The following is a 93039-nucleotide window of genomic DNA, read 5'->3' on the forward strand; positions in this document are numbered from 1 at the left end:
GTAAGACCCCTTGTAGACGACGAGGTTGATAGGTTCGAGGTGGAAGTGCAGCAATGCATGCAGCTGACGAATACTAATCGGTCGAGGGCTTAACCTAATATAGGGATCTTTAATCGTAGATTAAAGTCTCTCTGCTTGAAACCTAAGTAATACTTTACGTAAGTTTCGTATCTAGTTTTCAAGGAATAAATCCTTGAAGTAAACATTGTTTCTATTCCCTGATAGCTCAGTTGGTAGAGCACTCGACTGTTAATCGAGTTGTCACAGGTTCGAGTCCTGTTCGGGGAGCCATATGGAGAGGTGTCCGAGCTGGCCGAAGGAGCACGATTGGAAATCGTGTAGGCGTCACAAGCGTCTCGAGGGTTCGAATCCCTCTCTCTCCGCCACTATCTTTCTAGCAAGGCCCGTTGGTCAAGTGGTTAAGACACCTCCCTTTCACGGAGGTAACAGGGGTTCGAGTCCCCTACGGGTCACCACCAATTATCTAGTTCTATCCCATGGAGGCTTAGCTCAGCTGGGAGAGCATCTGCCTTACAAGCAGAGGGTCGGCGGTTCGATCCCGTCAGCCTCCACCATGATTCCTTAAGCAAGACTTGCTTTACTGGGATTCATCAGATATGCTTAATGACGCGGGGTGGAGCAGCCCGGTAGCTCGTCGGGCTCATAACCCGAAGGCCGCAGGTTCAAATCCTGCCCCCGCAACCAATCTTCTTATAGAAGATATTGTACTTAGCATGGAGCTGTGGTGTAGTGGCCTAACATGCCTGCCTGTCACGCAGGAGACCGCGGGTTCGAATCCCGTCAGCTCCGCCATTTTTTTGAAAATTAAGTAAGGCTTTGTAGCTCAGTCGGTAGAGCAGAGGACTGAAAATCCTCGTGTCGGCGGTTCGATTCCGTCCAAAGCCACCATTTCTTAATTAAATAAGCCGTTGTAGCTCAACTGGTAGAGCAACTGACTTGTAATCAGTAGGTTGGGGGTTCAAGTCCTCTCGACGGCACCATTGCTTTGTGGAGGCTTAGTGAAGTGGCTAAACACGGCAGACTGTAAATCTGCTCTCTTCGAGTTCGGTGGTTCGAATCCATCAGCCTCCATTTACTTTTTCTAGGGGCATAGTTTAAGGGTAGAACAAAGGTCTCCAAAACCTTTGGTGTGGGTTCAATTCCTGCTGCCCCTGCCAAAAAAGTAAGAAACTTAATATTGTGGCGGTCGTGGCGAAGGGGTTAACGCACTGGTTTGTGGATCCAGCATTCGCGGGTTCAAGTCCCGTCGTCCGCCCATTATTACCCAAGTAACATAATGGGGATTAGCCAAGCGGTAAGGCAACGGACTTTGACTCCGTCATGCCAAGGTTCAAATCCTTGATCCCCAGTTTTATATGCGGAAGTGGCTCAGCGGTAGAGCATCGCCTTGCCAAGGCGAGGGTCGCGGGTTCGATCCCCGTCTTCCGCTCCATTATTACTAAGGCGCCATAGCCAAGTGGTAAGGCAGAGCTCTGCAAAAGCTTTACCCCCAGTTCGAATCTGGGTGGCGCCTCCACATTTATTAGCCGGAGTGGCGGAATCGGCAGACGCACAGGACTTAAAATCCTGCGGTAGGTGACTACCGTACCAGTTCAAGTCTGGTCTTCGGCACCATTATCTTTACAACTTCATATGCCGGCATGGCGGAATGGCAGACGCGCTCGACTCAAAATCGAGTCCGAAAGGGTGGAGGTTCGAGTCCTCTTGCCGGTATAATGAACGGAAAAAGCTTATGAAATCATTAGATTTCATGAGCTTTTTCTATTTTGCTTGCTTGCCTAAATATCAAAATGAAAACGGCTTCGTTAGACAAGACTATTGCTGAAAAACAAAAAAACTGGATGAATTCTAGCTGCTGCGAAAAAAATGAGAATTTCGAAAAAAAAGTGATAGTTCGAGTAAAATGAATAATACGAGAACAAGAGCAGAGGAAGAATAGCCTAAAGAAGTTGAAAACATGCGCTTTAGGCGAGCGCCTTTTTTTCCAAAAATGGCTCAAGAATCTGAACAAGAGGCGGCAGCCCTCCATATGGTAGAAAAGAGAATTGTATGCCATTGTGGAGGTGTAAGTGCTATCGAATACTTAGATATGTTAGCTAAATTAGGAGTGGGCAATGCGCATCCCGGGGGCTTTGGAGAAACGATTGAGCAATTGAAAAAGTATCCCATTGAGAAAGGGAAGCGCGTGCTAGAGGTTGGCTGCGGAACTGGAAGAACGGCATGTTTCCTGGCCGAGCAAGGATGCGAAGTAACAGCGGTCGACATTCGTCCGGAAATGATTGCGAAAGCGATCATAAGAGCTGAAAAGCAGGGGGTACAGGTGAAATTCATGGTTGGGGATGTATGCCAGTTACCCTTTGAAGATCATACTTTTGATGTCGTGATGGTGGAGTCAGTGACGAATTTTGCTGATGCTCAGAAAGCAGTATCCGAGTATTATAGGGTGTTAAAATCCGAAGGCAAGCTCTATGATCGAGAAGTCATCCGAATCAAACAGATGTCACCGGGAGTTCAACGGGCGCTATGCAGCTTCTATGGGGTAAGTAAAATATATAGTATGGATGAATGGCGGGAGCTGTTAGAAAAGGGCAGGTTTAGCCCCGTGGACTTCTCAGGAATACATCCTTTCCCGCTTACAATGTTCGAAGATCAAGTTCAACATCCAGATCCTGTTCACTTGTCTGATAAGCAGTCATTTATGGATCCGCGGATTTGGCAAATTACTGCAAAATACGATGAGCTTGTCAATAAATATCATCCCTATATGGGCTATACCCTCATGATTGGATCAAAGGAATAAGGGAAGACAAGGAAGGATTTTGGCTTTCCAATGGCGAAATATATGAGAAAGATTATCATTGGGGGCTGTTTCTTTGAATGTAGATGTCATAACGGAACGAATTCCGAATCGTAAGGCGAAAGAAATCTATGAGCGAATTTGTCGTCAAACAACGGTTTCCAAAACGGAGTTGTTAGAGCAAAGCGGGATGACGGTATCTACGTTGACGCGGCTTTTGGAGGAACTGACGGTTCAAGGACTTATCCTTGAATCTGGTTTCGGTGCTTCAACAGGAGGGCGTAGGCCGATTCTGTATGAAAAGAACCCGGCCTATGCTTATGTATTTGGTTTGGAAATATCCAGAACGTTATCCAAGCTTGTCCTTGTCGATCTGGGAATGAAGAAATTGGATACACGGAGTTGGACGATGACGGCTGAGATGACGCCGGATGTGTTGATTCGTCTAATCGTGGCCGAAGTACAGAGGATGTTATCCACACACAACATAAATCCTTCATCGGTGCTGGGAATAGGGATTGGTGCGGTTGGTCCTGTGGATCGCTTGTCAGGAACCATTTTAGAGCCGTCTTATTTTCCAGCAAAAGGATGGAGAAATGTTGAGATCTGCAGGCAGTTAACGGGAGAATTAGGTATTCCCGCATTGCTGGATAATGGCGCTAACACGGCCATCCTAGCTGAATCATGGCATCAACGTACGCAGAGCTTTAAGCATCTGCTCTATATTCATGCTGGAATTGGTTTACGTTCCTCCATGGTGTCAGAAGGAAAGGTTATTTATGGTGCCGTCGATATGGAAGGCTCTGTGGGTCAAATGATTATTCAAACGGATGGTGTTCCCCATCGGAATACGTCAGGCAATTACGGAGCATTGGAGTCATATGCTTCTTTATATGCCATCGAGAAAGCGGCTCGATCAGCAATAAAGCAGGGTCGATCCACGGTTTTGTCCCATTTGGTTGATGACCCCGAGCATGTCACGTATCTGCATGTTATGGAGGCGCTCAAAAAAAATGATCCCCTAGTTGTGGAGATCATCACGGAAGCTGCTACCTATTTTGGTATTGGACTAGCTAACTTACTCAATATTTTACACCCCGAGAAGGTAATCTTAGGGGGGCCGTTAATTGCGGGAGGAGAGTTATTTTTCCAAACCGCTACACAGGTAGCGATTCGGAAAACGTACTACTACCCCGCCTATCAGGTTGTTTTCAGCAAAGGGCAGCTTGGTGAGGAAGCTTTAGCGATTGGTGCAGCAGTGATGGTCATGGACCAGTTGGTTAGGCTTTAATGCCCTTCAGAAAATCAATCAGCAGCGCATTGAAAGCTTCCGGCTTTTCCATCGGCGTCAAATGTGAGGCAGATGGTATGACATGATAGCTGGCGCCTGTAATTTGGTCGGCCATTTTCTTCATGACATCCGGAGGCGCTATCGGGTCTTGCTCACCGGCAATGACGAGCGTTGGCACCGAGATAGAGCTAAGCAAGTCTACAGAATTTTCGCGGAATGCCATCGCAAGACAAGCATGGACAAGTCCCTCTGCAGGCATCGATTCCATTACCATGCTCAAGGTATCGACGAGCTTAGGATGCGCTTCCTTTGAAGGTTCTGTAATAAGTTTAGGCAGCATAGCGTCTCTTGCCACTACGGACCCTTTTTCATAGAGAGAGACTGCCATGTTTAAACGATTCTTACGAGCCTCTTGTCCATCTGCTTCAGGACGAGTATTGGCTAATATAAGACCTGTGAACCGTTTTGGAGCTTTGCGTAGAAGTGCAAATGCCACATAACCACCCATGGAGAAGCCGCCGAGTGCGGCTTTTTCTATGCCCATTTTATCCATTAAAGTTATAATGTCATCGGCATATTGGTTTATGGAAATATTAGATACGGGCACATCAGATTGCCCCATGCCGCGTAAATCAGGTGTAATGACACGATAGTTCGCTGACAACTCGTCTATCTGCGATTGCCACATGCGATGATCCAATGGAAAGCCGTGCAATAAAATAACAGGTGCTCCATGCCCTTTTTCTTCGACGAACTGTTCGGCTCCGTTAATATGATGTTTCATAGTTCTTCACTCTCCATTAGATAAATTTACCACGCGTAAAGTCCTAATTTGTTACCCGATCATAGATCTATGGGCATAAAATAGGGAAAATTATCGAAAATGTTATGTCTTCATACTTTCATTATGGTTAACTCATACTTCTTTAACATTTCGTTGGTATTCTCTTATTATACCTTTTGTTAGTAACCATTAACAGGCAGAACGAAACATTCATTTTATTGAAGCGGGGTTATTCATATGACTAAAAAGCCTTGGTCCACACAGGAATTGGACAAGTTGATTCGCCTTTCCTCTGAGTGTCCTCCAGTTGTAATTGCCAGAGAATTATCTCGTCCAGTAACTTCTGTACGCAAAAAAATGCGTGAAATTGGAGTAAGTTATGTAACCGGGGAGCAATGGAAAAAAAGTCAAATTCAGTATCTCATTTCTGATGAGGGTACGACCTATAAAAATAAACATAACCTTACACAAGCACCCAAAGAAAATGAATTCGAATCTCCTGTTCTAGATGAATTCTGGACAACACTCGTGAAAATGGCCAGAGTCGCGAAAAAGAGGGGGAAAAGAGTAGATGTCCTCTCATTTATTGATACATACCGCAAAATTCGTATTGGCGGATAACTATATAGCTAATTATTCATAAAAGGTGAAATCCGTTATAACGAGATTTCACCTTTTTCTTTTGTCCAAATACCACTAAACTGAGAAGACCAATAAAATCTAGGAGGTTGTATGCACAGGATTCCTTTGTTTTCACTGATTAGCAAGTATGATACGGCGATATGGGTTCGAGTCGTTGGGACGATTCTAACTTCATTAGCTGGATTTATGATGAGACCCTATTTGGTTTTTTATTTGTATGACAAGTTGGATGGTTCTATTTTCTTATCTATGTTGGTTGTCGGATTACAGCCGTTATGCGGAATTTTCGTGAATTTGTATGCAGGCAGCTTGAGCGATCGTTATGGACGGAAGCCGATGATTCTGGCTGCGCTAATTATCCAAGCTTTCGCCATTGGCGGTTATATATTTGCCAGTCACGTTTGGGAATTTGCTGTCATTTCGATCATTAACGGCATTGGTCATGCTATGTTTGGACCTGCTGCTAATGCACAGATTACGGATGTTGTCCCGCAGGAGAAGCGCGCTGAAGTGTTTGCTTTGCTGCATACGGCCTTAAATATGGGTTCAGCATTCGGACCGCTCCTTGGGCTGCTTCTTTTCACCTGGAATCCGACAATTATTTTCCTAACTTGTTCAATAGCTCTTCTTGCATACGCAGGGTTGGTCGTCTGGAAGGTTCCAGAGACAATGCCTGTAAAGAGCGCTGCGGAGCAGGAATTATCTAAGACAAAGCCGGAAATCAGATGGCGGGATCATAAGCCGCTCCTTTGGATAACACTTTTAGCCATGCCGGTATCTCTGTTATATGCACAAGTTGAGTCTACGTTTCCGCTGCATTTACAGCAGCAATTTGAGAATTACAAGACAGTTTTTGCTACGATCATTACCTTCAACGGTTGTATCGTTATAGCGCTGCAATTATGGATTGCTAAGCGTACTGAGCACATTTCCGCTTATATGGTAGTTGCTGCATCCTATCTGTTGTTTGCCATTGTGTCAGTTGGTTATGGATTTGTACCTATCTTTGCGATACTACTTTTTGTTGAATTTTTATTTACCATTGGTGAAATGTTAAACGGTCCTCATATTCAGAAGGTGATCTCCGTTATTGCGCCTGAGGAGCATAGAGGTTGGTATTTCTCTGTGTTCGGTATGAATTGGCAGCTATCGCGCGCGATTGGGCCTATTCTAGGAGGCTTGCTATTCAGTCACTATGGCGGGAAGATGATGTTCGCCGTCTTAGCTGTGATCATTCTGCTAGCCGGTATTGCTCAGTCGCGATATATTCGAAGTCTTAATCACAAAAAAGAGGAGCCTATTATCGAGGCTGCTTTGCAAACCTAAAGGAATGAAGCTCCCCGCAATCGAGGGAGCTTTTATACTTTTGTAATACATACGTAAGCTTCATTTCATGGCTCTGCGGTATAATAGAAATAATGCTTGAGGAGGTATGCCGTATGGGTTCACTGGTTCTCGTGGTGGATGATGAAACGAATATTATTGATGTGTGCACCGTCTATTTGCAGCGGGAGGGTTACCAGGTTATCTCGGCGGTGAGTGGCGACGAAGCCATTCGCTTATGGCGGCTGCATAACCCGCAGCTGATTGTTCTTGACCTCATGATGCCGGGCAAAAACGGCTGGCAAGTGTGCGAAGAAATTCGCAACGAGCAGGACGTGCCCATCATCATGTTGACGGCTCTAGGCGATGAAATGGATCGCCTCATGGGCTTAACGATGGGCGCAGACGACTACTTGACGAAGCCATTCTCGCCGCGAGAGCTGGTGCTGCGAGTGAAAGCGATTTTGCGGAGGCAGCAGCGCGGCCAAGCGGAAACGGCTAAAAGTGCAGGCGCTGTGTCACCTGCGCATATCATGAAGTTTCCGGGGCTAGAGCTCAATGTTCTGCACCGGAGTGTTCGGGTCAACGGGAAAGAAATCGAGCTGACCGTCAAGGAATTTGAACTTCTGCACCTGTTTGCAGGGCATCCGGAGCAAGTATTTTCACGCAATCAGCTGTTAAGTAAAGTGTGGGATATTGATTATTATGGCGATACAACAACGGTCACTGTCCACATTCGCAGGCTGAGAGAGAAGATTGAGCCCAATCCCTCTCAGCCTCGATACATTAAGACCGTATGGGGTATTGGCTATAAATTTGAGGGTAGGGAGCCATCATGAAGCTTCGTATTTATTTGCTCATCGCAAGTGGAGTGAGTACGAGTATGATTTTGCTCACCTTGTTTATATGCTATCGATATATGTTATTGAACTGGAAAGACGTCGTCCTGTTGACGACGGTAACGCTTGGCGCAGCGAGTGTATCGATGCTCATCCATTACTTCATGACGCGCCCCCTTGAGAAAGCCATTCATGCGATTACGGAGGAAACGACGCATATTTCGGAAGGGCATTTTGAGGGAAAAGTGCCTCAGATTGGACCTGCTGAATTCCAAAGACTGGCAGATCAATTCAATCGAATGACGGGCAAGTTGAATGAAAGCTTTCAGAAATTGCGAACAGCTGAGGCATCTCGTAAAGAACTCGTAGCGAATGTTTCACATGATTTGAGGACACCAATGGCCTCCATTCAAGCATTCGTAGAAGCTTTGCAGGATGATGTCATTCAAGATAAAGAAACGTTTGCACGATATCTACAAACCATCCGGCTCGAAACAGGACGATTAGACGGACTGATTCAAGAATTATTTAAGCTGTCGCAGTTGGATGCTGGAGGTACTGAATTTGCTCCTGAACGGTATCATGTCGATCATTTGCTGGTAGACGGCTTGCAAAGTTTGGCTTTTCAGTTGGAGGAAAAACAGCTGCAAGTCGACGTAGACTTGCCTGATCGATTGCCACCAGTGGCGATTATGCCCCAGGAAATGAAGCGAGTCCTTTCTAACATTTTGGATAATGCTATACGGCACTCACCTGTCGGTGGGACCATTGAAATTAAAGTTGAGCAGATCTCAGAGCAGTATGTACAGCTTTATATACAGGATCATGGTCAAGGGATCGATGAAGAGGATAGCAGTAAGATCTTCGATCGATTCTATCGTGCGGATCCATCAAGAACTCGTGCAAGCGGAGGCGCAGGTCTCGGACTTGCGATTGCCAAATCGATTGTTCACCTGCATGGAGGAACGATTGGTGTTGATAGCTATACAGGCGATAAAGGGCGCGGCAGCCGATTCTGGTTTACGTTGCCGATTTATTAGTGGGGGATGAGGCTGGAAGTGGCAGCTAGAGATTAAGAAGAATGATCCGCTATAGTGAAGAATCACTGCAATTAGGGGAGCAAACGGCAGCATATCGGCGGGTATCGAGGAAATGGGATATATACGGGACAATAGGTACAATATTGCCTCTAATTTCGCTAATTTTAATGATGTGGAAGCCTGGCCTGTAAGGTTGCTTGGCTTTTTTTGTTAGTCTCTTGTGTAAGTATTTCGTAATAGTTACAATAGTTTTTCTTAAGTTTGGCAAATTAATTTAAGGAATAGAAAGACGTGACTAAATCTTAGGAGGAATGAAACGATGAAAACATGGAAAAAAGCGATGGTTGTTTCACTGACAGCTTGTACCTAGCACTTCCAGGGTTGGCAAGTGCAGAGGAAATGAGTGCTAAGAAGTTTAACTATAGCGTATTGAAATGCTGATGAAGGAGGGGACGGAACGCGTTCATCTGCGCCAAATTGCTAAATCATTAGGATTTAAGGTGACATGGAATGGGGAAGCCCGCTCGGTTACTTTAATGAAGATGATGATGGAAGACAAGACGTTGAAAGAAAACATGATGGAGATGGGAACACGTTCGTGATTCAAATTGATAGTAAGACAATTAAGGTAGGTATGATGGATGATATGCTCATGATTGCACCGACCATTTTGAATGATATGACTTATGTGCCGAAGGAATTGGTTGCTACTTATTTAGTGAAGTAGTCTAATATGTATAAATTAGCCCCCACCCCCACGATGTAAGTGGAGTTTGGGGGTTTCTTAGGTTGAGAGCTACTCGAAATATTAGCGGATTTGTAAGCCTTTTTTAATATTTATACGATATGATAAGAATAACGTAAAGATCGTAAATGAATGAAGGCGGTGAAGGTATGGATTCAAAAAGAGGATGGCTGAAGCAATCTTTTGGGAAGCGATTGAATGCTATTCATAGCTGGAATGCTTGGATTTTGCTGCTGCTTACTGTGACAGGCATCGTGCTGAGTATAGGCGCGATTAGAGGAGATCTGGGAAGCTTCCGTGTAACGATCAAGCAGCTTCACATTTACTTGGGTGTTGCATCGATTCTGCTTATCGCGCTTTACGCGCCGATGATTCGTAAACATTGGCACCAGATTCGCGCGCGCCGCAATCAACGCGCGAATCTGGTGTTCGTCCTTGCGCTCCTGATCGGCTGGGCCGGATCAGGGGTGATTTTGTGGCAGTTCCGCAATCTGCCGCCAGCTTTGAACAACTCGGCACTCTTCGTGCATGACCTGCTCACCTGGGTCGGAGTGCCGTATGCCGTGTACCACGCCATCTCGCGCAGCAGATGGCTCAAGCGCCAGCAGCGGCTTGATCAAGCCGCTGCAACGGCAAGACCGCCCGCTGAGCAGGCGGTCCAGACCCCAGCCGCTAGCGCTATAGCAGCGGCGCCGAACCAGGCCCCCGTGGCGACAGAGGACGCCACGGCAAGGCGCACAGCAGCGCAGGCGGTCATCGCCGCGCTGAAGGAGTCGCCGATCACACGCGCATCGTTCCTGCGGATAGCCGCAGGACTGCTGCTCGTGATCGCGATCGGTCCCGCCTTTTATCGCTGGATAAAAGGCGCATTCGATACCGGGGGCGCCGCGACCGCCGAATATATCGCAACCGACGGCAACCGGATGCTTCCGCCGCCGGCGCCACTGCCGGACTCCGCCGCTGTCGTGGGCGGAGGAGCGCAAGGGAATTTCCGTATATACACGGTTACAGAAATTCCTGCTTTTTCCTCGGATACGTGGAAATTCGCGATATCCGGTTTGGTAGATAACCCTAGTGCATGGAACTGGGAAGAGTTCTTGAAGTTGAAGCGGACTGTGCAGGTTAGTGATTTCCATTGTGTGACCGGCTGGTCTGTTTACAAATGTACATGGGAGGGCATCCCGCTTAAGCAATTATTAGCTGCTGCTGGTGTTCAAGCCAAAGGGAAATATGTGAAATTTTATTCAGGAGATAAGGTATATACAGATGTATTGTCCCTAAGCCAGGCAAACGGGGATGATATTATGGTGGCTGTGCTCATGGATGGTAAGCCCATTCCACAAAAATTAGGCGGACCAGTCCGACTAATCGTTCCGCAAATGTATGCCTACAAATCCGTCAAATGGCTCCAAGGGATCGAGCTCATTGAGAAGGAGCATATGGGCTATTGGGAAGTAAGAGGCTACGATAACGATGCATGGGTAGATAGATCCAAAGCGTGATTGACTTGTACTCACGTAAGTTGGCAACTGACTTTCCAGGAGGTTTTTGGTATAGTTAATACTAAAAAACTTGATAGGAAATGAGGGACATTGCGTTGGAAATCGTATCAGTGAACGTTGGTTTACCACAAACAATCATGTATCAAGGGAAAGAGCTGGTCACGGGTATTTATAAATATCCGGTCAGCTCATCTTTGCATGTATCGAAGATACAGTTGGATGGAGATGGGCAAGCGGATTTGACGCTGCATGGAGGAGCTGATAAAGCGCTATGTGTGTATCCAGAGGAGCATTATGCACACTGGGAGCAAGTGCTAGGTCAGAAGATGGAAGCAGGCACGTTCGGTGAGAATCTGACGGTACGCGATCTGCTCGAGGATGAGGTCTGCATTGGCGACACATACGCCATTGGCGACGTAATCGTACAGGTTTCGCAGCCTCGTCAACCTTGTCATAAACTAGCGAAACGTTTGGATTGGGTGGACGCGGCCTTCCAAGTCCAGGAAACCGGCTATACTGGCTACTATTTTAGGGTCCTTAAAGAAGGTGTAATCTCTAAGAATTCACAAGTGAGACTTATCGCTAAAGATGAAGCGGGTGTAACTGTCGCCTATGCCAACCAAATCAAGTATCACGAAAAAACGAATATAGAGGCTGCTCAGCGCATTGCAGCAATAGAAGCGTTATCGGCAAGTTGGAAACAATCCTTCCTAAGAAGGTTGGCGGAGCTTGGAGCATGATCACAGGTGTTATTCTTGCCGGGGGCCTCAATCGCCGTATGGGAGGAAGGTTAAAGGCGCTTCTCCCCGTGCAAGGGCAGCCCTTACTTCTTAGGCAGTTGAAGGAAATGTCGAGCATCTGTAAGCAAGTCATTGTCGTAACCAATGAACCTGAGGTTTTGCTGCCTCACTTGTCTTCGGTTCCCGATATAGACGTACAATGTATCACTGACCATTATGTACAGAGAGGGCCCTTAAGCGGCATTCATGCCGCCTCCATAGTCGCATCCGAGCAGCATCTGTGGATAGTGGGCTGTGATATGCCTTTTATTTCTGCCGAAGCGGCAAAGGAAATGGCCATTTTATGCCAAGAAGCTAATTTGGATGCCGTTATCCCTGTGTTGGATGGTCGTGTTCATCCTCTCCATGGGATATATTCAAGATTGGTTGGTTCCGAAGCCGAGGTGTTATTGGGGCAAGAGCAGTATCGTTTAATGGGACTATTGGATCATATCGACTGGAGACCAGTAGAGAATGATTTTTTTGAACGGCAAAATATCTCTACCCATTTCGTAACTAATGTGAATACTCCAGAAGAATATGAACAAATGTTAGCTAATCTACCATAGAAATTGTTTTTTTAGATAGTTCTGGCTTGGGAATCTAGGATTTTGTTATAAATTATGCCATAATGTACGTAGAGAGAAGGTGAACTCCTATGTCGAAGCTGCTTATGGATCGATTCGGACGGATGCATGATTACTTGCGCATTTCTGTTACAGATCGTTGTAATCTGCGCTGTGTATACTGCATGCCAGAAGACGGAATGGAATTTGAACCGGATGAAAAGTTGTTAACTTTCGAGGAAATTACTGAAGTCGTCCGTGTGCTTGCAGGGCTTGGTGTTCGTAAGTTGAGATTAACCGGCGGAGAGCCCCTTGTGCGCAAAAACTTGGAGCAATTGATCGGTATGCTTTCTCAAATTCCCGGAATTGAAGATATTGCTTTGACTACGAATGGGATATACTTTGCTTCGAGAGCTGAAAAGCTTCGTGCTGCTGGGTTAACCCGTGTTAATATAAGCTTGGATTCTTTGAGAGCGGATCGGTTCTCTTTGATAACCAGAGGCGGCGATATTCATCGTGTTCTCGCTAGCATTGAAGAAGCTTACCGTGTGGGCATCACCCCGATTAAGCTCAATGTGGTCTTGATGAAAGGCATTAACGATGACGAAATTGAAGACTTTTTGCAAATGACGATTGACCGTCCTATACAGGTTCGATTTATTGAATACATGCCAATCGGTCACCAAGACGAGAATTGGAAAAGCCGCTATTTATCCCTGACCACGGTTTTAGATCGCTGTAAAGCGAAGGGGTGGAATGCTTCTGCCTCGGACGCGGTTTATGGAAATGGTCCTTCACAGAACTTTCGAATTGACGGAGCGTTAGGCTCATTTGGGCTCATACACCCGATTAGCGATCATTTCTGTGAGACCTGTAATCGTCTGCGAATAACAGCAGATGGCAATGTGAAACCATGTCTATATTGGTCAGATGAATTTAATGTGCGAAAATATATTGGAGATGACGCTGCGATGGAAGATTTGTTCTTCCGCGCTTTGGATATCAAACCACAAAATCACGAGATGGCCCAGGCACTTATGAATGAAGAGCAATCCCATACACCAACACTTCGCCGGATGTCGCAAATTGGCGGTTGACCTAAGGAGGAACAGACGCTAGTGAGCAGCGATACTAAGCTTAAGTTTGGGCGCAAAGTGATTTCCGTTGAGGAAGCCCGAAGCATGCTTTTCGAATACGTTAAACACACCCCCATAGAGTCAGTTCCGCTATCTTCCGCTTTCGGTAGACGGCTGGCCGTGGATATAGTTGCCGATCATCCGGTGCCTCATTTTCGCAGATCTGGTGTTGATGGCTATGCCGTATGTTCAAAGGATATTGAACAAGCCACACCAGAAGCTCCTGTTGTATTGCGTGTTATAGAGCGAATTCCTAGCGGAACGGTTCCTCAGCATACCATCCAATCTGGTATGGCTGCTCGTATTATGACGGGAGCCCCAGTTCCTGATGGTGCGGATACTGTCGTTATGCTGGAGATGACGGATTCCCTGCAAGATAAGGGGACGAGCTCCTACCAGGTCAGTATCAAAAAAAGCATAACCGCAGCAAGCAATATAACCCCAATAGCCGGTGAAATCGGTTTAGGGGATATATTGCTTGAGCGAGGAACACAGATTGGGCCTGGTGAAGCGGCAATATTAGCCACTTTCGGCTACTCGGATGTATCCGTTTATCGGCAGCCAAGGGTCGCCATTTTCTCAACAGGCTCTGAGTTGTTGAATGTGGCAGAAGCGCTGCAGCCTGGACGAATTCGCAACAGTAACAGCTACATGCTGGGAGCGCAGGTGGAGGCTGCTGGGGGATCGGCGGTTATTATGCAGGCGCTTTCGGATGATGTGGCAGAGGTAGAAGCGGCGCTGCAGGATACTTTCCCTAAAGTAGACTTGGTCCTTACATCCGGCGGTGTTTCCGTTGGTGATTACGACGTTCTTGTTGATGTCTTTGAACGATTTGAGGGCAAGCTGTTGTTCAACAAAGTAGCCATGCGGCCAGGCACTCCAACAAGTGCAGCCCTATGGAACAATCGGTTGCTGTTAGCTTTGTCCGGTAATCCAGGCGCCTCATTCGTTGGGTTTGAGCTGTTTGCCAAACCGCTGATTAAAGCGATGACAGGGTGTCACTCGCCTTATCCAGAAGCGATCACGGCTCAGTTGGACGTAGATTATGATAAAGGCTCCGCTTACCCGCGTTATGTTAGAGGAACGACTCATGTGGACAATAACGGGAGTCTGAAGGTTAAGCCATCAGGTATTGATAAGTCCAGTATTATGGTTTCTATTAAAGACGCTGATTGTTTGATTTACTTACCTGCCGGAGGTAAGGGGTTCGTAAGAGACGAACGTGTAATTCTGTATCCCATAAAATAAAGATGGCCTACCTATCGCTGAACTTCCGTTTAGAATTCATTGATGGTAGGCCATTTAATACTTTAATACTTGAAATGTCAATGCGAGTGAGTACTCATTACTATTGCTTTGGTTAGTGTGATAGACCAGTCAGCATCATAACGATACTGGCGGGTTATATTACACCATTAATCCGAATAATTATGACACGATTGCCATTACGTTAAAGCTGATCTATTCAAAATGAGGTGATTTGAGATGAATGAAATTCGAACGTTACGACAAGAGGAGCTACTAGAGAGCTTTTCTCTATCTGAATTTGCTTTTCAATATGAGCTTACCGCAGAGGAAAAGGCAGAGCGGATAGGCTCTACAGATCCTAATCAAGTGTGGGGTTATTTCGTTGATGGCGCTATGGCTGCAAAGCTCACCGTACTTAACTTTCGGACTTGGTTAAACGGGAAGAGCTTCGCGATGGGCGGTATTGCGGGCGTAGCAACATGGCCTGAGTACCGACGCAATGGGATGGTGGGGCAGCTTCTGGTTCAAGCGCTTAAAGCGATGAGAGAACAGGGGCAGACCATTTCCTTTCTTGCGCCGTTTAAGTTTGAATTTTATCGGAAATATGGCTGGGAAACCTACGTGGATTATTTGAAATATGAAATTCCTGTAGATAAGCTTCCCAAGTTTCAAGCTGCAGAGGGCAGCTCGATCTTACGTGTAGCGAAAAGTGGAGAGATTTTGGATCCGATCTACGCCAAGTTTGCAAAAGCATACAACGGTATGATGGAGCGGGATGCGGACTGGTGGAATAATCACTATTTTAAGTTTAAAAAAGGCACAGCTGCTGTTTACATGAACGCTCAAGGGGAACAGCGGGGCTATGTATTTTACCAGATAAAGGACTCGGTGGCGACCATCCATGAGTTGGTTTTTCTTGACGAGGAAGCAAGACGCGGCTTATGGAAATTCATCGCAGATCATGATTCGATGATCACCAAAGTCGAAGTGAAAGCACCTGTAGATGATCAACTTCCATTTCTGCTGCACGATCCAAAGTTCAAACAAGAGAAGATTACTTATTTCTCGGCGAGAATTGTGGATGTAGAAGCTTTTCTGACGGAGTATGTGTTTGAAGCTCGCGAAGAGGCGGAGACTATATATCTACATATTTCAGACACGCATGCGGATTGGAACCTAGGTGTCTATCGGTTGCAGTTTACTGACAATGGGAAGGCGGCCGTTGTAGCGAAGTTATCTGAAGATGAAATACCTGCTGGTGACCATCTACTTAGCTGTAACATACAGACGTTGACGGCTTTGTTCATGGGTTATCAGAAAGCGGGATTCATGGCCCGAATCGAGCGTCTTCAAGGCTCTGAGGAGCTTGTTAGCCGGTTGGAAGATGCTATTCCGTGGCGGACAACGTATTTAGCGGATTTCTTTTAAAAGATGAAAAAAGACGGTACCCGTGGCAAAACCATAGGGCCGTCTTTTTATATTTTCATAGGAACATGATGTGAAATGAATCAAACAGTTAAGTAAGAAACGTTTCATTAGAATCTCGTGAATTCTTATGGCAGCCAAGTGGCAGAGCATTTATCTGCATGCCTTCGTTTTAGACTGGTATATTTTTGATCTCAAACTCACACTCCAGCTTGTTTTTTTGAATACATTATCCTTGGATGAATAGAAGGTACAAGGAGCGGATTCCATATGTCAGAGGAAGTGAATTTTTTCTGGGTGGGGTCTACAAAAGTAGCTAAGAAAAATTTTTCGACGAACAGGAAGATTTAGTAGTAGAAAAATGAGAGGAGGAGGATGTTTTTGACTGAAATTCAAATAGCAGCCGTTGGAGATCTTATGGTAAAACGTTACATCATCTCTGATGCCAAACTGCCTAACGGAACTTATTCGTTTGACCCTCTTCTAAAAAAAGTAGCTCCGTATCTGAAGCGAGCGGATTTGACGATCGGAAATCTCGAAACCACCTTTGCCGGAAAAAAGGGGAGAGCACCCCTGAAATCGCATGGTCCATTATTCAAATGTCCGGATGAGCTGGCTCCAGCCCTTAAGAGAGCTGGTTTCGATGTACTAATAACGGCAAATAATCATTGTATGGATTTTGGCGCCGAAGGTCTGCTTCGAACGCTGCGGATTTTAGATCAAAATGGGATTCATCATACCGGTACATTTAACTCCGTAAAAGGGTCCAAGGAATATCTCATCAAGGAAATTAAAGGAATAAAAATTGGAATCCTTTCCTATACAAATGGGCTCAACGGTATTCCTATACCAACAAATAAACCGTGCATGATTAATCTGGTTCAAACGAAAAAAATCGTTCAGGATATTCATAAATTGAAAAAAAATGTAGATCTGGTGATCGTATATTTGCATTTCGGAAACGAATACAGTCATTCTCCAAACTTGCAGCAGAAGCAATTGGTCAAACTTTTGTTTAAACATGGAGCGAATATTATTTTGGGATCGCACCCGCATGTTCTTCAACCGTTAACCACTCGAGGAAAGAAACAATTCGTTATTTATTCGTTAGGTAATTTTATATCTACTAAACTAAAGAATAACGACTATACACAGAGCAGTATTATTCTTAATATTAGTGTCAAAAAAGATGAAGAAGGGAAAGTAGGCATAAACGGGATTCATTATATCCCGACTTTGGTACATCGAAACCTTAATAACGGTCGCCAAAAAACCGAAGTTATTCCAATTCGAGAAGCGTTGAGTGGAAACAATCCAAAAATAAAAGCAAATCAGCGAGAACGAATAAAAAAAATGGTAGAGCATTCGATCAAAATATTGAAGGGGAACACCGAATAAAGTGACATGATCAAGGGTACCTTAATGGGAAACATTAACAGGATGGTGTGTCCTTGTATCATTTGTATACTCATAATGATCTGGATGGCGTAGGTTGCGGTATAATAGCTCGATTAGCATTTGGTGAAAAGGTAGAAATTCGATATAACTCTGTTGGAGGGTTGAATCTACAAGTAAAACGCTTTTTAGAAAAATCAAGAAAAAAGAACTATTTGTTTATCACCGACTTATCCGTGGATGAAACGAATGAACAAGGACTTAACGAGTTTGTGAAATCGGGTGGAAAAGTTAAACTGATTGATCATCATAAAACCTCGCTTCATTTAAACAAATATTCGTGGGGAATGATTCAGGTCGCGTATGAAAATGGGAAACTCGCTTCTGCAACTTCTCTATTTTATGAGTATCTGATCCAGAACGGATTGTTGAAGCCTATGAGGGGATTAGATGAATTCGTCGAATTGGTCCGTCAGTATGATACATGGGAATGGGAACAAAATGAATACATCAAGGCTAAGCGATTAAACGATCTCTTTTATTTAATTTCTATCGAAGAATTTGAGGAGAAAATGGTGGCTCGCATTCAGGAAAGCGAGAACTTTGCATTCGATCCCTTTGAAGAAAAAATTTTGGATATGGAAGAAGAAAAAATCGAACGCTATGTGCGTAGAAAAAAGAGAGAAATCATTCACTCCCGTATAGATGATCATCATGTAGGTATCGTTCATGCGGAATCCTATCATTCTGAACTTGGAAACGATCTAGGCAAAGAAAATCCTCATCTGGATTACATCGCAATCATGAATATGGGCGGTAAAAAGATAAGCTTTCGAACGATTCACGATCACATCGACGTCTCGGAAATAGCGGGTCTTTATGGAGGAGGGGGCCATGCGAAAGCTTCCGGTTGCTCTATGACAGAAGAAGCCTATCAATGGTATGTAGCGAAGCCATTTCCGATGGAGCCCATTCGCTCTGATGCGAACAAAAATACATTTAACACGAAAAATTCTGTTTATGGATCACTTTATGAGAATAGAATCGAACAACAAGTTTTTATTTTCCCTTCTGGAGGCAGGTGGGAAGTCGATGTGGATGGGGTCGAATCCAACCAATATTTTTCTACTTTTGAAGAGGCAGAGCGTTATGTTAAAAGGGATTATGCTGCTTGGCTAGTTCGGGACGAAACGTATGTTGCATTCTTAATGGAGCATATAGCGGCAAGAAAAACAAAAACCCTCGAGGGTAGTTTAGTTAAACAAGGAGCAACACCGGATCCAGATAACTAGGATAGAATGCAAGCCACCTTCTCATACTAACTATGAGACAATGGAGGTGAACGCTATGCCCAAAAATGACGCCGATCCCAAGTATGACCGCGAAGATAACAAAGCAGATAAGAAAAACAATCAGCAAAATAACGCTAATTTCATGGAAGAAGCTCAAACGCTATCGAGCAATGAGGCACCTGATTACGTCCCAAGTTTAAATGGTATCCCCAAGAATCAAGTTTAAGTAACTGCAGGCTGTTCTTCTCATCACTATAGGATGGGAGAGCAGCCTTTCTGATTTTATCTGGTTGTTCCACGCTAAATAAAAAAAGCTGATTTCTTGAGAAGTAAATCTCAGAAATCAAGCTTTTTCTTATTTAGCCATTTTAATTGGATAGTTTGTAAACTTTAATGGTTTGGATACCAAACTTCTGCAAGGATTTCTTGGATCCTGGGATAAAGATATCAACACGTTTGCCTTTGATTGCACCGCCTGTGTCTGTTGCATAAGCATACATGCCGCCTGCAGGTAGGCCATTGAAATTATAACCTTCTATATAGAGCTTACTTCCAAGAGGAATCACCGACGGATCAACTGCAACGGTTCCAATACCTAATGGATTCCCCAAATAATCAAAAGCTCCGTAGCCGCCATTCTCAGATGGATCTGCTGAATAGGCAGTAGATTGAAACAATTCATAATCCGGCGCATGCTTATTGCCATCTTTACTTAGAATAGCTAATTTGCTGCTAGCGTCCCACTGAACGGGAATATCGGATGCTTTGCTTAGAAAACGAAGAGGCACGTATACGCGTCCATTTTGGAATTCTGCATGTGTGTCCATCTCGACACGGTTGCTATCGATCTCAGCTTCCTTTTGTCCAGAAACTAAGGTAATCGAATGCTTGTCGTTATTTAGCGTGACCTTGATCTCATCGCCTTCTCTTTGCCACTTCACGTCATAACCAAGCTTCTCCGTTACGAAACGAATCGGTACTTGGGTAGAATGATTGTCATCTAGAAATGGTTGAGCATCCGGAAATTGAACCAAGTCATCATTGACTTGCACTTTCACATCCATCTCAGCGGCATGCGCCGTAAATGGGGAAAGAAAGCCTCCTGCCAACACTGTTAAAGACACAGCAAGGCTAGTTAACCCTTTAGTAATTGTATGCAATTGGTAATCCTCCTTCAATGAGCCTTCGAGGTTAGTTGACGGGTTCGGGAAGAAGGTTCTCCCTAGTCTGCTCCTTTGAAGAGCAAATATTCACCCCATGTAAATCGTCCCCCGTACCGGCACTTTGTCTGTGCACCGGACTCGGCTTCAAATAGTTTAGCATTCGAGGTTCGGCGGGACAATGACCAAAATATGGATGGAGGTCTTAGAGCGTACTGGACTTAGGTCTAGGTACAAAAACAGTCGCGAGTCCGTTTTGACGTATAGCTGTTTCAGGTACGATAGAAGCATGAAGAACACGTGAAGGGCGGTAAGCAGAATGAGTATGGATCGATCAAAAGGGTTGGCACTAGTTTTAATCACGGCAGGTTTACTTATTTGTCTGCATCATTTGGGTGGTCATGTTCATTTAATGGGCTTTTTATTCCCGGCAGCTATGCTTGGATTAGGCTATGTAGGGATTAAGAATGGGAAGAAAATTGGATGGTTTTTCGCCGGCTTGGGCGGCTTGATACTGACTATTAAACTATCGGGCTTCATCGCGATTGCGTTCGCAGCATGTTTAGTGGTGTATGGTATTCATTTATTGAAGAAACGGAATGAATTTTAAATCAACAGAAATGGAGGTGTGACAACATGAGTATATTGGATCGCATTGGAAAGATGGCAGAAGCAGCATGGCATGAAACGGCCGGTAAGCTTGATCACTATGATCGGGGGAGCAGCATGATCGAGAAGCTGGAACAGCGCTATCAGGAGGCGCTGCAGCGAACTATTGAGCTGCGAAGCCACAGTGTGAACGCAGAGGAGATGGCTCAGCTGCGCGGCGAGCAGGCCGAGCTGGCAATGCGTGCCGGCGATGAAGAGCTCGCGCGGCTCGCGCTGCAAGAGAAGCAGCGCGAGGAAGCCGCTTGCAAGCACTACCGCGCGCAGTACGCGAGCAGCCAGGACGTGTGCCTGGCGCTCGCGGATGAACTGCGCGGGCTGCGTGCAGGGCACGCAGCCGAGGGGGTGCAGCCGCCGAGCAGCGGGCTGCACGAGAAAGAGGCTCGCGATACTTGGCGCGAGCTGGAAGTGACCGGCCGCGAGCTCGGCCGGGAAGCGCTCCAGGGGCTGCGCATTGCTAGCCGCCTGTCGCAAGAGACGCTGAAGGAAGCCGGCGGCAACCTCCAGCAGGAACTGCGCACGCTGCGCGGCAAGTTCCAGCAGGAGTGGCAGCAGCATCGCTCCAGCGATGATACTGATCCGCGCGGCAAGAAATAGCCGCGTGTTATCCCTCCAGCGCCTGATAAGTAGGCGCTGAGGAGCCCTTGACCTCCATGATTCATACGGAAGCCTTGCTGCGCAAGGATTTGCATCTTGGAGGTCGTCCATTCTTATGGTATGCTAGGAATCTATATGAACTAATTAAAAGTCAGCCAGAGGAGGTGCAGCGATGGGAGAAGAAACTAAAAGCAACCGTAACCGCAATACAGCACTAGTGCTGATTGGAGCCGGTCTTTTTTTGCTTCTAGATCATACGATAGGCTTTTTCCCCATTCTTGCCATTATCCTCATCTTGCTAGGCATTCATCGGGTCCGTTCACGCAAAGAGCGCAAAGGTTATGTACTGATCGGCATAGGGGCAGTGATTTTATTCGGTGATCACATTACTATCGTGTTCTCTATTGTTTTAATTTCGCTAGGATTGTTTTTCATACGATCTAAGCAAGTACACAAAGACGATACGTACATGCAAAAGCAGAAATTGGTGGATAGCGTCCGTTTAGGCCGTGAGCCTTGGATTTTAAGGAACAGTTCAACTTGGTACATTATTGGAGAAACCTACATTGATCTTTCACTTGCGATTTTGGAGCAAAAGGAAACCACGGTCATCCTGCAAGGCGTTGTAGGGGATGTAGATATAAAAGTGCCGGAGGATATTGGTGTCGCTGTGACGGCTTCCATCTCATTTGGGCAGATTCAAGTTGCGAATGAGCGTGAGTCAGGGGTTATGAACAAGCTGATTTGGCAGTCCCCTAACTATGAACTTTGCGATCACCGCGTGAAACTTGTGCTTTCTTACATCGTAGGAGATATCAAGATCAAAGTATTGTGAGAATGTACGCTTAGGCACGCGTAAAGATCATGAGGAGGTTCATCACCAATTGGACGGCTATAAACGGCGATTAACGAATATGATATGGCGCAGCATGAGTGAATCGATCATCTTTAGTTTCGTTGTGTTTGGCGCGATCATTTATTTTTTGAATTCACGCAATCTGATAGTGCCATTTACGAGTTGGCAAGAGGGCGTTAAATTTACATTCATGGCGATTTTGGTAATAGGCGGCATTGGCGCTGTGTATGGCTTCTGGAATAGCAACCGAATTACTCGGAGGCTTGAACCGATGATGGAAACGATGATTTTACTCGAAAAAGGGACCTTTGCCCGCGGCGGCTTCCAACACGGTGAAGATGAAATCGGACGCCTAGGGGATCAGTTAGGCCGTATTATGAAAAGGTGGGAAGAGCAGGTTACTTCCCTACAGCGCTTATCCAATGATAACGCGGAGCTTGCGGAGAAAGCAAAGCTGTCTGCCGTAATTGAAGAAAGACAGCGATTGGCGCGTGAGCTTCATGATGCGGTGAGCCAGCAATTATTTGCGATATCGATGACAGCAACAGCAGTAGGGCGGACCTTGGATAAAGATTTCGAGAAGGCTAAACGGCAAATTCATCTCATCGAGGAGATGGCTTCTGTTGCCCAATCGGAAATGAGAGCCTTGCTTCTGCATTTAAGACCTATCCATCTGGAAGGAAAACGACTGTCCGAAGGACTTGTCGAGCTTCTGAAGGAGCTTGCGGCTAAAGTCCCTATGGCGATTACTTGGGATATGGACGAGGATATCCGCTTGAATAAGGGGATTGAAGACCATTTGTTCCGTATTGTACAGGAGGCGCTTTCTAATGCTCTGCGTCATTCTAAGGCGAACAAGCTGGAAGTGAAGCTGCTGCATCGTCCTGACGGTGTTCGGCTTGCGATACGCGATGACGGGGTCGGATTTGAATTAGATGCTAAGAAGCTTACATCGTATGGTATAGTGTCCATGAAGGAGCGGGTTAATGAAATTGGCGGCTCTGTGGATATCATTACGGCGCCCGATCGAGGTACGCGTATTGAAATTCGTGTACCTATATTAGCTACTGAATATGCGGTTGAAAGTTAATCCATTATCATAGATAGCATGGTCAAAATAGTTTCCTATCGAGAGGAGAAGCAAATGGAAGACGCGTTGATCAAGGTTTTACTTGTCGATGACCACGAGATGGTCAGGATCGGACTCGCAGCCGTACTAGGGACAGAGGATGGTATTGAAGTGGTCGGGGAAGCCAGTAATGGTCATGATGGCATTCGGCTAGCACAGGAATATCGACCAGATGTCGTGCTCATGGATTTGGTCATGGAAGGCATGGACGGTATCGAAACGACAAGGAAGCTGCTGCAACTTTACCCGGATTGCAAAGTCATTGTGTTGACGAGCTTCTTAGATGATGAGAAAATGTATCCAGTGATTGAAGCAGGGGCTTTCAGCTATTTGCTCAAAACGTCACGCGCTTCCGAGATCGCCCAAGCGATCAGAGCGGCAGCTAAAGGGCAGTCCATTCTGGAGTCTCAGGTCGCCTCCAAGATCATGAATCGCTTTCGTCAGCCTAAGCCGGCAGCAGAGCCGCATGAGGAGTTAACCGATCGTGAAATGGAAGTGCTACGCTTGATTGCGAAAGGTAAATCCAATCAAGAGCTGGCGGATGATTTGTTTATCGGTGTGAAGACGGTAAAGTTTCACGTCACCAATGTTCTGGCCAAGCTAGGAGTAGAAGATCGAACACAAGCTGCCATCTATGCCTTTAAACATGGTTTGGCTGAATAGCAATTAGTCACAAGGGAGCGATACGAATGAATCTATTAAAGCAAATTTGGAGCTGGTTTGGTTCCATTGCCATTTCGTTTATTTTAGTCGTATTTCTTGGTGTTTTCGTGTTCCAATCCACAAAGGTAATGGGACATTCCATGGATCCGACGCTGCATGACAGTCAACGCGTGTATGTATCAAAGCTTTCTCATACGTTTAAATATGAACCTAACTATGAGGATATTGTAATTATCGACTCCAGAGTCGATCTTAAGAGAACATTCAAGAACGACTTGTTAGACAGCCCTTTGCTCAGTTTATTTACGAGTGGTGATGATAAACATGTCTGGATCAAACGGGTGATTGGTAAGCCGGGAGATCAATTGGAGCTCAAGGACGACAAGATGTACCGTAATGGTGTGCTTCTTGACGAGCCTTACATTAACGAGGCAATGAGAGCCAACGGAAACAAGAAATGGACGGTGCCTGCCGATCATATTTTCGTGATGGGAGATAACCGAAATAATAGTATGGATAGCAGAGTGATCGGATACATCCCTATTGATCATGTATTAGGTAAGAAGCTATTCTAATAAAAGCGACCCTCCGGGTGAGCATGCATGTGCATGGGCTCATTCGAGGGTCGCTTTTTTTTTCGCGAGTCAAGTGTATACAGAGCATCAGCCAGATCATTTCAATCATTCTGAATGGCCGATCACATCTGAATATCAAGCAGCAGTCCACTCATCGGAACCGGCAGATAAGCTTGGAGCTGAGATCGATATTGGCCGTAAGGCTTAAGCTGTGAACGAGACATTTGGAACAACGACTCCGACGGCAATTGCTGCAATTGTCCTATCGAATTCGAGAGTGTGGCGGCGAAGTTTGTAATACTGCCAAGACTTTTTAACGTGGAGCTAGGTTGGTTCTTAATTTGATCTTGAAGTTGATCTTCTTTGAGTTCTAAGCTTCCGTTATCCAGCTTTGTTATCCCAATCTCTTTCAGAGAATAGGGCTTAGCGGCTTGCTCTAGTCCTATGAAAAGAGAGCGATTCAAATACTCGGGAGAATCCCGCAAGCTGTCCTGAAATTCATTGTATGTATGTACGAATTGACGTATAGGTTCAATGATGGATTCGCTATCGGCTTCTGACGAAAGTGGTGTTGCCTTGTAGGCAATAGCAGGAAGTCGAGACCCCACCAAGGTTTGTGCCGATTGTTTAACGTTCTGTGCAGATTGTACAAATTCGGCTACGCCTTTCGCGGCAGACTGAGCGTGTTGTTTGTAGGCTAATTCTTCATAAGGCATGTCAAGAGGACGTCGAATGGTACTTGATTTACCTCCCGCAATACCGCTTACTGCGCTTACCCGGTAGTAGTCTTTGTGGGTTTGATAGCTGTTCAAAGCCATGATTGGGGGATACGCATAAATCATGGAGATCACCTCATTTTCGCTTAATCATAGTATAGCATTCGTAAGGGCTGGGGTAAATTGGTACTTGCTTTGTTAGAATAGTTAAAAAAAGCTGCCTATTCAAGCGGAGTCATTTGCAGTCATGCCAACATAAGATAGCATTATTGCTTCTTGTGGAGGCGGTGCCAAGTGATACGCAAACGAATGGCTTCCATTGATGATCGAGCGATTCATCGATTAGTCGTTGAACAGTTAGTACCTTTTTCTAGACTTTATGACACAGGTACTTCTGTAACATTTTCAGAAATACGGAAGAGACTGAATCAGAACAAAACGTTTGTTACTGCCAAAGGGTATAAACAGCCGTTCGGATTCATTACGATGATTCGTAAATCGAGTGTGTTATTCATTGATATGCTAGCCATCGATTCTCGTGAGCAAGGGAGAGGCTGGGGGCAGCAGCTTATGAAGGTCGCCGAAGAATACGGGAAAAGTGAGCGCTGTGTGACGGCTGAGCTTTTTGTTGATGAAAGCAACCCTAAAGCGATTCAATTTTACTTACGCAAAGGTTACGAAGTCCATTCGTTTATTCCCGAGTTAAGCTGTTATAAAATGAGTAAGAAATTGAGAAGATAAGACAAAGGGCTGCAGATGATGGTTTCATCCACAGCCCTTTCATTATTCACTGAACATAGCTGCAACGTTTTCGAGTTGAATATCGATTGCGCCTTGATAGCCAGGGGCCGCGCCGCCGAAGCTTAAAAGAGGAAGGCCAAAGGAAGAATACCTCTCTGCAGCTGTACCCGTGAATGAAGTTTGATCCGGTGACTTTGCTTGCTTCGCTTTAACTGTTTTTGATTTGGAAATGGTTTTTTTGGTTTTCTTCGTTGTCGTGTTGAGCTTTGGAGTGGCATCATCATTCAGGATCAGCTTGTTTTTTTCAATACGACTTAATACGCCATAGATTTCGGAGCCATCGTTTAAAAAAATTAGAACAGGCTTTCCGTAAAAGCTTTGACAGGCTTTATCAGTAATCGGATAAATAGGCTGCATCGTATCTTAGCACCTCCGTGTTATTGTGTACTTTCAGCCTATTCATGGCCGGGCGGATCGGTATAGACGAATGTCTATATTGTCATAAGAAAAAGTTATGAGAGAAAGTTCTCAGAAAAGTTGAATAGCTTGACTATTTTAGGTATGCTAAGCATATTAACTAATCCTAATAGAGAAAGAATGATGCATAGATGAGTGGAGCTGTGTTTTATATTTTCGGAGCAACGGGCGATTTGGCGAAAAGAAAGCTGTTTCCTGCTTTTTATAGCCTATATCGTGAAGGAAAGTTAGGAGAAAATTTTGCCGTAGTTGGTTTGGCTAGAAGACCTCGTACGAATGAACAATTTCGTGATGATGTAAAGCATTCGATTGAGGATTTTGCCCGTTATAAAGTGACGGATGAGGCGGAATGGGATCGATTCGCGCAGCGTTTTGAATACATGTCATTGGATATCAATAATGTTGCTGGTTTCCATGAACTTAATGTGCTGACAGCCAAACTGGATGAGAAGTATCAGACTGGTGGGAACCGCTTGTTCTACCTGGCTCTGGCTCCAGAGCTTTTCGGTAACGTATCGTACAACTTAAGTGAAGGTGGATTGCTCAAAACTAATGGCTGGCACCGTCTCGTTATTGAGAAGCCGTTCGGTTACGACCTGCCATCTGCTGAGCGCTTGAATGGACAACTTCGTCAAGTATTTGAAGAACAAGATATTTACCGCATTGATCACTACTTAGGTAAAGAAATGGTACAAAATATTGAGTTCGTTCGTTTCGCGAATGCCTTCTTTGAACCACTTTGGAACAACAAATACATAGCTAACATTCAAATTACGTTAAGTGAAACGGTCGGCGTTGAAGAACGCGGCGGTTATTATGATCACTCTGGCGCGCTGCGAGACATGGGTCAGAATCATATGCTGCAAATGCTGATGATGATGGCAATGGAACCGCCAAGCCGTCTGCATCCGGAAGATATCCGTGATGAGAAGGTGAAGGTCCTGCGTTCCCTCCGCTTATTCGAATCCGGCGAAGATGTTCGTGCGAATGTGGTCCGCGGTCAATATGCGAGTGGCTCGTCCAAAGGCAAAGCACTACCAGCTTACCGCGAAGAAGATTCGGTGAATCCGCAATCGACTACAGAGACTTATTTCGCAGCCAGGGTTCACGTGGATAATTTCCGCTGGGCAGGTGTACCTTTTTACATTCGTACGGGTAAAAGGCTGCCAGTCAAAACGACGGAGGTCGTTGTAGAATTTAAGAATATCCCGAATAATGTGTATTTGGCTAAGAAGCATGAGTTGGAGCCGAATCTGCTTGTTTTCCGTGTGAATCCGATGGAAGGCATCTATCTGAAAATGAATGCGAAGCAGCCAGGCTCGGAAGGCGTCATCGTACCCGTTGCGATGGATTTCTGCCAAAGCTGTCAGATCGGTATCAATACACCGGAAGCTTACGAACGCTTGCTTTATGATGCTACGCGTGGAGATTCCACGTACTTTACCCGTTGGGATGAAGTGGCGCTTGCTTGGTCCTATGTGGATCGTATTGCAGCAGCATGGAATGAGAAGACGGAAGATCTGAAATACTACCCAGCCGGATCTTGGGGGCCTGAAGAGGCATCGAAGCTACTAAGCGATGACGGCTTCAAGTGGTGGCCGATTAACGGTCAAAATGAAGGTGAAGTTGATTGGGAAGCCGTTCAAAAAACAACGGTTTTAACCTAGTTGATTTCAACCTCGACAAACGCGCTCGTTATGGACGGCGTAAGCCGTTTATCCTTGAGGTAACAAGCTTAACATCCAACTGGCGACTCTGCCTGTTGGATTTTTTTTGTGGTATAATAAATATTACGGAGTAAATTTTACTATTCATTACATGAGGTGCGTATATGTCACGAAGAGCTTTTATCAGATGGCTGCTGGCAATAGGGGCTGCACTCGTTGGTTTAAGTGCGATTTTTAGTCAAATGGTTAAGAAAAAGTTTATTCCAGATGCTCAGCCCGCCCAATCATCTGTGAAACCAGAGCCTTCTCAATCCGTGGCACAATCTTCGGCAGAACCCTTGCCGACAGGTCCCCTCATGTCCTATTTTATATTAAGCGACCTTCATATCAGTATAGGTGATGCACTTACGGGTAAGAAATTAAGACAAGCGCTTGATGATATTACACATTTTGACGGACCTGTTGATGCTATCATGCTAACAGGCGATCTGACGGACACAGGAACGGAACAAGATTATAAGGAGCTGCGTACCATTGTAAGTGAATATAAACTTCCGCCTGTTCATGCGAACATGGGAAATCACGATTATTACTCCATCTGGATTAATAAAGCGAATAACTGGGATCAAGCAGCTGTTCCGAACGGCAAAAGTGACGCGATGAGCCGAGAGTCGTTCAAGAAGTTTTTTGGCTACAAGCAACTCTACAATGATTTTACGACGAAGGGTCACTCCATCTTGTTGCTTTCACAAGAAGCGTACGTGCAAGAGAAGCCAGAGGTCGGTGAGGGAGCTTGGTATTCCGATGAGCAGCTGGAATGGTTCAAAGAACGGGTGAAAAGCCTCTATCAACCAGGAAGACCACTGTTCGTGATGACGCATCAACCGCTGCCGGCCAGTGGCACAGATGGGGGATCACATCAATTAATACGCGCGATCAAGTTCCGCGAGACGTTAAAGCCTTATAAGAATGTGTTCGTGTTCTGCGGACATCGCCATCAAGATTTCCAGAATGGGACACCGCATTATGTGAAGGAGTCTTTCCATTATTTCCACAATGCTTCGGTTGGAAGAACGCTTAACCGCGCGTACCAGCAAGAAGCCAAAAATAAAGCACAAGGCATCTATGTGCAAGTATTTGCGGATAAGGTCGTCGTGCGCGGCCGAGAGTTTAGCAATCGAACTTTCCTAGATGAAGCGAATTGGAGTATTGATTTGCAGAAAGTTCAAGCCTGATTCATAGTAAGCTTAAATGCTGTTTAAAAAGATCGCTTTCAGAACCGAGAAGGTTGGACGAAGTCCGGAGAAGGAGGAACGGAGCGTAGAGATTTGCTACGTGAGTACCGGACTTCCCGGTTTCGTTCAAGATTCGATGCTGAGATGCTTCCTGAAATGACTTCGTTATCAAAGTGAACTTTTTAAACTACCTCTATATGTAAAACAAGAAGGGAATAATCTAACAGATGACAACGCAACTCTCTAAACTTCTCGCAACAGAAGTCGCTAAGCGACGTACGTTCGCGATTATTTCTCACCCGGATGCGGGTAAAACAACATTAACCGAGAAACTGCTGTTATTCGGAGGCGCGATTCGCTTAGCCGGAACGGTCAAAGGGCGTAAGGCTAGCAAACATGCGACATCCGACTGGATGGAAATCGAGAAGCAGCGTGGAATTTCGGTAACATCCAGCGTTATGCAGTTCGACTACGAAGGGCATCGCGTGAACATTCTGGATACACCTGGTCACCAAGACTTCAGTGAGGATACGTACCGAACACTTACCGCTGCAGATAGCGCGGTGATGCTGATCGACGTAGCCAAAGGGGTCGAGATGCAGACGAAGAAGCTATTCCAGGTGTGTAGAATGCGCGGAATTCCGATCTTCACGTTTATTAACAAAATGGACCGTGAGGGCCGCGACCCGTTTGAACTCCTAGAAGAATTAGAAGAAGTGCTCGGCATTCGTTCCTATCCAATGAACTGGCCGATTGGTTCGGGTAAACAGTTCTGTGGGGTTTACGATCGCGGGAAATCACAATTAGAGCTGTATCAAGGTGAAGATCACAAAGAGATTCAAGTGCGCAAGGTGGATGGTGTTGATGATCCATTAGTGAAGCAAATTGCCGGCGAATTCTTGCACAAACAATTAAGCCAGGATATCGAGCTGCTCGATATAGCCGGTGATCCGTTTGATATGGAGAAAGTACTGCAAGGCGAGCTTACACCTGTTTTCTTCGGCAGTGCCGTGAACAACTTCGGTGTGCAGACGTTTCTAGAGAACTTCCTTCAGCTTGCACCAGCGCCTGAGCCGCGCAACAGCACAGTAGGCATCATAGAGCCTACCAAAGAGAAATTCTCAGGCTATGTATTCAAGATTCAAGCGAATATGAATCCAGCTCACCGCGACCGTGTGGCTTTCCTGCGAATCGTTTCTGGCAAGTTCGAGCGTGGTATGTCCGTGAAACATGTTCGACTCGGCAAAGACATTAAGTTAGCTCAGCCGCAGCAATTTTTGGCGCAAGACCGTGACATCGTTGAAGAGGCATTCCCGGGCGATATCATCGGCTTGTTTGATCCCGGTATTTTCCGGATCGGGGATTCCTTAAGTGAAGGGGAAGCGGTCGTTTTCGACGAGCTGCCTACCTTCTCTCCGGAGCTGTTCAGCAAAGTTTCAATCAAGAATGCTTTGAAGCAAAAGCAGTTCCTCAAAGGGATTGATCAATTGACCGAAGAAGGTATGATTCAAGTATTTACCACGATTGGTTTCGAGGATATGATTCTTGGCGTAGTCGGTCAACTGCAATTCGAAGTGCTTGAACACCGGATGAAATCCGAATATGGCGTAGACATTTTACTACAACGTCAGAACTATCAGTTCGCTCGTTGGATTATAGACGAGAAGCTGGATCCGAGTAAATTCCGCATTAACTCACAGCTGGTAAAAGATAAAAAAGGAAATTTCGTAGGCTTGTTCGAGAGCGAGTATGCGCTGCGATCTTCGATCGAGAAAAACCCCACTGCTAAATTTTTAACTAGCGCTCCATAAGTGTTGTAATTGAAGAAGAGGCTGTCTCCAGACTTAATCTGGGAATAGCCTCTTCTTTCAATTTTGTCGCCAATGGATGGTTTGCTTCATACAATAGGTACGGGTTAATAAGTTGTCATTAAGCTAGCCCTAAGGAAGTGAATTAGAGACGTGCACCTCTTAATCATTGCTCCTGAACAAATTCCAGTACCGCCAATTCTAGGTGGTTCCGTCGAAATATGCATTTATTCCATTGCACGGGAGCTTGCCAAAATGCATCAAGTTACCGTTATTTCGCGGCAGCATCCTAGGTATAGCCATATTTCGCGGCGAGGTCAACTTACGATAATAAGAGTACCTACGGGAAGCTCTCATACGTACTTGAAGGAAGTGCTTAAGGCAACCAAAGGGAAGACATTTGATTGGATTCAAGTCGATAACAGACCCCAGTATGCTGCCGTCATCAAAAGCCATTTTCCGAAAACGCCAGTATCTTTATTCTTACATTCCTTAACTTTCGTAAAGCCCCCCTATGCGTCTGTTCGTCGATGCTCCAAGCATTTGAACGAAGTAGATTGGATTGTAACTAACAGCAGTTCACTCGCAGAGGAGCTAACAAGACTGTATCCGAAACAGCGAAATCAGCTTCACAAGATTTACCTCGGGACCGAATTGGCTAGATTTTGCCCAAAATCGGAGAAAGCGAAGAGACGTTTAAGAAGAAAGTATCGGGTTAGCAATAACGGTTTTCAGATCCTTTATGTCGGCCGACTTATCCAGCGCAAAGGCATCCCTATATTAATTCATGCTGTTCATCTGGCTAGAAAAACGATCCCTGGGTTGAAGCTTCTGATTGCTGGGGGCGAGCAAGGTAAAGGTTTCAAGGCGCTGCTTAAAAGGAAGGCTAATAAGCTTAGAGTGCCAACAAAGTTTCTAGGTAATATTCCGCATCGAAAGATACATGAAGTATATGGACTCGCGAATTGTTTCGTTTGTCCTTCACAAAAGCATGAGGCATTTGGTTTGGTGAATGTGGAAGCGATGGCTTCTGGACTTCCAGTTATCGCCTCGGATATTGGAGGAATTAAAGAGGTCATTCAGCATGAACATAACGGGGTTCTGATTAAAGAATTTCGAGATCCTCGCGCATTCGCACGGAGTATTGTGGCGGTGGCCGAACGGAAAGAATGGGCAGAGGGTTTAGCCAAACAGGCGCGGAGCGATGTCAAAAAGCAATTCAGCTGGCAGGCCACAGCACAATCTTTGGCCGACTTCTATAGACTGAAGCTGGAGGCAAAACATGAAAAATACGTCAAGGAAACCGGTTCGTCTTAGTAGAGCTAGGTACGTCACTAGCAAAATTGGCAAAACAAAAGCAATTGAATCAAAGGAAAAGCTGCGTCAATATGTTCCGACCACTAAACGAATGAATCAAGAGACACTTAGGGAAATGCTTAACCAATATAAAATGGTGTATATTAAACCCAATGTAGGTATGTTTGGAAACGGTGTTATACGTGTGGAACTGGCGAAGGAGGGGGCAGAAAAACCTTATTCGTACCAGTCAGGCGTTCGATTAAAACAGTTTAGAACATTTGATGAGATGTATGCATCCATCAGTAAAGTGACGAAAAAACGGTTTTATTTAGTACAAAAGGGGATTCATCTGCTCAAATACAAAGGAAATCGGTTCGATCTTCGTGTTATGGTTCAACAAACGCCTCATCACAAATGGGAGACTACGGGTGTAATAGGCAGAGTAGCCCATCCTAAAAAAGTGGTTACTAATTTCCACAATGGGGGAACATTGAAGCCGGTGGAAACGCTGCTCCACAAGTATTTGCCTTCAAGTAAGCGAAAGGTTTATGTCAAGAAGCTGCATGTTCTGGGGTTGCAGATAGCTAAGGCGATTAACACGCGTTATAAAGGGGTTAAGGAGATCGGTGTCGATGTTGCCTTGGACGATAAGCTGCATCCATGGATTCTTGAGGTAAACACGAGTCCTGATCCCTATATTTTTCGAAGATTGAGCGACAAACGTATTTTTGCCAAAATGAGACGTTATGCCAAAGCTTACAGCCGGTTATGAAATCATAACCGGTTTGTTGTTATTCCTATGAAAGGTTTGCTCAATTTCGATAGCGGATACGGGAGGACTTAATAAATAGCCTTGAATCGTCGTGCAGGTTGTTTCTTTCAATATTTCAAGCTGGCTCCATTCTTCTACGCCTTCTGCAACCACCTGCACTTCAAGAGCATGGCCGAGATGGATAATAGCATTTGTAATGGCCCAATCATCTTTATTGCTATGTATATTTTTAACGAAAGAACGGTCAATTTTCAAACAATGGATAGGGAATTGTTTCAAGTAATTAAGTGATGAATAGCCGATTCCGAAGTCATCGATCGAGATCGAAATCCCTTTCGTACATAGCTTATCCAGTACCGCGACGGTTGTATCCATATTTTGCATAATGGAGCTTTCGGTAATTTCAAATTCAAGAAAGGCAGGGTCTATGCCGGTTTGCTCAATAATCTGAATGGCCTTATCCGAAAAAGACTCATCTTGAAATTGACAAGGGGAGATATTTACAGCAATTTGATAGTTCAAAATATCAGCCTCCAGCCATCTCGCTTTTTGGAGACAAGCCTCGCGGAGCACCCATTCACCAAGCTGTAAAATCAAACCGCTCTCCTCAGCAAGCGGAATAAACTCGTTCGGAGCAATTAAGCCGAGCTTCGGGTGATTCCAGCGCACCAAGGCTTCCAAACAAATAATGTTTCCAGTGGAGAGTTCAAGACGTGGTTGATAGTATAAGATGAGTTGATTCTCAAGTATAGCCTTCCGCAGCTCAGTTTCCATCTGAACCTGATTGGAGAACCGCTGCACGTGCGATGAATGATAGGTGACAAGCTTGTTCTTACCTGTACGCTTAGCGGCTAGGAGAGCTTGATCAGCTTGATGCAAGGCTTGTTCGATCGTAGCAAGCGATATGTCGACAGCACTCATACCTATACTCACGGTAATATAACATTCTTGATCCATTACGATGAAGGATGTGACAAAAACGTGCTGGATGCTTTGAATGGTTTGGGAAAGCTGATCTTGGGTATTAGCATGTATAAGGAGAGTAAATTCATCATCTCCTGATTGAACAACAAGATCACAGCCGTGTACGGTCCGCAGACGATTGCCCACTGCTTCCAAAAGGAGATCGCCAGACTTGTATCCGAGCGATAAATTAACTTGGCGAAACCGGTCAATATCAAGGATGAGAAGAGAATGTAATGGGGCTGTGCGCTTAACATGATATCGATTTTCAATAGTCTGCTTTAATAAGGCTTGAAGTCGCTGTCGATGGTGAACACGAGTGATTATTTTCTTACTCTTAAGAGTACCTAATGCTGCCGATGCGGCGAAGTGAAAAAGGCGCCAGACTGCTTTCATTGCTATCACTCATTCCCACATCATAGTTGTCCACTGTACCCCTTATCATAAGTCCAAATACGAACAGTAGACAAGATTATAAATTAGTTATTTTTACAAATAATAGCAAATTTCTTGTTTAACTTTATGTAAAATTGATGAAAATGTCGAATGTTGTTGAATAAAATACTCAATAATTTTGTATTGACATGAATGGCTGTTGAATGAGAGAATGTACGCGTGTACATTGTTAGTTTAATGAATGAATTATCGGAGGCTTATGCATGGTGACGAGAAAAGAGGTTGCTGAACTAGCAGGGGTTTCAGAGGCGACCGTATCCCGTGTATTCAATGGGCTAGGCCCCATGAAGCCTGCTACGAAAGAGCGTGTGCTTGAATCTGCTAAACAGCTCAACTATCATCCAAATGCTATTGCGCAAAGCTTCGCTCGGAGGCGCAGTGGTAATCTTGGCGTTGTGCTGCCCTATATGCCCAAAGTACATCTCTTCTCAGCCTTTTATTTCGCGGAAATATTAAGCGGCATAGGGGAACAAGTAAGGGAGCAGGGCTACGACATGCTGCTATCACTTTTAACACCGGATGAGAATTTGGATTACACCCGACTTTATCGCTCGCAGAAGGTGGATGCTTGTGTCATCCTGGGTTCAAGGGATACTCCTCAGCAGCGGGAATCGCTAGTGCAGCTGCAGGCGCAGGGATTGCCTTTTTGTTTGGTCAATCAAAGCTTCGAGGGGTTAACCTTTCATGAGGTGGATGCGGATCATGTAGAAGGCAGTTATAGGGCTGTTCGGCATTTACAGGAAGAGGGCTATCGGAAGATTGCTTTTCTGAACGGTTCGCCCCAGTATTCGAACTCTGGCGATAGACTTCAGGGCTATAGGAAAGCAATGAGTGAAGCAGGCTTAGCAGTTCCGCCTGAGCTGCTGCTTGAAGGCAATTACAGCCGTAAAAGCGGTTATGAAGCGGCATCAGGGCTATGGGAACATCGGGATCAGGTGGAAGCGGTATTTGCGGCCAATGATCGGATGGCGATCGGTTTGATGCAAGGGCTCCGTGAGCGTGGTTGGATCGCTGGGCGTGATTTCGCTATTATAGGCTGCGATGATTCGGATGCTGCTAAGCTCAGCGATCCACCGCTAAGCAGCATCAATGTGCCTTTCTACGAGATGGGCAAAGAGGCAGCACGCAGTGTGCTGGCGGGTTTGCTGCATGGGGAAGGCACGAAGGAAACACGAATCAAGCTGCCAACCCGATTGGTTGTGCGACAATCATCGAGAGCAGTCACCATAAATAATTAATAGTTGAATGGATGAAAGAAAGCAAATGAATGCTAACGAAGCTAGTTTTGTTAAGGCAAAACTCTAGGGAGGCGCACTTTTATGAAATCTTTCAATATTGGTATGGTTGGCTATAAGTTTATGGGCAAAGCACATAGTCATGCTTATAAGGATTTGCATATGTTTTTCCCGCAGACAGCGGTACCGAAGATGAAGCTCATCTGCGGTCGAGATGAAAGCGGTGTCAGCGCCGCAGCCGAACAATTCGGCTGGGACGGGTATGTCACCGACTGGCGCGACCTGGTTACGCATCTCGATGTCGACATCGTCGATATCAATGCGCCCAGCGATGCGCACAAGGAAATCGCGCTTGCTGCGGCGAAGGCTGGCAAGCATCTGTTCTGTGAGAAGCCGCTGGCGCTGACCCTTGAGGATGCAAGGGAAATGCTGGAGGCGGCTGAAACAGCCGGGGTGAAGCACATGGTGGGCTTCAACTACAGGTTTGCACCTGCGGTGCAGCTCGCGAAGAAGCTCGTCGAGAGCGGCCGCCTCGGAGACATCTACCACTTCCGAGCTTGGTTCCTGCAGGATTGGATCGTAGATCCCATGTTCCCGCTGGTCTGGCGTCTCCAGAAGGAGATTGCTGGCTCTGGGTCGCACGGCGACCTGGGCGCGCATCTGATCGATCTGGCGCACTTCTTAGTCGGTGACATGACGGAGGTTATCGGCATGAGTGAGACGTTCATTAAGGAGCGGCCACTGCCGACTTCGATGACGGGTCTTAGCGCCAAAGGCAGCAAGGATGCACCGCGCGGACCAGTAACGGTCGATGATGCGACGCTGTTCATGGCACGTTTTGCGAATGGGGCGCTCGGCAGCTTCGAGGCTACCCGTTTAGCACCAGGGCACCGGTGCACGAATTCTTTTGAAATTAACGGCAGTAAGGGCAGTGTGAAGTTTGATTTTGAGCGTTTGAATGAATTACAGGTTTATTTTACAAGCGATGATGAGGATGTACAGGGTTTCAGACGTGTTCTGGCGACTGATTCGTCACATGCTTACATGGATGCTTGGTGGCCTGCTGGACATACGATTGGTTATGAGCACACATTTGTACACGAAGTCGTTGAGCTGATGAACGCAATTTCGGAAGACCGTCAGCCGGTCCCGAATTTCGCAGATGGTGTGAAGTGTCAAGAGGTGCTGGAAGCGGTGGATCAATCCATTGCGCAGCGTCGTTGGGTGAGTATTAGTGAAGTCTAAGGATAGATAAGTATGGAGAGGGGCTTTGGGCAGTGAGTAAACAAGCATTGATTGTGTGGGGTGGCTGGGACGGTCATCAACCAGAAGAAGTGGCTGGCATTTTCGCAGGTTTATTGCGTGAGGAAGGCTTTGGCGTGGAAGTATCGGATACACTGGACAGCTTCAAAGATGCAGAGCGTTTGGCGGGCGTTGATCTTATCGTTCCAGTATGGACCATGGGTAACATCGAAAGTGAGCAGTTGAAACCGTTAATCGCAGCGGTAAAAGAAGGCGGAACTGGCATCGCCGGTTGTCATGGTGGTATGGGAGATTCCTTCCGTAACGAAGTGGAATATCAATACATGGTTGGCGGTCAATGGGTAGCGCATCCTGGAAATGACGGCGTGACGTATACGGTTCGAATCAAGGATCGAGGACATCTATTGACGGAGGGCATGGAAGATTTTGTCGTTGTCTCTGAAAAGTATTACATGCATGTGGATCCAGCCATTCACGTACATGCGGTTACAGACTTTGGCGATGTGGAGATGCCGGTTGTTTGGACCAAAACCTATGGAGCGGGCAAGGTATATTATAACTCGCTAGGTCACCAAGCTAACATCGTTCGGATGCCAGAAACACTAGAATTAATGCGTCGCGGCTTACTGTGGGCAACACGATAATGATTAGGGGGAAGTAAGATATGAGTAAGAAGAAAGTTGGTATTATCGGTTGCGGAAATATTAGTGCAGCCTATATGAAAAATATTCCTAACTTTGAGCATTTGGAGCTGCTCGCGTGTGCCGATATCGATTTGGACAGAGCAAAGGCTCGTGCGGAGGAATTCAGCATTCCTCATGCGTACACGGTTCAAGAGCTATTGAATGATTCGAATATTGATATTGTGATTAATTTGACGATTCCTGCAGCGCATGCCGAAGTCTGTATTCAAGTGTTGGAAGCGGGCAAACACGTGTATGTGGAGAAGCCGCTAGCTGTAACTCGTGAAGAAGGTTTGCAGATCCTAGAAGTTGCGCGCCGCAAAGGATTACTGGTTGGCAGCGCACCGGATACGTTCCTTGGAGGAGGTATTCAAACGTGTTTGAAGCTGATTAATGACGGCTGGATTGGCACACCGATTGCGGCAACCGCATTCATGATGGGTAAAGGCCATGAGCATTGGCACCCGGATCCTGAATTTTATTATGCAAAAGGCGGCGGCCCTATGTTCGATATGGGTCCTTATTACTTAACAGCATTAGTGGCATTACTTGGGCCAATTCGCCGAGTAACCGGATCGGCTGCCGCTAGTTTCCCGGAGCGCACCATTTCTAGTGAGAAGAAACGCGGGAAAAAAATTACAGTAGATACCCCAACTCATATTGCTGGTGTGCTGGATTTCCACAGTGGTGCGATAGCAACGCTTGTAACAAGCTTTGATATTATGGGTGGCACGCAACTTCCGAACATTGAAATCTACGGCAGTCAAGGTTCTTTACGTGTTCCGGATCCGAATACATTCGGCGGTCAGGTGCTTATTCGCAGAGGCGGTTCAGATTGGGAGCCGATTCCTCTATCGCATGGCTACAAAGAAAACCACCGAGGTTTAGGTGTTGCTGCCATGGCTGAGGCCCTGATAAGCGGCCAAAGTGATGCACATCGCGCGAATGGGGAGCTGGCGTACCACGTGCTCGAGGCGATGCATGGCTTCCACGACGCGTCCGATTCAGGGAAGCATTACGTGATGCAAAGCAGCTGTGAGAAACCAGCCCCGTTGTCACCTTACTCTGTGCTATAAAAAGCTTTAAATGCGGAGCTGTTCCTATGTCATATTTGGAAAGTTCAGCTCCTACTTAATAAATTTCGCAGTCTGCTGCTACTTCTATTGGAGTTAATCCAGTGGAAGTAGGGGGTTAGCGTCCTAAACGTCGATTTCGTTGGAGTTGCTCCAATAGAAGCACGAATTTCGAAGCCTGAAGATCAATTCTATTGGAAAAATCCAATGGAAGTATGAACTTTGTGTACAACAAGCTTAAGCGCCTCACCGATAATCGGTGAGGCGCTTAAGTTTGTTGCACACATAACACTAGCTTGCGGGTTTACAACTAGAACCTCAACCCTTAACTGCACCTGCGGTAACACCTTTGGTAATTTGTTCATTAAAAATTGCGTAGATGATAATAGCCGGTATCGATGTTAACACCATGACGGCAAATTGTGATCCATAATCGGAAGAATATTGGCCGGTGAAGTTCATTACAGAGAAAGGCAATGTTTTAAGTGAATCTTTGCTTAAGAATGTGGATGCCATAATAAATTCATTCCAGCACGTCAGAAACGTGGTTACCGCTATGGTGACTAATGCCGGCATGGTAAGCGGCATGATAATTTGAAAGACAATCCTGTAAATGCTGCAACCGTCCATAACAGCTGATTCTTCAATAGCTCCAGGAATGCTGCGTAAAAATCCGGATAGAATGAAGGTTCCAAGCGGTACCGAAACGGCTGTGTAGGGAAGAATCAAGCCCAGATAGGAATTCGTCAATCCCAGGCTTTTGAAAATAGCAAAGTTGGGAAGCAGGGTTGCATGAATCGGAATCATAATACCCAGCAAAATAATTGTGAAAAAAAAGGAACGCGTTTTCCACTGCATGCGGGTAAACGCATAGGCTAGCGACAAAGAGAGGAAGACAGTCAAGATAATAGTTACAGTTGAAATCAGAACACTGTTTAACAAATACTTTGGAAATTTGCCATCGACCCAAGCATTTACATAGTTTTGCCATTGTGGTGAACTAGGCCATTTCAAAATGCTTGAGGAGAAAAAATCGCTGCTGCTATTGAAAGAAAAGTCGACCAGCCAAATTAACGGAAACAATTGCCCAAATGAAACGAGCAGGAATAAGATCCAAAGCATTATTTTATGTTTTTTCTTCATGAGATCACCGCCTAGTATTCTGCTGCATCGCTACGAATTAGCTTGTTGCTTACATACGTAGCGATCAGGCAGATGAGAATAAAAAGAATCGAAATTGCGTTTGCATAACCGTATTGGCTTGCTGAGAACGCCTTGTTATATAAGTAAACGGCGAGGAATTGCGTGGAATCGCCAGGTCCGCCATTTGTCGTAAGAAAGACAGTTTCCATCTGCTTTAAAGCAGTAACAATGGCAAGGGTAACTTGAACGGCAATGACGGGTGAAAGCAAGGGAATAGTTATTTTCCAATGGAGCTTAAACCCTGAAGCACCGTCCAAATGAGCGGCTTCGTACAGATCTTCCGGAATTCCTTTTATACCTGCGTAGTAGAACAGCAAACCCCAACCGAAGCCCGACCAAATCAGAATAAATAATAAGGTTCCCAAAGCGGTATGCATGTCGCCTAACCAAGCGTGCTTCAAAAATCCGAGCCCGGACAAATCCAGAATTTTATTGAACATACCGAACTCAGGATCGAAAATCGTTAGCCACATTCTAGATATAACGACAACGGATATGACACATGGAATGAAAAAGATGGTACGGAATACCTTTTCTGCTTTTCCGCCGATACGGTCTAACATGATGGCAAAAAATATACAAATGGGATGCTGGAGAAAGATACAGCCAGCTGCAAGGAGTAGAGCATTGAGCAGTGATTTCCAAAAGCGCGGATCATCCGTAAGCAAGTCTTTATAATTTTGAAGTCCGACCATATGAATGTCGGTCCCAGGTGCGAGCGTATCGGTTAGCGAATAATAGGCGCTTAGAATAATCGGAGCCAGAAATGTAAGAATGAATAATAGAATACCTGGAAACACGAAAAGAAAAATAGCCAATTTATTGCCGAGCACTTTTTGCATGTCCTTTCGGCTCCTTCCGTTTGGATGCAGATAAGGACAGGAAACATAACCTGTCCTTAACTTTTCTCTTTATTTACTTAGGATTACTTTTTTTGTTTCGTTGCAGCCGTTTGCAAATCATTTACCAGCTGTTCAGGCGTGGAAGCTCCAGCAAAGAATTTGCCGAATGCGTTTTGAACATCATCTTTGAACGCAGGTGTGCCATAGTCAATAAAGGATACGCCTGCTGTAGATGAAGCGTTGACCAAGATGTCTGTAAGCTGCTTTTGAATTTCGCTCTCTTTGCCGGTCAGTGTGTATTTTTGAGCAGGAACAGCAGCGCCAGTGTCCCAAGCATTTTTCGGCCATTGGTTAGCACTCATTAAATAATCAAAAAACTTTTTAGCTTCTTCCGGATTCTTGGATGCAGTCGTCAGGGCATAGCCGCCGCCGTTCCAAGCGAGCAAGTCGTTTTCTTTACCTTTACCGCCTTCAACAATAGGGTATTTAATAACGCCAAGGTTTTTACGGAACGATTCAGGAAGTTTTTCATTTGTTGCCATACCTGCTTCCCAAGAGCCCATATACCACATAGCTGCTTTCTCTTGCGCGAATAGGTTTTGCGATGCGCCGTAGTCTGAAGTCATAAAGGCATCTTGGAACATTTTTACGTCGAGCATTTGTTTCAAGAGTTTTGCGGTCTGCAGGAAGCTTTCATCCTGAGCAAACGATTTCTTTTGATCCACGGCGTCAAGTATCGCGTTCTGGTCACCGTTAATCCGCTGAGCGGTGTTCTGGAACATCTCACCGAAGCTCCATAGATCTTTACCATTCGTGGACATCGGTGTTACACCTTTTGCCCTGAATGCTTTAGCTGCATCGAGCAGCTCATTGTAGGTTGTAGGAACTTTGACTCCGTTATCAGCAAATAACTTCTTGTTGTAGTAAATGACTTCATAGTCGCTGTTTCTTGGCAGTCCGTACACTTTGCTGTCAAAGGTGAAAGATCTAAATACGCCAGGAAGGAAGTTGTATTTATCTCCTTCATATGCTTTTGGATCTAATTCTTTTACATATTTGGCTTTTACAAGCGTACTTAATTCGGCTCCGCCATGTACCATTGTGATATCAATCGATTCATTTGAAGCCATATATGCTTTCAGTTTGTTTTTGAAAGGTTCTTCAGCTAGAGCTTCGACTTCAATTTTGACATTCGGATTTTCTTTCATATAACTGTCAATGGACATCTGTTCAGCAAGTCCTTGCCCGGATTTGCGATCCGGCAGGTTGGAGAAGAAACGAAGAGTAACAGGTGTGCCCTCTTTGTTAGCGGTTGTCGTTGCAGGGCTTGGCGAGCTTTGGCTCTGGTCGCTCTTTGTTCCGCAAGCAGCTAGTGTACCAACCATGGCGATTGCAGCAGTTAAAACGGTTGCCCGAACGAGTTTATTTTTCTTTGTCATCTTATTTCCCCCTATATGCTAATTTGGATACATCATTGATTTCGTACACTGATCTTAACAAAATGATCTAGATTAGGTCAGTAGAGAAAAAACGGGGAAAGTTTAAATTTGTCGAATATTTCACCGATTGCATTGTTAAATCAATGTTGTGAGGATACAATACATACAATAAAAGGGCTTCTTTAAAAAAAATAAGGATTGTGATCCTTGTGGGAAATTTCTATTTGAATTTAAGTATCAAATATAAAATATTCATTCTGTTTTACCTGCTAATCGTCGTCCTTTCACTAACACTTGGGTATTATTCTTACCAAACATCAAAGAAGCAAATCGTTAGCAAGGTTAGTTCAACGAATCTTGGAGTCATTAAGGAAGTTGATAATAACCTTACGACACTCCAGAAAAACATTGCGGATTGGGTAACGGTGTTTAGCTTAGCGTCCGTCGTACAAGAAGGTCTCATAAGTTATGTAGGCGAAACCAACGAATTGGAAAGTATGTTGTATTCGGGTCCGACAGCTTCGATCATGAATCAGATGCTGGTTACAAGAAATTTCGACTATTTAGCTCTATACGGAAAAGGCCTATTGCCTGTCTTTCAAGAAGCAAGTGATGATAGCAGTGGTCCTAATACGTTGTTAAATATACAAAAAAGCGCTGTATATGAGCGAACGATCGCATTGAACGGCGCTTCTTTTTGGTTCCCGTTGCAAGATGAGAACAACGTTTTCTTGCAGAACAATAGGAATGAGAAAATTGGCATGAGCCGCATGATCCGTAGTGTAAAAGATGGCAGTATGCTTGGTTTCATATTCGTCGGAGTCAACGTGGATACGATTCGTAATAAGTATCTCAAAAATTTATACGATCAGGACCACGGCATACTCATTCTAGATGAAAACGGTTCCTCGTTATTAAAGGCAGGAAAAACGTTTTTTCAAACCGATGACTCGGCTCCGTCACTCACAGAAATAAGAAAAAATACGAATCCTGGATCGATGATTGTTCATGATAATGGGGAAGATTTGTTGATCTCTTATAGTGGAATCAATGAAAACGGCTGGCAAACGTTCTATGCGGTTCCGCTTGTACTGCTTACAAAAGAGTTGAGTTCAATCAAGGTTTTTGTTCTCGTGCTGATTCTGGTCTGTCTGCTGCTGAGCATTCCTTTTATGATGATTCTGACGTTCCTGCTCACGGCCCCGATTCAGAAATTATTACTATCCATGAAACGTTTTCAGAATGGTCACTTTGATGAGCGGGTTGATATCAAGTACAAAGATGAGATCGGTGAATTAAGTCGCGGATACAATCACATGGTTACCAATATTAAGACCTTGGTTGACGATGTCTACTTGCTGCAGCTCAAAGAAAAGGAAGCGGAGTTAAAAGCACTTCAATCGCAGATCAATCCTCACTTTTTGTACAATATGTTGGATACCATTTTTTGGGAGGCTGAAGCGTCCGGTCAAAGCCGAATCAGCGAGATGATCATCAATTTGTCACGATTATTCCGTTTAAGCCTGAACCGTGGAAAAAGCTTTACCAACGTTAAAAAAGAGAAGGAATTGATTGAATTATATTTATCTTTGCAAAAAATGAGATTTAAAGATCTTTTAAGTTATCAGGTCGATATACCAGATGAAATGGAGAGTTATGTGATGCTTAAGCTGATCCTGCAGCCTTTTATCGAAAATGCATTGGTTCATGGCATTGAGAGGAAGCGCGGCGGTGGATATTTATCCGTTTTAGGCAGCTTAACGGGTGAGACACTGCGTTTTACGATCGAAGATGACGGTCCTGGCATGGATGAGGCAATGATTCAAAGTATATTAGAAAGTCAACCTGTGAGTGATGTCTACACGGGTCAAGAAACAGGCGGCTATGCTATTCAGAATGTGAATGCAAGGCTAAAGCACTATTACAAAGATGCCTATCAGTTGAACTATAGTAGCGAACCGGGCAAAGGGACACGTGTGGAGATTGTGATCCCCGCTATACCTGATACTCAGGAGGTACAGTGAGCATGATCAACCTGATGATTGTCGATGATGAGGAAAGAGCGCGTGTCGGTATCCGTACGCTCATTGATTGGGTGAACCATGGCATTACGATTATTTCAGAAGCACGAGATGGGGCAGAAGCCCTCGAAAGGATGAAGGAAAATCACGTCGACATCCTGCTCACCGATATCCGCATGCCTGAGATGGATGGCCTTGCACTCATCGAGAGAGTTACGAGCGAATATCCTCATATGAAATGCGTAATCATGAGCGGACACGACGAATTTGCCTATGCAAAGAAGGCACTTGCAATAGGCGCTAGCGATTATCTTTTGAAACCTAGCAGAAGACAAGAAATTTTGGATACCGTACTCAAGTTGAAAAGTGTAATTAAAGAGGAACGCAAGCAGGAGCGAACCTTAGAGCAGCTTGAAAGCGGATTTCGCGAGAGCTTTCCCCTCTTGAAGGAGAAGACGCTTAGTCGACTCGTTATGACGGATAATCCGCCTTATGATCGGCTTCTGGCCAACTTACTTATCCATGGCTTCGAATTCCCGCATTTGTTCTTTGGTATTGTCGTTTTACAAATTGATAATTTTCATCTGATGCAGCGAAAGTACCGTAACGAGGATATCGAGTTGTTTAAGTTTGGTCTGAAAAATATAGCTGAAGAAACGATGACGGGTGTCTTTCTTTGTGCTGCTTTTGAACACCAAGATGACACAATCCTTATTTTTAATTCGGAGGAATGGACGGGAACGGAGGGATTGATTCCATACGTTGAGAAAGTTCAACACAATATTAAAAAATATCTTAGATTTTCGGTCTCAGTCGGCATCGGCAGCTTTGATAAGGATATCACTCATTTAAGAACCTCTTATCTGGAAGCGGTTAGAGCATTAGATATGAAATATTTTATCGGTACGGAACAAATAGTGGATTACAAAGAAACCGTAGACGACGATCCCGTCTATACGTCATATCCCTTATCACAAGAGAAATCCATTCTTCAAGCCGTTTTGGTTGGGGATTCGGAGACCATTTTGACAACATTAAAAGCATTTAACGAGGCACTAAAACCGGAAAGTACCTCAAAAGAGCATGTTCTGAAATCAACGCTTGCTTTGGTTTTTGCCTTGTATAGATTCTGCATCGAAAAAAACATTAACACAAATGAAGTTTTCGGGCAAAACTTGGCAGAACTAACGCATATCGTAGAGCATTCAAGTATGGATTTCATCATGCAGGCGCTCTCAGATATTTTATTACGAGTTAGTGAGCAGTTAAGTATCAAGAAAAACAACAATAAATTGTTTGAATCTGTCCTCGAATACATCCGGCAAAACTATTACAAAGATATTAACCGTGAAACGGTGGCGCGTGAAGTCTTCATCACACCAGGGTATTTAAGTCTATTGTTTAAACAGGAATTAAAAACAAATTTTTTGGAGTATTTGCATAAAATCCGCATGGATCATGCTTGTGAAAGGCTGAATAATCGAAGTCAAAAAATAAGTGATATTGCACATGAGGTCGGTTACAACGACGAGAAGTACTTTTTTCAGGTTTTTAAAAAGTACATGGGCATGACTCCCAGCCAATACCGGAACAATCTTGACGGTTAATGTCATAGAGAAAGCTGCCTAATGGGCAGCTTTTTTGGATTGTCGGTACTGCAAGGGGCTCATCCCACTCCACCGTTTAAATTGTCTGCTGAAATGTGATAAATGAGAATAACCCAATAAAGAGGCGATTTTTTTGAGAGGTAGATCGGGCTGCGCAATGAGGACCTTCGCTTCATGCAATTTAAGATCGGACAAATATTGCCGGGGAGACATTCCAAAAACTTTGCGGAATACCTCAAGTCCGTAACCAGAGCTGATCCCAAGTGAGGAAACAATGTCCTCGATCCGAAATTTCTTTTCTAGTGTTTCTTCGTCCATCGGAGAATATGGATTGAAGGATGCTTTGATGGCTTCAGCAATTGCTTTGGCATACTGAACGGAAGTGGGAGGGATGCTTTCATTCTGATCCTGATCCAGGGCCGGACAGACAAATTGAGACAGGATTCCAAATAACTCAAATAAAGTAGCTTGCAAGCGAAATCGGTCAGTTGTCGTATATTCGCGAGGTTGCTTGGCCATTTCAACCCAATCATCGAGAACTTTTCGCAGTTTACCATTTTCCTCGGTTTCAGATGGGAAGAGAATCTTAGCGTTTTTGATCATTTCTTGGCGAAATAGGGGGTCGTCTACGTTGAAATGAGCAGTGAAATACGTCATGCCTTCCTTTGAAATACAACGGTTAGCATGTTTGAATCCTGGCGGGATGAGGATGATATCTCCTGCTTGCAGCAAGTAACGATTCTTTTCCATCATCGTTTCCTGGCTGCCCTTTAGGATTAGGTTAATTTCAAAGCCAATATGTGATTCAATGGGCATCTCCCAATTGTTTTCCACATGCTGTAGGTGAGCTCCAAAAAATTTGACATTCCAATCAAACATAGGAAGCCAATTAGCGTTTTCCCAACTTAAATGCTGTTTTTCTATATCCATATCGTTTCACCTTGGTTTTGGGTAAATTTCACGTTGTTTGGACAATCGCGTAGGGATCTATCCTCAATCTATAATAAAGAGAGAAAAGGATCAAGTCGTACGAAAAATAGATGGAGGCTATAGATCATGGAAAACGCTAACATACAGTGGATATCAAGCACGAAAGAATCCTTGTGGCAAGAAATGCCAGTCTCTAATAATGGCAGTGACGCTGCAAACCTTGCATTCACTGATGAAAAATTTCAATTGGTTGAGGGCTTCGGCGGATGTTTCAATGAGTTGGGTTTCGCCGCGCTTGCTCATTTGTCGGAAAAGGAACGCGGGCAGGTTTTACACTCGCTGTTTCACCCGGATGGAGATCATAAGTTCAGTATTTGCCGTCTTCCGATCGGCGCAAGTGATTACGCACTTGAGTGGTATAGTCTAAATGAGACAGACGGAGATTTTGAAATGAAGCATTTCTCCATCGAAAGGGATCTGAAATATTTGATTCCATATATCAAAGAAGCCTTAAGCTATAATCCGGATTTAAAGTTTTTCGCCTCCCCTTGGAGCCCTCCAACTTGGATGAAGTTCCCTAGAGCCTATAACTATGGCACATTACGTTGGGAGAAGGAAATATTAGCAGCATATGCGCTTTATTTCGTCAAATATGTAGAAGCCTACCGCAATGAAGGGATTACGATTCATCAAATTCACGTTCAAAACGAAGTTGTGGCTGATCAAAAATTTCCATCCTGTTTGTGGACAGGGGAACAGCTCCGCGATTTCATTCGAGATTACTTGGGCCCTGCTTTCGAGAAGCATGGGATCGATGCTGAAATTTGGCTGGGAACGATTAACGCACCAGAACCGTGGCAGGAATGGTTGAAGAAATCGTCTTCTGATTTCAATGCCTATGCTTTTACCGTGCTGAGTGATCCTGAGGCTTACAAGTATATTAAAGGTGTTGGCTACCAGTGGGCCGGAAAATACGGAATCCAGCGAACCGTTCAAAGCTATCCGGAACTTCGGTATATGCAGACGGAAAATGAATGTGGAGACGGCACGAATACGTGGGATTATGCCAAATACATCTTTAATTTGTATCAGCACTATTTCACGAACGGCGTGAATGCTTACATCTATTGGAACATGGTGCTTGAGCCGAAGGGACGCAGCACGTGGGGCTGGGAGCAAAACTCGATGATCACGGTAGATCCAGCGACCAAGGCAGCGACTTTCAACCCAGAATATTATGTGATGAAGCACTTCTCCCACTTTGTTTCTCCAGAATCTATACGCATAGGTTTAAAAGGTCCTTGGACCGGAAATGCGCTTGCATTTGAAAAGCCGAACGGAGAAAAAGTGGTCGTGATCGCCAATCCGTTTGCGGAGATGAAGGTTGTTCGTTTATCTGACGGAACAAAAGTTTATACTTTTGAACTTGAAGCAGATTCGTTCAATACTATTGTGTTTAGTGGAGGAAATGAGCGATGAAAGAGCTGCTGTATGGTGTTGCATATTATAGAGAATACATGCCCTATGAACGATTGGACCAAGATATCCAAATGATGAAGGATGCCGGTATTAATTTGGTGCGAATTGCCGAATCGACATGGAGTACGCATGAACCGCAGAACGGGGTATTCGAGTTCTCCCATGTAGATCGCGTGTTGGATGCGATGCATGAAGCCGGCATTAAGGTCATCGTCGGAACTCCCACATATGCAATTCCTACATGGATGGTGAAGGAGCATCCTGACGTTCTGGCTGTAACTCCGAAGGGACCGGGGCGTTACGGGGCTCGTCAAATTATGGACATTACGAATCCGACGTATTTGTTTTATGCCGAAAGAATTATCCGTAAGCTGATCGGACATGTCCAAAATCACCCTGCGATTATCGGTTACCAGGTAGATAACGAGACCAAGCATTATCAAACAGCGGGTTCCAACGTCCAGTTCATGTTCGTGAAATATATGAAAGACAAGTTCGGGACCCTAGAACGTCTCAATCAGGAATTCGGGCTGGACTACTGGAGCAACCGAATTAACAGTTGGGAGGATTTCCCTTCCGTCGTTGGTACGATCAACGGCAGTCTGGGGGCGGAATTCGCCCGATTCCAAAGGAAGCTCGTCACCGATTTTCTGGCGTGGCAAGCATCTATCGTTAATGAGTATAAGCGACCAGGTCAGTTCGTCACGCATAACTTTGATTTCGAGTGGAGAGGTTACTCCTACGGTGTCCAACCGGATGTAGACCATTTCGCTGCGTCAGCGTCTTTGGATATTGCCGGAGTGGATATTTATCATCCTTCTCAGGATGAGCTGACAGGAACCGAAATTTCGTTTGGCGGAGACGTCACCCGCTCTCTTAAAGGAACGAATTATTTCGTTTTGGAAACTCAGGCGCAAGCTTTTCCGAACTGGACTCCTTACCCGGGACAATTAAGGCTTCAGGCATTCAGCCATCTGGCTTCTGGGGCTAACATGGTCTCATATTGGCATTGGCATTCGATCCACAATTCAGCTGAAACCTACTGGAAGGGCTTGCTAAGTCACGATTTGGCGTCGAATCCCGTTTATGAAGAAGCTAAGACCATCGGTAGAGATTTTAACCGATTGTCGCCGCAGCTTGTGAATCTGCAGAAATCGAATCGGGCCGCGATGCTGGTCAGCAATGAGGCTTTAACGGCGATGGAATGGTTCCCTCTGCCCGGGCGTCAAGTCAACTATAACGATATTGTTCGACTTATGTACGACCAGTTATATAAAATGAACATCGGTTGTGATATCGTTCATCCGGACAGTGATACGTTTGAGGATTATGAGCTGATTCTTGTTCCGGCACTATATGCAGCGTCAGATGAGCTGCTGGAACGGTTGAACGCTTTCGTCAGAAATGGCGGGCATGTCGTATACACGTTTAAAAGCGGCTTTACTAACGAAAATGTCAAGGTCCGCACCACACATCAACCAGGTGCTATCGATGAAGCTTGCGGTATCCGCTACAGTATGTTTGTGGAGCCGAAATCTGTTACATTCAAGGGTGACCCTTTTGAAGTTGAACCCGAAGATAACACGGTAAACACATGGATGGAACTGCTAACTCCTACGACAGCAGAGGTAGTGGCTTCTTATAACCATCCTCATTGGGGAGCGTATGCGGCTATTACAAAGAACCGCTACGGGAAAGGCACTGCGACTTATGTTGGCTGTCTGCCGAGCGCTGCCGTGATGAGCAAAGTGCTGGAAAAGGCGGTCAAAGATGCCGGACTATGGGGAATGGATCAAGATATCAAATATCCCCTTATTATGAAATCGGGTGTTAATGACCAAGGGAAGACCGTTCGTTACTATTTCAATTACTCCGACCGTTCCGAGACTTTGAAGTACCCGCACGCGGAGGGGAAAGAATTGTTGAGTGGACAGGCTGTGAAGCAAGGCGAGGTCAGGGAGCTGACTCGCTGGGGAATTGCGATTATTGAAGAAGCGTAACTGCTGAGGTTATACAAAGAAGACTGCCATGAGGCAGTCTTCTTTGTTGCGGTTGGCAGCGTATCGATTGGACTGAGTAAGGCGCTCACATTTGAAAATAGAAGCCCCTAGAAGCTTCTATTTCGATAGAAAGTGGCTAATGGCGGACAATAAGAGTCTCCAGAGACTCTTATTGGATGCCGAACACAGCACATATGGATCAACCCGCAGAAATAAGAGTCCCAAGAAGCTTCTATTTCGAGAAAAAGTAGCTAATATTGGACAATAAGAGTCTCCAGGGACTCTTATTGGATGCCGAACACAGCACATATGGATCATTCCGCGGTAATAAGAGTCCCTAGAAGCTCCTATTTCGAGAAAAAGTGGCTAAAGGTGGACAATAAGAGTCTCTAGGGGCTCTTATTTGATGCCGAGATTCCACGAAAATAAGAAACTCCCACGAATTCAACTAAGACTAGGTACCCTTTGACCTAGTTTATTGATACAAGATTCGCTCGCGAGGAAAGTCTCTCGATGAAATGTGTATCGACCTTGATCTTAGTGCCAGCACTTTGCTCTAACTCAATCGATTCAATGAGCAGATCCACAGCGAGATAAGCCATTCGCTGCTTTTCCACATGGACGGTCGTTAATTCTGGCGAAACAATAACCGCTTCGGAGATATTGTCAAAACCGATAACAGACACGTCATCTGGAATTCGGTATCCGAGCTCCTGAAGCGTCTTCATAGCGCTGATGGCGATATAATCGCATTCGCAAAATAGAGCGGTCGGCAAACGATGTCCTGCCTTCAGGAACGCTAGCAATTGAGCTTTGAGCGCATCTTGGGAGGATAGAATGGTAGGCGCTACAGAAAATCTGTGGGTATTCAAAATCTCCCTGCCATGTTCTTGAATGGCTGAGGTAAAGCCACGTTTTCTCTCCTCGAAATTATGAATTCTCACATTCGATTCAATATAGCCAATATCGGTGTGCCCTATCTCGCAGAGATGAGTGCCGGCCTGATAAGCGCCCATAAAATTGTTAATCTCTACAAAATGAATGGGCAGCGTATCAAAGCAGGTGTCCAAAACTACGAGAGGTGATTGAAGTTTATTGGCAATATCTGCGATTTGCTCCCTATTTAAGTTCGTACCTAGAAGGACGATTCCATTGCTCTTTTTTTCCTCTGCAACCATCCGAATATCCCTCTCCAAAAACTCCATATCGATGGAGGAAAAAAGTAAGGAATAGCCTTTCGTACGGCATCGTTCCTCAATGAATTGGATAAGTTCCCTAAAAAAGGGTTGTTGATAAAACTGCTCTAGTACGATGCCAGAGTTTGATATGACTAAAAAGGTAAGCGATTTAGCTGTATGGTCAATGGATGGGGATTTTGCTCTAGGGAGGTAGCCGCTTTCCTGTGCGATTTGCAGGATGCGTTCCCGTGTTTCTGGACTGATTCCAGGCTTTCCACTGAAAGCAAAGGATACGGCAGATTTGGAAACGCCTGCTAATTTCGCAATATCTTCCATCTTCATTATCGGATTCCTCATTTCATGTTAACTAATTCGTTAAGTAAGTTTAGTTTACAACGATTGATAAACATATACAAGTTGAATCTAATTTGTTTAGTATAGTTTAGTTAATAATAAACTAAATTTTATTTTAAAATAGCTAAAATAAGTCGTTGACACCTGAAATTCAGGGTGTTAGGATGATTTTATAAAGTCGGTTAAGTAAATTGTTTATATCATTAATCGCTAAATTAAAATTAAAGTTTAGTTATTTCATTGAATCCTTTCTTGCTTTGTTTAGTTGTTTATTCATCCATTTATTCACTTATCATTTATTTTTTAAAGGAGAGACATGTCATGAAGAAGTTTAAGTTGGGCTACGCCCCTACCCGTCGTTTTGTATTTAGCGCTGAAGATGCTTTCAAGTATAAGGTTCAAATCCGGGAGAAAATCGAGAGCTTCGGATTGGACATCGACATCGTGGACTTGGAGGGACTGAATTCCGAGGGGTTGCTTTATGACGATCATATCAATGCGGATGCGATTATTGAACGCTTCAAAGAGGAAAAGGTGGATGCTGTTTTTTTTCCGCATTGTAACTTTGGTACCGAGGATACCGTGGCACGGGTTGGTAAAGCGCTTGGAAAGCCTGTGTTGTTATGGGGACCTCGCGATGAATCGCCTCTTGAGGACGGTATGCGTTTGAGGGATACCCAATGCGGGCTTTTCGCCACAGGTAAAGTGCTGCGCCGGTTTAACGTGCCTTTTACGTATGTGACCAACAGTCGGGTGAATGATCCGGTATTTGAACGGGGATTTATCAATTTCATTGCGGCTGCGAATGTGGTTCGTCAAATGCGCAACCTGCGCATTTTGCAGATTGGGCCTCGGCCAGCTTCTTTCTTAACGATGATGTGCAATGAAGGGGAGCTGCTGGAGCGGTTCGGCATCGAGATTCATCCCATTACACTGATCGATATTCAACGGACATCGAAACAGATTGAAAAAGGAAACAGTGCTGAGCTGAATGAAGCCATTGCTTACATCAAAGAAAAGCTTGATTACAGCGAAGTTACTGAGGATGATGTGAAACGCATAGCAGCCCTGAAGGTAGCGATGAAACAATACGCAACCAAAACCGGCAGCACAGCTATCGCCATCCAGTGTTGGTCTTCTCTTCAAGATGCGATGGGAATCATGCCTTGTCTGGCCAATGCGATTCTAACGGATGAGCAGATTCCGGTAACCTGTGAAACCGACATTCATGGAGCGATTACCTCCATCATGGTGCAGGCAGCTTCGATGAATCAAGCTCCGACGTTCTTCGCTGACTTGACGGTCCGTCATCCTGAGAATCCGAATGGAGAGCTGCTCTTTCACTGCGGCAATTTCCCTGTTTCTCTCTCGGTTGAGGATAAGCCGAAGCTGCGCAAGCACTTCTTGTTCGATGACCATGCGCCAGGTACTCACGAAGGGGAAATCAAAGGCGGCGGAATAACGCTGGCTCGTTTTGACGGCGACCATGGGGAATATCAGTTATTTTTAGGGCGTGCCAAAGGTATCCAAGGTCCTTATACACGCGGTTCCTATGTTTGGGTGGAAGTCAATGACTGGCCGCTATGGGAAGAAAAGTTGGTGAAAGGTCCTTACGTTCATCATGCCGTTGGAATTCATGCTAACGTGATTCCCGCACTTTATGAAGCATGCCAATATATACCAGGTCTTTCCCCGGATCCCGTGGATCCGACGGTACAAGAAATTCAGGCATGGCTGCGCGGCTCTGATCTGTAAACCAAGCGTTTGCTTACGAAGCAAGCTTTCTTACGGAAAACTCAGTTAGAGCTTACGAAGCTAGTTTTCCTAAGGAAAACTCTAAGGAGGATAACATGAACCATACAGAACTGAAAGCAAAGGCCATCCAGATCCGAATGGATCTGCTGAAGATGATACACGGAGCCAAGACAGGACATACCGGAGGCTCCCTCAGTAATACGGATATTTTGACGGCCTTATACTATAAAATTATGAAAATCGATCAGCAGAATCCGAAATGGGCGGAGCGGGATCGCTTCATTGCTAGCAAGGGCCACTCCGTGGAATCACTGTGGTGCATCCTTGCCGACCTAGGGTTTTTCCCGAAAGAAGAGCTTGAGACCTTCAGTCAATTCGGTACACGTTTGATCGGCCATCCTAACAATAAGGTGCCTGGGATTGAAATGAATACCGGTGCTCTTGGGCATGGGCTTGCTATTTCGGTAGGCATGGCACTTGCGGCTAAACGAGATGGTAAGAGCTATCGGGTATTCTGTCTCATGGGTGATGGTGAGCAGGCAGAAGGCTCTGTCTGGGAAGCGGCTATGGCTGGTCCCCATTTCAAACTTGACAATCTCGTAGGTATTATTGACCGAAATCGCCTGCAAATCAGCGGCAGCACGGAAGAAGTCATGGGGCTTGAGCCACTTGAAGAGAAGTGGGCGGCATTCGGTTGGAACGTTGTTTCCATTGACGGTAACGATATGGACTCACTGGTTGAGGCTTTCGGGGCGGTACCAACTGTACCTGGAAAACCTACCTTGGTCATGGCCAATACGGTGAAAGGCAAGGGCGTTTCCTTTGCTGAAAATAATCCTGCGTGGCACCATCATGTGCCAAACGATACACAGCTTTCGCAAGCATTAGAAGAGCTTTCCGCGGCGCTTGAGCTATTGAGTCAAGAAGGGCAGGTGCGCTAAACATGAATACGATCCCTAACCGTCAGGTTATTTGCGAGACACTTTTGAAATTGGCGGAAACCGATCCGGATATTATGGTTCTCACGAGCGATTCCCGAGGTTCCGCGGCTATGGCGCCTTTCGCCAATGCGTTTCCTAATCAATTCGTTGAGGTCGGCATCGCTGAGCAAAATATTGTCGGCATCTCAGCCGGTCTTGCTCATAGCGGGAAGAAGCCATTTGTCACTTCGCCGGCATGTTTCCTAAGTATGCGCAGTATTGAGCAGGTCAAAGTGGATGTAGCCTATTCTGGAACTAACGTGAAGCTTGTAGGCATAAGCGGAGGAGTCAGCTATGGCGCCCTCGGTATGTCACACCATTCTGTTCAGGATATAGCTGTAGCCCGAGCTATTCCGGGACTTGCGGTCGTATTGCCTGCCGATCGTCATGAAACGAAGAGAATGACTGAGGCTTTAGTTAAGCACCAAGGCGGCGTTTATGTCCGTATTGGAAGAAATGCTGTAGAGGATGTCTACGAATCCGATGACTATGAATTCGTCATTGGCAAAGCGGTGACGTTGCGTGATGGCAAGGATCTGACGATCATTGCTACTGGGGAAACCGTTCGGGTAGCTCTCGATACGGAGAAAGCTCTCCAAGAGGTTGGCGTATCCTGCCGAGTCATCAATATGCATACGATTAAGCCGTTAGACGAAGAAGCGATCATTCGGGCTGCTAGGGAAACTGGGCATATCATTACGGTAGAAGAGCACAGTATCTTCGGCGGGCTCGGCGCTGCAGTCGCAGAGGTAGTCGTCCAGCATCAACTTGTTCCGATGCGTATTATCGGCATTCCGGATGAACCAGCCATCGCGGGCAAAAGCTCGGAAGTATTCAAGCATTACGGGATCCACACAGATAATCTTAAGCGTGTAGCGCTTGAGATGCTTGGCAAGTAGGTGGGCAGCCCATGATTGAAACCTTTATCCTAGCCATAGATCAAAGTACATCGGGTACGAAGGCTTTGATCATAGATCGTTCCGGAAGTATCATCGCCCGCAGTACGGCCGAACATAAGCAGAGTTACCCGCAATCTGGCTGGGTGGAGCATGATCCTCTTGAGATTTATAACAATGTGAAAAAAACAGCTCATCATGCCATGGAATTGGCCGGCATTAACGCCAATCAGTTAGCCGGTCTGACCATTACTAATCAGCGAGAAACGGCTGTGGTTTGGGATCGAACATCAGGTTTGCCGGTCTATCCCGCTATCGTTTGGCAGTGTCAGCGGACTGCGGATCGATGCGCGGCATATAAAGCTGCCAACATGGAAGAGATCGTGCGAGCCAAGACGGGCTTACTCCTCGATCCCTACTTTTCTGCAACCAAGTGGGGATGGATATTGGAGTATGCAGAAGGCGCTGGGGAGAAGCTTGAACAAGGAAAGCTTCTGGCTGGGACGATAGACAGCTGGCTCCTGTGGAAGCTCACGGGGGGCAGCGTTCATGCCACTGATTTTACGAATGCTAGCCGAACGTCATTATTCAATATTCATACGCTAGAGTGGGACAAAGAATTATGCGAATGGTTCCAGATTCCATCTGCCATATTGCCGGAGGTTAAATCCTCCGATGAGATATTCGGATACACGCAGGATCCAGAGCTATTCTCTGCAAAGATTCCTATCTCTGGCATCATAGGCGACTCTCAAGCCGCTTTGTTTGGCAATCAGTGTTTTGATACCGGTATGGCCAAAGCGACGTACGGTACAGGCACCTCTGTACTCATGAACATTGGCGAGAAACATGATCAGCTCGGAAATGGCTTGGTGACTACCATTGCATGGGGAATGAGCGGAGAGATCACCTATGCGCTTGAAGCAATCATTCGCACCTCTGGCGATACGATCAAATGGGTTCGTGACCAATTGGGCCTCTTTAGCAGTTTTGAGGAGATGGAGGAATTGGTTGCTCAAGCTCCGAATAACGAAGGTGTATATCTAGTACCGGCATTCGTCGGACTAGGCGCTCCTTATTGGGACCCCTATGCCAGGGCAGCTATTACGGGGATAGGCCGGGGAACCGGGAAATCACATATCATCCGCGCTGCACTGGAAAGCATAGCCTATCAAGTGAAGGATGCGGTAGAGTTGATGCAAGCTGAATCCGGCATCCGGCTGAAAGAACTGCGCGCAGATGGAGGCGCTTCCGATAATGCCACGCTTATGCAGTTTCAAGCAGATGTGCTGGAACGCAGCGTCATCAAATCGGAGGTTGCCGAGCTTTCTGCGATGGGTTCTGTTTATTTGGGAGGGCTAGGGGTCGGTTTTTGGTTATCGCTTGATGAGCTTAAAAACCGTGGCCAATCTTATTCCGTCTATGAGTCAATGATGCGGGAAAACATACGTGAACAGCATATCACTGGATGGAATCATGCGGTAGCTTTGGTACTATGCACAAATAAAAAGGCGGAGGCTTAGACAATGACGTTTAATGAAGAGTCGAAGATAGGTCAAATTTGGGCGAGTCCAGCAGGTAGAGCCTTGCTTTTGAAATATGTACCTCATCTCAAGGATTCCCCATTTCTTTCGTTCATTAAGAAAAATACGTTGCCATCGTACAATGCGTTCAATCCAGCTTGGACAATAGCACCGGAGTTGATGGAGACAATACTCGCAGAGTTGTCCCTAATCGAAGTTGAAGCAGAAACGGATGAAGAAATTACTCCAGCCGTCGATTATGAGAACGATGATGTAACTTTGGGGTCAGCGACAACCCATGCGCCCGATCAAATTGAAAAATGGGGCGTTTACGAGCTAACGCTTCAAGGGCCGCAACACGGCAATCCGTTCGTGGATGTAAGCTTGGAGGCTGAATTCAGTTTTGAAGGCCGAGTTGTCCGTACACTAGGTTTTTATGACGGGCAAGGTATTTATCGGATCCGTTTTATGCCGGATGTGGAAGGTACGTGGACGTACAGTACTAAAAGTAACGCGCGCTCCCTTAGTGGACTGACAGGACAATTTATATGCACAGCCAGGGTTGAGGGGAACCATGGACCGGTACGGGTCAAGAATACCTTTCATTTCGCTTACGAGGACGGGACGCCATATATTCCAGTCGGTACCACCAGTTACGTCTGGACCCATCAAGGCGATGAGTTGGAGGAGGAGACGTTAGCTACACTAAAATCCTCCCCTTTCAATAAGATGCGTATGTGTGTCTTCCCGAAATCGTACCAGTTCAACGCGAATGAGCCTGTTTATTACCCTTACGAGGGTTCCGCCCCGGAAGGTTGGGATTATACGCGATTCAATCCTGCCTTCTTTCAACACTTGGAAAATAGAATCGCTGATCTTGGGAAGCTTGGCATCGAAGCAGACTTGATTTTATTCCATGGTTATGACCGTTGGGGCTTCTCCGAAATGTCCAAGTCTGCAGATGACCGTTACCTGCGTTATCTGACAGCCCGGTTATCGGCTTATCGTCATGTCTGGTGGTCGCTCGCCAATGAATATGATTTGATGTGGAAGAAGGAGACGGAGGATTGGGAACGCTTCGCTAAGATCGTAACGGAGAATGATCCGAATCATCATTTAATCTCCATTCACAACTGTTTCGGATTCTACGATTACAACCGGCCTTGGATCACTCACTGCAGCATCCAGCGGGTCGATGTTTATCGAACTGCGGAAAATACCAACGATTGGCGGGAGCAGTGGCAGAAGCCTATCGTCATTGATGAATGCGCGTATGAAGGGAACATTGATCAGGGCTGGGGGAACATTTCCGGACAGGAAATGGTGCGCCGCTTCTGGGAAGGCGCCATTAGAGGCGGCTATGTCGGTCATGGTGAAACCTATTTGCATGACGAGGACATCCTTTGGTGGTCCAAGGGTGGGAAACTGCACGGAACCAGCCCTGAACGTATCGGCTTCCTGCACAAAATAATGGCAGAGGGCCCTGCAGAAGGTCTGAATCCGTTGAAGTCCGAGTGGGATGCTCCGTCAGCGGGCGTTCCAGATGAATATTACTTGTACTATTATGGCTTTAACCAACCCAGTTTCAGGAAGTACAGCATGAAGCCAGGCATCCGTTACAAAGTGGATGTTATCGACACGTGGAATATGACCATCCATGAGCAGGCTGGGACTTATGAAGGGGCCTTCCAGATTGAGCTGCCCGGGACATCGTATATAGCTGTTAGATTAAGGAAGATTAGAGATTGAGTGGAAACCATAATGACATGCAAGCTGACAACAGTTTGACATGTCATTTTTTACAATGAACACCGCAGGGTGATTTTGTTCCTGTCTTCGTTGTACAATAGGGAGACCTTACACCTTATAGAGGAGAGCGTCTTCATGCGAAAAATGAAATTATGGCTGAACTCCTTACGTTTCAAGCTTTTCTCTGGACTATTATTCACGATTGTTCCCCTTATCATCGTTCTGCTTATAATCAACCATTACTCAGCTCAAGTCGTTCGCAACCAAGTGGCCCAGTCCAATAAAAACATGCTGAGCTTATACATGGGGCAGATCGACCGTAATTTGCAAGAGGTGGACAACTTCTTGATCAACTTATCCCAAACGAATTTGGATTTACTTGATTTGGATACGGACAGGATTACTAACGAAAATAATTATATGAAAGCCAAACTTCGTCTGTTTCAAACAATCAATACCAGTGTCAGCTATTACAAGGGAATCGATTCGTTCTTTATATATTCCAGCCTAAACAAAGATCTGCTTATGACTCAAGGTTTTGGAAGCAGCTTTGATGAACGAAACCAGGTGGCAAATGAAATTGTAAAGATGCTGCAGGATACCTCGGTGACTCCAAATGTTTATCGATGGTATACTTGGCAATCGGCAGGAAACCATTATGTCTATCATGTGATAAAAACCGGTGATGTCTATGTTGGGGCATGGGTAGATGCCAATAAGCTGATGATCCCTCTTCAACTCATTAACCTGGGATCTAACGGTGCGGCGCTTTTAACCTCAGATCAACTAGAACCTATGAGTCACGGACAATTAATTGAACAGAAAGGCATTCAATTAGCTCTAACCAATCAGGCATATACACTTTCAGGAACGAATGCGGATTATTTAGTGATGGGGGAGCCGTCGAAGAAAGGAAACTTTTATTTATTTGCCTTAATCCCCGAGGAAATCGCATTGGAGAATTTACCTTATCTTCAACGTATTTCTTCCATCATATCGATGGGAGCCATTGTATTTCTGCTGATTTTTATCTTTTACATGAGAAAAGTGTTCTTGCTGCCGATCAATCGAATCATCCTAGCAATGAGAAAGTTAGGCGATGGCCGTTGGAATTCGCAAATCGAGCATTACCCGACATCAACTGAGTTTAGTATGATGAACGAAACCTATAACCGTATGATTACTGAAATTCAACATTTGAAAATTAATGTCTATGAAGAAAAATTAATGCATCAGCATGCTGAGCTTAAGCATTTGCAGCTTCAGATCAATCCTCACTTCTTTTTGAATTCGTTGAACATCGTCTACAACTTGGCAACAGTAAAGGATTTCAAATTAATTCAGGAGATGACGAAGTGTCTGGTTGCTTACTTCCGGTTTATGTTCCGAAGTACTTCCTATTTGGTAACGCTCAAGGATGAACTGCTTCATACCCAGAACTACTTGCGTATTCAAGAGCTTCGATTTCCGGGGATTTTATCGTATCAGATCGAAGCGCCAGAAGCTGTTCTTTCGCTGCAGATTCCTCCGCTTGTCATACAGACGATGGTAGAGAATGCTATTAAACATGCTGTTAATATGGATGAACAGATCCGGATCGATATCCGGGTGAATACGGAAGAAGATGAAGAAAACCAATGGGTGGTAATTCATATTGAGGATACAGGAGCAGGCTTTCCAGATCCTATTTTGGAATTATTGAAGAGCAATATAGATTTGACTAGTGAGGAAGGGGAGCACATCGGGATCTGGAATGTCAAACGTAGACTACACTTGTTGTATGCCGATACAGCCGCTATAGATTTCTATAATGAAGTCGGTAAAGGCGCGTGCGTGCGAATCCGAATACCCGCAGATGTTCCAACAACAGGAGGTGAGTGATATGGTTCATGTGTTAATCGTTGATGACGAAGTGCACGCGGTAAGAGGGTTACAGGCTGGCGTTGACTGGGATAAGCTCCATATTTCTACGGTTCATACGGCCCATAGCATGAAGCAGGCACAGGAAATCTATGCAACATCTCCGATTGATTTGATGATCTGCGATATCGAAATGCCCCAGGGCTCCGGCATGGATTTGTTGAGCTGGGTCAGAGAACATTATCCAAGAACAGAGACGATATTTTTAACGTGTCATTCCGATTTTTCATATGCGAAGCGTGCGATCCAATTGGACAGCTTTGAGTACTTACTCAAGCCTGTGGATTACGAGGAGCTTGAAGATGTGATCCTGAAGGTTTTGGTCAAAATTAAAAAAGATCAAGAGCTTCTTTCTTTCGAAGAGACCTATAAGCATTATTACCAGCTATGGGAGTCTCATCAGCCATTGATGAAAGAACGCTTTTGGCTGGATCTGATTCAACAATCGATTCCCTCCACCAAGGAAAAGATAACGGAGCATTTACAAAAGTATAATTTATTGTCTTTGGATGCTATGCGGTTTGTGCTGATTTTGATTCGCGTTAGACGTTGGCATAAGAATCTGAATCAGCGGGATGAACGAATTATGGAATATGCTTTGAAGAATGCTGCGGAAGAGAAGATTACGCGAAACAATCAGCATACAGCGATCATCTCTCCGGACAATGGATGTTTGCTGATCATGATTCCCTACGAACGCCAACATCAAATGAGGGAGCTTCGGGAGGTCTGCGAGGAATACATGCAATCCTGCAATCAATACTTCTACTGTGATCTATGCGGTTACATCAGCGAACCCGCATCTCTTCATGAAGTCGTACCTATGGTGCGTAGAATGGATGATTTGGATCGAGACAATGTCTCGATGGTTAATGAAACCATTGTGCTTTGGGATGTGCGAAAAGGAGAGAGCAAGGTAGAGCTTCCATCTTTGAATGACTGGGCTGAGTGGATGAAACAGGGATCAAAGGAAAAACTGCTAACTGAGGTTAAGTTATTGTTCAAATCGTTAAGGGAGACCAGAGAAGGAATTGGCGCTCCGCTCTTGCACAGCTTCTATCAAGATTTTCTTCAAATGCTTTTCTTCGTTCTTCAGATGAAGGGATTACATGCGAATAAAGTGTTTGCAGCTAATCTATTCACGGAAAAGCCGGAATTGGTGCTGAGATCTATAACCGCTTTGGAAGAATGGGTGCAATACGTCATCGAGGTGGCTATGAATCAGATCCATTCAACGGAAGGGGGCATGTCTGTTGTTGAAAAGGTGAAACAATACGTTGCGGCTCATATTTCCGTATCGGAATTATCCAGAGATGTAATCGCGGCTCACGTATTTTTAAACCCCGATTATTTGACACGTGTGTTCAAAAAAGAAACAGGCTTATCCATTTCCGACTATTTGCAGCAGCAGCGGATCCAATATGCCAAGGATTTACTTGCGGGCTCGGATAAATCCATTATCGATATAGCGCTATTAGCGGGTTATTCGAATGTTTCTTACTTCTCGACGCTTTTCAAAAAGGCTGTATGTATGAATCCTAATGAATATAGAAAGCAATTTGAGAAAAGATAGAAAGACTCTGCCCTAAAACATAGGCGTGGAGTCTTTTTTTTCGAAAATGTCGGAAAACCTAAAGTATAAAGTCGTATTCGTGGTGAGCAGCTTAGCTCTACTTCTTCTATACTAAACCTATAAAGAGAAGGAGTTGACACCGGATGAACACCAAAGCAGAAGTCTTATACGAAAAAGCAAAGGTTGTAAGGAAGCCGGGTACGCTGCAGAAGACGTTGAAAACGTTTAAACGCTACCGTGCGCTATTTTTAATGGTCTTGCCTGGCATGATTTATTTGATTATTAACAATTATCTCCCTATGTTTGGGATTGTGATCGCATTTAAAAATATTAACTACCGCAAAGGGATATTCGGAAGTGATTGGGCTGGTCTCAAGAATTTCGAATATTTGTTTAAAACCGCTGATGCCTGGGTCATTACCCGAAATACGATTCTGTACAATGGGCTCTTCATTATCATCAATTTGGCTCTGGCCGTGGCTGTAGCTATTTTGCTAAATGAAGTGAAAAATCGGTTTATGTCCCGTTTTTATCAGAGTATCATCCTATTACCCTATCTGATCTCCATGGTTATCGTCGGATATTTAGCACTTGCCATGTTGAATGGAGAGAACGGATTCCTCAATCATCATATTTTACCGCTATTCGGAATTGAACCTATCTCCTGGTATTCAGAACCTAAGTATTGGCCATACATTTTAACACTGGTAAACATTTGGAAAAACGTGGGATATCTATGTATCATCTTCTTGGCAGCCATTGTTGGGATCGATAACGAATACTATGAGGCAGCGACGCTAGACGGCGCGAACAAATGGCAGCAAATCCGTACGATAACGCTACCGCTTCTATCACCGGCAATCATTATCATGGCCTTGTTAAGCATTGGACGCATCTTCTATTCAGATTTCGGTTTGTTCTACCAGGTGCCTCTAAATTCAGGCCCGCTACAGCCAACAACGGATGTTATCGACACGTATGTATACCGGGGTTTAATGACGCTCGGCGACATCGGAATGTCTTCAGCGGCAGGATTCTACCAGTCAGTCGTAGGATTCGTTCTGGTGCTAGTATCTAACTTTATCATTCGCCGCAAAAGCCCGGAACAAGCATTATTCTAAAAGAAAGGAGCGTGCTATCATGAAATCGAATCACATGAATCAATACGTGGTCAACCTGATCTTTATTCTCATGGCCTGTGCCAGCATCTTCCCGTTTGTCCTGCTTGTTATGGCATCCTTTACCGATCAGAAGGCAATTATCAACGATGGTTATTCACTCTTACCAAGCGTGTTTAGTCTAGAAGCGTACAAGTATATGATGAAGAGCTCAGCTTCACTGTTTCGGGCTTATGGCATCACGGTGTTCATTACGATCATCGGAACTGTTGTGGGCTTGGCTATCTCGACGATGCTCGCTTATCCTTTGTCACGCAGTGATATGCCGCTTCGCAAAGTGATGTCGTTTCTCGTATTTTTCACCTTGCTCTTTAACGGCGGACTTGTATCGACCTATCTGATTTACACCGAATTTTTCCATATCAAAAATACGATTTGGGCGCTTATCATCCCTGGATTGCTGACGAACGGCTTTTATATTTTACTAATCAGAACATTCTTCAGCACTTCGATTCCGGCAGCGATTATTGAATCAGCCTATATTGACGGCGCTTCCGAATTCAAGATTTTTTACCGCATCGTGCTCCCGCTTTCGCTGCCGATTCTGGCTACCATCGGACTGATGCTAGGTATATCCTATTGGAACGATTGGTTTAATGGATTGATCTTTGTAACCGACAGCAAGCTCTTCAGTATTCAAAATATGCTGAATCGGATGCTTAGCGATATTCAGTTCCTTCAGAAGAGCAGCATGACCAATGCTGCACAAGCTTCTTCGAACATACCGACAGATTCGGTTCGCATGGCTATTGCTGTTATCGGAATCGTTCCGATCTTCTGCGCCTATCCATTCTTCCAGAAATTTTTTGTCAAAGGTCTTACGCTTGGTGCTGTAAAAGGTTAACGACCGAGGCTACTCTTGAATCCCTTCGGATTCGATTAGTATAGATCAACCATTATTCATATACATTAGGGGGATTATGAACCATGGAAAAGAAATGGAAAAGAGCTAGTGGATTACTAAGTGTTGTTCTTGCAACGTCGACCTTGCTTTCAGCTTGCGGCAGCAGCAGTAGTGATGATGGGAATAAAGCAGCGACAGATAGTGCTAAGCCTGCCAATTCCAAGCCATATGAAATCACGATGGCGTATATACAGCTAAATGATATGCCTGAAGCGAATCTCGTGTCTGAGGCAATCAGCAAAATTACGAAAGAAAAAATCAATGCAACCGTTAAACTGGTGCCGATCAGTATTTCCGCTTGGACTCAACAAATGAATTTGATGCTGGCAGGAAGTGAGAAGCTTGATCTGATGGTCTCCTCCTCAATTATTGGCAACTTTGGCAGCCAAGTCGCTAAAGGACAATTAGAGCCATTAGACGATTTGCTTAAGAAACATGGAAAAGGTCTTGTAGACACGGTAGGAATGGATTTGATTAATGGATCCAAGATCGACGGAAAAGTATACGGGGTTCCAAGCTTGAGAGACATTGGCTCCGATAACGGCATCATTATGAGAAAGGATTTGGTGGACAAGTACAAGATTGATTTGAGCAAAATCAAAACTTGGGCGGATCTGGATCCTGTGTTCCAAACGATCAAAGAGAACGAGCCAGGACTGGCGCCATTGGTTCAGCAAACGAACACTTCTATGCCGGGAACCAATATGTACAACTCTATCGTGGATACATTAGGGGACAACCTGGGTGTACTTGCCGATCCGGGAAACAGCACCAAAATCGTAAATCTGTTCGAAACGAAGGAATTTACAGATGCGATTGGGCTAGCTCGTAAATGGTATCAAGCAGGTTATATTTTGAAAGATATCGCTACTTCGCAAGAAACGGGAGTTAACCTGGTCAAAGCAGGCAAGGCGTTCTCTTATACATCGAATATGAAGCCGGGCTTTGAGCAGCAGGAAAAGAATTTGTCCGGAAAAGAAATGGTTGCTGTTCGTTTGACGAAACCTCTACAAACTTCCGTTTCGATCACAGGTTTCATGATGTCGATCACTAAAAACAGTCAAGACCCTGAAAGAGCTATGCAATTCTTGAACATGATGTACACAGACAAGGACATTGCCAACTTGGTCTCCCTGGGTATTGAAGGAAAACACTATGTGAAGAAAGCGGATAACATCATTGCGCTTCCTGATGGCGTCAAGCAAAGCGGTTACCAATTCAACCAGTGGGAAGTCGGCAATAACTTCCTGACTTATGTATGGGAAGGTACGGACCCGAAAATTTGGGATTTGACGAAAGCGCACAACGACAAAGCTATTAAATCGAAAGCAGTCGGCTTCACATTTAACGTAGATCCGGTTAAAACAGAACTTGCTGCTGCGACTAATGTGATCAATCAATATAAAGTAGGTCTGGAAAGCGGTACGTTAGATCCGGCATTGACTGCTGAATTCAACGGAAAGCTCAAAACGGCCGGTCTTGACAAGATCATCGCTGAGAAACAAAAGCAAATTGATGCTTGGGCAAAAACGGCAGGTAAATAAGGATGAACATGAACCGTACTCTACAACAGGTGGGGTACGGTTTTTATTAAGCATATAAGAATTTATTTTAGTGACTATTTCCTGATGTTTTGTTTTCCGAATTTTGGAATAAATGAAGTACTAGACAAGCAAGTTGTACAGGGTACAATTTTGCAGCCGTTTATTTTTAATAGATCGTGCATTCAGAGTAGGAGGTTACATAGTCATGTTTAAAGTGAAGGATCTTCGTTGTGAATATCAAGTGAATCCGATTGGATTGAATCACAGGTCTCCAAGGATTAGCTGGCGATTGCATGCCACTGAAAGAGCCGTCGTACAATTGGCTTACCGCATCGAAGTGGCGGAAGACGCAGATTTTCAGCAGACGGTTTGGGACACCGGGAAAGTGGATTCAGATCAATCGGTTCATGTGGAATTGAAAGAGCTTCAAATGGCTTCGCGCAAACGGTATCACTACCGCGTTCAAGCTTGGAACCAGCAAGGACTAGGTTCTGGCTGGTCTGATCAGGCCATCTTTGAAACCGGATTCATGGATTCTTCGGAGTGGTCGGCTGAATGGATCAGTGCTCCCGCAGCGCTGCTAGCGGGCGCCGATCAGGTTCCAATGTTTCGACGCGATTTTCACATTGATGGAGAAGTAAGTGCAGCCCGTGTTTACGCCTCAGCGCTTGGTATCTATGAATTAGAGTTGAATGGGAAAAGGGTGGGGGACCACTATTTTGCCCCAGGATGGACCAGCTATAAGCACCGTCTTCAATACCAAACTTATGATGTTACGGAACTGCTGAGCAGCGGAAAGAACGGGATTGGCGCCTTACTAGGCAGCGGTTGGTATAAAGGCGTTCTTGGCTGGGACGGTAAAAACGAGCATTACGGAAACCGAACAGCACTTTTGGTGCAAATCCACATTGATTATGCGGATGGAAGGCAAGAGGTTATCGTTTCTGATAACAGTTGGAAAGTATCAGGAAGTCCAATCTTGATGTCGGAAATCTATGATGGTGAAACATATGATGCACGGTTGGAGCGACCCAATTGGAGTCTTGGAGATTACGATGACAGCGGTTGGTATCCTGCCGATGTGATCGAACAAAGCAAAGATATTTTAGTGGCTCAGGAGAATGTGCCAGTACGTAAAATTGAGAGCATCCAACCTATCGAGCTCATCACGACCCCCAAGGGCGAAACTGTCATCGACATGGGCCAAAACATGGTTGGATGGATCCGGTTTACCGTGCAGGGAGACGCTGGCCAGGAGGTCAGCATCCGTCATGCCGAGATTTTGGATCATGAAGGCAACTTCTACTTGGACAACATCCGTAAGGCGAAGCAAACGATCCGCTATGTGCTCAAAGGAGGAGAAAGAGAAACTTTCGAACCTCATTTTACTTTCCAGGGTTTTCGGTATATCCGGCTTGTTGGGTTTCCAGAACCGATTCGACTTGAGGATTTTACGGGTATCGTGCTGCATTCCGATATGGAAACAACGGGTGAGTTCACATGCTCCGATCCGCTTGTCAACCAGCTTCAGCATAATATCCGGTGGGGGCTGAAAGGCAATTTTCTGGATGTCCCTACGGATTGCCCGCAAAGAGACGAGAGGCTGGGTTGGACTGGGGATGCTCAGGTGTTTGCCCGTACGTCCGCCTATTTGTCGAATGTAGTGCCGTTCTTTCGGAAGTGGCTTCATGATTTGAAGGTCGAGCAAGCGGAGCTTGATGGAGGCGTACCGTTTGTGGTTCCGAATGTTTTGAGTGAAAAGGCACAGTCTGCTTCTGCTTGGGGGGATGCGGCGGTCATCATTCCATGGACACTCTATTTATGCTATGGAGATAAGCGTGTGCTAGAAGAACAATACGACAGTATGAAAGCATGGGTAGAATTCATCAGACGTCAAGGCGACAACGAATATTTGTGGAATTCCGGCTTTCATTTCGGGGATTGGCTTGCTTTGGATTCTCGGCCAGACAGCTATATAGGGGCTACGGCACGAGATTTTGTCGCAACAGCGTACTATGCCTATTCCGTGTCGTTGGTGCAGAAAGCAGCTGTGGTGCTGGGGAGGTCAGAGGAAGCGGAAAGTTATGCAGATCTGCATACGCACATTCTCGATGCTTTTACGCAGGAGTTCGTCACGCCTACGGGTCGTTTATCTGTGCCTACTCAGACGGGACAGGTGCTGTCCCTTATGTTTGGACTTGTCGAGGGCGAAGCCAAGGAACGTGCCGTGCACAAGCTGCTGGAACTGCTCGAAGAGGAGAAGTACCATCTTACAACCGGTTTTGTCGGAACTCCTTATTTGAACCACGTGCTGAGCGATAACGGCAAATCGGAATTCGCTTATAAGCTGTTACTTCAGCAGGATTATCCCTCCTGGCTGTATCAAGTGACCAAAGGCGCGACAACTATATGGGAGCACTGGGATGGAATTAAGCCGGATGGCAGTTTTTGGAGCCCGGATATGAATTCATTTAACCATTATGCCTACGGAGCCATTGGAGACTGGTTGTACCGTGTTGTTGCCGGAATTGATACGGATGAACAGCAGCCGGGCTATAAACGGGTGATTATCCGTCCTCAGCCTGGCGATGGTCTGACATTTGCAGAGGGGCGTATCGACACGATGTACGGAGAGGTTAGCTGCCGCTGGACGAAATTGGATGGTGAACGATTAGACATTCAGGTGGTAATTCCGCCGAATACAACGGCTGAAATTCGCCTGCCATATGCTAGTGAGGATGGTGTGACAGAAAGTGGAACAGCACTTATACAGGCTGCAGGTATATGCAATGTTGAGGTTACGGACACGGGTGTGAGCTTAGAAGCAGGCTCCGGTCAATACAGCTTTAGCTATATGTTGACGCAGCCTATTCCGCCGCTTCCGGAAGTAAAGCCGTTTGTATTTGGCTAAGTTTTAATTTATAAGAAGCCAATTCCTTAGTAATTGATGCTGAAAAAGGAACGAGAGTTCGCTATTTCACTGAAAAACCATGAATTTGCGATGAAAGGGATCTACGATTCGCTATTTGCCACAAATCCTCTTTTTTCAAGGATATTTGAGAAAATAACGCACTGACGTTCCCTCCAGCTGACCACTGCCTGATAAATTTGAGAAATAAGGCATCTACGTTCCTCAATGGCTGAGAGACAGGAGCTGATCTTAGCCGTTTGGCAAATGTGTATTTGCCCATGCAGTTTTAAACTAATTATTATTTACTGGAGGAATAGCTATGAATTCGAAAATTCAAGACCTAATTTCCCAATTAACGCTGGAGGAAAAGGCCGGCTTATGCTCGGGTTTGGATTTCTGGCATACCAAAGGGATAGCGCGGCTTGGAATCCCGTCACTCATGGTGACAGATGGTCCTCACGGCTTACGGAAACAAAAAAAAGACGCGGATCACCTAGGTCTTCATAACAGTGTGCCTGCTACCTGCTTCCCATCGGCCGCGGGCATGGCCGCTTCGTGGAATCGGGAGCTAATCGGCAAAGTAGGCGAAGCATTGGGGAAGGAATGCCAGGCGGAAGACGTTGCGGTTCTTCTTGGCCCGGGAGCCAATATCAAAAGGTCGCCTCTGTGCGGCAGAAATTTCGAATACTTTTCGGAAGATCCGTATCTTTCTTCAGAAATGGCGGCTAATCACATTAAAGGCGTACAAAGTCAGGGTGTAGGCACTTCGCTTAAGCACTTTGCCGCGAATAATCAGGAGCATCGGAGAATGTCCGTTGATGCCGTTATTGACGAGCGCACGCTGCGGGAAATTTATTTGGCCAGCTTTGAAGGCGCTGTTAAGCAGTCACAGCCGTGGAGTGTGATGTGTTCGTACAAAATGGCGAATATGCTTCGGAGAACGCTTTTTTGCTAACAGAGGTTTTGCGGGATGAATGGGGCTTTGAAGGCTTTGTAGTTTCAGACTGGGGTGCGGTTAACGAACGTGTAAAATCTCTCCAGGCTGGCTTGGAACTGGAAATGCCTTCAAGCGCTGGCATCGGGGATGCAAAGATTGTTGCGGCAATAAAAAGCGGCGAGCTTTCGGAGGAAACGCTCAACCTTGCGGTCGAACGGATGTTGACCTTCATCTTTAAAGCGGCAGATAGCCGTAAGACAGACGCTGTTTACGATACTGCAGCCCATCATCGGTTGGCTCGAGAGGCTGCACATGAAAGCATGGTGCTTCTCAAGAATGAAGGGGATATCTTACCGCTTCGCAAGCAAGGAAAGATTGCTGTCATCGGTGAATTTGCCAAAAACCCGCGTTACCAAGGCGGCGGCAGCTCCCATGTCAATCCGACCAAGCTGGATGATGCGCTTGAAGAAATGAGGAGTGTCGCCGGAGATGCGGTCCAAATCATTTATTCGCAAGGCTACAAGCTGGATAGCGACGAAATCGATGAAGATTTGGTAAGGGAAGCAAAGGAAACAGCGGCAAAGGCGGATGTAGCGGTACTATTTGTTGGATTGCCTGATCGTTACGAATCAGAAGGATACGACCGCACGCATATGGCCATTCCCGCCAATCATCGCGCACTGATCGAAGCGGTGGGGGAAGTTCAAAGCAACCTCATCATTATTTTGAGCAATGGCTCGCCAGTTGAAATGCCTTGGATCGGCAAAGCGAAAGCCGTGTTGGAAGGATATCTGGGGGGGCAAGCTTTTGGAGGTGCGGTAACAGACTTGTTGTTTGGCCTTGCGAATCCGAGCGGCAAGCTTGCGGAAACGTTCCCGGTGAAACTAAGTGACAACCCATCTTTCTTGAATTTCCCGGGAGAGGAAGACAAAGTGGAATATAGAGAAGGCGTATTTGTCGGTTATCGTTATTACGACACCAAAGAGATTGAGCCTTTATTCCCATTCGGGTTCGGCCTCAGTTATACCAATTTCGAATATAGCGACCTGCGAGTAGATAAATCAGCGATCAAAGATAATGAGACGGTTACCGTCCAAGTTACTGTGAAAAATACAGGGAACTATGCCGGAAAAGAAATCGTTCAACTCTACGTCAAGGACGTCCAGAGCAGCGTCAATCGGCCGCAAAAAGAGCTAAAAGGCTTCCAAAAAATCGAGCTGCAGCCAGGAGAAAAGCAAACCGTTACCTTTGTTTTGGATCAAAGGGCTTTCGCGTACTACAACGTTCAAATCGGCGATTGGCATGTGGAAACCGGGGCATTTGACATCTTGGTTGGAAAATCTTCACGAGATATCGTTCTGAGAACAACGATTGAGGTTGAATCTACGGTCACCCTGCTGGGGACGTATAATCGCAACTCACTAATCGGCGATTTGATGGCTAATCCGCTCACGGCAGATAAAGCGAAAGAATTTATAGGGAAATTCGGCTTTGACGCTCTTTTGGGCGACAATCCCGACATGCTGATGGCTATGATGAGATATATGCCGCTACGAGCAATGATTGGCTTTGGGCAAGGGCAATATTCCGAAGAGATGTTAGCTGACGATTTAAAGAACTTGAACGCCATCTCGCAAAGTAAAGTAAGCGTTAGTACGCGATAAAAGGGGGGAGACAGGCATGGTTAATCTGAAAGTAAAACCGTTTCATTTGGACGAAGAAGCGATTCAATGGGTCAACGAAACATTACGTGAATTATCTTTGGAAGAAAAAGTGGGCCAACTGTTCATTACTGTCGATCTACCGTTTGATACTGGAGCCAAAAAGGATTTGCTTAGTATTGGCCCTGGGGGAGTCCATGTATTTGGATTTTCCCCAAATGCAACGAAGCAGCATCAGGCAGCTATCATCCGTGACTTGCAAAAGCGCAGTAAAATACCGCTGCTGGTTTCTGGGGATCTTGAAAATGGCGGACAAGGCGGGGCAGTCGATGGTACGAATCTGGCCTCTAACATGCAGTTGGCTGCTGCAAACGATCCAGACCTAGCAACCTCGTTTGGAGCTGTAATAGAAGCCGAGGGTCACGCTTTGGGGTTCAACTGGGTGTACGGACCGGTCATTGATATCAATTACAACTATCAAAATCCCATCGTCAACATTCGCGCATTCGGTGATACGCCGAGTATCGTGGAACAAACTGCTCTACCTGTTATGAATGCTATTCAGAAGAACAACCGGATGGCTGCTTGCGTGAAGCACTGGCCTGGTGACGGCATGGATGACCGAGATCAGCATAAGGTGCTGACGAATAATACGTTAACGATGAAAGAGTGGCGCGAGACCTACGGCCGTGTGTATAGATCAGCGATCGAGAATGGGGTCAAGACGGTCATGAGCGCTCACATCACGCTGCCAAGCTATTATGAAGAATTGGGAATCACGGACGTAAGAACCAAGCATACACCGGGATCCTTATCGCCTGAACTGAACATGAAGCTTCTACGGGAGGAGCTTGGGTTTAACGGACTTATCGTTTCCGATGCTACCTCGATGATTGGCATGACGAGCTTTGGCCGACGTAAAGATATCATTCCGCAATGTATTGCGTCGGGTGTTGACATGTTCCTGTTTACGAATGATATGCAGGAAGATTTTCAGGCTATGCTTCAGGGCGTCCAGGACGGCGTGCTCACGGAGGAGCGGCTGAATGAGGCGGTCACAAGAATACTGGCTCTGAAAGCGTCACTTGGTCTACATTTGACTCATACGGATGAAAGGGATCTTGACGTGGTAGGTTCAGCTGACCATCTGCAGCTTGCAGCGGAAATTGCGAGCAAATCGGTAACGCTGGTTAAGGACACTCAGGGCCTTCTACCTCTAACCCCGCAAAAGCAGAAACGGATTTTACTATTGGCTGCTTCGGATGAGGCTTCCTTTTTTGCCGATAAGGCTGCAACGGGGGACGAATTTGCCCGAATGCTGAGTGAAGAAGGTTTTACTGTCGTCCGGGAATATGCGGTGAAAGAAGAGGGTAATGAAATAGATGCGGTTGTCTTTCTTGTTCAGAAATCACCCGGATTCATGCAAAATTCCATGCGGCTTTCACCACAAGAAACAGGAGGACTCTTCAAATGGTACCCTACACAGGTGCCGACCCTGTTTATCTCGCTTGGAAATCCGTACACGCTCTATGAACTCCCGTCAATGCCTACGATGATCAACGCATATAACGCTACTTTGGCTGTACAGAAGGAAATTGTTAAATGTATGGTTGGCAAGCAGCCATTTCGTGGAGAGTCTCCAATTGATGCTTTCTGCGGTCTTGAGTGGGCTAAGTTATAAGTTGAAGTGGTGAGAGTAAAATAGTTGAAGTAGGAACCTGTCCTTTTGGGCAGGTTTTTTGGGTTATTTTATAGAAAATTAAGATTATCGGAATCTGAGTTTAAAAGGGGGGACAAGCTGGTCATGCAAAAGATTGCTGTCGTGACAGACTTTGACGGAACATTGATGGATCAGGATGTTGGCGATGTATTAATGGCAGGATTAGATGTGCTAAATGAACCTCAGGTAACCCTTGCATCGAGACTTTTTCGAGAGAAAAAGGTTGGTTCTCTGGCTTGGATTGAAGCGGCTTACCCCATGCTGGAAGGTCGGCAGGAGCAGGTTGATCAGCTGATTGAGAGTGTGTATTTGCGGGATGGCGCGCGGGATTTTATTGATTTTTGCCAGAAGAAAGATGTACCTGTTACGATTTTAAGTGATGGGATGCTTTATTATATTGAGCAAATTTTAGGTCGTGAACAGGTGACAGTAGACCGAGTGATCGGTAATCCAATTACCTATTTGGAGGATGGTCAATTTCAGTTCGGGGTTCAGAATACGAATCAAGCATGCAAATGGTGCGGGTGCTGCAAGGCAAGTATTGTTAAGCAGCTCAAAGAGGAAGGATGGCTTGTCATTTACATCGGTGATGGCAGCAGTGACTATTATGGCTCCGGCTTTGCCGATTGGATTTTTGCGCGAGCGAGTCTTGCTAGGTATTTGAAAGAAGAAGGAACGGCCTATTATCCATTTGAGACGTTTCATGACATTTTAAACATACTAAGACCAGCTTGGGAATCGTTTCTGAGTGGCACCGCAATTCACCGTCTTCAAGGGAGATTTCCTGCTGCCTGTAAATTTCCGGAATAGGATAAAACCAGCTAAGGGAATGCCACAGGCAACCCCCTAGCCAGCAAGATGTTGTAGTCATTCGAGATGTTCTTTGAGTGTTTCTACGAGTTGGTTTTGAATATTTGCCTCACTATGCTGCCAGATGATTTCGAAAAGCACACCAAGTCCGGGCAAAACCCGTTCTTCTCCGCCGATGGAATCCTCAATAACTTCCTGAAGCTCATTATTCGATTTATTCTGGACTCGCTGGACGATGGCCTGTCTTAAGGTGATGTTCATTCGTGGACCTCGCTTCCATTTCGTTATCGTTATTAATATGCGCAAGTTTCTAACCGTTCATCCTTCCATACTTCGCCACCTTTTCATGCATAGTGAGATGGGTACCGTGTGTATGTTATAATATAATCATCTTAGGAATTTGGAGGACACGCCAACGGTGAGAAAGCAATTTGCGATTATTGGAATGGGAAGATTCGGGTCTAGCGTCGCTAAAACATTGTCACAATTAGGGTTTGAGGTCCTTGCTATTGATCATCGTGAAGAGACGGTTCAAGAGGTTTCAGCTTTCGTCACACATGCCGTTCAAGCAGATTCTACGGATGAAGAAGCGCTGCGAGCTCTAGGTATTCGTAATTTTGACGTTGTGGTTGTGGCTATTGGAGAGGATATTCAAGCGAGTATTCTGACTACATTAATCCTCAAAGAAATGGGCATACCTACGACTGTAGTGAAAGCTGTAAATGATCTGCATGGGAAAGTGTTAAAGAAAATTGGCGCAGACAAAGTCGTTTATCCGGAAAGAGATATGGGACAGCGTGTGGCGCATCATCTGATCTCATCTAATATTATCGATTACATAGAACTATCTGCCGATTACAGTATCGTTGAGATTAAGGTTTCCAAACAAATGATAGGTAAAAGCCTCAAACAGCTGGATATCCGGGCTAAATATGGCTGCAATGTCATTGCGATCAAACAAAATGAACAGCTGATTATTCCGCCAAGTGCGGAAGAACCGCTTAGATTGGACGATATTCTGGTTATTGTAGGAAAAAATTCAGATCTTCAAACTTTTGAAGTGACTTTCGCAGAGTAGGTAAAGATAAATGACAAGTGCACATACGGAAATTATGTCTGTTCAGAATGCCAGAGTCAAAGAATGGGCGCAGCTTTTAGAACGCAAGGGCAGGGACAAACAAGGGAAATATATCATTGAGGGTTACCATCTGGTTGAGGAAGCATTGCGTTCGGGAGCTCCGGTGGAGACCATTATGTATAGTTTGGAAAAAGGGGTTCCTGCTGGACTAGCTGAGCAGGGCGCCCAATCTGTGGAATGGGTCGGCGTCAGCCAGGCTGTGCTGGAAAAATGCTCAGATACGCAGACGCCGCAGGGGGTTCTGGCCGTTGTGGCTCGGCCGCAGCTTGGCATGGACGAGCTGCTCGCCGGCGAGCATGATCTTGTGATCGTCCTGGACGGCGTTCAGGACCCGGGCAACCTGGGCACGATCATCCGCAGCGCGGATGCCGTCGGGGCCAAGGCTGTTGTGCTCGGCCGCGGCACGGTCGATCTGTACAATCCCAAGACGATCCGCTCGACGATGGGATCGATGTATCATCTGCCGATTGTGGAGGCAGATCTGCTCGAGCTGCTGCCGCGTGCGCGTGAGCGCGGCGTGCGGCTGGTGACCACGAGCCTGCAAGCGCAGCGCTCGTGCTACGACACGGACCTGCGGCAGCCGACGTGGCTGATCCTCGGCAACGAAGCCAAGGGCGTGTCGCCGGAGGTCGCTGCACAGTCGGATGTGCAGGTGATTATTCCGATGCAGGGCAAAGCGGAATCGCTGAACGTCGCGATGGCCGCGACGGTGCTGCTGTTTGAGGCTTCGCGGCAGCGGTTGGTTCCATCGCAATAGAGAAATTGACTAAGTGTGAGTTGTAATTCAGTTTGTCGTCGTTTGGAACGTCATTTGTCATAGAATTGGAACGTAGATTGTCACAACTAAGATCTTCCCGATGAGGCTCAAAGCCTTGATACATCGGGGTTTTTCTTTTTTTTGAAGTTAATTTCTTTATTGATAGTTTACTGGGGTACGAAATAACTAAGAAAAATCTAATTGAAATTCTCTGTAATGACTCATGTCATAAACCGTATCATTTTGGAGGGATTTCTTTGAAAGCCATAGGTGAAAATATAAAAAGACTAAGGAAATTACATAATCTAAATCAAATTGAATTTTCGAAGCTAATAGGCGTTTCTCAAGGGAGTTTGAGCGATATAGAGTCTGGGAAATGTAATCCGTCTGTAGAAACTGTAGTTTCTATACATTTAAAATTTGAATGTTCTTTAGAATGGTTATTAAACACTGAAAGCCGAAATATATCAAATCATGTAGGAACTGATTATGAGCTTAGTACCTTAGAAAAGGAGTTAATTAATGCTTTTAGAGAAATAGATACTAACAATCAAATAGAAGCAATTGAAATAATAAAACTAAAAATTAAGAGCAACAAAACTAGAGTCTAATGAATGCGATGAGTTAGATTGCGTGTATTATACTAACACTCATGTTGATGATCGAGGATCGAATCTATACAACAATTCCTTCAAGTACCATTAGTCAGAAGCGTCATGTTGAAGTATCATTCTGTATAGGGTGATATCACATGTTCATTTCTCCTATGCTACTGTATAATGCCAAGAATAATAAGCCATTTTATAGTAAGAATCATATAGTAGAGTTAAAATTAGATGGTTTACGATTTATTATTTCTATATGGATACACTGTATGTGTACACGAGACACAATGATTTGATTACGCACAAATTTCCCGAATTATTGAATTGTCCTGTGCCTGAAGGGACTATTCTTGATGGTGAATTGATTGTGATGGATGATCAAGGGAAACCAGATTTTGAAGCATTATCCGTGAGGCTTTTTGCGAAAAAGAATAGAAAGCCTGTGGTTTTTTGTGCTTTTGACATTTTGCGCTATAAAGGAATTGACGTAACGGGTCTTAGCTTGCTCAAACGTAAAGAGCTATTGGATAAGGCTTTTAATGAAAATGAGCACTATAAAAAAGTTAACGTGTTCGAGGGGAATGCGGTCGATTATTTCGAGCAAGTTCGTGGTCGGGGTCTTGAGGGAATCGTGATGAAGTCCAAAAAAGAGCATAACCACTACGAAATCGAGAAACGCTCGATCCAATGGCAAAAGGTCATTAATTGGACCTATGCGGATGTCTATATTTCTGGGTATAGGAAAAATAATTTTGCTTTACTAGCATCCATTGATGCTGCTGATGGTTCTAAGTTTCCTGTTGGGATCATTGAATCAGGTGTATCACCAAGCCACAAAAAAACGATAGAACTCGTGAAGAAACGATTAGTATTCAAGGAAGACAAGAATTTTGCCTATATGGAACCCCGGATCATGGCTCGAATTAAGACAAGAAACTGGACCCAAAGCGGTCGGCTGCGATCACCTGTTTTCTTGGATTATGTAAATTAAAGACTGGAATCACCAATTGAGAAAGTGGTGATTTCAGTCTTATTTTTTTATGTGCCATATGCAACGGGAACTGCTATTGCAAATGTCTATGATATGTCAAAAGAAGATAAACATATAGAGTGAAAAAGTATTAGACTGACGAAGTTTCATTAAACTAAACGGGTAGATTATTTTTTCATAGGCGTGTAGTCCACCATCAAATACTACTCGTATGGAAAAGAATTTAAATAAATAATATACTAGCTATAACTGTTTTTTGTTGAGGTGAATCTAATGGATGAAATCAATGAATCAAAAGAAATTGTATTACAAATCGGTGTTGCCTTGAAAAAGTACAGAAAAGAAAAAAGCATGAGCTTAGACGACTTATCGGAACTAACGGGCGTAAGCAAACTTACTCTGGGGAATATCGAACGTGGCGAGACAAATCCAACTTTGGCGATTATATGGAAAATTTCAAAAGGTATATCTTTACCGCTATTGGCTTTATTCAAATCAGAAGACTCTGCTAGTTTGTATCGAGCAGGTGAAGGACTGCGGTTTTCTAATGATCAAAAAAATTGGATCATTGAACCAATCTTTAAAAGTAACGATATTGAAATGTGTCGGGCTTACTTACAGCCAAATAGCTCGTATCAGCCTGAAGGTCATCATGTCAATACAACTGAAATTGCGACAGTCATGACTGGTTCCATTGAAATTCAAGTCAATGGAGAGATTTACACATTGAATCAATATGATACTATCAGTTTTCGTGCAGATTGTCCTCATTCTTATACCAATCATACGGATAGCGAAACAGTGCTCCATATATCCTTAAAGTACGATTTCTAAAGTCGAAAACTCCACTTATTAAATACAACTCTGAATTCCATGACGGGAATTTCAGAGTTGTATTTTTGTTTTTAGATGAATGAAAGTATATTATAAAGTACTTATTGATAAATAAAGTATATTATAATATACTTTATTTATTCGCGCGGATGTATCGTTTTTTTTTTTTTTTTTTTTTTTTTTTTTTTTTTTTTTTCAATCAGAAGGAAGTAAATAATACGTAAGAATTCAGGAAGGAGAAATTAAGAATGCCGAACAAACAAAATAATAAAGCCGTACCATCCTCTATAGGGCTGATCATTCTCGGCATTATTGTTATTGCAGCTAATTTACGTACTCCCTTAACATCAGTTAGTCCTTTAGTGAGTCTGATAAGGGATGACGTTCATATTTCAAATACATTAGCAGGCCTGATCACAACGGTACCCTTGCTTGCATTTGCTTTATTATCGCCTCTAGTACCAAAATTAGGACAAAGGTATGGGGTTGAACGTATCATAATGATCGCCTTACTCTTTCTGACTGTAGGTATTGTAATACGTTCTTTATCTGGCGCAGCTAATCTGTTTATTGGGACAGCAATTCTTGGATTCGCAATTGCCGTATGTAATGTATTATTGCCAAGTATAATCAAAAGGGATTTCCCAAATAAAATTGGCTCCATGACAGGTGTTTACTCCATTTCAATGAGTTTATGTGGAGCAATCGCATCGGGAATCAGTGTGCCTCTAGCTGTAAACGCAGGTCTAAAATGGCAGGGAGCATTGGGAATATGGGGGATTCTAAGCTTTGTATCAATCCTCTGTTGGTTACCCCAATTAAGAAATCAAACAAAGCAAACAACCACGACGAGTCAACAAATGGCCAGCAACGATGTGAATGTTTGGCAATCCCTCATTGCCTGGGAAGTAACCTTGTTTATGGGTATACAGTCCATGGTTTTCTATGTTTTGATCGCATGGTTGCCTGAAATTTTAAAGCAGCAAGGAATTGATCCAAACCAATCAGGATGGTACCTCTCGATCATGCAGTTAGCTATGCTTCCATTTGCCTTTATTGTCCCCGTTATTGCTGGGCGCATGTCTAGCCAACGGTTGTTAGTGGTCATTACAACCATTTTGCTTTTGACGGGAACGATTGGACTTCTTTACGGAAGCTCCAATATGATTCTGTTGTGGATCATCATGCTCGGAATTGGTGGAGGCTTCGCCTTTAGTTTGTCCATGATGTTTTTCGGGTTACGTACTGAAAATGCGCATCAAGCAGCGAAACTATCTGGCATGGCGCAATCGATCGGATATCTTTTTGCCGCAGTCGGTCCTGCTCTTATAGGATATCTGCATGATGCGACAAATAGTTGGAACCTGCCACTTTTCATTCTGCTTGGCGCTGCGGTCTTGCTCTTTTTAGTCGGTATAGGAGCAGCAAGAAACCGTTTTGTAGGTAGCCGAAATAGTTACGAGCTGCCACGGAAAGGATGATAAATATGTTTGACAAAATTATGATGACCATTGATAAAGCTGAAATAACGAACAAACTACTCGATGCAACCATTGAGATAGCCCGAAACAAACAAACTCAAGTTACCTTGGTTAATGTCAGCCAAGAATATGTGTCGAATGGCATGACATATGTACCAGAGAAATTCTTGGAAGAAATATTGAACGAAATGGAGAAAGCGAGTTTGGAACAGCTGCAACAAGCCAAATCTAAATTAAAATCTGCGGGGATTAACCCGGAAACAGTTCATCTTAAGGGAGATCCTGCACATGAAATATTAAAATATGCAGGGGATACCGAGCAGCAACTCATTATTATTGGGAGCCGTGGGCTAAGTGGCATAAAAGAAATGATGCTTGGAAGTGTCAGCCACAAGGTTTCACAGCTATCAAGTTGCCCAGTCCTCATTGTGCATTAACTCTTTCGGGGACTGCAGAGATGATGCATTGTTATACTAAAGGGTACGATAGTTCAATTAAACATCAATGACGAATCTGCCGGCATGCTCGGCAGATTCATTACGTTAACGGGCAGGATTGTGCAACAATTGTCTCCCATTTTCGTCTATACATTTACTTGGAAATAATTGGGGGGTGTTTAAGGTGAAACAACTATGCTCATTGTTATTTGTATTACTATTTATAATTACTGCTTGTAGTACGGCGGCAAGCTCTAATATCGAGAATCAGAAAAAGGAAGCTATTGAGCAACAGAACACAATGCCAAAAGTAATGCCCACCGATTTCGATTTCGCGGTTCGTTTCGGATATGGTGAGATTACTAAAAATGAAATAAATACCTATCAAGATACGGTTACAAAAGATTTGATAATGAACGGGGATATAACGGCAAAAATCACTTTTACCATAGAAGAGATGCGCAGCATTTATGAGAATATGAGAGAGATAAATATCATGGGAACGAAAGAGTTGGTACCAACTAACAAGAATTGTTCTAGCATCCCCTATAATGAAGACAGTTGGAAAATTAGTGTAGATGGAGAAACAAAAACATTTACTTGGTCAGATAAAAATTGTGACGTAACGAGCGATGCAAAGCAACTACTAGGATTACGAACATTCATCCAACATATAGTTGCGGGTAAGGATTCTTATAAAGAATTACCCAAAGCTGAGGGTGGTTATGAATAAAGAAATAGAAATCCAATTGGAAAATGCTATTCAACTAACGAGGAACGATAGTTCAATCATGACATGAAGGCAGCTGGTATACGATCGGCTGCCTTTTCTATTGAAGTAACGGGCAGTTTAGCGCAACTATCCGAGTATTGGAAGCGTAAAATTTGTAGTATGGTTTTTCTGCGAAAGAGGGGGTTTGAAGTTACCGCCCTTCGGGAAGATCGTTAAGGGAGGCCGCGATGAACGAGACCGCATTTGACGAACCATTATTTGCAAGCTTGAAGCCGGGCTTAACCTCGTTCTGTTACCGAATGCTAGGCTCCATGGACGATGCGGACGATGCCGTTCAGGAGACGAGTATTCGGGTCTGGCAGAGCTGGAGCACGTTCAGACAGGATTCCTCGTTCAAAACTTGGGTCTATCGGATTGCCTCCAACCTGTGCTTGGACAAGCTGAGACAATCCAAACGCCGCGCGCTTCCCGTTGACCTGTTCGACCCGGCCGTCGCCATCGTCGAGCCGCGCGACACGCTGCCGGACTCTGCCTGGATCTGGCCGTCTCCCGACTTTGGGGGCAATCCGGAGGATCGGCTCGTCCGCAGAGATACCCTTCAACTGTGCTTCATCGCTCTCCTGCAGACCTTGCCTCCGCGGCAGCGCGCGGTACTCATTTTGAAGGATGTATTTGAATGGTCCTCCAAGCAGATCGCGGAAACGTTGGCGATGTCGCCGGCAGCGGTGAACAGCGCCTTGCAAAGAGCCCGAGAGACGATGGACCGGGCGCAGCTTCGCTCGGATGAGCTCAGCAGCATGGACGTTCAACCGGAGCAGCAGCTGCTGTCCCGGTATGTGGAGGCCTTCGAGCAATTCGATATTGCTGCGCTCGTCGCGTTGTTCCACGAGGAAGGCTGCATGTCGATGCCGCCCTTCGAGATGTGGATCCGCGGCAAGGAAGATTTGTCCGCCTTCTATTCGCTTACTCGCTGGCATTGCGAAGGTTCGCGATTTGTGCCCATTACGGTGAATGGCGGTTATCCGGCGTTGGCTCAGTATATGCCGGGCAAAGAGGGCTCTAGCCTGGTACCCTGGGGCATCCACGTCATCGTAACCAAAGAAAATCAAATCCTGCACGTTCAAAACTTCATTCATACGCCATTATTTTCGCGATTTGGGCTGCCTGAGCGAATTGACCAATGAATTTCGTCATTGGCTTTCGTCTATATCATTGAGAATAACCAAACGACGAATATCATGAGAGAGGTGTCTATTTAAAATGGAAACGAGTCAACCGACGAAAGTAACCGTGCAAGCCTTCATTCAAGCCCCTGTCGAGAAGGTATGGCGCTATTGGACCGAGCTGGATCACATCACGAAGTGGAATCAAGCGTCCGAGGACTGGCATGCGCCGAGAGCCGAAAACGATCTGCGGGTCGGCGGCAAGTTTCTGACACGGATGGAAGCGAAGGATGGCAGCATGGGCTTTGATTTTGGCGGCGTCTACGATGTCGTGAATCGGCATGAGGCGATCGGCTACACCATGGAAGACGGAAGAAGAGTGGATATTGCTTTCGTCGATCAAGGGAGTGAGACGAAGGTCATTGAAACGTTCGACGCGGAAAGCTCCAATCCCGTCGAGTTCCAGCAAGCAGGCTGGCAAGCGATCATGGACAATTTCAAAGCCTATACCGAACAAAACTAATCATCGCGAAGAAGACGCCGGGGAAGATGCCCGGCGTCTTTCTTTTTGAACCCTAGTACGAGCGTGCTCTCCGTTAGCTTTAACCTTGTGCCGCATCCATGTTCATGTAGTTAATGGCCCACAGATGGCCGTCCAAGTCCACGTAGCCCCAATGATACATGAACCCATGATATTCAGGTTCAGCGTGCAATTTCCCGCCCAAGGAGACCGCGGTATTCACGATTTCATCGACCTTTTCCCGGCTCTCGAAGGCCAATGCGATCGTCATCTGCGCATACTTGCTCGTATCGACGGATTCCTTCTCCGTGAGCGTATTAAAGAATGTTTGATTGATCAGCATGACCTGCAGGTTTTCGCCGATCACGATGGCTACCGAATTCTCGTTCTCGGGGAATTGCGGGTTGAGCTCGAATCCGAGTCCGGTGAAGAACGCTTTCGATTGTTCTACGTTTTTTACAGGCAGGTTGAAGCTCGTGAATGCGGACGTTAATGCCATTTTCAAAACACCTCTTCGTCAAATTAGTTTGTGTTCATTTATGCCTTCGTTTATATAGACGACAGCCGATCCGGGAATTCATCGGTCTCATGGATTCGGAAGCGTAAATTTTGAAAAATAACTTGGTATTGAGTTCGGATACCCGCCATTCCCGTAAGGTTGCTTATTCTTATTGTGCAGGGATATCGAGTGACGGAATGAGGGAACGGTATGGAAATTAATGATAAAACCGAAGTGCGAAAGAAAAAGTTCGAAACCGTCGCCATTTCAGTATTAGGTTAAATGTCTTTTTCATGCTTACATTTCTCCTGTTCTCTTCACTAATCGTACGTTTTGCTTATCTACAGTTCGTTGAGGGTCCGAGTCTCTAGGAACGCCAGACAAGCATGATCACGAAGGGCGTATCCATCCCGCCCATCCGCGGCAATATTTACGATTCGGCGGGACAGCAGATCGCATCTTCGATCTCAACTCAGTCCTTATACTTTACTTTCAAAACAGGCTTTAAGCAAGAAGCGGCGGAGGCGCTGGCTGCAAAACTCGTGCAGCTGTTTAACGAAAAAGGCGAAGCGAATTCCAAGCCGTTGACGACTGAGGAAGTTATCGAGGCTATGGACATCAAAGGCAGAACGCATCTGCCATTCCAACAACGACGGATCAAATCGGGACTGTCAAAAGAAGAGATCGCCTATCTTAGCGAGCACCGCGACGAGTATCCAGACATGGAGATCGTGGAGGAGCGCATCCGCCAGTACAGTCCCGACCGGGTCGCCGTTCAATTGGTCGGCTATATGAACAAGATGAAGGGAGCCAAGGAGAATCTGGACTTTTACAAAGAAATCAACGCGGATCAATCGGATCCCACGCTTAAGTATTTGGATTCCGAGGAGGTCGGCTACGACGGCATCGAGTTGATGTATCAGAAGGAGATGCGGGGGCTTAATGGTTATAAATCCTATCAAATCGACAGCATGAGCGGGATCGTCGGCGACATGAAGCTGACCAAGCCGGTCAAGGGGCAGAATCTGTATCTAACGATTAATCGCAAGGTGTAGCTCACCGCGCAGCAATCCATTCTCGATCAGATCGCGACAACCCGGTTAATTACACAGCCTGCCGGCGAGATCCTGCAGGCTGTTCAGCTAACGAGGAACTATAGTTCAATCACGACATGATGGCAGCCGGCACGATCGGCTGCCTTTGTCTGTTAACGGGCAGTTTAGCACAACAATTCCCGAAAATTTACTGCAAACGGCAGTTCATTTTTTTTGCAACAATTTCAACCAATCATACGTTTGAGGTACTGTAAGCGAAAACTCAACGAGGTGATAGAAAGTGAAATCCCGTAAAAAACTTCTTAGCTTATCCGCTGCCGCCGTATTGTCCCTTACCTTAGCTGGGCAAAGCCTTGCTGCAACTGCAGCTTTCACCGATCTGGACCAGGTTGCGGCCAAAGATAAAATTATTTCTCTACAATCGCAGGGCCTCGTATCGGGTGTCAGCAATGACCTGTTTCAGCCCAATGCTCCTCTTTCAGCTGCGCAAGGCATTCAATTGATCGTCAAGGCGCTTGGTTTGAACTTAGACGCTATCCGATTTGTAAAAGCGCCGCAGGCCACCGACTATTTTGCAAAAGCAAAAAATGACGCATGGTACTCGCAAAGCTTCATTATCGCGGCGAATAACGGCCTGAAGCTTCCTGCCGATCTCGATCCGGATCAGAAATGGACGAAAGCGACTTTCACCAAAGAATTGCTTCTTGCGCTTGACGGTCATAGCATTTTGCACATGATGAAGCTCCCGGTAATCGAGATCAAAGACAAGGCCGAAATTGCCCTTGACGATCTCGGTCCGGTCCAAGCCGCTATTTACAAAGGAATTGCAACGCTCGACGCCAACGGCAATTTCCATCCGAAAGCGGAGATTACACGCGCGCAAGCCGCTGAGATGATTTTTAACGCACTTAAATACATCCACCCTACTCCGCATCAACCTTCAGCGCCTTCATCCAACGACACTCCAAGGGATGGAAGCAGTCAACCGATGATCCCAGTCGGTGGACAAACGGGTCAAGTAGGCCAAACCGTCTATGAGAATACCCAATATGGCTTCCGTTTCACGCTGCCGGACAGTTGGAAAGGGTACACGATCGTAACGGACAAATGGGAGGGTCTTTCCGTAGGCGATGCGCAAGGCGATAAGGTCGTAGAAAGCGGCGCGAAACTCAGCATCCACCATCCCGAATGGACTGCTGAACAGCCTAGACAGGATATCCCTATTCTCGTCTTTACTGTCGACCAATGGAATGAGCTTCAGCAGGATAAGTTCCACATCGGCGCAGCGCCTATCGGACCAAGCGAACTGGCGCGCAATGACAAATACGTGTTCGCACTTCCGGCGCGCTATAACTTTGCCTTCCCTGATGGCTACCAAGAAGTGGAGGGCATCTTGAAGAGCAATCCGATTCAACCGATGATCCCAATCGGCGGACAAACGGGTCAAGTAGGCCAAACCGTCTATGAGAATACCCAATATGGCTTCCGTTTCACACTTCCGGACAGTTGGAAAAGGTACACGATTGTAACGGACAAATGGGAGGGTCTTTATGTAGGGGATGCGCAAGGCGATAAGGTCGTAGAAAGCGGCGCGAAACTCAGCATCCGCCATCCCGAATGGACCGCTGAACAGCCTAGACAGGATATCCCTATTCTCGTCTTTACTGTCGACCAATGGAACGAGCTTCAGCAGGATAAATTCCACATCGGCGCAGCGCCTATCGGCGCAAGCGAACTGATGCGCAATGACAAATACGTGTTCGCACTTCCAGCGCGCTATAACTTTGCCTACCCTGATGGCTACCAAGAAGTGGAAGACATCTTGAAGAGCAATCCAATTCAACCGATGAAGTAATCAATCTTACAAAAAAAGGTTACCCTTTGCCGTATACGGCTTAGGGTAATCTTTCTTTTTTTACTTGTCGCTATCCATCCACTGAAAGTGCCTTCGCGGTCAACGCGCTTAAACGTATGCGCGCCGAAGTAATCACGCTGCGCTTGCAGCAAGTTCGCCGGAAGTTTTTCCGACCGAATGCTGTCATAATAGGCCAGATCGGAAGCGAAAGCCGGAACCGAGATGCCGTGAGTGACGGCGATGCGACCACTTTCCGCCAAGCCGCTTGGCTGCTGAAGTAATCGTCCAGGAACAGGTTTTTCAGTTCCGGATCGCCGTCATACGCGTCCTTGATGTTTTGAAGGAAGCCTGCGAGGATAATGCTGCCGCCACGGAAGATCATCACGATGCTGCCATAATTCAGATTCCAGCCGAATTCATCGGACGCCGCGCGCATTTTCGCGAAGCCTTGGGGCGTACGAAGCGATTTTCCTTCGCGAACAGCGCTTGGCGATCTCCTTCGAGTTTATCGGAAGTACTGCAGATGAGTCATTTCTGCTAAATGGGATAGATATATTTAAGAAAAAATGGGAGAGCTCGGGTGAGACGGCTACGGTAATAGACCCAATATACAATGTAAAAAAGAACTTTACCATTTGGTCAGTTAAAAAAGAGAACGACGAAGTAATTACCTTTGCAGCTGGAGAATTTTCAAACTGTATTTGGGGGATATACACCAAGGGCTAGCTTAAACTACGAAGCTGCCGGCACGGTCGGGCAGCTTCGTTACGTTAAACGGGCAGTTATGCGTAATAAAGTGTTGGATTTATTTGGATGGTTATATATATTTACATGAGTTATGCACTTCGTGGTAATACCTGGTAATTGAGTTTTCTAAACGGGGATGTATCTGACGCGGCTATTGAAATCCCTATTGGCACGATAGGTGCAAAGAATGTGTTGCTGATTTATCACCACAATACCGATTCATGGAATGTAGTAGATTTTCAAGGACATCCCGTGGTGGACCGTAAGCCTCGGGGGATGTTACTCCGAGACCTATTATCTATGGCACATTTCTAACCAGCTAATAGTTTATCCAACATTTTTCTCTTAAGTTCTTAATGAGTAAGTCCTACTGTTAAATGGGCATACTTAATAACCCTCCGTCTAAAGCATATTTTTCATAGTCGGTAAATTGAGGAGAGAAGGATAGCTTGAAAAAGAAATAGAATTAGCATTTATAATCTCGCCCACTAGCATGCATGGTGTCACGGGAAAGGAGGGGCACTTTATCCGATGAGAATTGGCGTAGTGGAAGATGAAATGACGATGCGAAGGGGCATTGTCGAGAAGCTGCAGGGTAGTTCAAATTTATGAGTTGAACGTTACTCATCAGCATTCCTGATATGGTAAGGAGGAAGCGATGGGTAACAAAATAAAGGGATGGATTTAACAGAAGAACAAAAGAAAATGTTTAAACAAGATGATGCTATTCTACTTAGTGACGACTAGGCTAGGATATTGATGCGAGTTTCCGCCGCTTAATCATGGAAACGATCCATAATAGTAGGGGAATCCCGATCGCACAAACCGGAATCACAATCAATCTCCATAGTTCTTGCAACACTACAATTGTAGACTCATTCGGAATTAGGAGCGCAATAATAAAAATCATCGGTACGCTGAACCAGATCATTTTCCGCCAATTTCTTGTCTTGCTCAAATTCGCCAATTCATAGCTGGTAATGAACAAATAAAAGGAAATTTTAGCAAATACACCGAAAACCCATATGAAAACAATGAAGATATCGAGATTTTGAACGAAATTAAAAATATTAATGGATCTGACAAGCATGAAATAAGGAAATCTCAATTTGGCCGATACACTGGGTCCAAACACAAGCAGCACCATAATCGTTGCTATAAGAACCATGAACACCGTAATACCTACGCTTAGCATGGACGTCGAAAGCGCCTTTTTAGGATTTTGCATAAAAGAGACGATGACCAATAACACAAACGTTTCTCCGAAGAAGGAAGCAGGAGCATACGACGCTTTTATAATATTTCTCCATCCTGAATCGGAATAGACCGGTAACATTAGATGCCATTCCGTGTTGCCTACATTCAATATTAAGCTGAAAATAAATACTAAAATCGTAATGGGACCGGCTATTTCGCAAAAACGGCCTATTCCTGTAATTCCTGTCGAATAGGTCATATACGTCATTAAACCCGTCATAAGCAGCATGATGATCCATACTGGCGTATTGTTGAGCAGAATCAGATGGATAAAGTCGGCAAACGAACGCAGTACATCGCCGGCGAGGATATACCACGCGGTGAAATACGGAAGGACGATTATTCTCCCGAGCCATTTGCCCAACAATTTCTGGCTGAATACCGTCAAGCTTTGATTTGGGTGAAGTAGACTCAAACGAACAACTAAAAAAGTTATAGCTACGGCTAGAATCCCTCCAATGATAATAGAAAGCCACGCATCCTGGTTGGATATTTCGATAGCTGGCGAAATTCGCAACCAGACGGCCATGACGAATTCAATCGTTACGATTGTACAAATCATTTGCCACCCTGACAACTTCACAAGTAATTCCCTCCTACTCGACAATATTGCAATTTTTTCATCATATACTGACGATATTCGGTCCCCACCTTAATTAGGGAATGCCCATAAATGAGGTAGTCGTTTGGCCCGGGTCCTTGCATTGAAGATCAACCTCGACTGAAACAGACAGTTCAGCGAAAATCTTATTCCACTCTTGTTTCAATGCCTTCCACTTATGTGGATGTTGTTCGTGAACGCTTTGACCAAACCCGAAAATATCCGTATTATACTGCTTTTGTACTTTTTCGATGAGCTGTTTTATCGATTTCTGAGTTGTTTGACTGAGCTTATCTTGGATGATTCGCAGATCCTTTCGCTTAGTTGGATCGAGGTTCGCACTGTTTTCGACAAGTAATCCCTTTCCTGTGAGACGAACTTCAATTTGTATTTGATCTTTGACCTTTTTCGATCGGATTTGCCGATCTAATGATTGCAATTGTAAACTGACGATTCCATTTCCTTCGGGGACGAAAGCGGTGACGGTAAACCCGTTTAACCGGTCCAGAATCCAATTGGCGTAATAGGATTCTTTCGTATCTAAGAATCCCACCAATTTCATGCCATCGTCTTTGTTAAACACGGCAGTTCCCGCATATGTATACTTTTTTAAAGACGTTGAGCTGACAGCCGGCAATAAGGGATGTATGCCTTGACTCAAAGCATCCGATAAAAACTTTCGGTAAAAATAGGGTTTTAGGCCTAAAGAAGCTTGTTCATTAACCAGCGCCGTCGCTGTATAAGGATCAAAAATAGGCTCCAATGAAAGGAGGTCTTTCCCTAGACCATCTTTTACAACATAGATCGTTGAACGAAGCTCCGATTGAGGATTACGAATAAACATGTCGAGAAAGTTGCCCACTCCATGCTCGGCCATTCGCTGTCCGATGAGAATCGTCTGGCGATGACCGTAAAACAAAGCTCGGGAAATCTGAGTCTGCAAGTTTTGTCCTGCATCCATAATGTTCTTTCCGGTTGCGGACACGACGCGGAAGCTTTTTTTATTTTCACCGCCGCCGCCAGAATCTTGTCCCCCAATAACCGAGGGAATCGCGATTTGTGAACTAATTTCAAACTGTCCGTCATTCGTTAGATCTAACGCTACACCGGTAATGAATGCGAGCTGATTCGGTTCCTGAAAGTCCCAACAACCGGTTAAACACAATATCGTAAGGAGCAATGCAAAGTAAAGTTTCCACGCTCTTTTCATTGAAGATCCGCCTCATTTTTTAGGTTCATCTTGCGCAGCGAGCTTAAGAGGCCAGCGAATCAGTACGTCCTTAAGCCTTCGAGGGACAAGCGGTGCCAGCGGGGTAAGAAAAGGGGTCCCGAATGAATTTAAATGAATCAGGTGAATGAGAATCGCGATGATCCCAACTGCCAATCCAAATAATCCGAATGTTCCGGTAAGCAACAATAAAGGAAATCTTAATATCCGAAGGGGAAAACCTGCCCGATACCGCGGAATGACAAACGATGCGATTCCAGCAGCCGATACGACTATGACAATAGGCGCAGAGATGATTCCGGCGCGCACAGCAGCCTCACCGATGACTAATGCCCCAGCTAAGGTCACAAGCGGACCAATCTGTTGGGGTAGACGGATACCAGCTTCTCGTAAGCCTTCAAACATGAGCTCCATCAAGAAGACTTCAATCACCGTCGGAAATGGCGACTTTTCCCGCAGGGCGGTAATGGTAATCATCAGTTTTGGAGGAACCATCTCCGGATTAAAATTGGTTAGAGCAATATAAATAGAAGGGAAAATAACCGAAAAGAGGATAAATAGATAGCGAATCCATCGACTGAAGTTTACGAACAAAATTCTTTCATAATAATCGTCAGGTGCCTGCAATCCTCCCCAGAACGTAATCGGGGCTACAAGCACAAATGGAGATCCGTTGGTTATGATTGCAAGTTTCCCTTCAAGCATTCCAGCTGCGACCACGTCCGGCCGCTCCGTGATCCCAATTTGCGAAAAAGGCGAATAGTTATGGTCTTCGATGAGTTCTTCGATATACCCGGATTCAAGAATTCCATCGATCTGTATTCGGTTTAAACGATCTCGAATTCCATTTATTACAGTCTCGGAAGCGATTCCTTCAATATAAGAGATGACGACATCGGTCTTCGTCAAGCTTCCGATTTGTAAGGATTCCATCTTTAGCTTTGGCGTTGACAAAATCCTGCGCAGCAATGTGGTATTCGTCCGTAGATGCTCGGTAAAGCTTTCTCTGGAGCCCCGAAGGGTAATCTCTCCGGAAGATTCTTGTATGCTTCGTGTTTCAAACTCTGCCACATCCGCAAGAAGGGCAATGTCATCCCCATCGGCCAATACAGCTATATTTCCTTTTAAAATATGTTCGGCTATATCTTGAAAACAGGAAACTTTTTTGGTGTGGAGAATAGAAAAGAGCTCTTGATCAAACATCTGGGCGACATTGTCGATTGGCCCGAGGCCTTGGGGCATACCACTGTACATTAATGGTTTTAGAACGTTTGACATCATGACCTCGGCATTGATCATGCCGTCAACGTAAACAAATAACATCTTGGTGCGGCATTGAATTGTTATTTCACGAAACACAATATCCGAACAATTTTGAAATATATGTTTTAAAATTTGCTCATTCTCTATGATGCTATTGCTCAAATTTTGTTTTGGAATTTCGATGGATAAGGTATTATCACTTTGAAGTCTGTTTTTCCACAGATTAGATTTTTTAGAATCATTCATTTTTGAACCCGTCCTTCTTATTGAAACTTTTATGTAGAATACCCAATATTTTCATATTTAATTCAGGTTCATCACGAGACAAAAATTTAAAATGGGGTGGAGATTCATAGGCATGAGTTAAACTGAAAAAAAATGGAGACGGAAATCAACACGGTGGTACATCAAATCTTTTACTGTCGATAAATAAGCCAGGTTTTAGAAGAAAAAAGAGAAACGCATATGTTTGTGTCGCCGAACAAATAGGGTGTGGGTGACTAGAACGTTATATGTTCAATAAATAGCAGCGGGCTTTGCTGTTTCTTTTTATATATAATTTCAAACAACTATATTTCTAGGTAATTTATTTTATACTGAATAATGTTTAGCTAAATAGTTGTTTGAAATGAAAATTTGAATCATACACAATCTACTTGTGAATGATTGGCTAGATCTAACGCTGTTTCATTGAGCTAACGGGCAGGATAGTTCAATTAGATGTGGAATAACACTAGGGCGTAACGTATAGTTTGTATTGTAAAATAATGTACTTTCTAAAATAGGGGGATTCGTGCAGAATGTACGAAATAGTGTTTTTTGATGTTGATGGTACGTTATTTAGTGAAGTGGATAGAGTAATCCCTAATAGTACAAAAGTGGCGATTAAGAGACTTCATGAAGAAGGCATTAAGGTCGTAGTTGCAACAGGTAGACCGCACAATTTATGTGAAGAACTAGTATCGCTAGGTATTGATACAGTAATCTCATCTAATGGCGCTCTTGTGAAAAACCAAAGCGAAGTTATTTATAAATCCGTAATATCTCAAAAGACTGTTCATGAACTGTCGAGTTTTGCCGAGTTACACGGACAAGGTATTTCCTACTTTACAGATTCAATTTCAATGAACGGGATCGGAGTAGAAGAGAAGCGTGTTAGAAATGCTCTAGCAGAGACCCTTGGTCTTGTCGATTATCCTAGCAAATTAAACACACTTCCAGAGGAGATTTACTGTATATGTTTGTATGCTGATGAGAGTGAAGCTGAAAAATTTATTGATAACTTTCCGCAACTTCAGTTTGTACGTTTCCACGGTTATGTAATAAACATCCTTGAAACTCAAATTGTTTCTAAATCGCAAGCAATCAAAAGAGTGCTGGATTATTACAAAATTGACGTTTGCAATTCAATTGCATTTGGAGATGGTGGAAACGATTTGGATATGTTAGAGTTTGTAGGTTTGGGGATTGCTATGGGAAACGGTGATGAAAAGCTTAAGCAAAAGGCAGATTTCGTTACCAAAAAAGCAAGCGAAGATGGTATACACTATGCTCTGACCCAGTTCGGAATAATATAGTTCAGCAATCCATCATTTAACTAACGGGTAACGATAGTGAAGGAGCTTGCCTCGTGAAGTGACCCCCAAAAGTTAGACAGTATATAGTTAGACTGCCTTTAGCGCATGAGTTCGGTATTGTACCGGGCTCATGCCTTTTAGTTTTGCCTTTATTCGTTTATGGTTGTAATAGTGGATATATTGATCAAGTTCTACTTTGAATTGCTCAATGCTATCAAATTCTTCTATATATAAAAACTCGGATTTTAGGATCCCAAAGAAATTCTCCATAACAGCATTGTCGTAACAGTTCGCTTTACGTGACATGCTCTGTGTTATGCCTTGT

At 45.0% G+C, this 93039-nt stretch carries 79 protein-coding genes, 16 tRNA genes, 1 rRNA gene, 3 pseudogenes and 1 riboswitch; of the genes and pseudogenes, 82 read left to right on the forward strand and 17 right to left on the reverse strand.

Going from position 1 to position 93039, the window contains the following annotated elements; all coding sequences use genetic code 11:
• From AC58U0_RS29825 to AC58U0_RS29915, 19 genes are all read left to right on the forward strand, one after another.
• A 23S ribosomal RNA gene (locus AC58U0_RS29825) occupies nt 1–97 on the forward strand; the annotation flags it as partial.
• A 118-nt stretch (nt 98–215) separates the two neighbouring features.
• A tRNA-Asn gene (locus AC58U0_RS29830) sits at nt 216–291 on the forward strand.
• 3 nt (nt 292–294) lie between these two features.
• Nucleotides 295–386: transfer RNA gene (locus AC58U0_RS29835), tRNA-Ser, on the forward strand.
• A 15-nt stretch (nt 387–401) separates the two neighbouring features.
• Nucleotides 402–476: transfer RNA gene (locus AC58U0_RS29840), tRNA-Glu, on the forward strand.
• A gap of 23 nt (nt 477–499) precedes the next feature.
• Nucleotides 500–575, forward strand: a tRNA-Val gene (locus AC58U0_RS29845).
• 53 nt (nt 576–628) lie between these two features.
• Nucleotides 629–705: transfer RNA gene (locus tag AC58U0_RS29850), tRNA-Met, on the forward strand.
• 31 nt (nt 706–736) lie between these two features.
• Nucleotides 737–813, forward strand: a tRNA-Asp gene (locus tag AC58U0_RS29855).
• A 20-nt stretch (nt 814–833) separates the two neighbouring features.
• Nucleotides 834–909, forward strand: a tRNA-Phe gene (locus AC58U0_RS29860).
• A 16-nt stretch (nt 910–925) separates the two neighbouring features.
• A tRNA-Thr gene (locus tag AC58U0_RS29865) sits at nt 926–1001 on the forward strand.
• A gap of 9 nt (nt 1002–1010) precedes the next feature.
• Nucleotides 1011–1092 (forward strand) — tRNA-Tyr (locus tag AC58U0_RS29870).
• A 12-nt stretch (nt 1093–1104) separates the two neighbouring features.
• Nucleotides 1105–1178, forward strand: a tRNA-Trp gene (locus tag AC58U0_RS29875).
• 25 nt (nt 1179–1203) lie between these two features.
• A tRNA-His gene (locus AC58U0_RS29880) sits at nt 1204–1276 on the forward strand.
• Nucleotides 1277–1298: 22 nt separating this feature from the next.
• A tRNA-Gln gene (locus AC58U0_RS29885) sits at nt 1299–1370 on the forward strand.
• Between the two features lie 8 nt (nt 1371–1378).
• Nucleotides 1379–1453 (forward strand) — tRNA-Gly (locus tag AC58U0_RS29890).
• A 10-nt stretch (nt 1454–1463) separates the two neighbouring features.
• Nucleotides 1464–1537 (forward strand) — tRNA-Cys (locus AC58U0_RS29895).
• Between the two features lie 9 nt (nt 1538–1546).
• Nucleotides 1547–1635, forward strand: a tRNA-Leu gene (locus AC58U0_RS29900).
• Nucleotides 1636–1655: 20 nt separating this feature from the next.
• Nucleotides 1656–1734 (forward strand) — tRNA-Leu (locus AC58U0_RS29905).
• Nucleotides 1735–1978: 244 nt separating this feature from the next.
• On the forward strand, nt 1979–2821 hold the full coding sequence (locus AC58U0_RS29910) for a class I SAM-dependent methyltransferase (protein WP_497382472.1): 843 nt from the start codon (nt 1979–1981) through the stop codon (nt 2819–2821).
• A 73-nt stretch (nt 2822–2894) separates the two neighbouring features.
• Nucleotides 2895–4109 (forward strand): ROK family protein, encoded by a 1215-nt coding sequence (locus AC58U0_RS29915; protein WP_497382473.1) that lies wholly within the window; start codon nt 2895–2897, stop codon nt 4107–4109.
• On the opposite strand, the gene AC58U0_RS29920 is transcribed toward AC58U0_RS29915, so the two are convergent.
• Nucleotides 4099–4893, reverse strand: coding sequence for an alpha/beta fold hydrolase (locus AC58U0_RS29920; protein ID WP_497382474.1), 795 nt, complete (start codon nt 4891–4893; stop codon nt 4099–4101). The genes AC58U0_RS29915 and AC58U0_RS29920 overlap by 11 nt on opposite strands.
• Nucleotides 4894–5130: 237 nt before the next feature.
• Here AC58U0_RS29920 and AC58U0_RS29925 point away from each other — a divergent pair, with 237 nt between their 5' ends.
• The 15 genes and pseudogenes from AC58U0_RS29925 to AC58U0_RS29995 all read left to right on the forward strand — a co-directional run bounded on the left by AC58U0_RS29925 (nt 5131) and on the right by AC58U0_RS29995 (nt 19051).
• A complete protein-coding gene (locus AC58U0_RS29925) occupies nt 5131–5514 on the forward strand; it encodes a hypothetical protein (RefSeq protein WP_057307726.1) in 384 nt (127 codons plus the stop codon).
• Nucleotides 5515–5625: 111 nt separating this feature from the next.
• Nucleotides 5626–6861 carry an MDR family MFS transporter gene (locus tag AC58U0_RS29930; protein ID WP_497382475.1) on the forward strand — a complete coding sequence of 412 codons (1236 nt, stop codon included), beginning with the start codon at nt 5626–5628 and terminating at the stop codon, nt 6859–6861.
• A gap of 113 nt (nt 6862–6974) precedes the next feature.
• Nucleotides 6975–7697, forward strand: coding sequence for a response regulator transcription factor (locus AC58U0_RS29935; protein ID WP_497382476.1), 723 nt, complete (start codon nt 6975–6977; stop codon nt 7695–7697).
• Complete coding sequence (locus tag AC58U0_RS29940) at nt 7694–8737, forward strand: HAMP domain-containing sensor histidine kinase (RefSeq protein ID WP_497382477.1); 1044 nt, start codon at nt 7694–7696, stop codon at nt 8735–8737. Before AC58U0_RS29935 ends, AC58U0_RS29940 begins: the two co-directional genes overlap by 4 nt.
• Nucleotides 8738–9177: 440 nt before the next feature.
• Nucleotides 9178–9231 (forward strand): annotated as a pseudogene (locus AC58U0_RS29945) (hypothetical protein); the annotation flags it as partial.
• An 11-nt stretch (nt 9232–9242) separates the two neighbouring features.
• Nucleotides 9243–9464: a hypothetical protein gene (locus AC58U0_RS29950; protein WP_497382539.1), complete on the forward strand. Its 222-nt coding sequence runs from the start codon at nt 9243–9245 to the stop codon at nt 9462–9464.
• 167 nt (nt 9465–9631) lie between these two features.
• Complete coding sequence (locus AC58U0_RS29955) at nt 9632–10984, forward strand: molybdopterin-dependent oxidoreductase (RefSeq protein ID WP_497382478.1); 1353 nt, start codon at nt 9632–9634, stop codon at nt 10982–10984.
• An 80-nt stretch (nt 10985–11064) separates the two neighbouring features.
• Nucleotides 11065–11724: an MOSC domain-containing protein gene (locus AC58U0_RS29960; RefSeq protein ID WP_497382479.1), complete on the forward strand. Its 660-nt coding sequence runs from the start codon at nt 11065–11067 to the stop codon at nt 11722–11724.
• Nucleotides 11721–12332 (forward strand): molybdenum cofactor guanylyltransferase, encoded by a 612-nt coding sequence (gene mobA / locus AC58U0_RS29965; RefSeq protein WP_497382480.1) that lies wholly within the window; start codon nt 11721–11723, stop codon nt 12330–12332. The genes AC58U0_RS29960 and mobA overlap by 4 nt, the downstream gene beginning before the upstream one ends.
• 89 nt (nt 12333–12421) lie before the next feature.
• Nucleotides 12422–13426, forward strand: a complete 1005-nt coding sequence (moaA, locus tag AC58U0_RS29970) for a GTP 3',8-cyclase MoaA (protein WP_497382481.1) — start codon at nt 12422–12424, stop codon at nt 13424–13426.
• 21 nt (nt 13427–13447) lie between these two features.
• Nucleotides 13448–14713: a molybdopterin molybdotransferase MoeA gene (locus AC58U0_RS29975; RefSeq protein WP_497382482.1), complete on the forward strand. Its 1266-nt coding sequence runs from the start codon at nt 13448–13450 to the stop codon at nt 14711–14713.
• A gap of 237 nt (nt 14714–14950) precedes the next feature.
• The gene (locus AC58U0_RS29980; protein ID WP_497382483.1) at nt 14951–16141 is read left to right on the forward strand and encodes a GNAT family N-acetyltransferase; all 1191 of its coding nucleotides are present in this window, start codon (nt 14951–14953) and stop codon (nt 16139–16141) included.
• A gap of 378 nt (nt 16142–16519) precedes the next feature.
• The gene (locus AC58U0_RS29985; protein WP_497382484.1) at nt 16520–17536 is read left to right on the forward strand and encodes a CapA family protein; all 1017 of its coding nucleotides are present in this window, start codon (nt 16520–16522) and stop codon (nt 17534–17536) included.
• A 53-nt stretch (nt 17537–17589) separates the two neighbouring features.
• Nucleotides 17590–18825, forward strand: a complete 1236-nt coding sequence (locus tag AC58U0_RS29990; protein WP_497382485.1) for a DHH family phosphoesterase — start codon at nt 17590–17592, stop codon at nt 18823–18825.
• A 55-nt stretch (nt 18826–18880) separates the two neighbouring features.
• Nucleotides 18881–19051: a hypothetical protein gene (locus AC58U0_RS29995; RefSeq protein WP_164484175.1), complete on the forward strand. Its 171-nt coding sequence runs from the start codon at nt 18881–18883 to the stop codon at nt 19049–19051.
• A 142-nt stretch (nt 19052–19193) separates the two neighbouring features.
• Here AC58U0_RS29995 and AC58U0_RS30000 read toward each other — a convergent pair whose 3' ends face one another.
• Nucleotides 19194–19985 (reverse strand): stalk domain-containing protein, encoded by a 792-nt coding sequence (locus AC58U0_RS30000; protein WP_497382486.1) that lies wholly within the window; start codon nt 19983–19985, stop codon nt 19194–19196.
• A 4-nt stretch (nt 19986–19989) separates the two neighbouring features.
• A riboswitch (cyclic di-AMP (ydaO/yuaA leader) is annotated at nt 19990–20142 on the reverse strand.
• Nucleotides 20143–20304: 162 nt separating this feature from the next.
• On the opposite strand from AC58U0_RS30000, the gene AC58U0_RS30005 reads away from it, so the two are divergent.
• The 7 genes from AC58U0_RS30005 to lepB are packed head-to-tail and all read left to right on the forward strand — an operon-like array spanning nt 20305 to nt 24471.
• Nucleotides 20305–20595 (forward strand): hypothetical protein, encoded by a 291-nt coding sequence (locus AC58U0_RS30005; RefSeq protein WP_057307712.1) that lies wholly within the window; start codon nt 20305–20307, stop codon nt 20593–20595.
• A 26-nt stretch (nt 20596–20621) separates the two neighbouring features.
• Nucleotides 20622–21248 (forward strand): PspA/IM30 family protein, encoded by a 627-nt coding sequence (locus AC58U0_RS30010; RefSeq protein WP_497382487.1) that lies wholly within the window; start codon nt 20622–20624, stop codon nt 21246–21248.
• A 56-nt stretch (nt 21249–21304) separates the two neighbouring features.
• Nucleotides 21305–21466, forward strand: a complete 162-nt coding sequence (locus AC58U0_RS30015; RefSeq protein ID WP_497382488.1) for a hypothetical protein — start codon at nt 21305–21307, stop codon at nt 21464–21466.
• On the forward strand, nt 21421–22083 hold the full coding sequence (gene liaF / locus AC58U0_RS30020) for a cell wall-active antibiotics response protein LiaF (RefSeq protein WP_060647631.1): 663 nt from the start codon (nt 21421–21423) through the stop codon (nt 22081–22083). The genes AC58U0_RS30015 and liaF overlap by 46 nt, the downstream gene beginning before the upstream one ends.
• Before the next feature lie 49 nt (nt 22084–22132).
• Entirely contained in the window at nt 22133–23194 is a 1062-nt protein-coding gene (locus AC58U0_RS30025; protein ID WP_497382489.1) for a sensor histidine kinase, read from the forward strand.
• Nucleotides 23195–23248: 54 nt separating this feature from the next.
• The gene (locus AC58U0_RS30030) at nt 23249–23896 is read left to right on the forward strand and encodes a response regulator (RefSeq protein ID WP_056835817.1); all 648 of its coding nucleotides are present in this window, start codon (nt 23249–23251) and stop codon (nt 23894–23896) included.
• 26 nt (nt 23897–23922) lie between these two features.
• Nucleotides 23923–24471, forward strand: coding sequence for a signal peptidase I (gene lepB / locus AC58U0_RS30035; protein WP_497382490.1), 549 nt, complete (start codon nt 23923–23925; stop codon nt 24469–24471).
• A 122-nt stretch (nt 24472–24593) separates the two neighbouring features.
• Here the strand turns inward: lepB and AC58U0_RS30040 are convergent, their stop codons facing one another.
• Nucleotides 24594–25313, reverse strand: coding sequence for a hypothetical protein (locus AC58U0_RS30040; RefSeq protein WP_497382491.1), 720 nt, complete (start codon nt 25311–25313; stop codon nt 24594–24596).
• A 168-nt stretch (nt 25314–25481) separates the two neighbouring features.
• Here AC58U0_RS30040 and AC58U0_RS30045 point away from each other — a divergent pair, with 168 nt between their 5' ends.
• A complete protein-coding gene (locus AC58U0_RS30045; RefSeq protein ID WP_057307706.1) occupies nt 25482–25928 on the forward strand; it encodes a GNAT family N-acetyltransferase in 447 nt (148 codons plus the stop codon).
• A gap of 42 nt (nt 25929–25970) precedes the next feature.
• Here the strand turns inward: AC58U0_RS30045 and AC58U0_RS30050 are convergent, their stop codons facing one another.
• Nucleotides 25971–26345 carry a hypothetical protein gene (locus tag AC58U0_RS30050; RefSeq protein WP_497382492.1) on the reverse strand — a complete coding sequence of 125 codons (375 nt, stop codon included), beginning with the start codon at nt 26343–26345 and terminating at the stop codon, nt 25971–25973.
• Nucleotides 26346–26536: 191 nt separating this feature from the next.
• On the opposite strand from AC58U0_RS30050, the gene zwf reads away from it, so the two are divergent.
• The 5 genes from zwf to AC58U0_RS30075 all read left to right on the forward strand — a co-directional run bounded on the left by zwf (nt 26537) and on the right by AC58U0_RS30075 (nt 33186).
• Nucleotides 26537–28072, forward strand: coding sequence for a glucose-6-phosphate dehydrogenase (gene zwf, locus AC58U0_RS30055; protein ID WP_497382493.1), 1536 nt, complete (start codon nt 26537–26539; stop codon nt 28070–28072).
• A 164-nt stretch (nt 28073–28236) separates the two neighbouring features.
• Entirely contained in the window at nt 28237–29307 is a 1071-nt protein-coding gene (locus tag AC58U0_RS30060) for a metallophosphoesterase family protein (RefSeq protein WP_497382494.1), read from the forward strand.
• A 227-nt stretch (nt 29308–29534) separates the two neighbouring features.
• Nucleotides 29535–31118: a peptide chain release factor 3 gene (locus AC58U0_RS30065; protein WP_497382495.1), complete on the forward strand. Its 1584-nt coding sequence runs from the start codon at nt 29535–29537 to the stop codon at nt 31116–31118.
• A 150-nt stretch (nt 31119–31268) separates the two neighbouring features.
• Nucleotides 31269–32432 (forward strand): glycosyltransferase family 4 protein, encoded by a 1164-nt coding sequence (locus AC58U0_RS30070; protein ID WP_497382496.1) that lies wholly within the window; start codon nt 31269–31271, stop codon nt 32430–32432.
• Nucleotides 32398–33186: a YheC/YheD family protein gene (locus tag AC58U0_RS30075; RefSeq protein ID WP_497382497.1), complete on the forward strand. Its 789-nt coding sequence runs from the start codon at nt 32398–32400 to the stop codon at nt 33184–33186. Before AC58U0_RS30070 ends, AC58U0_RS30075 begins: the two co-directional genes overlap by 35 nt.
• Here the strand turns inward: AC58U0_RS30075 and AC58U0_RS30080 are convergent.
• Nucleotides 33181–34545, reverse strand: coding sequence for a putative bifunctional diguanylate cyclase/phosphodiesterase (locus AC58U0_RS30080; protein WP_497382498.1), 1365 nt, complete (start codon nt 34543–34545; stop codon nt 33181–33183). The genes AC58U0_RS30075 and AC58U0_RS30080 overlap by 6 nt on opposite strands.
• 263 nt (nt 34546–34808) lie before the next feature.
• On the opposite strand from AC58U0_RS30080, the gene AC58U0_RS30085 reads away from it, so the two are divergent.
• The 4 genes from AC58U0_RS30085 (at nt 34809) to AC58U0_RS30100 (ending at nt 38862) form a co-directional block, all read left to right on the forward strand.
• Complete coding sequence (locus AC58U0_RS30085; RefSeq protein WP_497382499.1) at nt 34809–35843, forward strand: LacI family DNA-binding transcriptional regulator; 1035 nt, start codon at nt 34809–34811, stop codon at nt 35841–35843.
• Nucleotides 35844–35924: 81 nt separating this feature from the next.
• A complete protein-coding gene (locus AC58U0_RS30090) occupies nt 35925–37085 on the forward strand; it encodes a Gfo/Idh/MocA family protein (protein ID WP_497382500.1) in 1161 nt (386 codons plus the stop codon).
• Nucleotides 37086–37117: 32 nt separating this feature from the next.
• Nucleotides 37118–37747, forward strand: a complete 630-nt coding sequence (locus AC58U0_RS30095) for a ThuA domain-containing protein (protein ID WP_497382501.1) — start codon at nt 37118–37120, stop codon at nt 37745–37747.
• Nucleotides 37748–37767: 20 nt separating this feature from the next.
• Entirely contained in the window at nt 37768–38862 is a 1095-nt protein-coding gene (locus AC58U0_RS30100) for a Gfo/Idh/MocA family protein (protein WP_497382502.1), read from the forward strand.
• Nucleotides 38863–39177: 315 nt separating this feature from the next.
• Here the strand turns inward: AC58U0_RS30100 and AC58U0_RS30105 are convergent, their stop codons facing one another.
• From AC58U0_RS30105 to AC58U0_RS30115, 3 genes are all read right to left on the reverse strand, one after another.
• Nucleotides 39178–40002, reverse strand: coding sequence for a carbohydrate ABC transporter permease (locus AC58U0_RS30105; protein WP_497382503.1), 825 nt, complete (start codon nt 40000–40002; stop codon nt 39178–39180).
• 11 nt (nt 40003–40013) lie between these two features.
• Nucleotides 40014–40904: a carbohydrate ABC transporter permease gene (locus tag AC58U0_RS30110; protein WP_497382504.1), complete on the reverse strand. Its 891-nt coding sequence runs from the start codon at nt 40902–40904 to the stop codon at nt 40014–40016.
• Between the two features lie 83 nt (nt 40905–40987).
• On the reverse strand, nt 40988–42343 hold the full coding sequence (locus tag AC58U0_RS30115) for an extracellular solute-binding protein (protein WP_497382505.1): 1356 nt from the start codon (nt 42341–42343) through the stop codon (nt 40988–40990).
• Between the two features lie 224 nt (nt 42344–42567).
• Between AC58U0_RS30115 and AC58U0_RS30120 the strand changes: the two genes are divergently transcribed.
• Complete coding sequence (locus AC58U0_RS30120; protein ID WP_497382506.1) at nt 42568–44367, forward strand: sensor histidine kinase; 1800 nt, start codon at nt 42568–42570, stop codon at nt 44365–44367.
• A 2-nt stretch (nt 44368–44369) separates the two neighbouring features.
• Nucleotides 44370–45971: a response regulator gene (locus AC58U0_RS30125; protein ID WP_497382507.1), complete on the forward strand. Its 1602-nt coding sequence runs from the start codon at nt 44370–44372 to the stop codon at nt 45969–45971.
• 18 nt (nt 45972–45989) lie between these two features.
• Here the strand turns inward: AC58U0_RS30125 and AC58U0_RS30130 are convergent, their stop codons facing one another.
• Nucleotides 45990–46901: a helix-turn-helix domain-containing protein gene (locus tag AC58U0_RS30130; protein ID WP_497382508.1), complete on the reverse strand. Its 912-nt coding sequence runs from the start codon at nt 46899–46901 to the stop codon at nt 45990–45992.
• Between the two features lie 126 nt (nt 46902–47027).
• On the opposite strand from AC58U0_RS30130, the gene AC58U0_RS30135 reads away from it, so the two are divergent.
• Together AC58U0_RS30135 and AC58U0_RS30140 are read left to right on the forward strand one after the other, a co-directional pair.
• On the forward strand, nt 47028–48380 hold the full coding sequence (locus AC58U0_RS30135) for a glycoside hydrolase family 30 protein (RefSeq protein ID WP_497382509.1): 1353 nt from the start codon (nt 47028–47030) through the stop codon (nt 48378–48380).
• Complete coding sequence (locus AC58U0_RS30140; RefSeq protein ID WP_497382510.1) at nt 48377–50380, forward strand: beta-galactosidase; 2004 nt, start codon at nt 48377–48379, stop codon at nt 50378–50380. The genes AC58U0_RS30135 and AC58U0_RS30140 overlap by 4 nt, the downstream gene beginning before the upstream one ends.
• Nucleotides 50381–50850: 470 nt before the next feature.
• On the opposite strand, the gene AC58U0_RS30145 is transcribed toward AC58U0_RS30140, so the two are convergent.
• Nucleotides 50851–51900, reverse strand: coding sequence for a LacI family DNA-binding transcriptional regulator (locus tag AC58U0_RS30145; RefSeq protein WP_497382511.1), 1050 nt, complete (start codon nt 51898–51900; stop codon nt 50851–50853).
• A gap of 333 nt (nt 51901–52233) precedes the next feature.
• Here AC58U0_RS30145 and AC58U0_RS30150 point away from each other — a divergent pair, with 333 nt between their 5' ends.
• The 14 genes and pseudogenes from AC58U0_RS30150 (at nt 52234) to AC58U0_RS30215 (ending at nt 73973) form a co-directional block, all read left to right on the forward strand.
• A complete protein-coding gene (locus AC58U0_RS30150; protein WP_497382512.1) occupies nt 52234–53667 on the forward strand; it encodes an L-fucose/L-arabinose isomerase family protein in 1434 nt (477 codons plus the stop codon).
• Between the two features lie 95 nt (nt 53668–53762).
• Nucleotides 53763–54608: a transketolase gene (locus AC58U0_RS30155; RefSeq protein ID WP_497382513.1), complete on the forward strand. Its 846-nt coding sequence runs from the start codon at nt 53763–53765 to the stop codon at nt 54606–54608.
• Between the two features lie 2 nt (nt 54609–54610).
• Nucleotides 54611–55546, forward strand: a complete 936-nt coding sequence (locus AC58U0_RS30160; protein ID WP_497382514.1) for a transketolase family protein — start codon at nt 54611–54613, stop codon at nt 55544–55546.
• A gap of 11 nt (nt 55547–55557) precedes the next feature.
• Nucleotides 55558–57066 (forward strand): glycerol kinase GlpK, encoded by a 1509-nt coding sequence (gene glpK, locus AC58U0_RS30165; protein WP_497382515.1) that lies wholly within the window; start codon nt 55558–55560, stop codon nt 57064–57066.
• Nucleotides 57067–57069: 3 nt separating this feature from the next.
• Complete coding sequence (locus AC58U0_RS30170) at nt 57070–58815, forward strand: DUF5605 domain-containing protein (RefSeq protein ID WP_497382516.1); 1746 nt, start codon at nt 57070–57072, stop codon at nt 58813–58815.
• A gap of 135 nt (nt 58816–58950) precedes the next feature.
• Nucleotides 58951–60696: a sensor histidine kinase gene (locus tag AC58U0_RS30175; protein ID WP_497382517.1), complete on the forward strand. Its 1746-nt coding sequence runs from the start codon at nt 58951–58953 to the stop codon at nt 60694–60696.
• Nucleotide 60697: 1 nt separating this feature from the next.
• Nucleotides 60698–62308, forward strand: coding sequence for a response regulator transcription factor (locus tag AC58U0_RS30180; RefSeq protein ID WP_497382518.1), 1611 nt, complete (start codon nt 60698–60700; stop codon nt 62306–62308).
• Between the two features lie 143 nt (nt 62309–62451).
• A complete protein-coding gene (locus AC58U0_RS30185; RefSeq protein WP_060647619.1) occupies nt 62452–63429 on the forward strand; it encodes an ABC transporter permease in 978 nt (325 codons plus the stop codon).
• A 16-nt stretch (nt 63430–63445) separates the two neighbouring features.
• Nucleotides 63446–64330 carry a carbohydrate ABC transporter permease gene (locus tag AC58U0_RS30190; RefSeq protein WP_497382538.1) on the forward strand — a complete coding sequence of 295 codons (885 nt, stop codon included), beginning with the start codon at nt 63446–63448 and terminating at the stop codon, nt 64328–64330.
• Between the two features lie 83 nt (nt 64331–64413).
• A complete protein-coding gene (locus AC58U0_RS30195; RefSeq protein ID WP_497382519.1) occupies nt 64414–65934 on the forward strand; it encodes an ABC transporter substrate-binding protein in 1521 nt (506 codons plus the stop codon).
• Nucleotides 65935–66139: 205 nt separating this feature from the next.
• Entirely contained in the window at nt 66140–68845 is a 2706-nt protein-coding gene (locus AC58U0_RS30200; RefSeq protein ID WP_497382520.1) for a family 78 glycoside hydrolase catalytic domain, read from the forward strand.
• Nucleotides 68846–69164: 319 nt separating this feature from the next.
• A pseudogene (locus tag AC58U0_RS30205) lies at nt 69165–71446 on the forward strand (glycoside hydrolase family 3 C-terminal domain-containing protein).
• 16 nt (nt 71447–71462) lie between these two features.
• Nucleotides 71463–73124 carry a glycoside hydrolase family 3 protein gene (locus AC58U0_RS30210; RefSeq protein WP_497382521.1) on the forward strand — a complete coding sequence of 554 codons (1662 nt, stop codon included), beginning with the start codon at nt 71463–71465 and terminating at the stop codon, nt 73122–73124.
• A 123-nt stretch (nt 73125–73247) separates the two neighbouring features.
• Nucleotides 73248–73973 (forward strand): MtnX-like HAD-IB family phosphatase, encoded by a 726-nt coding sequence (locus tag AC58U0_RS30215; protein WP_497382522.1) that lies wholly within the window; start codon nt 73248–73250, stop codon nt 73971–73973.
• Between the two features lie 57 nt (nt 73974–74030).
• Here AC58U0_RS30215 and sspI read toward each other — a convergent pair whose 3' ends face one another.
• Nucleotides 74031–74234 (reverse strand): small acid-soluble spore protein SspI, encoded by a 204-nt coding sequence (sspI, locus tag AC58U0_RS30220; protein WP_057307674.1) that lies wholly within the window; start codon nt 74232–74234, stop codon nt 74031–74033.
• Nucleotides 74235–74391: 157 nt separating this feature from the next.
• On the opposite strand from sspI, the gene AC58U0_RS30225 reads away from it, so the two are divergent.
• The 10 genes from AC58U0_RS30225 to AC58U0_RS30270 all read left to right on the forward strand — a co-directional run bounded on the left by AC58U0_RS30225 (nt 74392) and on the right by AC58U0_RS30270 (nt 82635).
• A complete protein-coding gene (locus AC58U0_RS30225; protein ID WP_497382523.1) occupies nt 74392–75051 on the forward strand; it encodes a potassium channel family protein in 660 nt (219 codons plus the stop codon).
• A gap of 10 nt (nt 75052–75061) precedes the next feature.
• Nucleotides 75062–75868 carry a TrmH family RNA methyltransferase gene (locus AC58U0_RS30230; RefSeq protein WP_497382524.1) on the forward strand — a complete coding sequence of 269 codons (807 nt, stop codon included), beginning with the start codon at nt 75062–75064 and terminating at the stop codon, nt 75866–75868.
• 257 nt (nt 75869–76125) lie between these two features.
• Nucleotides 76126–76479 carry a helix-turn-helix domain-containing protein gene (locus AC58U0_RS30235; RefSeq protein WP_497382525.1) on the forward strand — a complete coding sequence of 118 codons (354 nt, stop codon included), beginning with the start codon at nt 76126–76128 and terminating at the stop codon, nt 76477–76479.
• A gap of 265 nt (nt 76480–76744) precedes the next feature.
• Nucleotides 76745–77464 carry an ATP-dependent DNA ligase gene (locus AC58U0_RS30240; RefSeq protein WP_497382526.1) on the forward strand — a complete coding sequence of 240 codons (720 nt, stop codon included), beginning with the start codon at nt 76745–76747 and terminating at the stop codon, nt 77462–77464.
• 273 nt (nt 77465–77737) lie between these two features.
• Nucleotides 77738–78298: a helix-turn-helix domain-containing protein gene (locus AC58U0_RS30245; RefSeq protein WP_171689533.1), complete on the forward strand. Its 561-nt coding sequence runs from the start codon at nt 77738–77740 to the stop codon at nt 78296–78298.
• Between the two features lie 248 nt (nt 78299–78546).
• Nucleotides 78547–79779 carry a CynX/NimT family MFS transporter gene (locus tag AC58U0_RS30250; RefSeq protein WP_171693922.1) on the forward strand — a complete coding sequence of 411 codons (1233 nt, stop codon included), beginning with the start codon at nt 78547–78549 and terminating at the stop codon, nt 79777–79779.
• Between the two features lie 5 nt (nt 79780–79784).
• Complete coding sequence (locus tag AC58U0_RS30255; RefSeq protein ID WP_497382527.1) at nt 79785–80216, forward strand: universal stress protein; 432 nt, start codon at nt 79785–79787, stop codon at nt 80214–80216.
• Between the two features lie 184 nt (nt 80217–80400).
• Nucleotides 80401–80949, forward strand: coding sequence for a hypothetical protein (locus tag AC58U0_RS30260; RefSeq protein WP_497382528.1), 549 nt, complete (start codon nt 80401–80403; stop codon nt 80947–80949).
• Nucleotides 80950–81176: 227 nt separating this feature from the next.
• Nucleotides 81177–82133 (forward strand): sigma-70 family RNA polymerase sigma factor, encoded by a 957-nt coding sequence (locus tag AC58U0_RS30265; protein WP_497382529.1) that lies wholly within the window; start codon nt 81177–81179, stop codon nt 82131–82133.
• 76 nt (nt 82134–82209) lie between these two features.
• Nucleotides 82210–82635, forward strand: a complete 426-nt coding sequence (locus AC58U0_RS30270; RefSeq protein ID WP_497382530.1) for an SRPBCC family protein — start codon at nt 82210–82212, stop codon at nt 82633–82635.
• A gap of 79 nt (nt 82636–82714) precedes the next feature.
• Here the strand turns inward: AC58U0_RS30270 and AC58U0_RS30275 are convergent, their stop codons facing one another.
• A complete protein-coding gene (locus AC58U0_RS30275) occupies nt 82715–83131 on the reverse strand; it encodes a VOC family protein (RefSeq protein WP_497382531.1) in 417 nt (138 codons plus the stop codon).
• Between the two features lie 386 nt (nt 83132–83517).
• Between AC58U0_RS30275 and AC58U0_RS30280 the strand changes: the two genes are divergently transcribed.
• Together AC58U0_RS30280 and AC58U0_RS30285 are read left to right on the forward strand one after the other, a co-directional pair.
• The gene (locus AC58U0_RS30280) at nt 83518–84186 is read left to right on the forward strand and encodes a hypothetical protein (RefSeq protein ID WP_497382532.1); all 669 of its coding nucleotides are present in this window, start codon (nt 83518–83520) and stop codon (nt 84184–84186) included.
• 280 nt (nt 84187–84466) lie between these two features.
• Nucleotides 84467–86041: an S-layer homology domain-containing protein gene (locus AC58U0_RS30285; protein WP_261300469.1), complete on the forward strand. Its 1575-nt coding sequence runs from the start codon at nt 84467–84469 to the stop codon at nt 86039–86041.
• Here the strand turns inward: AC58U0_RS30285 and AC58U0_RS30290 are convergent.
• From AC58U0_RS30290 to AC58U0_RS30305, 4 genes and pseudogenes are all read right to left on the reverse strand, one after another.
• A pseudogene (locus AC58U0_RS30290) lies at nt 86026–86536 on the reverse strand (hypothetical protein); the annotation flags it as partial. The gene AC58U0_RS30285 and the pseudogene AC58U0_RS30290 overlap by 16 nt on opposite strands.
• Nucleotides 86537–87536: 1000 nt before the next feature.
• Complete coding sequence (locus tag AC58U0_RS30295; RefSeq protein ID WP_497382533.1) at nt 87537–88628, reverse strand: GerAB/ArcD/ProY family transporter; 1092 nt, start codon at nt 88626–88628, stop codon at nt 87537–87539.
• A gap of 73 nt (nt 88629–88701) precedes the next feature.
• Nucleotides 88702–89856: a Ger(x)C family spore germination protein gene (locus AC58U0_RS30300; protein WP_497382534.1), complete on the reverse strand. Its 1155-nt coding sequence runs from the start codon at nt 89854–89856 to the stop codon at nt 88702–88704.
• Between the two features lie 12 nt (nt 89857–89868).
• A complete protein-coding gene (locus tag AC58U0_RS30305; RefSeq protein ID WP_497382535.1) occupies nt 89869–91383 on the reverse strand; it encodes a spore germination protein in 1515 nt (504 codons plus the stop codon).
• Nucleotides 91384–91937: 554 nt separating this feature from the next.
• Here AC58U0_RS30305 and AC58U0_RS30310 point away from each other — a divergent pair.
• Nucleotides 91938–92714, forward strand: coding sequence for a Cof-type HAD-IIB family hydrolase (locus AC58U0_RS30310; RefSeq protein WP_497382536.1), 777 nt, complete (start codon nt 91938–91940; stop codon nt 92712–92714).
• An 87-nt stretch (nt 92715–92801) separates the two neighbouring features.
• Here AC58U0_RS30310 and AC58U0_RS30315 read toward each other — a convergent pair.
• The coding region (locus AC58U0_RS30315) for a transposase (RefSeq protein ID WP_497382537.1) at nt 92802–93039 on the reverse strand (238 nt) is incomplete at its 5' end.

The organism is Paenibacillus sp. J31P190 (assembly GCF_059692075.1).

Bases quoted from the DNA above. Each gene is read 5' to 3' on its own strand.
- AC58U0_RS29910 (WP_497382472.1), top strand. From the start codon at position 1,979: ATGCGCTTTAGGCGAGCGCCTTTTTTTCCAAAAATGGCTCAAGAATCT.
- AC58U0_RS29920 (WP_497382474.1), bottom strand. From the start codon at position 4,893: ATGAAACATCATATTAACGGAGCCGAACAGTTCGTCGAAGAAAAAGGG.
- AC58U0_RS29925 (WP_057307726.1), top strand. From the start codon at position 5,131: ATGACTAAAAAGCCTTGGTCCACACAGGAATTGGACAAGTTGATTCGC.
- AC58U0_RS29930 (WP_497382475.1), top strand. From the start codon at position 5,626: ATGCACAGGATTCCTTTGTTTTCACTGATTAGCAAGTATGATACGGCG.
- AC58U0_RS29935 (WP_497382476.1), top strand. From the start codon at position 6,975: ATGGGTTCACTGGTTCTCGTGGTGGATGATGAAACGAATATTATTGAT.
- AC58U0_RS29940 (WP_497382477.1), top strand. From the start codon at position 7,694: ATGAAGCTTCGTATTTATTTGCTCATCGCAAGTGGAGTGAGTACGAGT.
- AC58U0_RS29950 (WP_497382539.1), top strand. From the start codon at position 9,243: ATGGAATGGGGAAGCCCGCTCGGTTACTTTAATGAAGATGATGATGGA.
- AC58U0_RS29955 (WP_497382478.1), top strand. From the start codon at position 9,632: ATGGATTCAAAAAGAGGATGGCTGAAGCAATCTTTTGGGAAGCGATTG.
- AC58U0_RS29960 (WP_497382479.1), top strand. From the start codon at position 11,065: ATGAGGGACATTGCGTTGGAAATCGTATCAGTGAACGTTGGTTTACCA.
- mobA (WP_497382480.1), top strand. From the start codon at position 11,721: ATGATCACAGGTGTTATTCTTGCCGGGGGCCTCAATCGCCGTATGGGA.
- moaA (WP_497382481.1), top strand. From the start codon at position 12,422: ATGTCGAAGCTGCTTATGGATCGATTCGGACGGATGCATGATTACTTG.
- AC58U0_RS29980 (WP_497382483.1), top strand. From the start codon at position 14,951: ATGAATGAAATTCGAACGTTACGACAAGAGGAGCTACTAGAGAGCTTT.
- AC58U0_RS29995 (WP_164484175.1), top strand. From the start codon at position 18,881: ATGCCCAAAAATGACGCCGATCCCAAGTATGACCGCGAAGATAACAAA.
- AC58U0_RS30005 (WP_057307712.1), top strand. From the start codon at position 20,305: ATGAGTATGGATCGATCAAAAGGGTTGGCACTAGTTTTAATCACGGCA.
- AC58U0_RS30010 (WP_497382487.1), top strand. From the start codon at position 20,622: ATGAGTATATTGGATCGCATTGGAAAGATGGCAGAAGCAGCATGGCAT.
- AC58U0_RS30015 (WP_497382488.1), top strand. From the start codon at position 21,305: ATGATTCATACGGAAGCCTTGCTGCGCAAGGATTTGCATCTTGGAGGT.
- liaF (WP_060647631.1), top strand. From the start codon at position 21,421: ATGGGAGAAGAAACTAAAAGCAACCGTAACCGCAATACAGCACTAGTG.
- AC58U0_RS30030 (WP_056835817.1), top strand. From the start codon at position 23,249: ATGGAAGACGCGTTGATCAAGGTTTTACTTGTCGATGACCACGAGATG.
- lepB (WP_497382490.1), top strand. From the start codon at position 23,923: ATGAATCTATTAAAGCAAATTTGGAGCTGGTTTGGTTCCATTGCCATT.
- AC58U0_RS30040 (WP_497382491.1), bottom strand. From the start codon at position 25,313: ATGATTTATGCGTATCCCCCAATCATGGCTTTGAACAGCTATCAAACC.
- AC58U0_RS30050 (WP_497382492.1), bottom strand. From the start codon at position 26,345: ATGCAGCCTATTTATCCGATTACTGATAAAGCCTGTCAAAGCTTTTAC.
- zwf (WP_497382493.1), top strand. From the start codon at position 26,537: ATGAGTGGAGCTGTGTTTTATATTTTCGGAGCAACGGGCGATTTGGCG.
- AC58U0_RS30060 (WP_497382494.1), top strand. From the start codon at position 28,237: ATGTCACGAAGAGCTTTTATCAGATGGCTGCTGGCAATAGGGGCTGCA.
- AC58U0_RS30065 (WP_497382495.1), top strand. From the start codon at position 29,535: ATGACAACGCAACTCTCTAAACTTCTCGCAACAGAAGTCGCTAAGCGA.
- AC58U0_RS30075 (WP_497382497.1), top strand. From the start codon at position 32,398: ATGAAAAATACGTCAAGGAAACCGGTTCGTCTTAGTAGAGCTAGGTAC.
- AC58U0_RS30080 (WP_497382498.1), bottom strand. From the start codon at position 34,545: ATGAAAGCAGTCTGGCGCCTTTTTCACTTCGCCGCATCGGCAGCATTA.
- AC58U0_RS30085 (WP_497382499.1), top strand. From the start codon at position 34,809: ATGGTGACGAGAAAAGAGGTTGCTGAACTAGCAGGGGTTTCAGAGGCG.
- AC58U0_RS30090 (WP_497382500.1), top strand. From the start codon at position 35,925: ATGAAATCTTTCAATATTGGTATGGTTGGCTATAAGTTTATGGGCAAA.
- AC58U0_RS30100 (WP_497382502.1), top strand. From the start codon at position 37,768: ATGAGTAAGAAGAAAGTTGGTATTATCGGTTGCGGAAATATTAGTGCA.
- AC58U0_RS30105 (WP_497382503.1), bottom strand. From the start codon at position 40,002: ATGAAGAAAAAACATAAAATAATGCTTTGGATCTTATTCCTGCTCGTT.
- AC58U0_RS30110 (WP_497382504.1), bottom strand. From the start codon at position 40,904: ATGCAAAAAGTGCTCGGCAATAAATTGGCTATTTTTCTTTTCGTGTTT.
- AC58U0_RS30115 (WP_497382505.1), bottom strand. From the start codon at position 42,343: ATGACAAAGAAAAATAAACTCGTTCGGGCAACCGTTTTAACTGCTGCA.
- AC58U0_RS30125 (WP_497382507.1), top strand. From the start codon at position 44,370: ATGATCAACCTGATGATTGTCGATGATGAGGAAAGAGCGCGTGTCGGT.
- AC58U0_RS30130 (WP_497382508.1), bottom strand. From the start codon at position 46,901: ATGGATATAGAAAAACAGCATTTAAGTTGGGAAAACGCTAATTGGCTT.
- AC58U0_RS30135 (WP_497382509.1), top strand. From the start codon at position 47,028: ATGGAAAACGCTAACATACAGTGGATATCAAGCACGAAAGAATCCTTG.
- AC58U0_RS30140 (WP_497382510.1), top strand. From the start codon at position 48,377: ATGAAAGAGCTGCTGTATGGTGTTGCATATTATAGAGAATACATGCCC.
- AC58U0_RS30145 (WP_497382511.1), bottom strand. From the start codon at position 51,900: ATGAAGATGGAAGATATTGCGAAATTAGCAGGCGTTTCCAAATCTGCC.
- AC58U0_RS30150 (WP_497382512.1), top strand. From the start codon at position 52,234: ATGAAGAAGTTTAAGTTGGGCTACGCCCCTACCCGTCGTTTTGTATTT.
- AC58U0_RS30155 (WP_497382513.1), top strand. From the start codon at position 53,763: ATGAACCATACAGAACTGAAAGCAAAGGCCATCCAGATCCGAATGGAT.
- AC58U0_RS30160 (WP_497382514.1), top strand. From the start codon at position 54,611: ATGAATACGATCCCTAACCGTCAGGTTATTTGCGAGACACTTTTGAAA.
- glpK (WP_497382515.1), top strand. From the start codon at position 55,558: ATGATTGAAACCTTTATCCTAGCCATAGATCAAAGTACATCGGGTACG.
- AC58U0_RS30170 (WP_497382516.1), top strand. From the start codon at position 57,070: ATGACGTTTAATGAAGAGTCGAAGATAGGTCAAATTTGGGCGAGTCCA.
- AC58U0_RS30175 (WP_497382517.1), top strand. From the start codon at position 58,951: ATGCGAAAAATGAAATTATGGCTGAACTCCTTACGTTTCAAGCTTTTC.
- AC58U0_RS30180 (WP_497382518.1), top strand. From the start codon at position 60,698: ATGGTTCATGTGTTAATCGTTGATGACGAAGTGCACGCGGTAAGAGGG.
- AC58U0_RS30185 (WP_060647619.1), top strand. From the start codon at position 62,452: ATGAACACCAAAGCAGAAGTCTTATACGAAAAAGCAAAGGTTGTAAGG.
- AC58U0_RS30195 (WP_497382519.1), top strand. From the start codon at position 64,414: ATGGAAAAGAAATGGAAAAGAGCTAGTGGATTACTAAGTGTTGTTCTT.
- AC58U0_RS30200 (WP_497382520.1), top strand. From the start codon at position 66,140: ATGTTTAAAGTGAAGGATCTTCGTTGTGAATATCAAGTGAATCCGATT.
- AC58U0_RS30210 (WP_497382521.1), top strand. From the start codon at position 71,463: ATGGTTAATCTGAAAGTAAAACCGTTTCATTTGGACGAAGAAGCGATT.
- AC58U0_RS30215 (WP_497382522.1), top strand. From the start codon at position 73,248: ATGCAAAAGATTGCTGTCGTGACAGACTTTGACGGAACATTGATGGAT.
- sspI (WP_057307674.1), bottom strand. From the start codon at position 74,234: ATGAACATCACCTTAAGACAGGCCATCGTCCAGCGAGTCCAGAATAAA.
- AC58U0_RS30230 (WP_497382524.1), top strand. From the start codon at position 75,062: ATGACAAGTGCACATACGGAAATTATGTCTGTTCAGAATGCCAGAGTC.
- AC58U0_RS30245 (WP_171689533.1), top strand. From the start codon at position 77,738: ATGGATGAAATCAATGAATCAAAAGAAATTGTATTACAAATCGGTGTT.
- AC58U0_RS30250 (WP_171693922.1), top strand. From the start codon at position 78,547: ATGCCGAACAAACAAAATAATAAAGCCGTACCATCCTCTATAGGGCTG.
- AC58U0_RS30255 (WP_497382527.1), top strand. From the start codon at position 79,785: ATGTTTGACAAAATTATGATGACCATTGATAAAGCTGAAATAACGAAC.
- AC58U0_RS30265 (WP_497382529.1), top strand. From the start codon at position 81,177: ATGAACGAGACCGCATTTGACGAACCATTATTTGCAAGCTTGAAGCCG.
- AC58U0_RS30270 (WP_497382530.1), top strand. From the start codon at position 82,210: ATGGAAACGAGTCAACCGACGAAAGTAACCGTGCAAGCCTTCATTCAA.
- AC58U0_RS30275 (WP_497382531.1), bottom strand. From the start codon at position 83,131: ATGGCATTAACGTCCGCATTCACGAGCTTCAACCTGCCTGTAAAAAAC.
- AC58U0_RS30280 (WP_497382532.1), top strand. From the start codon at position 83,518: ATGATCACGAAGGGCGTATCCATCCCGCCCATCCGCGGCAATATTTAC.
- AC58U0_RS30300 (WP_497382534.1), bottom strand. From the start codon at position 89,856: ATGAAAAGAGCGTGGAAACTTTACTTTGCATTGCTCCTTACGATATTG.
- AC58U0_RS30305 (WP_497382535.1), bottom strand. From the start codon at position 91,383: ATGAATGATTCTAAAAAATCTAATCTGTGGAAAAACAGACTTCAAAGT.
- AC58U0_RS30310 (WP_497382536.1), top strand. From the start codon at position 91,938: ATGTACGAAATAGTGTTTTTTGATGTTGATGGTACGTTATTTAGTGAA.